At 59.0% G+C, this 113,352-nt stretch carries 108 protein-coding genes, 5 tRNA genes and 1 riboswitch (1 of these 114 cut by a window edge); of the genes, 92 read left to right on the top strand and 21 right to left on the bottom strand.

The window, feature by feature from the left end; all coding sequences use genetic code 11:
* The first annotated feature begins 230 nt into the window (after positions 1 to 230).
* From ACUZ9Q_RS05175 to ACUZ9Q_RS05165, 3 genes are all read left to right on the top strand, one after another.
* Positions 231 to 1,520: a molybdopterin molybdotransferase MoeA gene (locus tag ACUZ9Q_RS05175; RefSeq protein ID WP_449247446.1), complete on the top strand. Its 1,290-nt coding sequence runs from the start codon at positions 231 to 233 to the stop codon at positions 1,518 to 1,520.
* Positions 1,521 to 1,611: 91 nt separating this feature from the next.
* Positions 1,612 to 2,493 carry an AraC family transcriptional regulator gene (locus ACUZ9Q_RS05170; RefSeq protein ID WP_300551460.1) on the top strand — a complete coding sequence of 294 codons (882 nt, stop codon included), beginning with the start codon at positions 1,612 to 1,614 and terminating at the stop codon, positions 2,491 to 2,493.
* Between the two features lie 33 nt (positions 2,494 to 2,526).
* Positions 2,527 to 3,240 carry a LysE family translocator gene (locus ACUZ9Q_RS05165; protein ID WP_449247445.1) on the top strand — a complete coding sequence of 238 codons (714 nt, stop codon included), beginning with the start codon at positions 2,527 to 2,529 and terminating at the stop codon, positions 3,238 to 3,240.
* 148 nt (positions 3,241 to 3,388) lie between these two features.
* Here ACUZ9Q_RS05165 and ACUZ9Q_RS05160 read toward each other — a convergent pair whose 3' ends face one another.
* The 11 genes from ACUZ9Q_RS05160 to ACUZ9Q_RS05110 form a co-directional block, all read right to left on the bottom strand.
* Entirely contained in the window at positions 3,389 to 4,993 is a 1,605-nt protein-coding gene (locus tag ACUZ9Q_RS05160; RefSeq protein ID WP_449247444.1) for a DUF4139 domain-containing protein, read from the bottom strand.
* Positions 4,994 to 5,061: 68 nt separating this feature from the next.
* On the bottom strand, positions 5,062 to 6,744 hold the full coding sequence (gene ettA / locus ACUZ9Q_RS05155; protein ID WP_192111419.1) for an energy-dependent translational throttle protein EttA: 1,683 nt from the start codon (positions 6,742 to 6,744) through the stop codon (positions 5,062 to 5,064).
* A gap of 492 nt (positions 6,745 to 7,236) precedes the next feature.
* Positions 7,237 to 8,499 carry an L-cysteine desulfidase family protein gene (locus ACUZ9Q_RS05150; RefSeq protein WP_215646996.1) on the bottom strand — a complete coding sequence of 421 codons (1,263 nt, stop codon included), beginning with the start codon at positions 8,497 to 8,499 and terminating at the stop codon, positions 7,237 to 7,239.
* A 128-nt stretch (positions 8,500 to 8,627) separates the two neighbouring features.
* Positions 8,628 to 8,948, bottom strand: coding sequence for a thioredoxin family protein (locus tag ACUZ9Q_RS05145; RefSeq protein WP_215646997.1), 321 nt, complete (start codon positions 8,946 to 8,948; stop codon positions 8,628 to 8,630).
* A 91-nt stretch (positions 8,949 to 9,039) separates the two neighbouring features.
* Positions 9,040 to 9,954, bottom strand: a complete 915-nt coding sequence (gene trxB, locus ACUZ9Q_RS05140; RefSeq protein WP_192111417.1) for a thioredoxin-disulfide reductase — start codon at positions 9,952 to 9,954, stop codon at positions 9,040 to 9,042.
* Between the two features lie 126 nt (positions 9,955 to 10,080).
* Positions 10,081 to 10,266, bottom strand: a complete 186-nt coding sequence (locus ACUZ9Q_RS05135; protein ID WP_192111416.1) for a hypothetical protein — start codon at positions 10,264 to 10,266, stop codon at positions 10,081 to 10,083.
* Between the two features lie 17 nt (positions 10,267 to 10,283).
* A complete protein-coding gene (locus tag ACUZ9Q_RS05130) occupies positions 10,284 to 10,676 on the bottom strand; it encodes a PPC domain-containing DNA-binding protein (RefSeq protein ID WP_192111415.1) in 393 nt (130 codons plus the stop codon).
* A 49-nt stretch (positions 10,677 to 10,725) separates the two neighbouring features.
* A complete protein-coding gene (locus ACUZ9Q_RS05125; RefSeq protein ID WP_215646998.1) occupies positions 10,726 to 11,649 on the bottom strand; it encodes a dihydrodipicolinate synthase family protein in 924 nt (307 codons plus the stop codon).
* Between the two features lie 25 nt (positions 11,650 to 11,674).
* Positions 11,675 to 13,660, bottom strand: a complete 1,986-nt coding sequence (locus ACUZ9Q_RS05120) for a TRAP transporter permease (RefSeq protein ID WP_449247443.1) — start codon at positions 13,658 to 13,660, stop codon at positions 11,675 to 11,677.
* Positions 13,660 to 14,640, bottom strand: a complete 981-nt coding sequence (locus ACUZ9Q_RS05115; RefSeq protein WP_192111413.1) for a TAXI family TRAP transporter solute-binding subunit — start codon at positions 14,638 to 14,640, stop codon at positions 13,660 to 13,662. The genes ACUZ9Q_RS05120 and ACUZ9Q_RS05115 overlap by 1 nt, the downstream gene beginning before the upstream one ends.
* Positions 14,641 to 15,008: 368 nt before the next feature.
* Positions 15,009 to 16,457, bottom strand: coding sequence for a sigma-54 interaction domain-containing protein (locus ACUZ9Q_RS05110; RefSeq protein WP_308584759.1), 1,449 nt, complete (start codon positions 16,455 to 16,457; stop codon positions 15,009 to 15,011).
* A gap of 200 nt (positions 16,458 to 16,657) precedes the next feature.
* On the opposite strand from ACUZ9Q_RS05110, the gene ACUZ9Q_RS05105 reads away from it, so the two are divergent.
* From ACUZ9Q_RS05105 to pgl, 5 genes are all read left to right on the top strand, one after another.
* Positions 16,658 to 17,596, top strand: coding sequence for a bile acid:sodium symporter family protein (locus ACUZ9Q_RS05105; protein WP_449247442.1), 939 nt, complete (start codon positions 16,658 to 16,660; stop codon positions 17,594 to 17,596).
* A 197-nt stretch (positions 17,597 to 17,793) separates the two neighbouring features.
* On the top strand, positions 17,794 to 18,174 hold the full coding sequence (locus ACUZ9Q_RS05100) for a RidA family protein (protein ID WP_027180759.1): 381 nt from the start codon (positions 17,794 to 17,796) through the stop codon (positions 18,172 to 18,174).
* Between the two features lie 193 nt (positions 18,175 to 18,367).
* Positions 18,368 to 19,129, top strand: a complete 762-nt coding sequence (locus ACUZ9Q_RS05095; RefSeq protein ID WP_323389976.1) for a class I SAM-dependent methyltransferase — start codon at positions 18,368 to 18,370, stop codon at positions 19,127 to 19,129.
* Complete coding sequence (locus tag ACUZ9Q_RS05090) at positions 19,126 to 20,184, top strand: translation initiation factor IF-2 (RefSeq protein ID WP_308584756.1); 1,059 nt, start codon at positions 19,126 to 19,128, stop codon at positions 20,182 to 20,184. Before ACUZ9Q_RS05095 ends, ACUZ9Q_RS05090 begins: the two co-directional genes overlap by 4 nt.
* Positions 20,185 to 20,301: 117 nt before the next feature.
* Positions 20,302 to 21,048, top strand: a complete 747-nt coding sequence (gene pgl / locus ACUZ9Q_RS05085; protein WP_192111409.1) for a 6-phosphogluconolactonase — start codon at positions 20,302 to 20,304, stop codon at positions 21,046 to 21,048.
* A gap of 129 nt (positions 21,049 to 21,177) precedes the next feature.
* Here pgl and ACUZ9Q_RS05080 read toward each other — a convergent pair whose 3' ends face one another.
* Entirely contained in the window at positions 21,178 to 22,095 is a 918-nt protein-coding gene (locus ACUZ9Q_RS05080) for a M15 family metallopeptidase (RefSeq protein WP_449247441.1), read from the bottom strand.
* A 179-nt stretch (positions 22,096 to 22,274) separates the two neighbouring features.
* On the opposite strand from ACUZ9Q_RS05080, the gene ACUZ9Q_RS05075 reads away from it, so the two are divergent.
* On the top strand, positions 22,275 to 23,747 hold the full coding sequence (locus ACUZ9Q_RS05075; RefSeq protein WP_323389973.1) for a MiaB/RimO family radical SAM methylthiotransferase: 1,473 nt from the start codon (positions 22,275 to 22,277) through the stop codon (positions 23,745 to 23,747).
* A gap of 125 nt (positions 23,748 to 23,872) precedes the next feature.
* On the opposite strand, the gene ACUZ9Q_RS05070 is transcribed toward ACUZ9Q_RS05075, so the two are convergent.
* Positions 23,873 to 24,454, bottom strand: coding sequence for a DJ-1/PfpI family protein (locus tag ACUZ9Q_RS05070; RefSeq protein WP_192111406.1), 582 nt, complete (start codon positions 24,452 to 24,454; stop codon positions 23,873 to 23,875).
* A gap of 307 nt (positions 24,455 to 24,761) precedes the next feature.
* Here ACUZ9Q_RS05070 and ACUZ9Q_RS05065 point away from each other — a divergent pair, with 307 nt between their 5' ends.
* From ACUZ9Q_RS05065 to recJ, 7 genes are all read left to right on the top strand, one after another.
* Positions 24,762 to 25,022, top strand: a complete 261-nt coding sequence (locus tag ACUZ9Q_RS05065) for an FmdB family zinc ribbon protein (protein ID WP_227117644.1) — start codon at positions 24,762 to 24,764, stop codon at positions 25,020 to 25,022.
* 114 nt (positions 25,023 to 25,136) lie between these two features.
* The gene (locus tag ACUZ9Q_RS05060) at positions 25,137 to 26,018 is read left to right on the top strand and encodes a YicC/YloC family endoribonuclease (RefSeq protein ID WP_192111404.1); all 882 of its coding nucleotides are present in this window, start codon (positions 25,137 to 25,139) and stop codon (positions 26,016 to 26,018) included.
* 2 nt (positions 26,019 to 26,020) lie between these two features.
* A complete protein-coding gene (locus ACUZ9Q_RS05055; protein WP_136400130.1) occupies positions 26,021 to 26,275 on the top strand; it encodes a DUF370 domain-containing protein in 255 nt (84 codons plus the stop codon).
* Positions 26,275 to 26,883 (top strand): guanylate kinase, encoded by a 609-nt coding sequence (gmk, locus tag ACUZ9Q_RS05050; RefSeq protein WP_192111403.1) that lies wholly within the window; start codon positions 26,275 to 26,277, stop codon positions 26,881 to 26,883. The genes ACUZ9Q_RS05055 and gmk overlap by 1 nt, the downstream gene beginning before the upstream one ends.
* Positions 26,884 to 27,055: 172 nt before the next feature.
* Entirely contained in the window at positions 27,056 to 27,766 is a 711-nt protein-coding gene (pyrF, locus tag ACUZ9Q_RS05045) for an orotidine-5'-phosphate decarboxylase (protein WP_192111402.1), read from the top strand.
* A 19-nt stretch (positions 27,767 to 27,785) separates the two neighbouring features.
* A complete protein-coding gene (locus ACUZ9Q_RS05040) occupies positions 27,786 to 28,640 on the top strand; it encodes a tetratricopeptide repeat protein (RefSeq protein ID WP_192111401.1) in 855 nt (284 codons plus the stop codon).
* Between the two features lie 4 nt (positions 28,641 to 28,644).
* Entirely contained in the window at positions 28,645 to 30,378 is a 1,734-nt protein-coding gene (gene recJ, locus ACUZ9Q_RS05035) for a single-stranded-DNA-specific exonuclease RecJ (RefSeq protein WP_215647005.1), read from the top strand.
* Positions 30,379 to 30,461: 83 nt separating this feature from the next.
* On the opposite strand, the gene ACUZ9Q_RS05030 is transcribed toward recJ, so the two are convergent.
* Both ACUZ9Q_RS05030 and ACUZ9Q_RS05025 read right to left on the bottom strand, forming a co-directional pair.
* Entirely contained in the window at positions 30,462 to 32,558 is a 2,097-nt protein-coding gene (locus ACUZ9Q_RS05030; protein ID WP_449247440.1) for a methyl-accepting chemotaxis protein, read from the bottom strand.
* Between the two features lie 252 nt (positions 32,559 to 32,810).
* A complete protein-coding gene (locus tag ACUZ9Q_RS05025) occupies positions 32,811 to 33,485 on the bottom strand; it encodes a tetratricopeptide repeat protein (protein ID WP_215647007.1) in 675 nt (224 codons plus the stop codon).
* Between the two features lie 167 nt (positions 33,486 to 33,652).
* On the opposite strand from ACUZ9Q_RS05025, the gene ACUZ9Q_RS05020 reads away from it, so the two are divergent.
* The 55 genes from ACUZ9Q_RS05020 to ACUZ9Q_RS04750 all read left to right on the top strand — a co-directional run bounded on the left by ACUZ9Q_RS05020 (position 33,653) and on the right by ACUZ9Q_RS04750 (position 85,532).
* Positions 33,653 to 34,261 (top strand): hypothetical protein, encoded by a 609-nt coding sequence (locus ACUZ9Q_RS05020; RefSeq protein WP_227117651.1) that lies wholly within the window; start codon positions 33,653 to 33,655, stop codon positions 34,259 to 34,261.
* Between the two features lie 21 nt (positions 34,262 to 34,282).
* Positions 34,283 to 34,558 carry a GIY-YIG nuclease family protein gene (locus ACUZ9Q_RS05015; protein ID WP_192111396.1) on the top strand — a complete coding sequence of 92 codons (276 nt, stop codon included), beginning with the start codon at positions 34,283 to 34,285 and terminating at the stop codon, positions 34,556 to 34,558.
* Positions 34,552 to 35,199 carry a LysE family translocator gene (locus ACUZ9Q_RS05010; protein ID WP_192111395.1) on the top strand — a complete coding sequence of 216 codons (648 nt, stop codon included), beginning with the start codon at positions 34,552 to 34,554 and terminating at the stop codon, positions 35,197 to 35,199. Before ACUZ9Q_RS05015 ends, ACUZ9Q_RS05010 begins: the two co-directional genes overlap by 7 nt.
* A 109-nt stretch (positions 35,200 to 35,308) precedes the next feature.
* Complete coding sequence (gene bla / locus ACUZ9Q_RS05005; RefSeq protein WP_449248131.1) at positions 35,309 to 36,223, top strand: class A beta-lactamase; 915 nt, start codon at positions 35,309 to 35,311, stop codon at positions 36,221 to 36,223.
* Between the two features lie 46 nt (positions 36,224 to 36,269).
* Positions 36,270 to 36,839, top strand: a complete 570-nt coding sequence (locus ACUZ9Q_RS05000) for a YceD family protein (RefSeq protein ID WP_227117656.1) — start codon at positions 36,270 to 36,272, stop codon at positions 36,837 to 36,839.
* A 107-nt stretch (positions 36,840 to 36,946) separates the two neighbouring features.
* A complete protein-coding gene (rpmF, locus tag ACUZ9Q_RS04995; RefSeq protein ID WP_022658456.1) occupies positions 36,947 to 37,129 on the top strand; it encodes a 50S ribosomal protein L32 in 183 nt (60 codons plus the stop codon).
* A complete protein-coding gene (gene plsX / locus ACUZ9Q_RS04990; RefSeq protein WP_192111392.1) occupies positions 37,129 to 38,163 on the top strand; it encodes a phosphate acyltransferase PlsX in 1,035 nt (344 codons plus the stop codon). Before rpmF ends, plsX begins: the two co-directional genes overlap by 1 nt.
* 15 nt (positions 38,164 to 38,178) lie before the next feature.
* Positions 38,179 to 39,165 carry a beta-ketoacyl-ACP synthase III gene (locus tag ACUZ9Q_RS04985; protein ID WP_192111391.1) on the top strand — a complete coding sequence of 329 codons (987 nt, stop codon included), beginning with the start codon at positions 38,179 to 38,181 and terminating at the stop codon, positions 39,163 to 39,165.
* A gap of 165 nt (positions 39,166 to 39,330) precedes the next feature.
* Positions 39,331 to 40,095, top strand: coding sequence for a 3-oxoacyl-[acyl-carrier-protein] reductase (gene fabG, locus ACUZ9Q_RS04980; RefSeq protein ID WP_192111390.1), 765 nt, complete (start codon positions 39,331 to 39,333; stop codon positions 40,093 to 40,095).
* Positions 40,096 to 40,164: 69 nt separating this feature from the next.
* Positions 40,165 to 40,398, top strand: a complete 234-nt coding sequence (acpP, locus tag ACUZ9Q_RS04975) for an acyl carrier protein (protein WP_022658452.1) — start codon at positions 40,165 to 40,167, stop codon at positions 40,396 to 40,398.
* A gap of 61 nt (positions 40,399 to 40,459) precedes the next feature.
* Positions 40,460 to 41,707 carry a beta-ketoacyl-ACP synthase II gene (gene fabF / locus ACUZ9Q_RS04970; RefSeq protein ID WP_192111388.1) on the top strand — a complete coding sequence of 416 codons (1,248 nt, stop codon included), beginning with the start codon at positions 40,460 to 40,462 and terminating at the stop codon, positions 41,705 to 41,707.
* 92 nt (positions 41,708 to 41,799) lie between these two features.
* A complete protein-coding gene (gene glyA, locus ACUZ9Q_RS04965) occupies positions 41,800 to 43,038 on the top strand; it encodes a serine hydroxymethyltransferase (protein ID WP_192111387.1) in 1,239 nt (412 codons plus the stop codon).
* 324 nt (positions 43,039 to 43,362) lie between these two features.
* The gene (locus ACUZ9Q_RS04960; RefSeq protein WP_192111385.1) at positions 43,363 to 43,854 is read left to right on the top strand and encodes a deoxycytidylate deaminase; all 492 of its coding nucleotides are present in this window, start codon (positions 43,363 to 43,365) and stop codon (positions 43,852 to 43,854) included.
* Entirely contained in the window at positions 43,847 to 44,989 is a 1,143-nt protein-coding gene (ribD, locus tag ACUZ9Q_RS04955; RefSeq protein WP_192111384.1) for a bifunctional diaminohydroxyphosphoribosylaminopyrimidine deaminase/5-amino-6-(5-phosphoribosylamino)uracil reductase RibD, read from the top strand. The genes ACUZ9Q_RS04960 and ribD overlap by 8 nt, the downstream gene beginning before the upstream one ends.
* 9 nt (positions 44,990 to 44,998) lie before the next feature.
* The gene (locus ACUZ9Q_RS04950; protein WP_449247439.1) at positions 44,999 to 45,679 is read left to right on the top strand and encodes a riboflavin synthase; all 681 of its coding nucleotides are present in this window, start codon (positions 44,999 to 45,001) and stop codon (positions 45,677 to 45,679) included.
* A 74-nt stretch (positions 45,680 to 45,753) separates the two neighbouring features.
* Positions 45,754 to 46,224: a 6,7-dimethyl-8-ribityllumazine synthase gene (gene ribH, locus ACUZ9Q_RS04945; protein WP_022658445.1), complete on the top strand. Its 471-nt coding sequence runs from the start codon at positions 45,754 to 45,756 to the stop codon at positions 46,222 to 46,224.
* A gap of 3 nt (positions 46,225 to 46,227) precedes the next feature.
* A complete protein-coding gene (gene nusB, locus ACUZ9Q_RS04940; RefSeq protein ID WP_192111382.1) occupies positions 46,228 to 46,725 on the top strand; it encodes a transcription antitermination factor NusB in 498 nt (165 codons plus the stop codon).
* Positions 46,726 to 46,739: 14 nt separating this feature from the next.
* Positions 46,740 to 49,262 carry a leucine--tRNA ligase gene (gene leuS / locus ACUZ9Q_RS04935; protein ID WP_192111381.1) on the top strand — a complete coding sequence of 841 codons (2,523 nt, stop codon included), beginning with the start codon at positions 46,740 to 46,742 and terminating at the stop codon, positions 49,260 to 49,262.
* Positions 49,263 to 49,496: 234 nt separating this feature from the next.
* Complete coding sequence (locus tag ACUZ9Q_RS04930; RefSeq protein ID WP_227117659.1) at positions 49,497 to 50,540, top strand: DNA polymerase III subunit delta; 1,044 nt, start codon at positions 49,497 to 49,499, stop codon at positions 50,538 to 50,540.
* 186 nt (positions 50,541 to 50,726) lie between these two features.
* Positions 50,727 to 51,419: a JAB domain-containing protein gene (locus tag ACUZ9Q_RS04925; RefSeq protein WP_192111379.1), complete on the top strand. Its 693-nt coding sequence runs from the start codon at positions 50,727 to 50,729 to the stop codon at positions 51,417 to 51,419.
* 26 nt (positions 51,420 to 51,445) lie between these two features.
* On the top strand, positions 51,446 to 54,046 hold the full coding sequence (gene lon / locus ACUZ9Q_RS04920) for an endopeptidase La (RefSeq protein WP_192111378.1): 2,601 nt from the start codon (positions 51,446 to 51,448) through the stop codon (positions 54,044 to 54,046).
* 5 nt (positions 54,047 to 54,051) lie between these two features.
* Complete coding sequence (gene prmC, locus ACUZ9Q_RS04915; RefSeq protein WP_449247438.1) at positions 54,052 to 54,918, top strand: peptide chain release factor N(5)-glutamine methyltransferase; 867 nt, start codon at positions 54,052 to 54,054, stop codon at positions 54,916 to 54,918.
* Between the two features lie 135 nt (positions 54,919 to 55,053).
* Positions 55,054 to 55,129, top strand: a tRNA-Thr gene (locus ACUZ9Q_RS04910).
* Positions 55,130 to 55,175: 46 nt separating this feature from the next.
* Positions 55,176 to 55,261: transfer RNA gene (locus ACUZ9Q_RS04905), tRNA-Tyr, on the top strand.
* Positions 55,262 to 55,361: 100 nt separating this feature from the next.
* Positions 55,362 to 55,437, top strand: a tRNA-Gly gene (locus ACUZ9Q_RS04900).
* A gap of 215 nt (positions 55,438 to 55,652) precedes the next feature.
* The gene (tuf, locus tag ACUZ9Q_RS04895; RefSeq protein WP_192111376.1) at positions 55,653 to 56,846 is read left to right on the top strand and encodes an elongation factor Tu; all 1,194 of its coding nucleotides are present in this window, start codon (positions 55,653 to 55,655) and stop codon (positions 56,844 to 56,846) included.
* A 3-nt stretch (positions 56,847 to 56,849) separates the two neighbouring features.
* Positions 56,850 to 56,999, top strand: a complete 150-nt coding sequence (gene rpmG / locus ACUZ9Q_RS04890; protein ID WP_008684737.1) for a 50S ribosomal protein L33 — start codon at positions 56,850 to 56,852, stop codon at positions 56,997 to 56,999.
* A 44-nt stretch (positions 57,000 to 57,043) separates the two neighbouring features.
* Positions 57,044 to 57,120 (top strand) — tRNA-Trp (locus ACUZ9Q_RS04885).
* 22 nt (positions 57,121 to 57,142) lie between these two features.
* Positions 57,143 to 57,382, top strand: coding sequence for a preprotein translocase subunit SecE (secE, locus tag ACUZ9Q_RS04880; protein WP_022658436.1), 240 nt, complete (start codon positions 57,143 to 57,145; stop codon positions 57,380 to 57,382).
* Between the two features lie 8 nt (positions 57,383 to 57,390).
* Entirely contained in the window at positions 57,391 to 57,963 is a 573-nt protein-coding gene (gene nusG / locus ACUZ9Q_RS04875; RefSeq protein WP_449247437.1) for a transcription termination/antitermination protein NusG, read from the top strand.
* Between the two features lie 66 nt (positions 57,964 to 58,029).
* Positions 58,030 to 58,452, top strand: coding sequence for a 50S ribosomal protein L11 (gene rplK / locus ACUZ9Q_RS04870; protein ID WP_022658434.1), 423 nt, complete (start codon positions 58,030 to 58,032; stop codon positions 58,450 to 58,452).
* A gap of 170 nt (positions 58,453 to 58,622) precedes the next feature.
* Positions 58,623 to 59,330: a 50S ribosomal protein L1 gene (rplA, locus tag ACUZ9Q_RS04865; protein WP_192111375.1), complete on the top strand. Its 708-nt coding sequence runs from the start codon at positions 58,623 to 58,625 to the stop codon at positions 59,328 to 59,330.
* 168 nt (positions 59,331 to 59,498) lie between these two features.
* On the top strand, positions 59,499 to 60,023 hold the full coding sequence (rplJ, locus tag ACUZ9Q_RS04860) for a 50S ribosomal protein L10 (RefSeq protein ID WP_192111374.1): 525 nt from the start codon (positions 59,499 to 59,501) through the stop codon (positions 60,021 to 60,023).
* A 51-nt stretch (positions 60,024 to 60,074) separates the two neighbouring features.
* A complete protein-coding gene (gene rplL, locus ACUZ9Q_RS04855) occupies positions 60,075 to 60,455 on the top strand; it encodes a 50S ribosomal protein L7/L12 (protein ID WP_192111373.1) in 381 nt (126 codons plus the stop codon).
* Positions 60,456 to 61,282: 827 nt separating this feature from the next.
* Entirely contained in the window at positions 61,283 to 62,173 is an 891-nt protein-coding gene (focA, locus tag ACUZ9Q_RS04850; protein ID WP_300551504.1) for a formate transporter FocA, read from the top strand.
* 183 nt (positions 62,174 to 62,356) lie between these two features.
* A complete protein-coding gene (locus ACUZ9Q_RS04845) occupies positions 62,357 to 62,986 on the top strand; it encodes a 4Fe-4S dicluster domain-containing protein (protein WP_215647017.1) in 630 nt (209 codons plus the stop codon).
* Positions 62,979 to 65,015: a hydrogenase 4 subunit B gene (gene hyfB, locus ACUZ9Q_RS04840; RefSeq protein ID WP_449247436.1), complete on the top strand. Its 2,037-nt coding sequence runs from the start codon at positions 62,979 to 62,981 to the stop codon at positions 65,013 to 65,015. Before ACUZ9Q_RS04845 ends, hyfB begins: the two co-directional genes overlap by 8 nt.
* A gap of 8 nt (positions 65,016 to 65,023) precedes the next feature.
* Entirely contained in the window at positions 65,024 to 66,001 is a 978-nt protein-coding gene (locus ACUZ9Q_RS04835) for a respiratory chain complex I subunit 1 family protein (protein ID WP_449247435.1), read from the top strand.
* A gap of 18 nt (positions 66,002 to 66,019) precedes the next feature.
* Positions 66,020 to 67,516, top strand: coding sequence for a hydrogenase 4 subunit D (locus ACUZ9Q_RS04830; RefSeq protein ID WP_215647019.1), 1,497 nt, complete (start codon positions 66,020 to 66,022; stop codon positions 67,514 to 67,516).
* A gap of 2 nt (positions 67,517 to 67,518) precedes the next feature.
* Positions 67,519 to 68,178 carry a hydrogenase 4 membrane subunit gene (hyfE, locus tag ACUZ9Q_RS04825; RefSeq protein ID WP_215647020.1) on the top strand — a complete coding sequence of 220 codons (660 nt, stop codon included), beginning with the start codon at positions 67,519 to 67,521 and terminating at the stop codon, positions 68,176 to 68,178.
* A 3-nt stretch (positions 68,179 to 68,181) separates the two neighbouring features.
* The gene (locus ACUZ9Q_RS04820) at positions 68,182 to 69,822 is read left to right on the top strand and encodes a hydrogenase 4 subunit F (protein ID WP_215647021.1); all 1,641 of its coding nucleotides are present in this window, start codon (positions 68,182 to 68,184) and stop codon (positions 69,820 to 69,822) included.
* A 1-nt stretch (position 69,823) separates the two neighbouring features.
* On the top strand, positions 69,824 to 71,563 hold the full coding sequence (locus ACUZ9Q_RS04815; RefSeq protein WP_346654770.1) for a hydrogenase large subunit: 1,740 nt from the start codon (positions 69,824 to 69,826) through the stop codon (positions 71,561 to 71,563).
* Between the two features lie 17 nt (positions 71,564 to 71,580).
* The gene (locus ACUZ9Q_RS04810; protein ID WP_324837183.1) at positions 71,581 to 71,715 is read left to right on the top strand and encodes a hypothetical protein; all 135 of its coding nucleotides are present in this window, start codon (positions 71,581 to 71,583) and stop codon (positions 71,713 to 71,715) included.
* Entirely contained in the window at positions 71,709 to 72,233 is a 525-nt protein-coding gene (locus ACUZ9Q_RS04805) for a formate hydrogenlyase complex iron-sulfur subunit (RefSeq protein ID WP_449247434.1), read from the top strand. The genes ACUZ9Q_RS04810 and ACUZ9Q_RS04805 overlap by 7 nt, the downstream gene beginning before the upstream one ends.
* A 2-nt stretch (positions 72,234 to 72,235) precedes the next feature.
* Positions 72,236 to 73,054 (top strand): NADH-quinone oxidoreductase subunit B family protein, encoded by an 819-nt coding sequence (locus ACUZ9Q_RS04800; RefSeq protein ID WP_449247433.1) that lies wholly within the window; start codon positions 72,236 to 72,238, stop codon positions 73,052 to 73,054.
* Entirely contained in the window at positions 73,047 to 73,466 is a 420-nt protein-coding gene (locus ACUZ9Q_RS04795; RefSeq protein WP_449247432.1) for a formate hydrogenlyase maturation HycH family protein, read from the top strand. Before ACUZ9Q_RS04800 ends, ACUZ9Q_RS04795 begins: the two co-directional genes overlap by 8 nt.
* Complete coding sequence (gene hycI, locus ACUZ9Q_RS04790; protein ID WP_215647026.1) at positions 73,463 to 73,936, top strand: hydrogenase maturation peptidase HycI; 474 nt, start codon at positions 73,463 to 73,465, stop codon at positions 73,934 to 73,936. The genes ACUZ9Q_RS04795 and hycI overlap by 4 nt, the downstream gene beginning before the upstream one ends.
* A gap of 252 nt (positions 73,937 to 74,188) precedes the next feature.
* On the top strand, positions 74,189 to 74,695 hold the full coding sequence (locus ACUZ9Q_RS04785) for a 4Fe-4S dicluster domain-containing protein (RefSeq protein WP_297145761.1): 507 nt from the start codon (positions 74,189 to 74,191) through the stop codon (positions 74,693 to 74,695).
* Between the two features lie 106 nt (positions 74,696 to 74,801).
* Entirely contained in the window at positions 74,802 to 77,000 is a 2,199-nt protein-coding gene (fdhF, locus tag ACUZ9Q_RS04780; protein WP_449247431.1) for a formate dehydrogenase subunit alpha, read from the top strand.
* Between the two features lie 68 nt (positions 77,001 to 77,068).
* Entirely contained in the window at positions 77,069 to 77,782 is a 714-nt protein-coding gene (locus ACUZ9Q_RS04775; protein ID WP_300553861.1) for a formate dehydrogenase accessory sulfurtransferase FdhD, read from the top strand.
* A gap of 1 nt (position 77,783) precedes the next feature.
* On the top strand, positions 77,784 to 79,067 hold the full coding sequence (locus tag ACUZ9Q_RS04770; RefSeq protein ID WP_449247430.1) for a molybdopterin molybdotransferase MoeA: 1,284 nt from the start codon (positions 77,784 to 77,786) through the stop codon (positions 79,065 to 79,067).
* Between the two features lie 63 nt (positions 79,068 to 79,130).
* Positions 79,131 to 81,362: a sigma 54-interacting transcriptional regulator gene (locus tag ACUZ9Q_RS04765; RefSeq protein WP_215647031.1), complete on the top strand. Its 2,232-nt coding sequence runs from the start codon at positions 79,131 to 79,133 to the stop codon at positions 81,360 to 81,362.
* 388 nt (positions 81,363 to 81,750) lie between these two features.
* Complete coding sequence (locus tag ACUZ9Q_RS04760; RefSeq protein WP_449247429.1) at positions 81,751 to 82,614, top strand: c-type cytochrome; 864 nt, start codon at positions 81,751 to 81,753, stop codon at positions 82,612 to 82,614.
* Between the two features lie 3 nt (positions 82,615 to 82,617).
* Positions 82,618 to 83,970: a cytochrome ubiquinol oxidase subunit I gene (locus ACUZ9Q_RS04755; protein ID WP_215647033.1), complete on the top strand. Its 1,353-nt coding sequence runs from the start codon at positions 82,618 to 82,620 to the stop codon at positions 83,968 to 83,970.
* Positions 83,971 to 83,972: 2 nt separating this feature from the next.
* A complete protein-coding gene (locus tag ACUZ9Q_RS04750) occupies positions 83,973 to 85,532 on the top strand; it encodes a c-type cytochrome (protein ID WP_449247428.1) in 1,560 nt (519 codons plus the stop codon).
* Positions 85,533 to 85,866: 334 nt separating this feature from the next.
* Here the strand turns inward: ACUZ9Q_RS04750 and ACUZ9Q_RS04745 are convergent, their stop codons facing one another.
* The gene (locus ACUZ9Q_RS04745; protein WP_449247427.1) at positions 85,867 to 87,153 is read right to left on the bottom strand and encodes a glycoside hydrolase family 3 N-terminal domain-containing protein; all 1,287 of its coding nucleotides are present in this window, start codon (positions 87,151 to 87,153) and stop codon (positions 85,867 to 85,869) included.
* Positions 87,154 to 87,164: 11 nt separating this feature from the next.
* Positions 87,165 to 87,746, bottom strand: coding sequence for an FmdE family protein (locus ACUZ9Q_RS04740; RefSeq protein WP_192111368.1), 582 nt, complete (start codon positions 87,744 to 87,746; stop codon positions 87,165 to 87,167).
* Positions 87,747 to 87,990: 244 nt separating this feature from the next.
* On the opposite strand from ACUZ9Q_RS04740, the gene ACUZ9Q_RS04735 reads away from it, so the two are divergent.
* The 5 genes from ACUZ9Q_RS04735 (at position 87,991) to ACUZ9Q_RS04715 (ending at position 92,379) form a co-directional block, all read left to right on the top strand.
* Positions 87,991 to 88,548: a cysteine hydrolase family protein gene (locus ACUZ9Q_RS04735; RefSeq protein ID WP_227117684.1), complete on the top strand. Its 558-nt coding sequence runs from the start codon at positions 87,991 to 87,993 to the stop codon at positions 88,546 to 88,548.
* A 96-nt stretch (positions 88,549 to 88,644) separates the two neighbouring features.
* On the top strand, positions 88,645 to 90,276 hold the full coding sequence (locus ACUZ9Q_RS04730) for a bifunctional metallophosphatase/5'-nucleotidase (RefSeq protein ID WP_449247426.1): 1,632 nt from the start codon (positions 88,645 to 88,647) through the stop codon (positions 90,274 to 90,276).
* Positions 90,277 to 90,429: 153 nt separating this feature from the next.
* Entirely contained in the window at positions 90,430 to 91,371 is a 942-nt protein-coding gene (locus tag ACUZ9Q_RS04725) for a symporter (protein ID WP_192111365.1), read from the top strand.
* A gap of 65 nt (positions 91,372 to 91,436) precedes the next feature.
* Positions 91,437 to 91,495: riboswitch (Fluoride riboswitch) on the top strand.
* A 152-nt stretch (positions 91,496 to 91,647) separates the two neighbouring features.
* The gene (gene crcB, locus ACUZ9Q_RS04720) at positions 91,648 to 92,037 is read left to right on the top strand and encodes a fluoride efflux transporter CrcB (protein ID WP_022658421.1); all 390 of its coding nucleotides are present in this window, start codon (positions 91,648 to 91,650) and stop codon (positions 92,035 to 92,037) included.
* 9 nt (positions 92,038 to 92,046) lie between these two features.
* A complete protein-coding gene (locus tag ACUZ9Q_RS04715; RefSeq protein WP_022658420.1) occupies positions 92,047 to 92,379 on the top strand; it encodes a DUF190 domain-containing protein in 333 nt (110 codons plus the stop codon).
* Between the two features lie 96 nt (positions 92,380 to 92,475).
* On the opposite strand, the gene ACUZ9Q_RS04710 is transcribed toward ACUZ9Q_RS04715, so the two are convergent.
* Entirely contained in the window at positions 92,476 to 93,747 is a 1,272-nt protein-coding gene (locus ACUZ9Q_RS04710) for a competence/damage-inducible protein A (protein WP_449247425.1), read from the bottom strand.
* A gap of 233 nt (positions 93,748 to 93,980) precedes the next feature.
* Between ACUZ9Q_RS04710 and ACUZ9Q_RS04705 the strand changes: the two genes are divergently transcribed.
* Entirely contained in the window at positions 93,981 to 95,264 is a 1,284-nt protein-coding gene (locus tag ACUZ9Q_RS04705) for an O-acetylhomoserine aminocarboxypropyltransferase/cysteine synthase family protein (protein WP_449247424.1), read from the top strand.
* A gap of 237 nt (positions 95,265 to 95,501) precedes the next feature.
* Positions 95,502 to 95,957: a hypothetical protein gene (locus ACUZ9Q_RS04700; protein ID WP_192111362.1), complete on the top strand. Its 456-nt coding sequence runs from the start codon at positions 95,502 to 95,504 to the stop codon at positions 95,955 to 95,957.
* 96 nt (positions 95,958 to 96,053) lie between these two features.
* On the opposite strand, the gene ACUZ9Q_RS04695 is transcribed toward ACUZ9Q_RS04700, so the two are convergent.
* The gene (locus ACUZ9Q_RS04695) at positions 96,054 to 97,031 is read right to left on the bottom strand and encodes a glycosyltransferase (RefSeq protein WP_449247423.1); all 978 of its coding nucleotides are present in this window, start codon (positions 97,029 to 97,031) and stop codon (positions 96,054 to 96,056) included.
* 168 nt (positions 97,032 to 97,199) lie between these two features.
* Positions 97,200 to 97,898 carry a glutamine amidotransferase gene (locus tag ACUZ9Q_RS04690; RefSeq protein ID WP_449247422.1) on the bottom strand — a complete coding sequence of 233 codons (699 nt, stop codon included), beginning with the start codon at positions 97,896 to 97,898 and terminating at the stop codon, positions 97,200 to 97,202.
* Positions 97,899 to 98,372: 474 nt separating this feature from the next.
* Here ACUZ9Q_RS04690 and ACUZ9Q_RS04685 point away from each other — a divergent pair, with 474 nt between their 5' ends.
* From ACUZ9Q_RS04685 to der, 8 genes are all read left to right on the top strand, one after another.
* Entirely contained in the window at positions 98,373 to 99,143 is a 771-nt protein-coding gene (locus ACUZ9Q_RS04685) for a DUF4198 domain-containing protein (protein ID WP_192111359.1), read from the top strand.
* Between the two features lie 116 nt (positions 99,144 to 99,259).
* Positions 99,260 to 99,871: a cobalt transporter CbiM gene (cbiM, locus tag ACUZ9Q_RS04680; protein ID WP_192111358.1), complete on the top strand. Its 612-nt coding sequence runs from the start codon at positions 99,260 to 99,262 to the stop codon at positions 99,869 to 99,871.
* A gap of 17 nt (positions 99,872 to 99,888) precedes the next feature.
* The gene (locus ACUZ9Q_RS04675) at positions 99,889 to 100,593 is read left to right on the top strand and encodes a cobalamin biosynthesis protein CbiL (protein ID WP_225529779.1); all 705 of its coding nucleotides are present in this window, start codon (positions 99,889 to 99,891) and stop codon (positions 100,591 to 100,593) included.
* 9 nt (positions 100,594 to 100,602) lie between these two features.
* A complete protein-coding gene (gene cbiQ, locus ACUZ9Q_RS04670; RefSeq protein ID WP_449247421.1) occupies positions 100,603 to 101,364 on the top strand; it encodes a cobalt ECF transporter T component CbiQ in 762 nt (253 codons plus the stop codon).
* A complete protein-coding gene (locus tag ACUZ9Q_RS04665; RefSeq protein WP_449247420.1) occupies positions 101,357 to 102,100 on the top strand; it encodes an energy-coupling factor ABC transporter ATP-binding protein in 744 nt (247 codons plus the stop codon). The genes cbiQ and ACUZ9Q_RS04665 overlap by 8 nt, the downstream gene beginning before the upstream one ends.
* Positions 102,101 to 102,402: 302 nt before the next feature.
* Positions 102,403 to 103,767, top strand: a complete 1,365-nt coding sequence (locus ACUZ9Q_RS04660) for a diguanylate cyclase domain-containing protein (protein ID WP_449247419.1) — start codon at positions 102,403 to 102,405, stop codon at positions 103,765 to 103,767.
* A 77-nt stretch (positions 103,768 to 103,844) separates the two neighbouring features.
* On the top strand, positions 103,845 to 105,020 hold the full coding sequence (locus ACUZ9Q_RS04655) for an RluA family pseudouridine synthase (RefSeq protein ID WP_227117696.1): 1,176 nt from the start codon (positions 103,845 to 103,847) through the stop codon (positions 105,018 to 105,020).
* A gap of 186 nt (positions 105,021 to 105,206) precedes the next feature.
* Positions 105,207 to 106,574 (top strand): ribosome biogenesis GTPase Der, encoded by a 1,368-nt coding sequence (gene der, locus ACUZ9Q_RS04650; RefSeq protein WP_192111353.1) that lies wholly within the window; start codon positions 105,207 to 105,209, stop codon positions 106,572 to 106,574.
* A gap of 123 nt (positions 106,575 to 106,697) precedes the next feature.
* On the opposite strand, the gene ACUZ9Q_RS04645 is transcribed toward der, so the two are convergent.
* Positions 106,698 to 106,791 (bottom strand) — tRNA-Sec (locus ACUZ9Q_RS04645).
* A gap of 343 nt (positions 106,792 to 107,134) precedes the next feature.
* On the opposite strand from ACUZ9Q_RS04645, the gene ftsH reads away from it, so the two are divergent.
* The 6 genes from ftsH to glmM form a co-directional block, all read left to right on the top strand.
* The gene (gene ftsH / locus ACUZ9Q_RS04640; RefSeq protein ID WP_225529778.1) at positions 107,135 to 109,144 is read left to right on the top strand and encodes an ATP-dependent zinc metalloprotease FtsH; all 2,010 of its coding nucleotides are present in this window, start codon (positions 107,135 to 107,137) and stop codon (positions 109,142 to 109,144) included.
* The gene (gene folP / locus ACUZ9Q_RS04635; RefSeq protein ID WP_449247418.1) at positions 109,134 to 110,012 is read left to right on the top strand and encodes a dihydropteroate synthase; all 879 of its coding nucleotides are present in this window, start codon (positions 109,134 to 109,136) and stop codon (positions 110,010 to 110,012) included. The genes ftsH and folP overlap by 11 nt, the downstream gene beginning before the upstream one ends.
* Before the next feature lie 115 nt (positions 110,013 to 110,127).
* Positions 110,128 to 111,390 carry a GGDEF domain-containing protein gene (locus ACUZ9Q_RS04630; protein ID WP_192111352.1) on the top strand — a complete coding sequence of 421 codons (1,263 nt, stop codon included), beginning with the start codon at positions 110,128 to 110,130 and terminating at the stop codon, positions 111,388 to 111,390.
* 44 nt (positions 111,391 to 111,434) lie between these two features.
* Positions 111,435 to 112,169 (top strand): diadenylate cyclase CdaA, encoded by a 735-nt coding sequence (gene cdaA, locus ACUZ9Q_RS04625; protein WP_227117706.1) that lies wholly within the window; start codon positions 111,435 to 111,437, stop codon positions 112,167 to 112,169.
* Positions 112,156 to 113,088 (top strand): CdaR family protein, encoded by a 933-nt coding sequence (locus tag ACUZ9Q_RS04620; protein WP_192111351.1) that lies wholly within the window; start codon positions 112,156 to 112,158, stop codon positions 113,086 to 113,088. Before cdaA ends, ACUZ9Q_RS04620 begins: the two co-directional genes overlap by 14 nt.
* A gap of 156 nt (positions 113,089 to 113,244) precedes the next feature.
* Positions 113,245 to 113,352: the start of a phosphoglucosamine mutase gene (gene glmM / locus ACUZ9Q_RS04615; RefSeq protein WP_192111350.1), read on the top strand. The gene runs 1,245 nt beyond the window's last position; the window shows 108 of its 1,353 coding nt (coding positions 1-108); it begins with the start codon at positions 113,245 to 113,247; the stop codon falls past the right edge of the window.

Raw genomic sequence — 113,352 nt, 5'->3', positions numbered from 1 at the left:
TCTGGCTATGCGCAACAATTACCTGACAATCTTCATGGTTTTTATTGTTTGCGTGAACAAAGCTTAGGTAAATCGCTTTGTGCAGTCAAGCCTATGTGTTATTTTTCACCAAACTTAATTTATCATAACACACTAAAATATAATAATATTTACAATTTCATTGTAAATTAGTATAGTTACAAGCTTAAAGAATCATCTACTGGAATGTACTCCACAAGGAAGGTCAAGGCATGTCCCTGTATTTTTGCCTGCGGGAAACTGCGGATATTACCGCCTTTCTTGCAGGAGCAAGCCCCTTGCAGCCTGAGCCTGTATCCGTAAGCGCTGCCCTTGGCAGGGTGCTTGCAGCCGATATGCACGCACCTGTTCCCTGCCCTTCCACGCACCGCTCCACTCGCGATGGATATGCAGTGCGCGCCGCAGACACTGCCGGGGCAAGCCCCGCAGCCCCGGTTTTACTCCACCTGACGGGTGAAAGCCCCATGGGCAGGCCCTGCGGCGGCACGCTGCAAAAAGGCGAGGCATGGCGCGTCTACACGGGCAGTACCTTGCCCGAAGGCGCTGACGCCGTGCTTATGCAGGAATTTGCGGCGCTGAAAAATCAGCCAGCAGAGTCGAAGGATGCTCCGCCAGTGGTGGCAGCTTCCGCCCCGTGCGCAGAGGGAGAAAATATCCTTGCGCCCGGTGCGGACATGCCCCAGGGCGCGCTGCTGGCGCAGGCTGGAACGAGGCTTGGTGCGCACCATATGGCCTTGCTGGCGCAGTTTTTCAGGGATGTGCCGCTGTACCGCAAGCCCGTGCTGGGAGTTCTTTCCACTGGTGACGAATTTTGCGGTTCTGCCCCGCAGAGCGGTCTTGCCGCCTGCCAGAGCAATACCAATGCCCTGCTTCTCGAGGGTCTGGCCGCCTCGCTGGGCGCGCGCTGCCTGCACCTCGGCACTGCGCCGGACAATGCGCAGGCTCTGGGCCAGCATCTCCGCGCGGCCGTGCCGGGCGGCCCCACGCCCTGCGACGTTATTGTGGTTATTGGCGGCTCTTCCGGCGGCAGGCGCGATTTCAGCGCTCAGGCCATAGCCGGGCTGCCGGGCTGCAACATCCGCGGGAATGACCAGCGGGTAAGCAGCGGCCGCCCTCTCACCCTTGCGAGGGTGGGGCAGACAGCCATATGGGGCTTGCCGGGGCATTCACTCAGCCTTGCGCTGGCTGCTCAGGTTTTTCTGGCGCCGCTGCTGCAAAGGCTCGCCGGGCAGCAGACCTTGCCGCAGCATATGAACCGGCAACCCTCCGTACTGGCGCGTCTTGGCCTTGCCCTGCCTGTGGAGGGAAACGCCCCCACCCACTATCCTGTGATGCTGCGGCGTGAGCATGGGCGCGTGACGGCCTGGCCCGTTGCCGCTGGTACTGGCAAAACCGCCGTGCTGCGCGACATGAACGGCTGGATAACCATGCCCGGCAGCGATGATATGTCCAGAGGCGGTTTGCGCCGTGGCGCAGCAGTGCGCGTGCACCTCTTTGCCTGACCCCCTGCCGTCTGCCTGGCGGCACCCGCTTGCCATGCCGTATGGCTGTGGCTACACTTGCAGGCACATCAACTGCAAACGGTGAAAAGCCATGCCCCCCCGCCCTTCTGCCCCACAGCAAACCTTCATTTCGCCGGACAAGTATCCGTATCTTGAGGTGCGCACCACGCTGCAAAGCACTCTGCCCTACGCCGAGCACTTCCATTCAGCGTTTTCTTTCGGCCTTATTCTTGAGGGCGGCACCTGCTTTACGCTCATGGGGCAAGCGCATGAGGCTCTCAAGGGCGACATCGCCATGATTGCCCCCGGCCTGCCGCACAGTTGCAATCCTCTGCACGGCAAGGCGCGCAGCTACCTTATGGCCTATTTTGACGCGGCATGGTTTGCGCGCAATATCTGCCGCCCCCTGGGCATTGCAGATGCGTACGAAGTAACAATGCCCGTTGTGCGCGACCCGGCGCTCTTTCAGCAGGGGATTGCCGCCATGGAGGCTTTTTGCAACGGTGCGGACGATGCGGAAATACGTTTTGTGACGCTTTTCAGGCAGCTTCAATGGGGATACGGCTGCCTCGCCAACAGATCTGAACATGCTGGCAAAAAGACGGACTATCCCCTTGCCGCCACAAACATTCTGCTGGCCGCCGACAGCGCGCCCATGGCAGGTGAAAACGGCCCGCCTGCCACAGACCATGCGCCCGTTACATCTTTGGCCCGCAGGGCTGGCCTGCGGCGCGAGAGCTTTTCGCGCGCATTCCGCCGCACCGCGGGCTTGCCGCCCAAGGCGTGGCTGCACTGCCTACGGCTGGAAAAGGCCCGCGCCATGCTGCGCCAGGGCAAGAGCATTGCCGATGCGGCCCTTGCGGCAGGCTATGCCGATCAAAGCCACTTTCACCGCATGTTTGTAAAATTTTATTCCGTTACGCCCGGCTGCTATCAGCGGGGGCGGTCACATTCGTACAATACGCGCAAATAAAAAGAGGGTGTGCTGTCCGCAAGGAGGCCACCCATGTCTGTTTCCACACTGATTCCCGCTGCTTTTCCAGCGCTGGCTCTGGCGCATTTTCTGGCTCTGCTCAGCCCCGGCCCGGATTTTTTCCTTATCATTGGCCATGCCGTGCGGCATCGGCTGCGCGGTTCGCTGTTCATCTGCCTTGGCATCGCCCTGGGCAATGCCCTGTATATCTGCCTTGCGGTTTCCGGCTGGTCGGTCATGCGGCAGATGCCCGCCCTGTACCGGTTGCTGGAGCTTGCAGGCGCGGCCTATCTGGCATGGCTGGGCTTTTTGCTGCTGCGGGCCAGCCGGAAGGCCGCCAGCAGCAAGCCCTCGCCAGACCAGCCCACACCAGACCGGCACGCGCCAAGCCAACCTTCACATAACCAGACAGGCAGCCTCGCCACAGGCCATGCAAGCCCCCTTTCTCCCGGCAGGCAACTACTGACGGGGCTTGGCTCTGCCCTGCTCAATCCCAAGAACGCGGTTTTTTACCTCACGCTCATGACTGTCATCCTCGGCCCCACCGCCACCCTGCCGCAGCAGGCCTTTGCCGGAGTGTGGATGACCCTGCTGGTCTTTGCCTGGGATGCCGCCCTTGCCGCCGCCATATCACTGCCCGGCGCGCAGCGGGCGCTGGAAAAACGCATTCCGCTCATTGAAGGGCTGGCAGGGCTGACGCTTGCCAGTATTGCCCTCTGGCTGGCGCTGCGGCCCCTGTTTTACTGAGCATCCCGTAACAAAGGCAGAAAGCCCGCATTGTTGCAACGCGGGCTTTCATTGTATCAGGCAGATATATCTCAGAATAATGGTTCGGAGGACGCGGACTTTCGGGGAAGGAATCCGCCCCCGCAACTCACATTACTCCCCCCGAAAACTAGGGCGCATCGGGATTCAACTCAATCTCCACAGGCGAGGTGATGGTCAGCTCATGCTTGACTTCGGCCTTGCCGCCCGCAGGCGCATCCACATTCCAGAACAGCAGATGTTCCTTGGCATCCTGCTGGGCCTGCGGCTTGTCGCGGTAGGTCACAGTAACGCCCTGATCCACCAGCATGGGCATGGGCCGCTCAAGGCGCACGGTCACGACCCTGTCGCGGGTGTTGCGCACGGTGTACGTCCAGCCCCATGTCCAGGTGCGGCTCTTGCCGATAAATCCCTTCTCGCCGCGCTGGCGCAGATCGGCGGCCGCATTGACCTGCACGCGCGGGTCAGCGCCAAAATAGAGCGTAACCTCGTTGCCCTTGGGGCGGAACTGCCCCATGCCCACGCTCTGCCCATCCACGCTGAACTCCGCCTGCCCGTCAGGCCAGGCCTGCCCATCGGGCAGGGTGTGACGCGCCATGAGCCACACGCGGCTGTCCCCCACAGAGGGACGCGCCAGCCACTGCAAGGGGGCCTTCCATTCATCCGCCAGCACCAGCAGGCGCGAGCGGCCTTCAGGCAAGCCCTTTTCTCCGGGCGTCCAGGCGGCGTACATACCGCTGGTGTCGGCCTCCACTGGCGCGGCAGGGGCAGGAGCAGCTTCGGCCATGGCGGCATCGGCTGTCATCAGCATGCGCGGGGCCGCCTTGGCAAGGGGCTGGGCCACGGGCTGAGGCTGCGAGTCAATCACCCAGTGCGGCAGGGGCATGGGTTCACGCGGGCCTTGCCCACGGGAAACAAGCGTCAGGCGCGTGTCTGTCCAGTCCATGCCGGAAAATTGCCACACCTCGGCCATAAAGCGCACGCTCACGGCATCGCCCTTGCCCTTGTCGGGCTGCACGTCAAAAACATAGGCAGGCCGCCAGCCGCAATTGCGCAGCGTATAACTGTAACGCACAGGCAGCGTTGTTGCGGATACCTGCTTTTGCAGGGTGATCAGCACCGTCTGCCCAAGCTCGGGGCTTGGCGGCAACTGCTGCAATTCCTGCTTCAGCAGGGCCAGACGGCGCTCCAGCTCGGCCTTTTCGTAGCTCAAGCCCGGCACAACTTCGGCCATGCGCTTTTCGCGCTGGGTCATATCCTGAAAGCTGCCCTCGGCGGACGCGCCTTCCCACAGGGCCAACTGGGCCTTTACGGCCTCAAGCTTGCCCGCGAAGGTCATCAGCGCGTGCTGGCGCTCCTCGCGCAGTTTGGCAAGATTGCCGCCCTGATCAAGAGTCTGGGGCAAAAATGCCCAGCGCACGATGGTATGGCCCGGTATGGATACCTGAAAATTCTCGGCCCCGGCGGGCAGCACCACGCGCACCTGACTTGCGCCATCGGCGGAAATCACAGGAGCCTGCTGCTCCACCTCAAGCAACCCGCCGGAAGGCGTGAGGCGCGCGGCCTGCGGCGCTGCTGGCGTGTTGGGCAAGGCTGCGGCCTGCGCGCTGAAAGGGAGCAAGCTCAAAAAACACAGTACCAGAGCAGGCAGCGCATGCCGCCCGCTGGCAGATTTGCGGCAAATGCCAAGACCGGAAAGAAAAAAACGCAGGGGAGAAAGGACGGTGTACGACATTGGCCCTCCGGCGAAAACCGCCGCATACAAAGCCGCCGCGCCGCAAGATGCAGCGCGGCGGCGGGCGGCTAACGCGTCAGTTTGCGGTACTTGATGCGGTGCGGCGTGTCGGCATCTTTGCCGAGCCGCTTCTTACGGTCTTCTTCGTAGTCCGTATAGTTGCCTTCATAAAACACCACGCTGGAATCGCCTTCAAAGGCCATGATGTGCGTGGCCACGCGGTCGAGGAACCAGCGGTCATGGCTGATGACCAGCACGCAACCGGCAAAGTTGTCCAGCGCGTCTTCAAGGGCGCGCATGGTGTTTACGTCAATATCGTTGGTGGGTTCGTCAAGCAGCAGCACGTTTGCGCCGGACTTGAGCATGCAGGCCAGATGCACGCGGTTGCGTTCACCACCCGAAAGCACGTCCACCTTTTTCTGCTGGTCAGCGCCGTGGAAGTTGAAGCGCGTGCAGTAGGCGCGGGCGTTGACTTCGCGCCCGCCCAGCTTGATGGTTTCAGCGCCGTCGCTGATGACCTCATACACGGTCTTGCCGGGTGTGAGCGATTCGCGGCCCTGATCCACATAGGCAAACTGCACTGTTTCGCCCACCTTGAGCGTGCCGGTGTCGGGCTTTTCCTGCCCCACAAGCATCTTGAACAGGGTGGTCTTACCCGCGCCGTTGGGGCCGATAATGCCCACAATGGCGCCGGGGGGGATGATGGCGTTGACGTTTTCCATCAGTTCCCTGTCGCCCATGCCCTTGCTGACGCCTTCAAGCTCAAAGACGACCTTGCCAAGGCGCTGTCCCGGCGGAATGTAGATTTCCAGATCGGGCGCGCGTTTTTCACTTTCGTGCGAGAGCATGGCCTCGTAGGCGTTAAGACGCGCCTTGCCCTTGGCGTGACGGCCCTTGGGCGACATGCGCACCCACTCCAGTTCGCGTTGCAGGGTCTTCTGGCGGTCGGCTTCGGTTCTTTCTTCGTTGGCGAGGCGCTTCTGCTTCTGCTCCAGCCAGGAAGAATAATTGCCCTTCCACGGAATGCCCCGGCCACGGTCCAGTTCCAGAATCCAGCCCGCCACGTTGTCGAGGAAGTAGCGGTCATGGGTAACGGCGATGACAGTACCGGGGAAGGTGGAGAGGAAGCGTTCCAGCCAGGCCACCGACTCGGCGTCAAGGTGGTTGGTGGGTTCGTCAAGCAGCAGAATGTCGGGCGATTCAAGCAGCAGGCGGCACAGGGCCACGCGGCGGCGCTCGCCGCCCGAAATCTGGGCAACGGGCATGTCGCCGGGGGGGCAGCGCAGGGCGTCCATGGCCATTTCAAGGCGCGAATCCAGATCCCAGACGTTCTTGGCGTCCATGAGTTCCTGCACTTCGGCCTGACGGGCGATGAGGGCGTCCATCTCGTCCGCTTCCATGGGCTCGGCGAACTTGGCGTTGATTTCTTCAAATTCGCGGGCAATGGCGGTGAGGTTGCTCACGCCGTCTTCCACCACTTCGCGCACGGTGCGGGTTTCGTCCTTGAGCGGCTCCTGTTCCAGATAGCCGATGGTGTAGCCTGGGGCCAGCACGGTCTTGCCGTCAAAGGCCTGATCCACGCCCGCCAGAATGCGCAGCAGGCTGGATTTACCCGCGCCGTTCAGACCAAGCACGCCGATTTTGGCCCCGTAAAAGTACGAAAGAGAAATGTCTTTCAGCACTTCCTTCTGGCCATGACGCTTGGTGACGCGGATCATGGAATAAATAATTTTGTCCGGTTCGTTACTCATGATGCTCCTCAAAATTTGGTGACGCTTCCGGCCCTGCGGCGTTTGAGATAACGCGGGGCGAAGCGCGCGCCAAATGGGCGCGCTGGATTGATGACAAACCCGGCCATGCAGGCCAAGGGTTTGCGCCGCCAAAACGGCAGCTCCGTCAGGCGGATAAACGGGTGCCCCTGTGCTGACAGGCCGCAGACATATGCGGTTTGCCGCGCACGGCGTACAGAGGAAGCCTTTGGTCAGACAGAGAGGCCCGCAGGCCCGCCAGACTCGCCAATGCACTGGGCGCTCGTGTAATATATGAGCCTATCCGTTAGCGGATTCTTTTTCAAGTGGCCTTGCGCTCCAGCAACGGCGCGGCCTGAGCAGAACTGCGATCTGCTGCCACCACAAAAGCAACCGCGCCTGTCAGGCTCAAACCCGGCAGGCGCGGCAATGGCGCAGGCAAACACAGCGCGCCCAAATCTGAAGCAGGCCCAGGACCATGCGCGGACCCGCCGCCTAATCAATCATGATATGCAGCACTTCAATATCCGTTTCGCGCATGCCCTCGCGGGCCAGACGGGAAACGCTGCGGATGGTTTCTTCCACATCACCTTTCACGATGCCCTCGCCAGCGGGAAACACCTTGCCCTGCATGGAGAGATCGTGGGCAGTGATGGCGGCATCCACCGCCGATGAAATCTTGGCCGCGCACGAGCTTTTTGCGCCATCGCACACAATGCCCGACACATTGACCAGGGTGTTGATGATAGTGTCGGCAATCTGCTGGTAGCTGCCGCCGTGCATCCAGGTAATGGCCGCCCCGCTGCCGCAGGCTGCACTGACCGCCCCGCAGTAGGCCGAAAGCCTGCCAATGCCCGACTTGTTGTGTATGGCCACGAGGTTGCTGATGAGCAGCGCCCGGTAAAGTTTTTCGTCCGGCAGGCCCAGTTCGCGGGCGTATTCAATGACCGGCAGCGAAACCGTAATGCCCTGATTGCCGCTGCCGGAATTAATGATAACCGGCAGATCGCTGCCGCCCATGCGGGCATCCGAACCAGCCGCCGCCACCGCCGTGGCCCGGGTGCGCACATCGCTGCCGCGGGAATCAAGCAGTGAGCGGCCAACACCCATGGAATACTGGTGGCTCAGGCCTTCAACGGCAATATTGCTGTTGCACAGAATCTGCTTGTCCAGGATATCGCGCACATCTTCGATATTGCAATTTTCGGCAAAATCAAGAATCCCGGCGATGCTCATGAATGCGCGGCTTTCTTCATGGCTCTGCACATCAGGCTTGTATTCCCCGCCCTCAAGAATCTTGCCGTCCTTTTCAAGGCGCACCACGTTGGTGTGCTCTTCGGCAATTTCCACCACGGCGCTGCTGTCGCCCGCCACTGCAGTTATCAGGATGTGCAGGTTAACAATACTTTTGAGCAGCTCCACAGTGCAGAATCCCGCCGCCGCAAGCTGCCGGGCGCGCTCTGCATCTGCCGGGGTAACAGGCGTGAGCACCTGCAACTGCAAATCGGGGTTGCCCCCCACCGCGCCGAGCGTTGCGGCAACGGCAATGCCCTTTTGCCCGCCGGAATTGGGCACGACAACGCTCTTGGCGTTCTTGATCATGTTCCCGCTGCAAGCCACCGTCAGACGCTCGGGAAAGGTTCCAAGAACCTTTGTCGCCAGCGCTCCGGCAAAGGCAATGGCAATGGGTTCGGTGCAGCCCTGGGCCGGGATCAGCTCTTCGCGCAGCACTTCGAGATATTTTGCGTGTGTATCCATAGTATCCATCATGGTCATTCGCGCCCAGTAAGCGAACGCTGATATGCCCCATGCCAGTTTGTATTGTCCTTGGTCTGCCTGCGGTCAGGGAGAAGAATCAGCCAGCACCATTGCGCCACCCTTTAAGGCTATTTCAGCAGGGATTCCGCCTTGGCCCGGATGTTTTCCACGCTCAGATCATGATTGGCGACGCGGTCAACCAGTTCGCCATTTTTGTAGAACAGGAACACAGGCACGGTCATTATCTTGAGTTCAATGCAGAGCCTGCGGCTTCCGGCAATGGGTATCTTGCAGAACTTGACCCGGCCCTCAAAACTTTTTGCCAGTTCTTCCACTTCCGGCATCATGGCCACGCAAACGGAGCACTGCTCGCCCCAAAATTCCACAACTACCGGCTCGCTGCTTTGCAGCACTTCCTGTTCAAAACTGTCTCTGTCTATTGCAAGCATGGGAATCTCCTTGCCGATCTACCGTACCGCAGACGGCGTTTATTTTTCTGCACAGCCTAAGGCCACGCGGGCCGCAAAGGCTGAAAACTCGCTACCGGGATTGCAGCCAGTGATAGGCGGAAATGGCAGCCAGCGCACCGTCTGCCGCCGCCGTGACAATCTGGCGCAAAGGGGTGTCGCGCACGTCGCCCGCTGCAAAAACACCCGGAACAGATGTGCGCAAATGGGCATCCGTAGCCAGCCAGCCCCCATCCGCGCGCTGAAAGCGCTCATCAAGAAATGCCGTATTGGGTTCAATGCCCACGCATACAAACACGCCCGCCACTTCAAGCCCGGTGCATTCACCGCTGACAGTATTGCGCAGGGTCATGCCCTCGACCATCTCGCTGCCGTTGATGCTTGCCACTGCGCTGTTCCAGACAGGAATAATCCTGTCATTGGCGAGGGCGCGGCCTGCCAGTACGCTGTCCGCCCTGAAAGCATCCCGCCGATGAACAATAAATACCTTGCTGGCAAAGCGGGTCAGATAAAGGGCTTCTTCCACCGCTGTATTGCCGCCGCCCACAACTGCCACGGCTTCGCCTTCATAAAAGGGTGCATCGCAAACAGCGCAGTAGCTCACCCCCACTCCGGTCAGCGTATCTTCCCCTGGGCAGCCAAGCCGCCGGTGGGTAGCGCCGCTGGCGATGATGACGGCCTGTGCCGCATAGTCGCCCCTGGTGGTGTGGATAATCTGGCGGTCGCCCTGCGCTTCCAGCCCGAGCACGTCGCCTCTGGCAAAGGTGCAACCCAGATGCCCGGCATGCTCGCGAAAGGATTTGTCCAGTTCCGGCCCGCTCACATTGGGCAGACCGGGCCAGTTTTCCACATCAAGCGTATTGCATATCTGGCTGCCGCCATTACCGCTTTCCAGCAGCAGCACGTTGAGGCCCGCCCTGCGGGCGTATATGCCTGCGCTGGCTCCTGCAGGGCCAGCACCGATAACGACAAGTTCATGCTCCTGCATGGTATCCGCCAAATTTTGTTTTTTGGGGGCGCGCTCCCCCTGCCGCTGCGGTTTCCCGCAGCGGATATCCGGCAAATCCATTGCGCCGGAAGGGGTGCGCCCGGATTAAATGAAGAGTGTATGCGCCTACAGTTTGGCGCAGGTTACCTGCTGGCCGCTGGCGGGCGCTGGCGAACCGGATGCGGATTTGCCGCCCGAAGTGATGGGCTTTTTGCAATGGGGGCAAAGAACCGTGCCGCGCACCTGCGAGGGGCGCAGAAAACGGTGGGATACCTTGTTGCAGTGTTCGCAGGTAAAGGTAAGAAAAGGCATGATCTTTCTCCAGAAATTTATTGTTCCAGCAGTCCCATGACTACCATCTCAACCTGAACCAGCACCTTGGCGCCATCAGCCATGCCGCCCCCAAAAAGCGTTTCGCCCTCGTGGGTTACAGAGCCGTGCAGATGAACGCGCACCTGATTGTTTTCGCGCCACATTTCGCCTGTGATGCCGTTGACTTCCAAGAACTTTTCAATGGTTTTGGATTTCACCGGCGGCGGCATGGTTGTGCAGGTTACGGGGTAGTTGCAGATAATTTTTTCAAGGGAGCCAATGCTTGAAAGAATAAAGGCCCGTTCAAGTTTCTGCTGCTCAAAAAAATCCCGCAGTCCCTGAAACAGGTCAGAGCCTGGACCAAGGCGCAATTTGTACCATTTAGGCTGGGTCAGTTCTGTTACTTGCATGGAATCCTCGATGCTCGCCGTAATAGTTATAAAGCGTAACTACGAGGCATCACTTGAGGTTGTAGATTTTTTTGAGCTCAAATTCCTCAATCAGCCACTTCATGCCCTCCTGAATTTCGGGGCTTACATCGCGCATGGGGCGCTTGCAGTGACCGACAGGAAAGCCCAGCAGGCGCACAAAGGTCTTCACCGCCACAGGGTTGGTGGCAGCGTAGCAGGCCTCCATGATGGGCAGCAGCTCGTTGTAAATCCTGCGGGTGCGCTGCACGTCTTCAAAGTTCTTCCAGGGGCGGGACATTTCAGCCATGGCGCGGGGGTGAATATTGCCCGTCACGTTGGCTGTTCCCGCGCCGCCAAAAGCCAGCACGGGCAGGGTCAGGGCATAGGCGGGGGAATCGCAGCACAGGATGGGCAGCTCGCCGTGGGTGCCTTCCTGAATGGTGGCAATCTGGCCCACGTTGGGCATGGCTTCCTTGTCGGCCACCAGGTTGGGCACGGAATTGAACAGGGTGATGACTGTTTCCGCATTGACGTTGGCCACAACTCTGGCGGGGTTGTTGTACAGGCCCACGCTGATATCAACAGAAAGGCAGACATCAATGAGGTATTCCAGCACGGATGCCTGATCCGGGCACAGATAGGGGGGCACCACAACAACAATGCCGTCCGCGTCCTGCTCCTGCGCGTAACGCGCAAGTTCGATGGTTTTTTCGGTGTCGCCGTGGGTCACGCCAAAAAACGCATGGATCTTGCCCTTGCAGTAGCGGGCCATGTCCTTGATGACGGTCTTTTTTTCTTCAATGGTCAAAGTAGTGGGTTCGCCGGTGGACCCCAGCACCAGCAGGGTGCTGGTGCCGTTGGCGGCGTGAAAATCCACAAGATCATGCATTACACCAAGGTCAATGGTGTTATTTTCGGTAAAGGGGGTAACAATCGCTACCCAGGAACCTTCAGGATAAATCAACCTTCCCATCTTCAATCTCCTTTAATGCTCTGCCTCAGGCAACAGCACGGGCCTGCACGGCCTTGCTGCTCATTTTACAATATGCGCCGGTAACAAATACAATACCAAGGCCAATCATGTCTGTGATGCTGCCGGGGATAATCAGCAGACACGCGCCCACAATCAACAGCAGCGCCACCGGCAACGGTATGGGGCGGAAAAACCAGCGTTCCATGCCGCCAGCCAGAGCAACGGTGCCAATGGTGGCGGTAACAAAAACCTGGAGGATGTTCTGCCACTCGCCCTGCATGAGCAGAGCCGGGTCATACATGAAGAAGAACGGCACAATAAAGGCCACGCTGCATAAACGTGAGGCTATCAGGCCCGTGCGCATCATGGAGGCGCCCGCCACTTCCGCGCCAGCGTAAGCAGCCACGGCCACCGGCGGCGTGACCATTGAGATCACCCCGAAATAAAACACGAAGAAATGCGAGGAAAGCACGCTGAAGCCAAGCTCGCGCAGAGCGGGAACCCCCAGGGTAGCCACAAGCACATAGGCCACGGTGGTAGGTGTGCCCATGCCCATGAGGAGCGAGGCAAGCATGATCAGAATCAGCGCGACTATGGTGCTGCCGCCGGATATGGAAATGACCACAGAGGCGAGGTTAAGCCCCACGCCAGTGAGCGACACAACGCCGATGACAATACCCGCGCCAAGGCAGGCAACCGCAATCAGAATCATACGCCGACCAGCGGTGGAAAGTATCTCAACAAAACGGCGAGGCCCGATGGCAAACTTTTTATCGCCCCACGAAACAACCACGGCAGCCGCAGCCGCAGCCATCGCCGCCCTGAAGGGCGTGTAGCCGAGCATCATGATCACAAGCAGGGCTACAATGGGCAGCAGAAGGTAGAGTCTTTTGACAACATCCTTCATGCGGGGTAGCTCCTCCTTGGGAACCCCCACAAGACCCAGCTTGGCAGCCTCAAAATCCACCATCATAAGGATGGAAAAAAAGTACAGAAAGGCCGGAATCACCGCCGCCTTGCACACCTCAAGGTAGGGTATGCCCAGCGTATCCGCCATCAGGAATGCGGCTGCGCCCATGACCGGGGGCATGATCTGCCCGCCGGTGGAGGCCGCAGCCTCCACCGCTCCTGCAAAGGTGGGCTTGTACCCGGCCTTTTTCATCATGGGGATGGTGAACGCGCCCGTTGCGTAAACATTGGCGGCAGCCGAACCGGAAATGGTGCCGAAAAAAGCGCTGGTAATAACAGCAATCTTTGCAGGGCCGCCGCGATAATGACCTGTCAGCGCACGGCCGAGATCCATGAGTACATCGCCCGCGCCGCACCTCTCAAGAAAGGTGCCGAATACAATGAAGGCAGCAATGTAGGTAGCCGAGACACCAATGGCTGAAGAATACAGGCCCTCAAGCCCGAACCCCAGATAATCCACCACTTCGTTCCACGAAAAGCCTTTGTGCGCGAGCATGCCGGGGATATGGTTCCCCCACAACGCATAGGCAAGAAACAGCAGACAGACCACCAGCAACGACATGCCCACAACGCGCTGGATAAGCACCAGAACCAGCACCAGGGCAGTAATGCCGCTGATGGTCTGGCCAAGGGTCAGGTCGTCAACCATGACCAGCCGTTCCGCAATCTGGTCAGCCTGAATGGCTGGCAGCGCAAAAGCCGCCAGTGCCACCAGCGCCAGCACGAGATCAAGGGGCGCTGGCCCGCGCTTCTTGCTGGAAGGATACACCAGAAAGGCCAGCGATGCGGCAAACATGACGTGGATGGGCCGATGCACATAGGCCACCGGCATGCCAAAAATCGTGGTGACGCAGTGGTAGCCCGCAAAGAGCAGGCAGCCAAAGAATATGAGGTATTGCACAAGTCTGGCAAAACCCTGCTGGCCCGCAACTTCGCCAAAGTCATTGCTGGCTTCGCCAGCAAGTTCTTTTTCCACAGCGCTACGGGCCAGATTGACCTTGGTTGACGCGCCTGTAGCGTCCTTTTGCTCGGAAGAAGCCATTATTTCACCCAGCCCTTTTCCTTGTAATAACGCAGGGCACCGGGGTGAATGTATTGCACGGCAATATGATCAGCGCTTTTGCTGGGGTCAAAGACCGAATAGGTCTGGTGCACATTGCGGATCATCTCGGGCTTTTCACAAAGCACCTTGGTCAGGGCGTATACAGCATCGTCCGGCAGGTTCGCACCTACGGGCAAAACCACGGTTTCGGCCATGTGCGGCGTATCCTTTGTGATAAAGTAATACTGCCCGGCCTTGATGGTGTAGGTCATGTAGCCATCGCTGCTCAGCTTGTCGAGAACCGCCTGGTCAATGGGCAGCATCTTCATTTTGACGGTGGTGATCAGCTCGTTAATGGACGAAACAATGGGGCCTACATAGGCGTCAGCATGGCCGTCCTGAATAAGGGAGGAGGCTTCCGCGTAGGAAACGTAGCTCACGGAGCCGCCCCATTCCTTGATGTCTTCAAACGAGAAACCGTACTGCTTGAGCATGTTCTCGGAGGCAACCGCAGGGGAGGAACCTTTTTTGGAGGTCAGCAGACGGATTTTGGGCTTGGTGTTGGCGATGTCCGCAATGGAGGTGTAGGGGGAATCAGCACGCACAAGAAAAAAGCTCATGGGCATGGGCGCCACATACATCATGATTTTTACGTTCTGCACAGGCTTGCGGCTGGCGAACACGCCCTCGGCCTTGAGGCTTTCTTCATACAGCTTGATCATGCTTGTACCAAGGTCAGCCTTGCCCGCATCAATCTTCAGCAGGTTTTCCACTGAGCCGCCAGTGTTGACGCTCACTGTAGCGCCAGGCATGACCGAACGGGCAGCTTCGCCGATAACGCCGCCAAGGGCGTAAAAATCACCGCCAAGCGGGCCGGAAGTAATGGTAAACGTTTTCAGCTCCGCCGCATGGGGCATCTGGGCCAGCCCAGCCGCCAGCATAACCACGGTAACCAACAGCGAAATCAAACCCTTTTTCATAGAACACTCCTGTGTACGGTTTATTCCGGCCTTTATTAAGGCACGGCAGGTCGCTGGCACTTGGCAATACTCTGGGGGGGGGGCCAAAACCGTTAGCACCCTATCAAAATTCATTCCAAAATCATATACCCTCTCCCAGGCCTTGCGGCTCTAGCACTTACTGCACTCACCCCACACCGGGGCAGAGAGCTGCCAGATGCAAAATTGAAAACATCCAAAACAAATATAGTTAAATTAGTTAACATTTCAAGGTCTTATTTGCATTCTCAAATATGGGAATGCATTTCTCAAATATGAGAAAAATCTTGCCGTTGCTGCATGAAAATGGCCAGAAAAAGCGAGGCAGGCTGTTGTTTTATTTCAGCGAGCTAATGCAGCAGATTATATTCCTGTAGTTTACGGTACAATGTGGCGCTGCTGATGCCCAGACGCTGCGCCAGAAGTTTCTTCTGCTCCGTGCTGGTAGATACGCCGATCAGGCGCTCCAAAAGCTGTTTTTCGTGCGCCGCAAGCATTTCCTTGAGCGTTGTTGCAGACGATGTTCCTGACCGCCTGGCAAAAAAATGCTGTGGCAAATCATTGGCCCGTATCAGTGGGCCTTCAACAACGTTAACAAGATACTCAATGATATTGCGCAACTCACGTACATTCCCCGGCCAGTCATGGCCCATGAATGCGTCAAAAGCCACTGGGTCAAGCCCGCGTATGTCGCGGCGCAGTTCTCGCCGGTAGCGGGCAAGAAAGCTCTCGATAAAAACGGGGATATCCTCACGCCGCTGACGCAAGGGCGGTATATGGATGGGGATGACATTCAGGCGGTAATACAGATCGTTGCGAAAGGTTCCCTGGGCGACCATTTCCTGTAAATTGCGGTTGCTGGCGCACAGAATGCGCACATTCACCGGGATGGACGCAGAACCGCCCACCCGCTGCACGCATTTATCCTGAAGCACGCGCAGCAGTTTGGCCTGCACGGGCAAGGGCATCTCGCCCACTTCGTCCAGAAACAGGGTACTTTCATGGGCCAGTTCAAACTTGCCCATGCTTCCGCCCTTTCTGGCGCCAGTAAACGCGCCTTCTTCGTAACCAAACAGCTCGCTCTCCACCAGATTTTCAGGAATGGCCCCGCAGTTCACAACCGTCATCAGCCGCTTGCCGCGCCCGCTCATACTGTGGATGGTGCGGGCCAGCACCTCCTTGCCGGTGCCGCTTTCGCCGCTGATAAGTACGGTGGAATCCGCTGCGGCGATCTTCTGCACCAGGGCCAGAATATCGCGAATGGCAGCGCTGTTGCCCAGCAGGGGGGTTTCTTCCAGTTGTTTGCGTTCACCACTCACGACCGCATCTAGCTGGTGCTCAAGAATGCGCGAATGCTGCTGCGTTACAAGCTTGCTTTCAATCAGCATGCTCATATATTTGAGAAATTCCTGAAGCTTTTCCTGATTCCCCAGCAGCCGCCCCCGCTCGTCCTCGTTAAACGCAACAATGCCGATAACGCCAGCCACCTTGTTGTTCAAAAAGATGGGGTAGGCCATGTCGGCGAGTTCATTGCAGTTCTCGCGATTGGCGCACACGCTGCAAGCCTGATCGTTCTGCACGTTTTTGACAAAGGCCGGCTTGCCGGTCTTGAATACTTTGTCAAAAAAAGCACTGTGCGCGATCTTCCGGCTGATAAGCGACTCATATTCCGCCGTGCCGCCCACGCGCACCAGATTGCAGTCAACCACGGTAACGGGCGCGTCCAGAATGGAAGCAACCGCAAGCACATAGGCCTGCACAAAAGGCTGGATTTGCATAAGGCTGGAAAGTTCTGCCATTCCTGCTGCTCTTGGGTATGAAACTGTTCGGAGGATGCAGAACGCATGGCGAGCCACGGCGAATCAGCACCTGAAAGTACCTGAGCGATACCTTTTGCCCAAGCCAAGCGCAAGTGCTGCCCACTTGCAACCGGGTACTCTCTCTGCCAGTATGCGCCTCACACCATCGCGGTAAAAAACCGCGCCACAGGAGACAAAGGTTGAGTATCTTACAGCGCGCTGGCAATGCACTTACCCGTTATATGGGAGCGCTTATTCTGACATGCTCGGCTTTGGCCTTATGGAAGCCGGAGCTGTTCCGCTGGGTGGCCCCGCATGTTACGCCGCTTCTGGGGTGCATCATGTTCGGCATGGGCATGACCCTGCGGCTCAAGGATTTCAGCCTGGTTTTTTCCCAACCGCGCGCCCTGCTGCTGGGTCTGCTGGCCCAGTTCGGCTGCATGCCGCTGCTGGCCTTTGCGCTGTGTCATCTGTTCGCCCTGCCGCCCGATCTGGCGATGGGCGTCATTCTTGTGGGCACGGCCCCCGGCGGCACCGCCTCCAATGTGCTGACTTTTATTGCCAGAGGTGACGTGCCATATTCCGTGGCGCTTACCTCGCTGACAACCGTTGTTGCACTGGCGCTCATGCCGGTGCTCACATGGCTGCTGGGCGGCGTGTGGGTTCCTGTAGATATGGGGGCCCTGTTCGTTTCCATCCTTAAAATCGTGGTGATCCCGGTTATTCTGGGCATTGCGGCGCACCGTTACTGCGGCAGGCTTACAGAGCGGGCCATCCCCTTTTTGCCCCCGGTCTCGGCGCTTACCATCACTCTGGTGGTGGCTGGCATCATGGCCATCAATGCCCAGAGCATCCTCGAGGCCAGCGCCAATATCTTTCTGGTCGTCGTGTGCCACAACCTGCTGGGTCTGGCCTTTGGCTATGCCGTGGGCCGCATCTGGAAATTTGATGAACCCCGCTGCCGCGCCCTCTGCTTTGAGGTCGGCACACAGAACTCCGGTCTGGCTACGGCCCTCGCGCTGGCGCATTTTTCTCCGGTTTCAGCCATTGCTGGCGCGCTGTTCAGCGTATGGCAGAATATTTCTGGCGCGCTGGTTTCAAACTACTTTCACGGTAAAAAACTGAAACCGAACCCGTAACAGAAGCCCGGAGCAGAGCCGCCTCCCCAGACCGAACGCCCCTCCACGAGCTGCCGGGCTTTGACTCTGGCGCGGGGCTGTGCCAAGTTGTCCGCAGCCGTCCGCCGCTGGCAGGTTACACACCATTGGCTAACCTTGCAGCAGGCCAACGGCCCAGTACCTTGAACCCTTACCAGCAATCTGAAGAAGGAAGCGCCATGAGCAAGGAAGTCATCAGCACGAGCAAGGCCCCCGGGGCAGTCGGCCCTTACAGCCAGGGCATCAAGACCGGCAACATGTTCTTCTTTTCCGGCCAGATTCCCATTGATCCCGCCATCGGCAAGCTGGTGGAAGGCGATGTGAGCGCTCAGGCGGAACAGGCCTGTAAAAACGTTATGGCATTGCTGGAATCACAGGGCCTGACCGCCGCCAATGTGGTTAAAACCACTGTATTCATCACTGATATGGGCAACTTTGCGGCTGTCAACGAAGTGTACAAAAAGTATTTCACGGCCCCCTGCCCCGCGCGTTCCTGCGTAGAGGTCAGCAAACTGCCGCTTGGCGCGCAGGTTGAAATTGAGGCCATTGCCACGCTGTAATTTCTAGCCGCAACACGGGCGGCATGGCCCGGTCTTCAACCGCAACGCGGCTCTTGTTTGCAAGCAGCCGCGTTGCGGTTTGTTTGTGCCCTGACGCCACGGCAACACCGCCTCATCAGTGCGCTTTGCCGATTTACAGATGCTGTAAAATAGTGGAATATGCAGAAGATTAACGGCAAATGCGAGGCGCGGTATGGATGACCGACAGTCGGATATCACAGGGCAGTATGCCCTGCATATGCAGAAGCAGCTTGTGCAGCACTGCCTTGCACCCTGGCCTCGCCGTGGCCGCACCCTGCTTGAAGTGAACTGCGGGCGCGGTGAACTGTTGCCCCTGCTGTGGGAATACGGCTTTGACATGACCGCCACGGAGCACAATCCCGAGTTGCGGGCGGAGGCAAGCCGCATGGCTGACCGCGCCGAAGTTCTGGCCGCCGCTGATGATCACCTGCCCTTTGATGATGACGAATTTGACTGGGTTGTGCTGCACCTTGCTTCGCCCAGCACCGAAAACACGCGTAAGGCCATAGCCGAATCGCTGCGCGTGGCCTCCGCAGGCCTTGCCCTCACATTCTGGAACTCGGCTTCGCTTCCCTTTATGCTCCACCTGCTTGGCGGCCACAAAACCGCATGGCACGGCCCGGCCTTCTGCTGGTGGCAGATATGGCGGACGCTCAGGAGCCTTTCGGCTGGCCGCATCAGCGGGGCAAGCGTTCTTGCCGGGCCGCAGGGCACATGGAATGCATCGTGCGCACTCTCCGGCTGCAACAGGGTTTTGCCCTGGCTGCCCATGGGAGCATGGGGCATTATCCGTATCGACATGGCAAAATCCCGCCCGGTCACGCCGCTGCCTTTACGGCTCGGGCGCAGACGTCTGCGCCGCGCAGAGCCTGTTCTGGAGTGCGGCCACAAATCTCAGGCCAAGGCTGCCGACACAGAGAGGAAAGCGCCATGAACCTGCCCTTTATTGCCCCCCTTGTGGCATTCATACGCCAGCACCTGCTGGCGCTGGCCGCAGTGCTGCTTGTGATTCTGGCGGCGGTGGGCGGATACAGCGGCTTGCGGTACTACCAGTACAGACAGACTGCCGAATTTGCCTTTGTGCAGATAAAGGACGCACTGCACCCGGCAAAACCAACAGAACTGGCGCAACGCATAAACTTTGACGCAATTTCCCTGCCCTTGGCCAAGGCGGTTGCAGATCACTACCCCTTTTTAAAAAAAGGGCCAAACCAGTTGCGTGATCTGAGCGACATGATCCAGGTCGGTCTGCTCAAGCAGGCGCGCGTCAAGGAAGAACCCGTCAAGGAAGAAACTGACGAGCTGGTGCGTCTCAGAACCCCCCTGTATGTTCTGCCGCCAAACTTTTTTACCCAGTTTTTTACAACCATGACCTTGCAGAACCCCACGGAAAATACAGCGTTGATAGCCGCGCAGATTCGCCATCCCGTGCTGAACAAACAGTTTTCACTGCTGCTGCGCATGGACAAAACCCCAGAGGGATGGAAGCTTGACGACATGGTCAATGCCGAGGAGCTGGTCCGCCAGTACCGCGAGTTCCAGATGGAGCGCATGGTCGCGCAACGGCAACTGCTTCTTGACAAAAATGCCAAGATAAAAAAGCGCATGGAAGATACACTTCCTCTCAAAACCTGCACAGCCAGCGCAGGTTTGATTTCAGACGGAAAGACACTTCTTGTTGTGGTGAACGTACAAAGCAAAAACATCAGCACTATCCCCGTCAACAACATGGATCTTTCGGTCAAAATTTTTGCGCCGGACGGCACGGAGCTGATGCAGCGTTTTCTTAATGCCGTGCAGCCCACATTTCCGGGCGATACGTTTGACCGCAGCTGGACAATTGAAATTGACGGCACAAGCCCGCTTGGCAAATCCATTGTGGCGGCGCGCAAACTTACCTGCGAAGCTTTGTGGAAAACTCTGGGCCTCGCCAATGGAGAGGTGCTGCACTATGCCATAGCGCCTGATCTGCTGGAAGAATTTCAGTAGTTTTCACAGTCACCTGTCCACTATGCCCTTTTCTCGCGCAGGCGAATGTGTCATAGTGATGAGGTTGGCGGGCCGCACACGCCCGTGCCAGCCTACATAAACTCAAGGAGCCGCAAAATGTCGGGCCTCAGCCGTTCCATACACCTTACGGTGCATATCCATAAAGATCCTGCCGCCATGGCCGAACGCGCCGCCCACATTCTGGCGGCAGCCTGCGAAGAAGCCATTGCCGACAGGGGTGTTTTCAGAATTGCGCTCTCCGGCGGGCAGACCCCCACGCCGCTTTTCCGCCTGCTGGCGGGCGAAGACTGGGCAGATCGCCTCCCTTGGGACAAAATGACCTTTTACTGGGTGGATGAACGCTGCGTTGGCCCCGACCATCCTGACAGCAACTATGGGCTTGCGCGCCGCGAACTGCTGAGCATGGTTCCTGCCACACACTTTTTCCGCATGCGCGGCGAAGAAGACCCCGTTGAAGCCGCCGTCAAATACGAGCAGCAGATCCGCGCCGAATTCAACCTTGGCCCGCAGGAACTGCCCCGCTTTGACTTTATGCTGCTGGGCATGGGCGAAGACGGCCACACTGGCTCCATCTTTCCCAATTCGCCCGCCCTTGCCGAACGCAAGCGCCTTGTCATTGACCAGTACGTGCCCGAACGCAAGGCCGACCGCCTCACGCTCACCCTGCCTGTCATCAACAACGCCCGCTGCTGCATGTTTCTCGTGACCGGCAAGGAAAAGCACGATGTGCTTTCGCGCGCGCTCAACCTGCTGGCCGAACCCACCCTGCCCGCACAAAAGGTGCGCCCCGGATTTGGCGAACTGATCTGGGTTGTGGACGAGGCCGCCGCCAGAGGCGAGTAAACCAAGTATTTTTGCCGCCTGAACGCGGTTGGCAATCATAAAAAAGGCTCCTTTTTCAAGGAGCCTTTTGCATTTTGACTGTCAGTTCATTTTGATGCGGGGGATGTCGCCTGTGGGTCACGGCCTCGGTCACTGGCTGACAGATGGCGCGGCAGAGGCGTCTGCCGGGGCCGGGGCTTCACCAGATGGAGCCACGGGAACAGAGGAAACGGCAGGCTGCGCAAGGTTTTTCGGCGCATCGTTGTTCGGCAAGGGTTCCAGCCCCTGCCACACGCGGGCCTTGCAGATGATTTCCGGCCTGTATTCGAAATGCATCAGGTCATATTCGTGCCATTTTCCGCCCCAGATAAAGCCTTCGTTTTCAAAGGCTTCCACAATGGCGGAGGGATAGCTTTGCTGCAAAGGGTGCGGGCGCAGTTTGCTCCAGCGCCAGTAAGTGGCAATGCCGGGGCTGATGTCAAACGCAATGCCAAAGGCATGGGGGCTCAAGCGGTTCTCGCCCGCAATGCGCCGCCAGGCGAACCCCCCGTCCATTTTCAGCAGGGTTTTCAGCCGAGGCGCCTGAGCGGCTTGCGGGGCAAGATGAGCGTTTGCCCTGTTCATGGCTTGCGCCGCTGCGGGCGAAAGATGCAGATGCTGCCCCAGCAGGCGGGCCTGTACCAGATGGCCTCCAACAGCCTTGGGCGTGGATCCGTAAAGGGCTTGCAGCAGATCGTAGGAGCGCCGCCGCCCCGGCGAAACGCCCAGAGGAGTATCAGGCCGCTGCGGCTCCAGAGGATACGGCTCGGCCATGCTCGTCCGCACGCTCACGACCCACTCGGATGCCTGCGGGCCAGTCGAGGGGGCCGCACCCGGCGCAGCATCATACAGCACACGGCGACCATCGTTAAACACCAGCCACTGGCCCTGCGCGTCCGTCGTCATGCCTGTAATCTGCGGATAGGCCCGCCGCAGGCAATAAAAATCCACCTGCGCGGCATCATCAAGCCCGGCGGGCAGATCTGCAGCGTCAATAAGGCCGTTGCCAGCCCCAGTGGCTCGACTCACAGGCGCTGCACTGGCAGACGCCGTTGGAGGAGCATTGGAGGGCGCATTGGAGGACTCAGCCGTCTCGGCATGCACGACATGGGCACAGCTCAAAAAAATAAAAAGCAGCAATATTGGCATGAAGGCACCCTAGCCGCCCCCGGCTTGTCAAGGCAAGCGCTTTTGCGTACATCTGCGCCATGTCTGCCTGGAAATTTTATCTGGTCACGTTCGGCTGCAAGGTCAATCAGTACGAAACCCAATCACTGCGCGAAGCCTGGCTTGCCCAGGGCGGCGTGGAATGCAGCGCCCCTGCCGAGGCGGATGTGGTGTGCGTCAACAGTTGCGCCATCACCTCCAAGGGCGAGAGGGACGCGCGCAATGCCGTGTTCCGCCTGCGCAGAGAGGCTCCCTCCTCGCGCCTGATCCTCACCGGTTGCGCAGCGCGGTTGTTTGCTGATTATAAACCGCGCCCCGGCGCCATTTGGGCCGCCCCTGATCTGCTTGTGCCGCAGGAAGAAAAAAGCCGCCTGCTGCATGGCCCATGGGCCGACCTTGACGGCGAGGGCGTCATCCAGTCCGCCGGGATGCCGGATGCTACCACACCTGCGCCCACTGTTGCCGCCTCGACGCCCGCACAGGCCGAGGCGCAAGCAAGCAAGCAGGCATTTCCGCCATTTCAGATTTCCGCCTTCAAGCGCGCCCGCCCGGTACTGAAAGTGCAGGACGGCTGCGCCCACCGCTGCACCTACTGCATTGTTCCCTCTACCCGCGGCAAACCGCGCAGCCGCCCGGTGGATGAAATCGTTTCCGAGGCGCGCCGTCTGTTGCAGGCAGGCCATGCGGAAATCATGGTTTCTGGCATCAATCTGGGCCAGTACGGACGCGGCACGGATACGGGCGACTTCTGGAAACTGCTGCGCACGCTTGACGCGGCTCTTGCGCCGGAATTTGCCGGGCAGGCCCGCCTGCGCATCAGTTCGCTGGAACCCGGCCAGCTCGATCAGCAAGGGCTGGACGCCCTGCTTGCCTGCCGCATGCTCTGCCCGCACCTGCATATTTCTTTGCAGCACGGCAGTCAGACGGTGCTCAAACGCATGGGGCGCGGCCACTACACCCCCGCCATGCTGGAGCATGCCGTGAGCGCGCTGGCCTCGCACTGGCCCATCATGGGCCTGGGCGCGGATATCATCGCGGGCTTTCCCGGCGAAACGGAAGACGACATGCGCCAGTTGCTGGAGCTGATCGACCGCCTGCCCATGAGCTACGCCCACGTGTTCCCCTATTCGCGGCGGCCCGGCACGGCGGCAGACCGCTTTGACGGGCAGATTCCCCACAGCCTCAAGCTTGAGCGCGCAGCCCGCCTGCGCGAAGCCGTGGGCCGCAAGCAGCAGGTATTTCTGGCAGAACAACTCAAACTGCCCCGCATGCTGGTAGCGGCGGACAATCCGCAGGCATTTGCGGACTCCGCAACGGATGTGGCCCCCACGCCGGAATCTGCGGGCAAGACCAAGAAAAACTCCGTGAAAGGCGTGAACGAATACTACGCCGCCTGCTCCATCCGCCTGCCCGCACAAGGCAAAAGACCCGGCGCAGATGCGGGGCTGTTGCCCGCGCGACCTGTGGCCCTTACCGAAAAGGGGCTGGTAGTGGAGCTGGTAGAACAAAAATAAATGCAGCGCCGTAGTGTCCCTGTACACTTGATAAAAGAAAAGGAGAGCATGGCTCTCCTTTTCTTTTATCTGTATAAACCCGTGCTGCTCTTTCGGTGAACCCCTTACAGGCCCCCGCAAGCAGGCTAGATGCTGATCTTCGCGCCCAGCAGCTTCACAAACTCGGCGATCAGGGCGGGATGGGCAGGCCACGCGGGGGCGGAAACAAGGTTGCCGTCCACAGTGGCGCTGGTGAGTGTTTCGTTAAAATCGCACCAGGTGGCCCCGGCGTCCACCACATCGGGCTTCACCGCCGGGTAGGCCGTGCAACTGCGGTTTTTCAGCACGCCAGCCGTCACGAGGATCTGCGGGCCGTGGCACACGGCGGCAATGGGCTTTTTGGCGTCGTTGAATTCACGCACGATTTCCAGAATGCGGGGGTTCAGACGCAGGTATTCCGGGGCGCGGCCACCGGGAATAACAAGGCCTGCGTAGTCAGCGGTGTTTACCTTGTCGAAATCGTAGTTGATGCCGAAGTTGTGTCCGCGTTTTTCAGAATAGGTCTGGTCGCCCTCAAAGTCATGGATGGCCGTACGCACGCTTTCGCCGGCCTTTTTCCCGGGGCAGACTGCATGCACTTCATAGCCCAGCATCTGCAACATCTGGAAAGGCACCATGATTTCATAATCCTCAACATAGTCGCCAGCCAGCACCAGAATTTTTTTCATATGATCCTCCAAACGGGGAGCGGCCCGTTAACGCGGTCGCCAAGACCGGTTGTTGCGCGGCGGCCGGGCGGCAAAACACCGCCCTTGCCTTGACCGTATATATACTTATATATGCACACAAAGCATGTGGGCAAGCCCCTGACTCCCCCTGGCCCGCACAATTGCGCGCCTGGGAGGCTGGTCGCTTTCTGACCGCAGCGGCCTGCGCAAGCTTCAAAACATTTTCAACAGTAATTATTCTGGCGCCCCCATGTTGCGGTATGCCGCCGCAAGGGTTTCATTCCGGCAACGAATCAGGAGAATAATCATGCCCATGTACGATTTTGTCTGCACGGCCTGCGGCAATAAATTTGAAGATCTTGTTTTTGGCGATGAAGTACCCGCCTGCCCCAAGTGCAATTCCCCCGCCACAGAAAAGCAGATGTGCGTGCCCAGCCCGCTGAAAACCGGGGCTTTCCCATACAAGCCCGGCCCGGTGCGCCCCATGGGCAAAGGCATGCCCCCCTCCTGCGCGGCTGGCGGCGGCTGTGGCGGCTGCAGCGGAAATTCCGGCGGTTCACAGGGATAATACACTGATTTTAAAAATAAAAAATGTATATCCACAGCGCCGGGCCAAGGGCATTTGTTGCATTCGCAAGCCCCTTGCTCTACACTGACGCATATCTTTAGCAGGAAGGAAGCTATGCTCCGCAGCATGACCGGCTTTGGCCGCTGCCTGGTGGAAAACGACTACACCACCCAGCAGTGGGAGGTTAAAAGCGTCAACAGTCGCCATCTTGACCTCAAGTGGCGTTTGCCTCTCTCTATACGCAGCCTTGAACCGCGCCTTGAAAAAGTGGTGCGGCGCTATGCCTCGCGCGGGCGCGTGGATGTGAGCCTGGTCTTGCAGTATGCGCCGGGCAACACCCCCGCCATGCGTTTTGACATGGTGCAGGCCGCTGCCATGCTTGATAATTTGCAGGCACTGGCTGATGCGCGCGGCGAGGCTTATGTTCCCGACTTCAACGCGCTGTTGCAGATCCCTTCTCTTTGGGGCGACAGCGGCGAGGAGCTGGACGAAGACACCGCCCGCTGCCTTGAAGAAGGTCTGGCCCTTGCGCTGGAAGACTGGAACGAGGCCCGCTCCGCCGAAGGCCGCTCCCTTGCCACCGACATGCACTCCCGCATTCTGCGCATGGAAGAATGGACAGGCCTTATTGCCGACCGCGCCCCCAATATCAAGGAAGAACGCGCCAATGCCCTGCGCGAGCGCCTGAGCGAGGCCCTGTCCCAGAACGGGCAGGAGCTGGAAGAAGGCCGCTTTTTGCAGGAGGCCGTCATTCTGGCTGACCGTCTGGATGTGAGCGAAGAGCTCACGCGGCTCAACACGCATCTGGCGCGGCTGCACGACCTGCTGCAAACTGGCGGCGATGCCGGGCGGCGGCTCGACTTTACCTTGCAGGAGTGCTTCCGCGAGATCAATACCTGCGGCAACAAGCTGCCTGATGTGCAGCTTTCGCGCATGGTGGTTGATTTTAAAAACGAACTGGAAAAATGCCGCGAGCAGGTTCAGAATCTGGAATAAACATGCCTCGCGAACGTCTTATCAATATTGGTTTTGGCAACTATGTGCTGGCGGGCCGGGTTGTGGGCATTGTCAGCCCTGCATCCTCGCCCATGAAACGCCTTCGCGAAGACGCGCGGGCTGAGGGAAGACTCATTGACGCCACCCAGGGGCGCAAAACGCGCTCCATTCTGGTGACGGATTCAAACCACGTCATACTTTCCTCCATCCAGCCGGAAACAATCAGTCAGCGCTTTGCGCAAGAGGAAGGGGACTGATGCCCCGCGAAGGCATAGCACTGGTGCTGAGCGCACCGTCTGGCGCAGGCAAGACCACACTGGTCAAACGCCTGCTGGCGGAATTTCCGCATATTGGCTACTCGGTTTCGTGCACGACGCGGCAACCGCGTCAGGGCGAAGTGGACGGCAAGGATTACATTTTTCTGAGCCACGAAGAATTCGAGCAGCGGCGCGTGCAGGGATATTTTGCAGAATGGGCCGAGGTTCACGGCAATTTTTACGGTACGCCGCTTGCCCCGGTGAAGGAAAAACTGCATCAGGGCCAGGACGTGCTTTTTGACATTGACGTGCAGGGCGCGGCCCAGCTCAAGCTTTCCCTTTCGGAAGCCACGTTCGCCTTTATCCTGCCCCCCAGCCTGCACGAGCTTGAAAACCGTTTGCGCGGGCGCGGGCTGGATGACGAGCCAACCATTGCGCGCCGCCTTGTCAACGCGCGCTCAGAGATTCTTCAGGCCCGCTGGTATGATTCTGTCATTGTAAACGACAATCTGGATCAGGCCTACGATACCCTGCGGGCGGTGTATGTGGCTGCGGGGCTTGCCCCTGCGCGCAACCCGCACCTGCTGGATGAGATTCTCAACCGCTGATGCGCGCTGACCGGTACTGACCGATTCTGCTATGGGCTGCTCCGCAGACCGCCAGCAAGAATGATCCGCTCCCTCCGCAGCACGGCATGCGTGTTGGGGCAAAAGATCTGAAACCGCATATTTTGTTCGTACCGCCGGGTTTCTGGCAGCGAGCAGCAGCACAGGAAGCAACATGCCCACGCAGCAGCACAGACCGCAACTGGCGGTAGCTCTGGATTTGCCCGAAAAACAGCTTGCACTCGCGCTGGCGCGCCAACTGCGCGGCACGGTTCCCTGGTGCAAGGTGGGCATGGAGCTGTTTACCTACGCAGGCCCAGGCCTGCTGGAAGAACTGTCCGCAATGGGCTTCAGCGTTTTTCTTGACCTGAAGTTCTACGATATCCCCAACACCGTGGCGCAGGCTGTCAAAGCCGCGGCTGCGGCAGGGGTGAACATGCTGACCCTGCACTGCCAGGGCGGCGAGCGCATGTGCCGCGCAGCGGCAGAGGCGGCAGCCGGGGTTTCCGGGCAACGCCCCCTGCTCTTTGGCGTGACCGTGCTTACAAGTTTTGCGCCCGGCGAAATGCCCGGCATAGAGGCCTCACCCGCTGATTTTGCTCTGGCTCTGGCCCGCCAGGCCGGGCCGTGGGGCCTTGACGGCGTGGTCTGCTCCGGGCATGAAGCTACAGCCATCAAGGCCAGTTGCCCCGGCCTGCGCTGCCTTTGCCCCGGGATCCGCCCTGCGGGTTCCGCCGCTGGAGACCAGCGCCGCGTTATGACGCCCGCTCTGGCCATTGCGGCAGGGGCTGACTATCTGGTTGTGGGCAGGCCCATCACGGCTGCGCCGGACCCGCTGGCAATGGCCCGGCAGATTACGGAGGAAATGGCCTCCGCGCACACATAAAGAAGTATTGAGGATTAGCATGGCCGGTCAAACGCCAAAAAGCGCGCAAGGCGATTCCCACAGCAACGCCAAAACCGATGTTCGCGGGGTCTTCTCCACTCAGGAAGTCCGCAGGGTGGGTACTGGCACGACCACGCGCAAGACCGTGCAAAAAACATTCTGGTTCATAGAGCAGCACGGCAAGGAAATTGACTGCCAGCCGCTCAATACCAACTATGTGCCCAGCGGCCCCAAGCGCAAAATCACCCTGGACGAGCTTATTGCCAAATTCTCGCCCGAGCCGGAATTTTACCTCAATTCCGTTTTCCCCAAAATGCAGGAGATGCAGCGCAGTATTGATAACGGCGACGAACATCGCGAAAATGGCGAGAACTTTGCCGCCGAATTTGAATACACGCGCGCCCTCAAGGTGGATGAAGAAAACGTGCGGGCCAACTTTGGCATTGGGCTGACCTATCTTGAGCGGGGCGACAACGCCAAGGCGCAGGACATTTTTCAGCGTCTGGTAAAACTCGAAGCCGCGTTCGAGCCAGAGCACAAGCACCTTTTCAATGAATTTGGCATCAATCTTCGCAAAAGCAAGATGTTGCAGGAATCGTTTGAATACTATCAGCGCGCCCTTGAGCTTTCGCCCACGGACGAAAACCTGTACATGAACATGGCGCGCGTGCTGCTTGAACTCAAGGACATCAGCCAGTGCGTTGATTACCTGCTGAAAGCGCTTGAGCTTGCACCACGGCACGAAACCTCGCTCAAATTCCTGGCATGGCTTATTCAGAAACAGCTCGTACCCGCCGACCGCATAGAAGGTGTACGCGCCGCACTTCAGGCCGCACAAAACGGGGCCGCGCAGAAACCCAAAACGGCGGGCTAACGCTTTGAAAAACTGGCTGATCCGCGAGCCTGTGCAAAACATCTGCCCCACGCCGCCCCGGCAATGGGCAGATGCTCTCTCCATCTCGCCCCTTCTTCTTGAGATTCTCTGGCGGCGTGGCCTTTCCGAAAGGGATGCCATGGACGCCTTTTTGTCCGCCCGGCTTGATTCACTCACGCCCCCTGACCGCTGGCCCCAATTGCCCGAGGCATCCAGCCTGCTGGCATCTGAACTGCTGGCCGGAAAAAAGCTGGCAGTATGGGGCGATTATGACGTGGACGGCGTGACCGCCGCCACACTGGTGCTGGATGTGCTTGAAAGCCACGGCATCCACGCGGACTGGCATATACCCGACAGACGCAGCGAGGGCTACGGCCTCAACGTGCCGCATATCGAGGCTCTGGCCGCCCAGGGCTGCGGCGTGCTGCTCACGGTGGACTGCGGCATTTCAGATGTGCAGGCAGTGCAGCGCGCTCGCGAGCTTGGCATGACTGTGGTTGTTTCCGACCACCACCTGCCGCCCGAAGAGCTGCCCCCTGCCCACGCCATCTGCAATCCCCGCATCTGCGCAGCAGAAGACCTGCCCTACCCGCACCTTGCAGGCGTGGGCGTGGCCTTTTATCTTATGGGGGGCGTCAACGCCGCCCTTGCCCCGCATACGGGCAAAAAACACAACATGGGCGATTGCCTTGATCTGGTGGCGCTGGGCACCCTTGCCGACGTCATGCCCCTCACCGGAGAAAACCGCGTGCTCGTGCGCGGCGGGCTTACCCGCATTGCGCGGGCGGAACGGCCCGGCATGGCGGCATTGAAAGTTGCCAGCGGGATGAACGCCGCTGCGGCACTGAGCGCCGGGCAGGCGGTTTTTCGCCTTGCGCCGCGCATCAACGCCGCCGGGCGCATGGGCAAGGGCGAACTGGCCCTGCGCCTGCTGCGCGAAAAAGATCACGTTGCCGCCGCAGGCATGGCGCAGGAACTAGACGAACTCAATCTGGCCCGCCGTCAGGAAGAAGAACGCATCTACGCAGAAGCCAAGGCGCAGGCATCAGACATACTTTCGCGCGGGCCGCGCGCAGGCCTTGTGCTCTATGGCAAGGACTGGCACCCCGGTATCGTGGGCATTGTGGCCTCGCGCATTGTGGAAGATTACTACCGCCCCACCATCATTGTGTGCGACGATCAGGGCAGCCTCAAAGGCTCGGGCCGCTCCGTGCGCGAATTTGATCTGCACGGAGGGCTGACCCGCACGGCAGACTGCCTGCTGAACTTTGGCGGGCACCGTCAGGCGGCGGGCGTGCGCCTTGCGCCGGAAAGACTGGAAGAATTTCGCGCCCGGTTTGACGCTGTGGCGGAAGAAGTGCTGGGCCCCAACCCGCTGCTTCCCAGCATCACGCTGGAATGCGAGCTGGGCTTCAATCTGGCAGGTGACCACAATTTTCTCAAGGAACTTGAACTGTTGCAACCATTTGGCCCCGGCAACCCCGAACCTGTATTCCAGTCGCCCCCGCTGCTGGTCAAGGAACGTTCTTTTCTTGGGCGCAGCAGGGAACACGTGCTTTTGCGCCTGACGGACAGCGCCAGCGGCATTACCCTTTCTGCAAAGGCCTGGCGCATGGCTGACGAACTGCCAGCCAGCCTTATCAACAAGCACATTCTTGTGGCCTACACCCCCCGCATCGACACCTACAACGGCATCGCCTCGGTGGATATTGCCATCAAGGACTGGCGGCCAGCCTGACCGCCCAGTCTTGTAATAAACGCATAAAGGGGCAGCCCGGCACCAATCAGCCGGGCTGCCCCTTCTTCAGTATGTGAGGCGCGCTATCCCCGCTTCATTTCTGCAATCAGGTCGCTCAGGGCCTTGGCCTGACGCGTAAGATCCGTCACTGCCTGAGCCGCTTCGTCCATGGCTCTGGCGGTCTGCATGGAGATATCGTTGATCTTCACAATGGTCTGGTTGATTTCATCGCTGGTGGCAGACTGCTGCTCGCTGGCGGTGGCAATGGCGCGCACCTGATCCGCCGCAAGCTCCACACTGTTGACAATGTGGGTGAGCGCTTCGCCAGACTGCCCCGCAAAATCAGAGGCAACCTCCACCTGCCGCAAGGCAACTTCCATAACATCCACGCTCTTGGCCGTGCTGGTCTGGATTGCCTTGATGGCATTGCCCACATCATGGGTTGAGGCCATGGTTTTTTCTGCCAGTTTGCGCACTTCGTCCGCCACCACGGCAAAGCCGCGCCCTGCATCGCCCGCACGTGCGGCCTCGATGGCGGCATTGAGGGCAAGGAGGTTTGTCTGATCGGCAATATCAGAAATCACGTTCATAATGCGGTTAATGGCCTGAGCATGGTCGTTCAGTTCCGCCATGTCGCTCTTGAGCCCGTGCGAAATCTCGCGCACCTGCCCGATGCTTTGCAGGGACTGCTGCACAATGCTTGAACCATTTTCAGCGCTGCTGCGCGTCTCCTCGGAGGTGGACGAAGCAGCCGAAGCGTTGCGGGCCACTTCCTGCACAGTGGCGTTCATCTGGTTCATGGCTGTGGCCGCTTCAGCAAGCCGCTGCGCTGATTCTGAGGCAGCCTTCTCTGACTGCCCTATCTGCTCTGAAAGCCGCGCCGAAGCCGAAGCAAGAATATCCGCCACGCCTTCAAGCTGCCCCGCAGCAGCAAGCATGCCCTCTTTGCGCGCGTTTTCCGCCTGGACGGCGGCCTGCTCTGCGCGCTCCGTTGCCTGGCGGGCCTGTTCTGTGGCCTTATGCGCCGCAGCGGTTTTTTCCTCGCTCTCGCCCAGCAGGCGCTTGATGTTGGACATCATACGTTCCATGCCAAATGAGAGTACGCTGAACTCGTCGCCTCTTTTTTCAGAGGTTCGCAGCAGACGCTCCTCCGCCGCGGAGCATTCGAGCCTGCCGCCAGCAATGGCCTCGGCAATGCCGGAAAGCCCCCCCAGCAGGTGCACGATACTTCGTACACTCAAAAAGATGACGATGCCTACCACAAGGGCGCAAGCCACTGCCGTCAGCACGTTATTGACCAGCATATCGCTGATGGGCTCGTAAAGGAGGGTTTTGTCCAGCTCCAGACACAATATCCAGCCCTCATCGGGCATATTTGTATAATACAGAATTTTTTCAAGCCCTTCGGCATTCACAAATTCGAGGCGGCCCTTTTTGTTTTTAAGAACTTCCGTCACCCAGGCCGATCCTGTTTCTTTCTGCCCGATGCGCTTCAGGTCGGGGTGCTGTACAATCACGCCTTCCGTATTGATAACAAAGGCCAGGCCCACATCACCAAGATCAATTTTGTTTGTGGTGGCGTTGGCCAGCTTGTCGTTGTCTGTGCCCCCGTAAATGACGCCTACGATCTTGCCCTTGTCCTTAACGGGCATGCCGATAATGGTGGTCATTTTTTTGGTGGCCACGCTGACCAGCCCCACGGAGCTGACCACGCCCTTCATGCCGTTGATAAAATAGCTGCGCTTTGAAAAATCTTCGCCAATGGTGCTGCTGAACCTCTGCGTATCGCCCTTTTTGCTGTGCATAATGACTTTGCCGTCAGGAGCAATAAGGCCGCATGTGGCAATATTGCTGTTCACATCGGTAAAGTTTTTGAGGGCGTCATGGGCGTGGAGAAAAAGCTCGTCGTTGTGGTCAATGGGAGCGCCATTGGCATAAGCTTCAAGAAAGAGGCGAAGGCGGCGATTTTCGGCAATTTGGGCAAGCGCTTCCTTCATGGATACAAAGACCGCGTTCAGGCCCACTTCCTGCCCTTTCAGAATGGCCGCAATATCCTGCCGGGTCTGCTTTCGCAATGCGTCTTCAGACATATGGTGACTTATGCCAGCCACAAGGGCCAGGCCAAGCATCGATGGAATAAGGATGTACAACGACATCTTCGTCAAAAGACCCAGCTTCATAGTGCCTCCCGGTACCTGACGCCCGTTCTGAAAAAGGAGCAGTTTTCAGTTTTATCGTCATGTTTCGGATATGCAATAGGGCAACACGCACTCATGCCTGCACAAGCCAAGACTAACGGATACCTCAACATGAACGATTCTGCCCTTTATGGCAATGGGGAGAGTCTGTTCAGTGATTGCTTTCAAAAAAACAAGATGCCCCCGGTCAGGATAACTCGGGGGCATCGTCTTGCAATAAAGAAGCGTTACCGTTTACGGCATAGTGTACACGCGTTCGGTGTTAAAGATATTGCCTTCCTTTTCAAGCCCCTGAGCTGCGGCCTTGCTGTACCACGCAGCGGCTTCTGACGGATTTACAGGCACACCTACGCCAAATTCATAGCATGCGCCCACGTAACGTTGCGCCTGCGCAAAGCCCTGATCGGCAGAACGCTTGGCCCAGGCAAAGGCCTGATCCGGATCCTTGGCAAACCCATACCGCCCCTGGCTGTAATAAAGCGCAAGGTTGAACTGGGCTTCCGCATTGCCAGCAGTGGCGGCGCGGCTCATAAGATCGGCCACGGCGGTATCGTTTTTGGGAACCCCGGCGCCCAGTTCATACAGATAGCCCAACTGCACCTGCGCCTCTGCGTAATTCTGCTCAGCAGCTATGCGAAACCACTTGGCAGCGGTTTCCATATCCTGCGCCACGCCAAGGCCGTTTTCGTAGCAGCGGCCCAGCAGCACCTGAGCGCGCGGATTGCCATCGCTGGCCAGAGGCTGCACCATCTGCACAACCTTGTTGTATTGACCAATATTGTATGCAGTCCACGCCTCATCCAGAGTTTGCTCGGCGCTTTTGGCGGGAGCCGCCTGAACTGTAGCACCCATTCCTGAACCCAGGGCCAGCGCTGCGGCCAAAAGGATTGCAGAACCTATTTTTTTCATAAACGTCTCCTTTGATTCCGGCTTTTCTGCCGGAGTTGCACGGCCAGACAGTAGTACCAGCGCGGGCTGTTGGCAAGCCGCCCCTTGACGCCGTAGCTGGCAGAAGGCACAAACACAGCAGGCGCAGGGCTTGCCCAACCTTTTTTTGCGCTCTGAGGAGATTTTGCATGACTGTTCCCCCAAACGACCCTCGGCACGACCAACCCGATACCTCTGAACAGGCTGCGCTGCCCGAGGGTGGTGCAGGTAAAACGGGCGCGCCGCGCGTGGTTGATGTGGAAATTCTGCACGACCATGAAGACTCACGCAATGCCGGCCAGCATGCAAAAGGGCAAGGCAATGCCAGAGCGCAGGGCAACGGGTGGAATAGTGCCCCAGGCTTCGGCCCCTATGAGGATGGAGCGGGCACAGGTTCAGGCCAGGCAGAGTCAGGGCGTCAGGAGTACCGCAGCAGGTTTTTCTACCGTGGAACCTTCGGTCAGTCCGGAGGCCTCGGCGGCATGAATCTTGGCCGCGTGTGGATGGGCGGCAACGACCAGACAGGTTGCCTTGCCGCCAGCGTGACCTTTGCCCTCTTTATGGTCTGCCTTGCCCAGTTTGGTTTTCTTGCGGGCATCGGCTTTGTCTTCTTCCATATAATAGGCACGCTCATGGGCGTTATGCGCGATCTGCGGCAGTTCAGCACGGGCCGCCTGCCCAACCCGTGGACATGGCGCATCGGCAACTGGGCTGTTTCCTTTCTGCTGACGGCATGGTTTGCCGGAGCCTTTGACTGAGCCGCGCCGAGGTTACGCGCAATGACTGACAACCCATGGCTCGTCTACCTGCTGGAGTGCGCTGACGGCACGCTGTATTGCGGCATCACCACAAACATGGAGCGCCGTCTGGGCCAGCACAATGGTCAGGTTCCCGGCGGGGCGCGCTACACGCAAGGGCGTCGGCCCGTGCGGCTCATTGCCAGCCGGACCTGCGCCTGCAAAGGTGACGCGCTACGGCTTGAACTGGCCGTCAAATCACGCCCGCGCCCCCAAAAAATACAGTTTCTGCTTGATGGAGAGAGTATTTCATGCTGACACCTGATGCAATGATGGCCTTTTTTGCCGCCGCCCTGCTGCTTAGTATTGCGCCCGGCCCGGACAATATCTTTGTACTCACCCAGTCTGCTCTTTTTGGCGTAGGCGCTGGCATAATCACCACGCTAGGGCTTGTTACAGGCCTGTGCGTTCACACTACGGCAGTTGCGTTGGGTGTTGCCGCCATTTTCCAGACCTCGGCCCTGGCCTTTACCCTGCTCAAAGTAGCGGGCGCTGGCTATCTGCTCTGGCTGGCCTGGCTCTCGTTCCGCGCCGGGGCATCCACAACCGATGTGGCGGATGGTGCCGCCAGCGGCACTGGCAGCAACTTCCCCGGCTACATGACGCTCTATCGGCGGGGAATAGTGATGAACGTCACCAACCCCAAGGTTTCACTCTTTTTTCTGGCCTTTCTGCCGCAATTCTGCGACCCCGCACGCGGCAGCGTGGCCTTGCAGGTGCTGAGCCTCGGCGTCCTCTTCATGCTGGCTACCATCGTGGTTTTCTGGACGGTGGCCGCCCTTGGGGGCCGCCTGGCTGTATGGTTCAACCGCTCAAAGCGCGGGCAGGTCATGATGCAGCGCGTGGCGGGCTGCGTGTTTGTGGGGCTGGCTTCCGCCCTGCTGCTCAGCGGGCGCTGATGCGCAACGCTGGCCGCTCACTTGAGAATCTACAGGTACGCTGATGTATTCATGCTCCCGCTACTCCCGCCGCTCTGTTCTGGCTGGCCTTTGCGCCCTGCCCGTTGTCATGTTTGGGGCCGCGATGGGCGCGCCTGTCATCAGTAGCGCACTGGCCGCTGCCAGCCCCGACATCAGCGCAAAAAACCTGCAAAAAATGCTGGCCGAACTCGAGGCGTCAAGCGGCGGCAGGCTTGGCGTGGCAGCCAGTGTCAGCAATGGCGACAAAATTTTATCATACCGCGGGAATGAACGCTTCCCCATGTGCAGCACATTTAAAGTGCTGGCGGCAGCAGCAGTTCTGCGGGACAAAACGAATATTCTTGAACAGAGAATCCATTTTGCCAAAAGCGACATCCAGCCCTGGTCGCCTGTTACGGAAAAGCATCTGGAAGACGGCATGACTGTATCAGAATTGTGCGAAGCCATGCTCCAGCACAGCGACAATACGGCTGCCAACCTTGTGCTTGCCCAGTTGGGCGGCCCTGCGGGCTTGACCTCCATTGCCCGCAGCTTTGGCGACACCACGTTTCGCCTTGACCGCTGGGAAGTAGAGCTGAACACAGCCATTCCCGGCGATGCGCGCGATACCACGACGCCCCTTGCCATGCGCCGCACCCTGAACGGCCTGCTTTGCGGCAATCAGCTGAAAGCGCCCGCCAGGAAACAGCTAACGGACTGGATGCTGGGCTGCGCAACCGGGGCCGGGCGCATTCCCGCAGGAGCGCCGCAGGGCTGGCGCTCGGCGCACAAAAGCGGCAGCGGAGAAAACGGCACTGCCAACGATGTGGGCGTACTGTTGCCGACGGGCAATCCCGAGCAAGCAGCCAAGGCCCGCAATGGCAAAAACAAACCGCTGACTGTAGCCCTCTACCTCACGGGATCGCGCCTGACCGGACCGGAAAACGACAAAATCCTTGCCCAGGCAACTCGCCTGGTCTGCGCCGCAGAAGGGCTTGCGACGCCGCTTGACAATATGTATTGACATGATTGACCAGCAAAGGTATGAAGTCCGACTTTCGAGGTATCACATGCAGAACTATCGTATTTCTCTCAATGACCTTTCCCCCGAGGGCAAGGAATTTACTCTGGACGACCCCGCCATCTGGCAGGAACCCATGGAGGAATTCCACCTGGAGTGCCGCGTGAGCAAACCATTGCGCGCGCGCATTCTGGTTTTGCCCACGGACGGCGGCTGGCTTGTGCGCGGCACGCTTGAGGGAGAAGTTGTTCTGCCTTGCAGCCGTTGCGCGGAAGATTCCATGGTGACCATTGCCGCGCGCTTTGAAGATTTTGAGAGTCTTCCCGGCGGCAGCGATGATGAAGACGAAGAAGAAAATTACGCCCCCCTGCCCGATATGGATGGCGTGACCGAAGGCCGCATCGTGTTTGAGCGCAACGCCCCCATGCTTGATCTTGCCGCCATTTGCTGGGAAGAACTCATGCTGGCATTGCCCCCTACACCCCTTTGCCGCGATAACTGCAAGGGCCTGTGCGCCGGATGCGGGGTTAATCTTAATGAAGGCATGTGCGCCTGCACGGAAGAAGAAGGCGACCCCCGCATGGCGGCATTGCGCGGCCTCACTCTGCACAAAAACTAGACAATCACAATTTTTTTTACTAATCTGCTGTGTCTTGCGGGCGGGCATGTGCGCCAAGCCGCCCAAACCCGCACAAACATTCCGCAAGACAGGAAAAGGAGACTACCATGGCCGTTCAGCAAAACAAGAAATCCCGTTCCCGCAAGGGCATGCGCCGCTCCCATGATCGCGTGGCCGTGCCTGCCGTTATCTACTGCTCCTGCGGCGAGCCCACCGTTCCGCACAGCGTGTGCCCCAACTGCGGTACCTACAAAGGCCGCCAGGTGATCGCCAAAAGCGAAAACGAATAATGAACGAACGCCCCATCATTGCCGTGGACGCCATGGGCGGGGACTTTGGCCCCTCTGTGGTTGTGCCGGGAGCTATAGAAGCTGCAAGGCTTTATGATCTGCATGTCCAGCTTGTGGGCGACACCCCCAAGCTGGAGGCCGAGCTCGAAAAGCTCGATCTTACCAATGTGCATTTCGACATAGTTCATGCCGATGATGTGGTGCATATGAACGAAAAGCCTTCGGACATCCTGCGCCGCAAGAAAAACGCGTCCATCCAGGTGGCCTGCCGTCAGGTCAAGGATGGCGCGGCGGATGCCGTTGTCAGCGCCGGACATTCCGGCGCTACGGTGGCTTGCGGCATGTTCATCATGGGGCGTTTGCCCGGGGTGGAGCGCCCTGCTCTTGCCACCTTGCTGCCCACGGAAAAAAATCCCGTGGTTGTGCTGGATGTGGGAGCAAATGTGGATTGCCGCCCCTATCATCTGTTCCAGTTTGGCCTCATGGGCGATGCGTTTGCCCGTGACCTTCTGGGTTACGCCTCCCCGCGTGTGAGCATCCTCAGCATTGGCGAAGAAGAGGGCAAGGGCAACAGTCAGGTCAAGGAAGCCTATGACCTGCTTAAGATGGCCCAAAACCTCAACTTTGCTGGCAATGCAGAAGGGCGCGACATCTTTATTGGCAATATCGACGTGGTTGTCTGCGATGGTTTTGTCGGTAACGTGGTCGTTAAAATGAGCGAAGGGCTGGCTACTTCTCTGGTGCGGATGCTCAAGAAGGTGTTTACGTCCGGCGTTTTGCCCGCCATTGGCGGCATGCTGGCCAAGGGCGCTTTCAAACGCTTTGCCAGCACCATTGACTATGCAGAATACGGCGGCGCGCCCCTGCTGGGCCTCCAGGGTCTGGCCATTGTCTGCCACGGGCGCTCCAGCGCCAAGGCCATGACAAACGCCATCAAGATGAGCGGAACCTTTGTGCGCAAGGGAACCAGCAGCCGCCTCGGTGAAATAATTCTTGCCAACGAGGAACTCACACGTTTCTCCCGCGCTATATAACCCTACGGTATTTCTATGAATCCACTCTGTCATCTGCTCGCCTTGAGCGCCTATGTGCCGGATACGGTGCTGACCAATAGCGATCTCGCCAAGGTGGTGGACACCAATGACGAATGGATTGTTTCCCGCACAGGCATAAAACAGCGCCACAGGCTGGGCGATGCGGAAAACGCCTCGGATCTCGGCCTCAAGGCCGCCCGCAAGGCACTTGTGGAAGCCGGGATAGACGCAGGGGAGCTCACCCATATAGTTGGCGCAACCTGCACCCCTGACGTGCTCTCGCCCTCTGTGGCCTGCATCATTGCCGGGCAACTTGGCGCGGGCAAGGTCATGGCCTTTGATATCAGCGCGGCTTGCTCGGGCTTTCTGTACGGGCTTTCCATCTGCCGCGCCCTGCTGGCGCAGGATCCTGACGCCAAAATTCTTTTTGTCTGCACAGAGGCGCTTACCCGCCGCGTAAACTGGGCAGACCGTTCCACATGCGTGCTTTTTGGCGATGCGGCCACGGCCTGCATTGTGAGCAGCGCTTCCAACAACGCAATGTCTTGCGTTGAAGACGTGGTTTGCCACAGCGACGGCGTGCAACGCGACCTTATTATGGTCGGCGGCGGCACCCGCTGCCAGTACGGCCTTGGTCAACCTGTTGGTGAAGACTTTTTCATCACCATGCAGGGCCGCGAAACTTACAAGCATGCTGTGCGCAACATGGTGCACGTGTGTGAAGAAGTGCTTGCGCGCAACGGCCTTTCGGGCGCCGATGTGGACCTGCTGGTGCCGCATCAGGCAAACATGCGCATCATTGAAGCCGTGGGCAGCCGCCTTGAATTGACAGGCGATCGCGTGTTCACCAATGTGGAAAAATACGGCAACACATCTTCTGCCTCCATTCCCCTGGCACTGAGCGAAGCTCGTGCCCAAGGCCGCATCCGCCCCGGCAGCCGCGTTCTTATGACGGCTTTTGGCGCAGGCCTTACCTGGGGTGCCGCATTGTTACGCTTTTGAGGCAATGCGCCTGCGGGATTGCCCCGCAGCACAGCGCCATGTATACTGAATTTCAGTCAGGCCAGGCCGTAAGCCGGGCAGCGCCGCTGCAAAATTAACGCAAAAAGGCGATCCACGGGATACGGTCTCCTTTTTTTACAGGACTCAGACAAAGGCGATACAAGCATGAGCACAGCGCAATCCTCCCCTGCAGCCGGACTGCCGACAGCCCTGGTTACCGGCGGTTCGCGCGGCATTGGCCGGGCCATTGCCCAAACCCTTGCCCGTGACGGCTTTCAGGTATTTCTCACCTACGTCAGCAAACCCGAAGAAGCGGAAAAAGTCGCTGCCGACATCTGCGCAGCTGGCGGCAAGGCCCAGGCCTTTGCGCTTGATGTCAGCAACAGCGAGGCTGTGGCCACTTTTTTCGCCACCCAGATCAAGGACAAGGTTGATCTTGCGGTGCTGGTCAATAATGCCGGCATCACCAAGGACGGCGTTCTTATACGCATGAAGGACGAAGACTTCGACCGCGTTATTGCCGTCAACCTTCGCGGCGCGTTCGTCTGCACGCGCGAAGCCGCAAAAATCATGAGCAAGTCCCGCAAGGGGCGCATCGTTAATATTTCTTCCGTGGTGGGGCAGATGGGCAACGCGGGACAGGCCAACTACGCTTCGGCCAAAGCCGCCCTCTTGGGGCTTACCAAGTCCTGCGCCAAAGAACTGGCCGCCCGCCAGATTACGGTTAACGCCGTAACGCCGGGTTTTATCGAAACGGACATGACCGCGACACTCAGTGACGACGTGCGGGCGAGCTACACAGACAGCATCCCGCTCAGACGCATGGGCAGCGCCGAAGATGTGGCAGAGGCCGTGGCTTTTCTTGCCTCGGACAAAGCGGCCTACATCACCGGGCAGGTGCTGGGAGTGAACGGCGGCATGTACTGCTAGGCATTTACTACGGAAGACACCCGGCCAGGGCCGGGGTTAAGCAGACCACTAATTTATCTGGAGGATACCATGTCTGACGTTACTGAAAAAGTTACAAAAATCATCATTGACCAACTCGGCGTGACCGCTGAAGAAGTGAAGCCCGCTGCTTCCTTTGTGGAAGACCTCGGCGCCGACTCCCTTGACCTGACCGAACTGATCATGGCCATGGAAGAAGAATTCGACATCGAAATCGCCGATGACGACGCCCAGAAGATCCTGAAAGTTCAGGATGCCATCAGCTACATCGAAAACAAGCAGTAATAGCGCTTGTTATAGTATATGCAGCGCGGGGGGGTCTGCCCCCCGCCTCAAAGGAGCATGCATGACCCGTCCCCGCGTAGTAATCACCGGCATAGGCGGCGTTACGCCCCTCGCCAATGATATTGAGAGCACCTGGAAAAAACTGCTCGCAGGCGAGTCGGGCATCGCGCCCATCACGCTTTTTGACGCCTCCGCCTACGATTCCCGCATTGCCGGTGAAGTGAAAAACTTTGTCGCCGAAGACTATATGCCCATGAAGCAGGCTCGGCGCATGGATCGCTTTACCCAGTTTGCAGTGGCCTCTGCCAAGATGCTGCTTGAAGACTCCAAGTACGAAATCACCGATGCCAACGCCTACGATACGGGCGTGATCCTCGGTATCGGCCTGGGCGGTCTGCACACCATCGAAACATACCACGCCAAGCTGCTGGAATCCGGCCCCCACAAAATTTCGCCCTTCATGATCCCCATGCTGATTTCCAACATGGGGCCGGGACAGATTTCCATCTTCACCGGCGCCAAGGGCTCGAACATCGTCACCACTACGGCCTGCGCCTCTGCCATCCACGCTCTTGGCACCGCCTACAGCGAAATGGTTCTGGGCCGCGCGACCGCAGTTATTTCCGGCGGTGTTGAAGCTACGGTTACGCCTCTGGGCGTGGCCGGATTTACGGCTCTCAAGGCCCTTTCCACGCAGTTCAACGATGAACCTGCCCGCGCATCCCGCCCCTTTGACGCCAATCGCGATGGCTTTGTCATCGGCGAAGGCGCTGGCCTGCTGCTGCTGGAAACGCTGGAATCCGCGCAGGCGCGCGGCGCAAAAATTTATGCGGAAATGGTGGGTTACGGCGCGTCTGGCGATGCCTACCACATGACCGCCCCCCGCGACGACGGCGAAGGCATGGCCCGCGCCATGCAGAACGCCCTGCGCGAAGCTGGCATTGATGCTTCGGCCATTGGTCACATCAATGCCCACGCCACGTCCACCATGCTGAACGACAGCACGGAAACCAAAGCCATCAAGACCGTTTTTGGCGCGCATGCCAAGAAGGTCAAGATTTCGGCCACCAAATCCATGACCGGGCACCTGCTCGGCGCGGCTGGCGGCATTGAATCCGTCTTCACGGCCCTTGCCCTGCATGACGAAATGCTGCCCGGCACCATTAACCTTGAAAACCCCGATCCCGCATGTGATCTCGATTACATGGCCGACGGCTCCAAGCACATCGCCTGCGAATACGCCATGTGCAACTCCTTCGGCTTTGGCGGCACCAACGCCAGCGTGATCTTCAAGAAGTGGCAACAGTAGCCGACAGTTTTTACTCGGCCTCTGCCCTCCCCGTTTGATAATCATCTGCCCGCCGTTGTGGCGGGCAGAACATTTCAAAAGGATGCGACGTCATGGACGAAATCCTGCTGCAAGACCCGGAACTGGCGCGAGCCATCACGCTTGAATCCGACCGTCAGATGAGCAAACTTGAGCTCATCGCTTCTGAAAACTTTGTTTCCCGCGCCGTGCGCGAAGCTCAGGGCAGCGTACTTACCCACAAGTACGCCGAAGGCTATCCCGGCAAGCGCTACTACGGCGGCTGCGAATATGTGGATATGGCCGAAACCCTGGCTCAGGATCGCGCCAAGCAGCTTTTCAACTGCGAATACGTGAACGTGCAGCCGCACTCCGGCTCGCAGGCCAACATGGCCGCCTACCTCGCTTTTCTGAAGCCCGGCGACACCATTCTGGGCATGAACCTTTCGCACGGCGGGCACCTCACCCACGGCAGCCCGGTGAACTTTTCTGGCCGCCTGTTCAACATCGTTTCTTACGGCGTGCAGCGCGAGACTGGCCGCATAGACTATGACGAAGTCGCCGCCCTGGCCCGCGAACACAAGCCCAACGCCATTGTTGCCGGTGCAAGCGCCTACCCCCGCGCCATCGACTTTGCCCGTTTCCGCCAGATCGCTGACGAAGTCGGCGCCAAGCTGGTGGTGGATATGGCGCACATCGCTGGCCTTGTGGCCGCCGGTCTGCACCAGAGCCCGCTTTCGTACGCCCACATCACCACCACGACCACGCACAAAACCCTGCGCGGCCCCCGTGGCGGCATGATTCTTTCTACAGAAGACATGGGAAAAACCCTGAACAGCCAGATTTTCCCCGGCATTCAGGGCGGCCCCCTCATGCACGTCATTGCGGCCAAGGCCGTGGCTTTTGGCGAAGCCCTGCGCCCCGCCTTCAAAACGTACCAGCAGCGCGTGGTGACCAACGCCGCCGTGCTTGCCAAGTATCTTATGGATGCCGGGTACGACCTTGTCTCCGGCGGCACGGACAACCACCTGATGCTGGTTGACCTGACCAACAAGGACGTCACGGGCAAGGATGCGGAACACGCACTTGATCAGGCGGGCATCACCGTCAACAAAAACACTGTGCCCTTTGAAACCCGCTCGCCCTTTGTGACCTCGGGTGTGCGTCTTGGCACTGCGGCCCTGACCACGCGCGGCATGAAGGAAGACGACATGCGCACCGTGGGCGCGTTCATCGTAGAGGCTATTGAAAAACGCGAGGACGCCGCCGCTCTTGAAAAGATCAGCAAGAACGTTGAGGAATTTGCTCGTCAGTTCCCGCTATTCGCCTGGTAACGGGCTGATTTTCGGGCGGTTTTTCTGACGCCTCGACCCCGCAGGCAACTTCGGGGCTGGTGCCGGAAAAACCGCCAGATATAATCATAGAGGGGCTGCACCCCCTTTGACAAAGCCCCGGTTTTGAGAAAAACAGGGGCTTTGCCTTGCGCGGACAGGCAGATAAAAACTGCTGTTTCACAGCAAGACCGCACTGCCGATGCAGTGGGCGACCGGAACCGCAAGCGCTGCCTGACGCAGCATCACGGCAAAATAGCCCGACAGGCAACTTGGCATTTTCACCAGCCGCCTGTACACTACCACCAATCAACATATGGGTGTGTTATGCAGCGAATGCCGTGGCCGGAATATTTTATGAACATCACGTACCTGGTGAGCGGGCGTTCTACGTGTACGCGGCGCAAGGTGGGTGCGGTGGCGGTTAAGGACAAGCGCATTTTAGCCACGGGATACAACGGGGCTCCGGCGGGGGTTCCGCACTGTCTTGAGGTGGGGTGTCTGCGCACGCAGATGGGCATTCCTTCGGGGCAGAGGCATGAGATATGCCGGGGGCTGCATGCGGAGCAGAATGTCATTATTCAGGCTGCTGTGCATGGCATCAATATCAGTGGCGCAGAGATTTATTGCACGACGCACCCTTGCGTGCTGTGCAGCAAGATGTTGATAAATTGCGGCATACGCCACATTTATTATGCGGAATATTACCCTGACGAGCTTGCGGAGCAGATGCTCAAGGAAGCCGGGGTCATTATGGAAAAGCTGGATTTTGCACCGCCTGTTATCAGCGCCCAAGCCGGAGTAGACTACCATGTCTGAACTGGATTTTGTTCCCTTTATGCGTGAAGCCATTGACCTTGCAGAAAAAGGTCGGTGGCATGCCTGCCCCAACCCCACGGTGGGGGCGGTACTGGTGCGCGATGGGCAGATCGTGGCTCGGGGCTGGCACCACGCCGCCGGAGAGGATCATGCAGAAGTGGACTGCATCAAGGATGCGGCCTCGCACGGCGTAAATCCGGCGGAGTGCACTCTGGTTGTCACGCTTGAACCGTGCTGCCATCAGGGCAAAACGCCACCCTGCACCGAAGCCATCAAGGCTGCGGGCATCAAAAAGGTGGTCGTAGGCCTTGCGGACGTCAATCCTGTGGCCTGCGGCGGCGCTTGCCAGCTGCGCGAAAGCGGCGTTGAGGTGATTGAAGGCGTCTGCGAGCAGGAATGCCGCGATCTTGTGGCCGATTTTCTGATCTGGCAGCAGCACAAGCGCCCCTACGTAATGCTGAAAATGGCCGCCACCCTTGACGGACGCATCGCCACCCGCAAGGGCCAGTCCAAATGGATAAGCTGCGATAAATCCAGAGAAGAAGTGCAGGAACTACGCGCGGGCATCGGCCTGTGCGGCGGCGCTATCCTTGTGGGCGGCGGCACCTTTCGCACTGACAATCCGCAGCTTACCGTGCGGGGCGAAAATGCCGGGCCGCAACCTCTGGCCTGCGTGCTTACCTCACGCCTGCCCCAGCCCGATGCGGATTTTCACCTGCTGAAAGACCGCCCGGAACAGACAGTTTTCATGGTTTCGCCCGCGGCGGCGGCCTCCACCACTGCCAAGGCCCTGCGCGACATCGGCGTGAGGGTTCTGGCGCTTGGCCCCGGCATGCACGGCGGGCCGGACTTTCCCAATCTGCTGCGTGCAGTGTGGGAAGAACTGCACTGCCCCTACATGCTTTGCGAAGGCGGCGGGCATCTGGCCCTGAGCCTGCTGGAAGCGGGCCTTGTGGACGACTTCCGCCTGCACCTCGCGCCCATGATTCTGGGCGACGAAGACGCCCTGCCGCTCTTTTCCGGCCGCGCGCCCCTGAGCCTGGAAGAAGCCCTGCGCATGCGCGTGAGCAATACGCACCTGTGCGGCGAAGACATTCACATTCACTTGCGGCCTCTTGAAGCCGCCAAGGCATAGGGCGGGCGCATGTTCACCGGCATTATCCAGGGCCAGGGCGAGGTTCTCGCCCTGCGCGACACCGGCGCGGAACGCAGGTTCACCTTGCGCCCCCTGTTCAGTCTGCCCTCCATCGTCGATGGCGAATCCATTGCCGTCAACGGCGCATGCCTTTCGGTGGAAACCCACGGCGAGGGGGTGTTCACAGCCTATGCCTCCACAGAAACCCTCTCGCGCACCACGCTGGGCAGGCTCAAGACTGGCGACAGCGTGAACATGGAGCGGGCGCTGGCCCTGGGCGACCGGCTTGGCGGGCATCTGGTGAGCGGGCATGTGGATTGTCTTGCCACGGTGCGCAGCGTTACGGGCGCGGGGCAGTCCCTGTGCTGCCGTATTGCCTTTCCCAAGGAATATGGGGTGGAGGTCATTGCCAAGGGCTCTGTGGCCCTTGACGGCATCAGCCTTACCATCAATGATTGCGGGCCTGATTTTCTTGAGGTCAACATCATTCCCGATACGCAGAAGCGCACCACAATGCGCAACTGGCGGCCGGGAACTCTGGTGAATATGGAAACCGACCTCATTGGCAAATATGTGCGCAGCCTTTTGGGGGCCTGGGCTCCCGGCGGCAAGAGCGCGGCAGAGCAAACTGCCGCCGCGCAGACTAGCGGGTTGAGCCGCGAGATGCTCTTGCGCAACGGCTTTATCTGAACATTTCCGCTTACAGAAATATTACAAAAAACGCGTTAGCGCGGGCACTTGCGCCAACGCGCCAAGGAGTTGCCATGAGCACTGTTACCACCATCGCCGGACAGTTGGACGCCAAGGGCCTCAAGATCGCCATTGTGGCCACCCGGTTCAACGATTTTATCGTAGATCGCCTTGTGGGCGGCGCGCAGGATTATCTGGAACGTCACGGCCTTGATACCGCCAATATCACCATTGTGCGTATTCCCGGCGCATTCGAAATGCCGCTGGTCTGCCAGAAGCTGGTCAATTCCGGCAAGTATGACGGCGTGTTGGCGCTTGGCGCGGTTATTCGCGGCGGCACCCCCCACTTTGACTACGTGTGCGCCGAGGCCAGCAAGGGCATTGCTCAGGCCATGATGCACTCCGGCGTCCCCATCGGTTTTGGTCTGCTGACCTGCGACACCATTGAACAGGCCATTGAACGCGCCGGTTCCAAGGGCGGCAACAAGGGCGTGGAAGCTGCGGCAGCCATGCTGGAAACCATCCGCGTTATGGAGCAGTTGTAACCCATGGCAAAAGGCAAATCAGCCACCCGCCGTGGCGAACGCGAACTGGCCTTTCAGGTTCTGTACGGCCTTTCCTTCACCCCGGCCCGTGATATTGACGATCTGCGGCGCATCTTTCGCATTTCTCCGGACTATCTTGCCCGCTGGGAAGGTCAGGAACCGCCCAGCCATCCCTCGGGCTTTGCCTGGGAACTGGTGGCAGGCGTTTGGAGCAAGAGCGATGAGCTTGATGCGTCCATCAGCAATTTTTCGCGCAACTGGCGCGTAGACCGCATGGGCCGCGTGGAGCTGACCCTGTTGCGCCTTGCCGTTTTTGAGATCATGTACCGCAATGATGTGCCGCCCAAGGTTGCCATCAACGAGGCGCTGGAACTCAGCCGCCAGTTTGGCGAAGGCAACGCCAAGAGCTTTATCAACGGCATTCTTGATGCCGTGGCCAAGGCTCTGGAAACCGGCGGAATCTCCCGGCCCGCTGCCGATCCTTCAACCATATCCGAGTAATCCGGTAAAGCCCCATGACGCACGAACGCTATAATCCGCAAGCTATCGAAGAAAAGTGGCAGTCTCGCTGGCAGGCCGAAAACGCTTTTGCCTGCACCCACAAGAGCAACAAGCCCAAGTATTATGTGCTTGAAATGTTCCCCTATCCTTCGGGCAATATCCATATGGGCCATGTGCGCAACTACGCCATTGGCGATGTGGTGGCGCGCAGCAAGCGCATGCTGGGCTTCAACGTATTGCACCCTATGGGCTGGGACGCCTTTGGTCTGCCTGCGGAAAACGCGGCCATCAAGAACAATACCCATCCCGCCAAATGGACCTACGCCAACATAGACAACATGCGGGCGCAACTGAAGCGCCTGGGTTATTCCTATGACTGGGATCGCGAAATCGCTACCTGCCGCCCCGAATATTACCGCTGGGAGCAGATGTTCTTTTTGCGCCTGCTGGAAAAAGGGCTCGTGTACCGCAAAAAGGCGGCGCAGAACTGGTGCCCCTCGTGCCACACGGTGCTCGCCAACGAGCAGGTTGTCGATGGCCTTTGCTGGCGCTGCGACAGCCGCGTGGAGCAGAAGGATCTGACCCAGTGGTTCCTCAAGATCACGGCCTACGGCGATGAACTGCTGCAAGACCTGCAAAGCCTTGAAGGCGACTGGCCCGACCGCGTTATCGCCATGCAGCGCAACTGGATTGGCAAATCCACGGGCGCGGCCATCACTTTTGGTCTGGAAAACGCGGCCCTCAAGGCAGAAGGCGTCACGGGCATAGACGTGTTCACCACGCGGCCCGACACGCTCTTTGGCGTGACATTCATGACGCTGGCCCCCGAGCATCCGCTGGTGGAAAAGCTCATTGAAGGCTATGAAAAAGCCGATGAAGTACGCGCCTTTGTTGATCGCATCCGCAATATGGACCGTATCGACCGCCAGTCCGATTCGCTGGAAAAAGAAGGTATCTTCACCGGTGCCTACGCCGTGCATCCCTTTACCGGGCAGCGCGTGCCGCTGTGGCTGGGCAACTTCGTTCTGGCTGATTACGGCACTGGCGCGGTTATGGGCGTGCCCGCGCACGATCAGCGCGATTTTGAGTTTGCCCGCAAATACGGCCTGCCCCTGCGCGTGGTCATCAGCCCCAAGGATGAGCAGATTGATCCTGAAACCTTGACCGAAGCTTATACAGCTGAAGGTTTCATGGTTAATTCCGGCCCCTTTGACGGCACCGCCAATGAGGACGGCAAAAAGGCCGTGGCTCAGGCGCTGGAAAAGGACGGCAAGGGCAAGGCCACCACTCAGTTCCGCCTGCGCGACTGGAATATTTCGCGCCAGCGCTACTGGGGCGCGCCCATCCCCGTTATTTACTGCGACAAGTGCGGCGTGGTGCCTGAAAAGGAAGAAAACCTGCCCGTGCTGCTGCCCATGGACGTGAAAATCCGTGAAGACGGGCGCTCTCCCCTGCCGGAAACACCTGAATTTGCCTCGTGCACCTGCCCCAAGTGCGGCGGGACCGCCCGGCGCGAAACCGACACAATGGATACCTTTGTGGAATCCTCGTGGTATTTCGCCCGCTACACCAGCGCCCGCAAGGAAGATGGCCCCTTTGACACGGAGGCCCTCAAGTACTGGCTGCCCGTTGACCAGTACATCGGCGGCGTGGAACACGCCATCCTGCATCTGCTCTATTCGCGCTTTTTCACCAAGGTGCTGCGCGATCTGGGCTTTTTCCCTGCCGAACTCAACGAGCCTTTCGCCAACCTGCTCACTCAGGGCATGGTGCTGAAAGACGGCAGCAAGATGTCCAAATCCAAGGGCAACGTTGTTGCGCCTTCCGACATGATCGCCAAGTATGGCGCGGATACGGTGCGTTTGTTCTGCCTCTTTGCCGCGCCGGCCGAACGCGACTTTGACTGGTCGGATTCTGGCATCGAAGGCGCGTCGCGCTTTATTGGCCGCGTGTGGCGTCTTTTTGATGAAGAAAAAGACCGTCTGCTGCCCCTCAAGGCCTGCCAGTCCACGGCTGAGGACGCTCAGAGCGAGGAAGCCCGCGACCTGCGCCGCCGCGAACACCTTACGGTCAAGAAATGCAGCGAAGACATGGGCGACCGCTTCCAGTTCAACACGGCCATTGCCGCTGTAATGGAACTGGTCAACGCCATGTATCTTTCGCGCGAAAAGCTTGGCGCCACGGAAGGCGACCGCCGCGTATTCTCGTCGGCCATGGCCTCCGTGCTTACGCTGCTTTCGCCCATCACGCCCCATGTTTGCGAAGAACTCTGGCAGCATCTGGGGCACGGCACCCAGCTTGCCAGCGAACTTCTGCCCAAATGGGACGATGCCGCTACCGTTCAGGACATGCTCACCGTGGCCCTTCAGGTCAACGGCAAGCTGCGCGGCACGGTGCAGATACCCGCAGCCGCCGACAAAGCCGCCATGGAACAGGCCGCACTGGCAGATTCCTCGGTGCAGCGCCACATTGACGGTCTGACCGTGCGCAAGGTGGTGGTGGTCCCCGGCAAACTGGTCAACATCGTTGCCAACTAACTGATTATCATGGCGGAAGGGGCTGTTTTTCGCAGATGAAAAACGCCCCTTCCGCCTGTATACCCCTTCCCCGTTCCCACTTTTGTACCTATACTGACTGCGTTGGCAGTTTCACCAGATGACAAACCTGGATTTACGGGATTTATTCCAAGGCGGAATTTATTCCGGGCGGGTTTTATTCCGAGGCTGCTACGGCAGTCTTTTTTTTATCAATTTTCAGAACCACGGAATATCATGAGCGCGGTACATCCCGGATTCAGTTTTCTTGTATGCCCTGACGGGCAGTTGCTGCGCGCGCGCATGGAGCAACTGCTTTCTTCCTTTCCGCCCGCCAGCGGGCAGTGGGAAAGGCACGTCTACTGGGGCGACGAGGAACCCTCGCCGCGCTTCTGGGAGCAGCTTACACTGCAAGGCCTGTTCGGCGCACCGCGTGTGCTGGTGGTGCGTCAGGCCAATCTGTGGCCCGCAGCGGTGTGGAAAAAGGTATCGCATGCGCTGGCCCGGCCCTCGGAACAGTGCTGGCCCTTTTTTTGTATGGAAGTGGCCTGGGACAAAGGCCAGCCCAAGATTCCCGCGCACATTGCCAAACTGCGCTGCATGGCCTTTGCGGATCAGCAGGGCTGGATATGGCGGCAGGACGGCCTGAACGAACGGGCGGTCAAAAAGCATGTGCTGCAACGCTCGCACGAGCTTGGCCTGCGCTTTGAACAGGACGCTCTGGAGCAGTTTTGCGCCTCTGTGCCGCCCGATGCCCTGGCCATTGAAAACGAGCTGATCAAGCTGCAACTGCTGCGCAATACCGCACAGGATGATGCCCGGGAGAAATCACAGGCAGATTCCCACGGGGCGGATCAGGTTCCCGACCAGGGCACCATTACTCTGGCCATGACCGCCACGGCTTCTTGGAACCCAGAGTGCAACGTCTTTGACTGCATCCGGCACATGGAGGCGGGCAACCTCACCGCCGTGTGGAAGGAACTTTCGCGCAGTCAGGACGGCGACAGCCTGCTGTTTTCTTTGCTGGCCCTGCTGGCGCGGGAGTTGCGCCTGCTCTGGCAACTATGGGCGGGCGAAAAGGTGCGCGTGCATCCCAACGAGGCTGCCTTCAAAAAACAGTTGGCAACCCGGCTCGGCCCAGCAGTGCTTGCGGAGTGCATGTCCACTGTTATGGATGCGGAGTTGCAGGTAAAGAGCGGCCGCAGATCACCAAGCCAGAGCCTGGACTATCTCGCGGCCCGCATGACAGACCTGTTTGCCGCAGGCCGCACCCGCGCCTGACGCAAACCGCCAGGCAGAACATCGCCGCGCCAGCCTCGCGCGGTGCAAATGCGGTTATTGCGACCCAGATTCCGCTGCGATCCGCATTTATCATTTTCGCTCACGTAAAAAACGGCAAAGGATTTGCGGGATGCATGCGCCTTTATCCGCCCGCCCCCTTGCGCAACCTCCAAGACTGCTTATTTTATGACAGCAAAGCCAACATCCACCCCGCCCACAAGCCTCGGGCATCGTGAGCGGCTGCGGCAAAGACTGGAACTGGAACCCACAGCAGTGGCGGATTATGAAGTGCTGGAGCTGCTGTTAGGCTACGGGTTGACCCGCAAGGACACAAAGCCCCTCGCCAAGGAACTGATACAGAAGTTTGGCAGCATTCGCGGGGCGCTGGACGCAAGGCCCGAAGAACTCTTGCAGGTGCCCGGTTTTGGGCCGGGATTGCTGGCCTTATGGCGGGTTTTGGGCGAAACGCGGGCGCGCTACGCAGCGGCAGAGCTGCGGCAAAAGGAAGTTCTGGCAACACCCGAGGCCGTAGCCCGCATGGCGCAGGCCCGGCTTGGCACAAGCCCTCACGAAGAATGCTGGCTGGCGCTGGTAGACAGGCGCAACCGCCTTATGGCCTGGGAGCGCCTGCGCAGGGGCGGCATTGCAGAAGTTTCAATCTACCCAAGGGACGTTCTTGAAGCGGCCCTGCTCCGTAAGGCAAGCGGCATAATCTTGGTGCACAACCACCCCGGCGGCAACCCGGGGCCTTCGCAGGAAGACCGCCTGCTGACAGAAGAACTACAAAGACTGGCGCCCCGCATGGGGCTGCGCTTTCTGGATCACGTCATCGTTACTGATGGAGACTGCTACAGCATAACGCAATCGCAACGCATTTGAATCGAAAGCAGTCGGGGAGAATATATATGGCTGACATCAATGAAAAAGACATTTTGCTGCATCAGGAAGAACCCATTGAGGCAGAACCTGCCATCGACAGCGAAACGGACAAGGCGGAAATGAACGCGCCCGAGACGCTGGATCACGAGGGCAGCCTCAATACGGCGGCGCAGAGCATTCCCGACACGCTGCCCGTGTTGCCCGTTCGAGACGTGGTTATCTTCAACTATATGATCCTGCCGCTGTTCATCGGACGCGACAAATCCGTGCAGGCCGTTGACGCAGCCCTGAAAAACGGGCGGCACCTGCTTGTGTGCGCGCAGAAAGAAGAAGCCACCGAAGATCCCAAGCCGGAAGACCTCTACGAGGTCGGCACCGTAGTGCAGGTCATGCGCATGCTCAAGATGCCCGATTCGCGGGTGAAAATTCTTGTGCAGGGCGTGAGCCGCGCACGGGTTACGGGCTACCGCCAGGTGGAACCCTTTCTTGAAGCGCGCATCGAAACCCTGCCCGAGCAAATCCCTGTGGTAGACGCCACGGTGGAGGCCCTGTTGCGCTCCGTACGCGAGCAGAGCGAAAAGGTGCTGACCCTGCGTGGCCTTTCCTCGCCCGACGTTCTTGCGGTCTTGCAGGGAGTGGACGATCCGGGCCGCCTGGCCGACCTTATCGCCGCCAACATGCGCATGAAAACAGCCGATGCCCAGCGCATTCTCGAGGCGGAGAATCCCATTGACCGCCTCATGCTGGTCAACACCCAACTGCAGCGCGAGGTGGAAGTCGCCACCGTGCAGGCGCGCATCCAGAGTTCGGCCCGCGAAGGCATGGACAAGGCGCAGAAGGATTACTTTTTGCGCGAGCAGCTCAAGGCTATCCGCACAGAACTTGGCGACAAGGACGAAGACGGCGAGGAAGACCTTGAAAACCTCAAGCAGGCCCTTGAAAAAGCTGGCCTTCCCAAGGACGTGCGCAAGGAAGCCGACAAGCAGTTGCGCCGCCTTTCGGGCATGCACGCCGATTCTTCCGAGGCCAACGTGGTGCGCACCTACCTTGACTGGCTGGTGGAACTGCCGTGGAAAAAGCTTTCGCGCGACAGGCTGGATATTGTCCATGCCAAAGAAATTCTTGACGAAGACCACTGCGGACTCGACAAAATCAAGGACCGCATCCTTGAATTCCTGAGCGTGCGCAAGCTCAATCCGCAGTCCAAGGGGCCCATCCTCTGCTTTGCGGGCCCTCCCGGCGTGGGTAAAACCTCGCTTGGGCGCTCCATTGCGCGGGCGCTGGGCCGTAAATTCCAGCGGCTTTCGCTGGGCGGCATGCACGATGAGGCGGAAATCCGCGGGCATCGGCGCACCTACATCGGCGCCATGCCGGGTCGCATCATTCAGGCCCTCAAGCAGGCCGGCACGCGCAACCCCGTTATCGTGCTGGACGAAGTGGACAAGCTGGGCGCGGATTTCAGGGGCGATCCCTCATCCGCCCTGCTGGAAGTGCTTGATCCGGAACAGAACTACACCTTCAGCGACCACTACCTGAACGTGCCCTTTGATCTTTCAAAGGTTATGTTCCTCTGCACGGCCAACCATCTGGAAACCATCCCGGCGGCCCTGCGCGACCGTATGGAAGTCATTTCCCTGCCCGGTTACACCTTGCAGGAAAAGGCCCAGATCGCCCGCAAGCATCTGCTGCCCAAGAAGGTGGAAGACAATGGCCTTGCCCCAAAGGATGTGGAACTGACGGAAGAAGCCCTGGAAAAGATCATCCGCGAATACACGCGCGAGGCCGGGCTGCGCAACCTTGAGCGCGAGCTTTCCTCCATCTGCCGCAAACTGGCCCGCCGTAAGGCCGAGGGCAAAAAGCCGCCCTTTATGGTTGACGTGGCCGATGTGGAAAAACTGTTGGGCGCGCCCCGCTTTATTGAAGACGAAAAGGAAAAGAAGCTCATGCCCGGCATGGCTCTGGGCCTGGCCTGGACGCCCGCTGGCGGCGAAGTGCTGACTGTTGAAGCCACTGTCATGAAGGGCAAGGGAGGCCTCACCCTCACCGGGCAACTTGGTGATGTGATGAAGGAAAGCGCCCAGGCTGCCTTGAGCTACATCCGCAGCCGCGCGGACGACCTTGGCGTGGACCCCGGTTTTGTGTCGCAATACGACCTGCACGTGCACGTGCCTGCGGGCGCAACGCCCAAGGACGGCCCCTCGGCGGGCGTTACGCTGACCACGGCCCTCATCTCCGCCCTGAGCGGACGGCGTGTGCGCGCAGACCTGTGCATGACCGGCGAGATCACCCTGCAAGGCCGGGTGCTGCCTGTGGGCGGCATCAAGGAAAAAATTCTGGCGGGCGTGGCGCGCGGCCTCAAGCACGTGGTCATTCCGCACCAGAACGTCAAAGATCTTGAGGATGTGCCCAAGGAACTGCTCAAGCGCATCACCGTGCACCCTGTGCACCATTATGACGAACTGCTGCCCATCGTGTTTGAAACCAAGGGTGGGCGCGGCAGTTCCGCAACGGGCAAGGGCGGCAAAAGCAAGGTGGAAGAATCCACGGGTGTAGCAGCCAAGGGCACGGCAACAGCCAAAACCGCCGGTGCCAGAAAGCCCAAGCGGCCCGCGGAAGCCGGAGCCTGACATTCGTGCGCCTCAAGCAATATATAGATGAAGCGACAGAACAACTGACAAAGGCGGGGGTGGACAGCCCCCGCCTTTGCGCAGAAGTGCTGGCGCGCGAAACGCTCAAGGGGGATCCTTCAGGATCTGCCCGCCTTTTTTGCATTCTGGAGGCGGGGCGGGAGCTGACGGCCATAGAAGAGAATGATTTTCTAGCGCTGGTGGCCTGCCGGGCCACGGGGCAACCTCTGGCCCAGATCATCGGGCGCAAGGAATTTTATGGCCGCGACTTTACGGTTACGCCGCACACCCTTATTCCCAGACCGGAAACAGAACTCATTGTAGACAATGCTCTGGAGCTGCTGCCGGAAGAACACCTCAGCTTTGCAGACCTGGGCACCGGCACAGGCTGCATCGGCATCACCCTGGCGGCGGAGCGCCCCTGCTGGAGCGGTATTCTGCTGGATATCTGCCCCAATGCCATTGCCGTTGCCGCGCAGAATGCGGAGCGGCATAGTGTAGATGGCAGAATTGCGGCGCTGCGCGCAGACATGCGTACTCCGCCGCTCAAACCGGAATCGCTGCATCTGCTTGTGAGCAACCCTCCATATATAGCTGATGCCGAGCGGCACATGGTTATGGATGAAGTGTTGCACAACGAGCCGCACAGCGCCCTGTTCTCTGAAAACAACGGCCTGCTCCACCTTAAAGCAGCCGTGGATGCAGCCGCGCTTGCATTGCAAAATGGCGGTTGGGTTTTGCTGGAGCACGGCGCAAACCAAGCGGATGCCGTGCGCGAAATGCTGGCTGCCACGGGAATTTTCAAAAAAATTGAAAATAAACGGGACATTGCCCAACTTAACCGTTGCACATTGGCGAGGAAAGGGCTATAAGGCCAAATCGTTTCCGCGCAAAGGCGCGAAAAACGGTAAAAAGCAGCACGGCTCACTATAATTTGAAAAAATTTGAGCCAAAGCGAAATTTTTGCTTGCAAAGCAGAATGAAAATCGCTAATAAGCTGTGTTGCCGCTGGCGTAGCTCAACTGGCAGAGCAGCTGATTTGTAATCAGCAGGTTGCGGGTTCGAGTCCCATCGCCAGCTCCACAAGAAGCTGAACGAAGATCGGACTTTCCGACTTTTCGGCAAGAGTGGAGGGGTTCCCGAGTGGCCAAAGGGAACAGACTGTAAATCTGTCGTCGTAAGACTTCGGTGGTTCAAATCCACCCCCCTCCACCACCACTTTTCCGTCGCCAAATACTGGACGGTTGGTGGCTGGTTTGAATAAACTGCCTTGGCTGTAGGAGACAGGACGCCTGTCGGGGAACTACGGTAGCGTGCGGGAATAGCTCAACGGCTAGAGCATCAGCCTTCCAAGCTGAGGGTTGCGGGTTCGAATCCCGTTTCCCGCTCCAAAATCCTGCCTGATTCCGCCTCCCCCTCAGTCACCTTGTCCGCCAATGCACGTTCCCTGGTGTCCAGGGACTGAATGCGGATAGCGGGCCGCCCAACGGAACTTCCCACTACCGCAGCCGTTACGCGAGGAGCAGGCGTTACAGCTCTACGAATTCAAAACGAATTTAGTAACGCAGGTAAAACGCAAACATTTTTTTCTCCAGGGAGACGTACAATGGGCAAGGAAAAATTTGAACGCAAAAAGCCCCATGTAAACATCGGCACCATCGGCCACATCGACCATGGCAAGACCACCCTCACCGCCGCCATCACCAAGATCGCCGGCCTGAAGGGCTCGGGCAAGTTCATTTCGTATGACGAAATCGACAAGGCCCCCGAAGAAAAGGAACGCGGCATCACCATTTCCACCGCACACGTGGAATACGAAACCGCTACCCGTCACTACGCCCACGTTGACTGCCCCGGCCACGCCGACTACATCAAGAACATGATCACCGGCGCTGCCCAGATGGACGGCGGTATCATCGTTGTGGCCGCCACTGACGGTCCCATGCCCCAGACCCGTGAGCACATCCTGCTTGCCCGTCAGGTCGGCGTGCCCCAGCTCGTGGTGTTCCTGAACAAGTGCGATCTGGTTGACGACGAAGAACTGCTGGAACTCGTGGAACTTGAAGTTCGCGAACTGCTCTCCAGCTACGACTTCCCCGGTGATGACGTTCCGGTTATCCGCGGTTCCGCCCTTAAGGCTCTGGAATGCGATAACCCCGACGCGCCCGAAGCCAAGTGCATTCTTGACCTTCTGCAGGCTTGCGACGACTTCATTCCCGAACCGGAACGCGACATCGACAAGCCCTTCCTGATGCCCATCGAAGACGTGTTCTCCATCTCCGGCCGTGGTACCGTTGTTACCGGTCGTGTGGAACGCGGTATTCTGAAGGTCAGCGACGAAGTGGAAATTGTGGGCATCAAGCCCACCCAGAAGACCATCTGCACCGGCGTGGAAATGTTCCGCAAGCTGCTTGACCAGGGTCAGGCTGGCGACAACATCGGCGCCCTGCTTCGCGGCACCAAGCGTGACGACGTGGAACGCGGCCAGGTTCTTGCCGCTCCCAAGAGCATCACGCCCCACAAGAAGTTCAAGGCTGAAGTGTACGTTCTCTCCAAGGAAGAAGGCGGCCGTCATACCCCGTTCTTCTCTGGCTACCGTCCTCAGTTCTACTTCCGTACCACTGACATCACCGGCATCATCAACCTGCCCGAAGGCGTGGAAATGGTTATGCCTGGCGATAACTCCCAGTTCATCGTTGAACTCATCGCCCCCATCGCCATGGAAGCTGGCCTGCGTTTCGCCATTCGCGAAGGCGGCCGCACCGTTGGCTCCGGTGTGGTGACCGAAATCATCGAGTAGCATATGCGAGTTAATATCATACTGGCCTGCACTGAGTGCAAGCGCCGCAACTACAGCACCCGGAAGAACAAGAAAAACACTACCGGTCGGCTGGAAATGAAAAAGTATTGTCCCTGGGATAAGAAGCACACTGTGCATCGCGAAACCAGGTAAAATAAACTTCCGCCGGGGGGCGATAAGCCCCCCGGACGGTGTGCAGGGCAGTAGCTCTAACGGCTAGAGCGGCGGTCTCCAAAACCGCATGTTGGGGGTTCGAATCCCTCCTGCCCTGCCATTTTTTATCTCCGGATTACACCATGGCAAAAAAACAAGCTCAAGCTGCCGACCTTAAGGCGGACAAAGGCCCGAACCCTGTCGTACGGTTTACTCGCTACGTTGAGGACGCCAAGGCCGAATTGCGCAAGGTCACCTGGCCTACGTTGCAGGAAACGCGCAAAGCCACCTTGGCCGTTTTGGGCTTTGTAGCCGTGATGGCTGTCATCCTGGGGCTGGTGGACTTTGGTCTGTCTTCCCTGATCAAGACCCTATTGTCCTGAAGGCCGATATGAAAGACCCTGTTATCGACGAAACTTCCGAGCTCTGCAAAAAGGCTCGCTGGTACATCGTGCACACCTACTCGGGTTTCGAGCAGCGTGTGCAGAAGACCATTAACGAGTTGCGCCGCACCGGACAGGATGAAGGGCTTATTGAGGAAGTTGTTGTTCCCACTGAAAAGGTTATTGAACCTACCAAGGGTGGACAGCAGCGCACCTCTACGCGCAAGTTCTATCCCGGGTATGTCATGGTGCGTATGACCATGACGGATCTTTCCTGGCATCTGGTACAGTCCATCCCCAAGGTCACCGGCTTTGTGGGCGGCAAAAACCGTCCTACCCCAATGCGTGAGAGTGAAGCACAGCGCATTCTCTCCCTGATGGAGTCTCGCCAGGAAACGCCACGGCCCAAGTTCAACTTTGACCGCGGCGACGAAGTACGCGTTATTGAAGGGCCGTTTGGCGGCTTCAATGGCGTTGTGGAAGACGTCAACTACGACAAGGGGAAACTGCGCGTTTCCGTTTCCTTTTTTGGTCGTCAGACCCCTGTGGAACTGGATTTCGTGCAGGTATCCAAAGGTTAATGACTTGCCCCCCGCGCGACAGGGCTTTGCCTTGAACTGCGCGAGCAGCGATGAAGGATAACTCAAATGGCCAAGAAAGAAGTTGCCAAAATCAAACTGCAGATCCCCGCTGGCGCGGCTAACCCCTCGCCGCCGGTTGGTCCTGCCCTCGGTCAGCACGGCCTGAACATCATGGGTTTCTGCAAGGAATTCAATGCCCGCACCATGGAACAGAAGGGCACGATCATTCCTGTGGTCATCACCGTGTACGCCGACCGCTCTTTCACCTTCATCACCAAGACCCCCCCGGCCTCGGTGCTGATCATGAAAGCCGCCAAAATTGAAAAGGGTTCCGGCGAACCCAACCGCAACAAGGTTGGTAGCCTGAGCATGGCGCAGATTGAAGAAATCGCCAAGCTGAAGCTGCCCGATCTGAATGCTGCAAGCATTGAGTCTGCGGTGAAGTCCATTGCTGGTACCGCTCGCAGCATGGGCATTGACGTTAAGTAAGGCCCTTTTAAAGCCGTGAGCGCCCTTGGGCGCTCGTTGCATATACGGCACACTGGTCTTACGGCTGCAATAGCTTTAAAACGCTTGGCAGCCATCGTTGAAATCAATTGTACTGCCGCCTTTGCGCAAGACAAAGTTCGGCAGGAGATGCAAAACGAAAGGATTATCTCATGCCCACACATGGCAAGAATTTCCGCAAGGCGCTTGAAGGCAACAACCTTCAGGAACGCTTCAGCATTGAAGACGCCGTCAGCAAATCGCTTGGCGCTTCCTTTGCCAAATTTGACGAAACTGTTGACGTGGCCGTGCGCCTCGGCGTTGACCCCAAATATTCCGACCAGATGGTTCGCGGCGCTGTGACCCTGCCCCACGGGCTTGGCAAGACCGTTCGCGTGGCCGTGTTCTGTAAGGGCGAAAAGCAGGCGGAAGCCCGCGAAGCCGGTGCGGATGTTGTGGGTGCCGAAGATCTGGTCGCCAAGGTCAAGGAAGGCTGGCTCGAATTTGACGCCGCCGTGGCTACCCCCGACGTTATGGCTCTTGTGGGCCAGATCGGTCGCGTGCTTGGCCCCCGTGGCCTTATGCCCAACGCCAAGACCGGCTCCGTCACCTTTGATGTGACCAAGGCCGTTACCGAACTTAAGGCCGGTCGCGTGGACTTCAAGGTTGACAAGGCTGGCGTGCTGCACGCTCCCCTTGGCAAGGTTTCCTTTGGCCCCGAAAAGATTCTGGGCAACCTCAAGGCCCTGCTTGACGCCGTGAACCGCCTTAAGCCTTCCGCCGCCAAGGGCAGCTACATGCTCTCCATGGCAGTGTCCACCACCATGGGCCCTGGCTTCAAGGTTGACATGACTCAGGTTAAAAAATTTCTTGAGGGCTAAGCTCTCAAGGCTGTGGGCGCACTGTATGTCAGTGCGCCCACAATCTGTCTAAGGATACGGAATTCGAGTCGAAGACGACAGGTGGGCGCAAGCTCTTAATACCCTGTCCAGACACTTCTTCTTTGGCTCGGCATTCCACCTGGCAACCCCGAACGTGAGAGGTATCACGTGAACAGGTCTGGAAAAGCCGTAATTATTGAAGCCGTTAAGGCCCGCGCCGACAAGGCTTCTTTTGCGGTTATCACGGACTTCAAGGGCATGACGGTGGAAGAGCTGACGAACCTGCGCGTTTCTCTGCGTAATGCAGGCGGCGAATATCTCGTCGTTAAAAACACGCTTGCCCGTATTGCTCTGACCGACGGTACGCACAACGCTATCAAGGACAAGTTCCATGATAACTGCGGCGTAGCCTTTGGGTTCGATGACCCCGTGGCGGTGGCCAAGGCGCTCAGCGATTTTGCCAAGCAAAGCAAGCTCTTTGAGCTTCGCTGCGCCAGCCTGGACGGCAAGGCTATGGATGCCGCCCAGATTGACGCACTGGCCAAGCTGCCCGGAAGGGAACAGCTCCTCGGTCAGTTGCTCGGCACCATGAACGCCGTGCCCACCAACTTTGTTTCGCTGTTCGCCAACGTGGTGCGTGGTCTGCTTTATGCCCTCAAGGGCATCGAAGATCAGAAATCCAACGCCGCATAGCAAGCAACCATCGAATTATTTGCACTAAAGCCAAAGATCAGGAGACTTATCATGGCCGTTACCAAAGAAGAAGTTGTTGAATTTATCTCCAATATGACCGTTCTCGAACTTTCTGAGTTCATCAAGGAACTCGAAGAAAAGTTCGGCGTTTCCGCCGCTGCGCCTGCCGCCGCCATGATGATGGCTGCCCCCGCTGCCGCTGCTGAAGCCGCTGAAGAAAAGACCGAGTTCGACGTTATCCTGAAGGAAGCTGGCGCCAACAAGATCGGCGTCATCAAGGTTGTGCGCGCTCTGACCAGCCTGGGCCTCAAGGAAGCCAAGGAAAAGGTTGACGGCGCCCCCGCTACCCTGAAGGAAGGCGTGTCCAAGGAAGAAGCTGAAGAAGCCAAGAAGCAGCTGACCGAAGCTGGCGCCACCGTCGAAGTGAAGTAAGTTCGGTTTTATACCGTGCTTTTGAGGCGGAACCTTAGGGTTCCGCCTTTTTTATTGCTTTGACATGGCGCTCAGGCCGTTTTGCCCTTGCCCTGATATCTGTCAGGCTCAGTAACCTTCAAGACTACCGCCAAAACACCCTGCCTCCCTGCGCAGATCACGCGCCAACAAATCAGGCTTTGCATCCAAGTAAAAAGCCTCCATGCAAAAGCAGGGTCCCTTCTGCTTTTTGGTCGGTTCCCTGCCATTTTTCTTCAGTAAACGCTTACGGAATGTTGCCTGCAGTACGCGTATCGATGGCTTAAGTCATTCCACAGTCAGGGTTGGCGACAGATCGAATGCGCAACTATGATGAATGGTTGCAGCCCGCAAATTCAGTCAGATTCCCACCTCGACGGCCTGTCGTAAGCAGAGGGCAATTTCCCCCTCAAACCTTTCCGCTTTTAAGTCGTCCCAATTACCTTCTTCGCGAGCTGCCTTTGCGCAGATGTGAGACGCTTCGTCAAAATCCAAGCATACGCAGATTGCGTAAAAATTCACGATCCTCTCAGAGCTTCTGCCTGAAACAGCAGCGCATACTTTGTCGCGACCATATCTCCCACCTTCGTAACTCCTCTGTTTTACACAATTACATACTATTTTTGTATGTTTTACCATGCATATAAATGATCCGGATCTCTTTTGTGCGCTTCGACACATTCGCTCAAAATTGCATGTCAAAAATATTATCATAACTGTTTAAAATATATCTATTTTATTTGGCATCCACTTTGCAATATGTGTAAAAATTCCCAAGCTCAACAATTTACCATGCAAAGGAGAATACTATGGCTGACTCTTCCTCCTTCGAAGCGCTGAACCCGTATCAGATGTGCGACAAGGCGGCCGCTGTCATGGAGGGCAAGGCGCTCAAGCCCGCGCGCAAAGCTTTTTTGCTTGCCGTCATGGCAGGTGTGTTTATCGGGCTGGGTTTTGTGTATTGCGCCATAGCCAACGCGACCGGGGCGGGCAAAATTGTTGGCGGGCTGGTGTTCAGCCTGGGCCTCATGCTGGTTATTGTGCTGGGTGCAGATCTCTTCACCTCCACAACCATGACGCTTATTCCCCGTGCCAGCGGCAAAATCACCTGGGGACAGATGTTCTCCAACTGGGGCGTGGTTTACGCTGGCAACTTTGTGGGCAGCCTTATCCTGGTCGCACTGATCCTTTTGAGCGGCCACCCTTGGGAAAACGGCGGCAGCATTGCAGTCTTTTACATCAACACCACAGAGCACAAACTTACTCACACCTTTATTGAAGCGGTTTTTCTGGGGGCCATGTGCAACCTGATGGTCTGCCTGGGCGTGTGGATGAGCTACGCCGGGCGCTCGCTGTTCGACAAAATGATCGCCTGTCTGTTCCCTGTGGGCCTCTTCATCGCCTGCGGCTTTGAGCACAGCGTGGCGAACATGTTCATGATTCCCATCGGCATTCTCTGCAACAACATGATGCCGCCCGAAGTGGCCGCCAAGCTGGCCGATCCCGCGCACATCGCCTCTGTGCTGAACTGGCAGAACTTCATCTTCAAGAATCTCATTCCTGTGACGCTTGGCAACATCCTTGGCGGCGGCGTTTTTGTGGGTCTGTTCCACTGGCTCATCTACCTGAAGCACGGTCACGATGACCATCAGGCTGCCACCAAACCTGCGCCGCAAAAAGAGTCCCCGACCATCGGCTAAAATGTCGAAGCTGTCGAAGCCCTTCGTCAAAAGTGTCGAACACGGCTTTATGGATACCCCGCCGCACGGACAGCGGGCAGAGATATTCCCCAAAATGCGCATGAATACTCGGTTTGTGCATAATGGCACGTATTCTGCTCAACAAGGGCCATTATCACGATCCCTTGCGTAACGAGGAAGGTTATGAACCATTTCATTTTTGCGGATCCGGTCAAGTGCATCGGCTGCAATACCTGCATGGCGGCATGTTCGCTGGCGCATGAGCAGCAGGGGCTGCTCAGCAGGCCCCGGCTTGAGGTCATGCGCTACGGCAACGGCACAGCGCCTGTGAGTTGCCGCCATTGCGAAGACATGCCCTGCGCCAAAGTCTGCCCGGTGAACGCCATCACAGCCACGGGGCATTCAGTGCACATCAACGAAAGCAACTGCATCGGTTGCAAACTGTGCGGCCTGGCCTGTCCTTTCGGGGCCATCACCCCCGCTGCCGACAGGCCAGCCGGGCACCCGGAAGTGTACGAGCATTACGTGCCGGAAGAAGAACTGGCCGACGCTCCAGGCAGCAATTACTCCATGCCGCCTTTTCTGGCCTGGAATGTGGGCCGCCGCACCGTCGCCGTTAAGTGCGACCAATGTTACTTTCGCTCGCGCCCGGCCTGCGTGGAGGCCTGCCCCACCACGGCTTTGCGCCTTGTGGATGAAAAAACGCTGGCAGAACTGCAAAACAGCAAACGTGTTGCCGCGCTTGAGCAGGAAAAACACGGTGATGATGCCGCCCCGGCGGCAATAACCATGTCGGGGGTGCAGCATGCGTGATCCACTTGAAATCCTGCTTTGGGCTGTGCTGGCCTACATGGCCGGTGGCGTGCTTTCCCTGCTGCTAGGCCGCAACGAGCGGGCAGCCATTACCATCAACGGTCTTTTTGGCGCGCTTGGCGGCGCGCTTGGTCTGTACGCTGTTTTGCCCTTTTTGCTGCAACGTGCAGATGCCCTCAACCATGTTTACGCGGGGCCGTTCCCCTTTGCGCATCTGGCCGTGCGGCTGGATATGCTGGGAGCCTTCATGACGGGCGTCATATCCCTGCTGGCGGTTGCCGCTTCCATCTATTCCATTGCCTATGTGCGGGAATACGAAGGCAAGGGCGCGTCAGCCATGGGCTTTTTCATGAACACCTTCATCGCCTCCATGGTGGCGCTGATGGTCATGGACAACGCCTTCTACTTCATCATCTTTTTTGAAGTCATGTCGCTGTCTTCCTACTTTCTGGTCATTGCCGATCAGGAAAGCGAAGCCGTCAGCGCCGGATTGCTCTACTTTTTCATCGCGCATGCCGGGTCTGTGCTGATCATGGCATCGTTTTTCATCATGTATTGCCATACGCCCAACAACAGCCTTGATTTTGCGGCCTTCCGTCAGGCGCAGATTTCGCCTGCCATGGCATCAATAGCCTTTTTGCTGGCATTTTTCGGCTTCGGCGCAAAGGCTGGCATGCTCCCTCTGCACGGCTGGCTGCCCAGGGCGCACCCGGCCGCGCCCTCGCACGCCTCGGCCATGATGTCTGGCGTGATGGTCAAAATCGGCGTGTTTGGCATCATCAAGGTGGGTGCAGACCTGCTGGGCGGCGTGGATATGCCTGTCTGGTGGGGTGTTGTGGTGCTGACCTTCGGCGCAGTTTCGTCCGTGCTGGGCGTTATGTACGCTCTGGCGGAACACGACATCAAACGCCTGCTTGCCTACCACACCGTTGAAAACGTGGGCATCATCCTCATGGGCGTGGGCGTGGGCCTCATGGGTCTGGCCCTCAAAAACCCGCTGCTGGCAGCTCTGGGATTTCTGGGCGCGCTCTATCACCTGCTGAACCATGCCGTGTTCAAGGGCCTGCTTTTCCTCGGCGCTGGCGCCATCATCTACAAGGTGCACACCAAGGACATGGAGAAGATGGGCGGCCTTGGCAAGCGCATGCCCCGCACGGCCATGGCCTTTCTGGTTGGCTGCATGGCCATTTCGGCCCTGCCGCCCCTCAATGGTTTTGTCAGTGAATGGTACACCTATCAGGGCCTTGTGAGCATCAGCCAGCATTCTTCCGCCATTGCCCGCCTTTCCGGCCCTGTGGCAATCGTGATGCTGGCCATCACCGGCGCTCTCGCCGCCATGTGCTTTGTAAAGGTATACGGCATCAGCTTTTGCGGGCAGGCGCGCAGCGCCAAGGCTGCGGAAGCCACGGAAGTTCCCGCTGCCATGACGCTTTCCATGCTTGGGCTAGCCGCGCTGTGCGTGGTGCTGGGCGTGGGCGCGGCCTGCGTGGCCCCTGTCATCAGCGCCGTGGCCGACTCACTCACCACAAGCCAGCAGCACTTTGAAGCCGTACGGCAGGGTGTGCTTGTTCCCGGCGCAGATGCCGCCACCGGGCTTTCGCCCACGCTGGTGATGCTTCTGCTGCTGGGCGGCATGCTTTTGCCCCTGCTGCTCTTTATGGCTGGCAGGGCCGACCGCCTGCCCATGCGCCGCAAAAACGATCCCTGGGCCTGCGGTTATGGTTACGAAGAACGCATGGCCCTTTCTGTCGGCAGCTTTACACAGGGTCTGCGCCACGTGTTTGCGGGGCTGTACCGCCTGCGTCAGGCGCTTGATCCGGCCCCGGCCATGTCGCGTGCGCTTGACTCGGTCATCCGTACTGCCCGGCGTGTGGAGCCCATGTGGGACGACGGCATCCTTGCCCGTATCGTCCGCACCGCACAAAAAATCGGCATATGTGTGCAGCGGCTGCAGCAGGGCGATTTCCGCGTCTACTGCCTGTATATCATCATCGCGCTTATCGCGCTGCTTCTCATCAAAGCCGCCTAGGGGGAATCATGTTTACCATGCAATCCTTGTCCTGGCCGGTATCCTTGCTGCTGGCCGCAGCGCAGACCTTGCTTCTGCTTTTGCTGGCCCCTCTGCTGTCCGGCATTTCGCGTAAAATCCGGGCCAGAATGCACTCGCGCCTTGGCCCCCTGGGGGCAGCTGGCGTGTTACAGGACTACCGAGACCTGGCCAAACTCATGACCCGGCAGGAAGTGGCCCCTGCGCAGTCGGGCATCATTTTCCGCATCATGCCCTTTGTGCTCATTGCCAGCGCAGCGGCCATCGCCATGACGCTGCCCCTGATCGTGACCGGCTCCCAGATGGCGAGCGCGGCAGATCTGATAACCTTGCTGTATCTTTTCGCTCTCTACCGCTTTTTCTTCGCCCTTTCCGGGCTTGATTCCGGCAGCCCCTTTGCGGGCATGGGCGCAAGCCGCGAAATGTTGCTGGGCGTACTGGTGGAGCCTGTGCTCATGCTGGCCCTGCTGGTGGCGGCCCTTATTGCTGGTTCCACCAACCTCGGCGTCATCAGCGAGATATTCCGCCAGAACTGGGGCGGCTCCATGCCCACGGCAGCGGCACTGGCCATGGTGGCCTGCGCCTTTGCCGTGTTTATTGAAATGGGCAAGATCCCCTTTGACTACCCCGAAGCGGAACAGGAGCTTCAGGAAGGCCCGCTGACCGAGTATTCCGGCCCCGGTCTTGCCCTGGTCTGCCTTGGCGTGAAGTTCAAGCAGGCAGTTGTGGCCAGCGTGTTCATCAGCGTGTTTCTGCCCTTTGGCAATGTAACGCCCGAGAACCTCAGCGTTGTATCCGTGCTGACCGCCACAGTCATATTCGTTCTGAAGCTGCTGGTCATTTTTGTGCTGGCCTCGCTGTACGAAAACAGCCTTGCGCGCGGGCGCTTTTTGCTGACCCCGCGCGTCACATGGTCCGGTTTCGGCGTGGCGGCCCTGGCATTCGTCTTTTACTTCAGCAAGCTCTAGGGCGTCGAGGAAGAAGTCATGGATAAAATTGCACTGGCAACAATCCTGATACCGTTCATCGGCGCGTTGCTCGCCGCCTGTTTGCCGTATCGCGCGGCACGGGCGCTGGCGCTGGTGGTTGCCCTTGCCGCTTCGGCAGGCAGCGCGGCCCTTGGTCTGGCATACTTCAACGCAGGTATGCCCGAAAACTGCACATTCAGCCTTGTGAGCTACAACTCCGCCATGTTTGGCGGGGCTGGGCACACAGTGGAAATATTTGGCGTACTTGTAGACAGGGTAAGCACGCTCATCTGCTTTGCCGTGGTTTTTCTCGGTTTTCTGGTGGTGCTGTATTCCACAGCCTACCTGACCAAGGGCAACCGCGAGCATCCGCATGAAGGCACCACCCGCTTTTACGCCATCATGCTGGCCTTTATCGGCGCAATGGCCGGGCTTACGCTGTCCTCAACCCTCTTTGGCCAGCTGCTGTTCTTTGAAATCACCGGCGGCTGCTCGTGGGGTCTGATTGGTTACTACCAGACGCCCAAGTCGCTGCGTTCGGCCATGAAGGCCCTGCTGGTGACCCACCTTGGCGCTCTGGGCCTGTATGTGGCTGCGGCATGGCTGTTCCATGAAACTGGCTCCTTCGCCCTTTCCGGCATTGCCGGGCTTGGCGACACAGCCAAGATCATCGTCGTGGGCGGCGTACTCTTTGCGGCCTGGGGCAAGTCCGCCCAGATTCCCATGCACATGTGGCTGCCCGACGCCATGGAAGCGCCCACCCCGGTAAGCGCCTATCTGCACGCGGCATCCATGGTCAAGGTGGGCGTGTTCATCTTTGCCCGCGCCGTCATGGCCGCCGGGGACATCCCCCCGGTTGTTGGTCAGGTGGGCATGGTCATGGCCGTGATAACCCTTATCTACGGCTTCATCATGTACCTGCCGCAGACCGACATGAAGCGTCTGCTGGCCTATTCCACCATCACCCAGCTTTCGTACATCTTCTTTGCCATTTCTCTGGCCGCCCTGTGCACGGACCCTGTTCTGCGCAATACGGTGCTGCTGTTTGGCGCGATCGCCTACATTTTCAACCACGCTTTTGCCAAGAGCCTGTTTTTCCTTGTTGCTGGCGCGCTCAGCTACACATGCGGCACGCGCACCCTCACCCAGTTGCAGGGAATCCTGTCACGCCTGCCTCTGCTGGGCGTGGGCTTTTGCGTGGCGGCACTGGCCATCACCGGCGTGCCGCCGCTCAATGGCTTTTTCAGCAAGTACCCCATCTTCACCACCGGTTTTGCCCTTGGCTCAACCCACTGGCTGGTGCTGGTGCTGACGGTGCTGGTCATGATCGAATCCGTGGGCAGCTTTGCCTGGTTCCTCTACTGGTTCGGCAAGACTGTTCCCGGCAAACCCTCTGAGGTTGTGGCGCAGGCGCAGCCTGTGCCCGCCGCCATGAAGCTGGTGCTGGCCATCCTTGTTTTCATGTCGTTCTGTTCCAGCATCATGGCCGTTTACTGGTTGAACCACGGAGGCTAAGCATGTTGAGTTCAAGTATAATCATCAACAATCTCGCGGGGCTTTTGGTGGTCACATCCCTGATGGTGGTCACCTGCAAAAAAGCCACAACATCCGCCTTGCTGTACGCTGTGCAGTCTACCGTGCTGGTGCTCTCGTTCATAGCGCTGGGCGGCCTGATGCAGGCGCACGAACTGTACACCTGGGCCGGAACCGCCGTTCTGACCAAGGTCATCCTTGTGCCGCTGATAATGTACAAGGCCCTCGGCAAAATGAGCGACCCTGAAGCGCAGGGAATGGTCATTCCCACATCTGTGGTCGTCATACTGTCAGCCGTTCTGCTGCTCTTGTGCCACTTTGTGGTGAGCACGGTTCAGGTGCCCATCATTACCCAGCACGGTCTTGAGCCTGTACTGGCCGTATCGCTTGGTCACTTCATGATCGGCGTCATGTGCATTGTGGTGCAGCGCAACATCATCAAGCAGATATTTGGCTATTGCCTGATGGAAAACGGCGCGCACATGACCCTGGCCCTGCTGGCCAATCAGGCCCCGCATCTTGTGGAAATAGGCATTTCCACAGACGCCATCTTCGCGGTTATCATCATGGTTTACATGGTGCGCCGCATCTTCACCACCATGAACACGCTGCGCGCGCATGATCTTTCCGCGCTGAAGGGGTGAGCCATGAATGTCATGACCAACAGCAACCCCATGCTTTTTTACCTGCTGCTCGCCGCGCCATTGATCACGTCGCTGCTGTGCTTTGCCTGCGCCTTCTGCGGGCGCGGCATACGCGCCGTGGTCAACATCATCAATACGGCAGGCTGCGCGGCCCTTCTGGTCACGGCCTACGGACTTGTAAGCAGTGTATATGAGCATGGCGCTCTTTTTGCCGCCGGCAAGTGGCTGTACCTCGACAGCCTTTCGGCCATGTTTCTGGCCGTGCTGGCCGTGCTTGGCACCATTACCGGCCTGTATTCCTACGGATACATGAAGCAGGAAGTGGACCACGGCGAAGTCTCCGTGCCAACCCTCTGCAACTATTACGGATTCTTCCACCTGTTCATCTTCACCATGGTTTCGGTGATCACCACCAACAACCTGATCCTCATGTGGGCTGGCGTGGAAGCCACCACCCTTGCCTCGGCCTTTCTGGTGGGCATTTACGGGCAGAATTCCTCGCTTGAAGCGGCCTGGAAGTACATTGTCATCTGCACCGTGGGCGTGGCCTTTGGCCTCTACGGCACGGTGCTGGTGTACTCCAACGCCTCCGCAGCAATGACCGCCCAGGGGCTTGACCCCTCGGACGCCATCTTCTGGACCGAAGCCCTGCGCTATGCGGACGGCCTTGATCACACCCTCATGTATCTGGCCTTTGTGTTCGTACTGATCGGCTTTGGCACCAAGGCCGGGCTGTTCCCCATGCACGCATGGCTGCCCGATGCCCACAGCGAAGCCCCAAGCCCCACCAGCGCCCTGCTTTCCGCCGTGCTGCTCAAGGCGGCCATGCTGGTCATCCTGCGCTACTACATCCTTATCAGCCGCAGCATCTCAAGCGCTGTGCCGCAAAACATGCTGCTGGTTTTCGGTCTGCTTTCCATACTTGTAGCGGCGTTCAGCATGATCTCGCAAAACGACATCAAGCGCCGCTATGCTTATTGCAGTGTTGAAAACATGGGCATCATCGCCGTGGGCCTTGGCTTTGGCGGCCCGCTGGGCATCTTTGCCGCCCTCTTCCACGTTATCAGCCACAGCCTTGCCAAAGGTCTGGTGTTCTGCGTGTCGGGCAACGTGCTGCTCAAGTACGGCACGCGCGACATGACCACCGTGCGCGGCATGCTCAAGATCATGCCTGTTTCCGCCGTGTTTCTGGCAGCGGGAACCCTGGCTCTGGGCGGCCTGCCGCCGTTCAGCGTATTCCTGAGCGAATTCATGGTGGTCGTTTCCGGCATCACCGCCGGTCATATGTATCTGGTTGCTGCTCTGGCCGTGCTGCTCATGGTCGCTCTGGGTGCGCTGGTGCATCTGGTGGCGGTGACGCTCTCCGGCCAGGCGCCGGAATCCATTGCAAAAGGCGAACAGGGCAGCATGACCCTTATCCCCGCCGCCGTGCTGCTGGGCCTGCTGCTAGTTATGGGCACCTGCACGCCCGCCCCTGTGGTGAACATGCTCAACGCAGCCACCAGCATCGTGCTGGATAAAAATACCGCCACGGCCCAGGTGCAGCCCGCCCTGCGCGACATGGTACGCGCCGCTTCCCACGATACGGCGGATGCGGCGGAAGCCGACGACGCAAAGCAAACTTCTTCCCGTCAGGAGATATAACGTGAGCACGACCACGGAACAGACCCAACACCCCGCCAGCGACAATCGCGGCGCAGGGTATGTGGCAAACGTGCGGCAGCGCTTTCCCTATGCTGTTCTTGATGAAGAACGGCAAACCAGCAACCAGCTCACCATCACGGTCAAGCTGGAGGCTCTGCCCGATGTGGTTTCCTACCTTTATTACGATCAGGGCGGCTGGCTGCCGGTGGTTTTTGGCAACGACGAACGCACGCTCAACGGCAGCTTTGCCATCTACTACGCCCTTTCCATGGAAGAAGGCGAAAAATGCTGGATAGTTGTGCGCGCCTTTGTGGACGCCGACCGGCAGGAGTTCCCTTCCGTCACGGCCAGGGTGCCCGCCGCCGTGTGGGGCGAGCGCGAAATCCGCGACATGTACGGCCTCACACCCGTGGGCCTGCCCGATGCGCGCCGTCTGGTGCTGCCCGACGACTGGCCGGACAACCTGCACCCCCTGCGCAAGGACTGCATGGACTACCGCCAGCGCCCCGCGCCCACCACGGACACGGAAACCTACGACTTCATCAACGAGCTGGGCAGCAGTAAAAACCGCATTCTGCCCGTTGGCCCCATGCACGTCACTTCTGACGAACCCGGCCACTTCCGCCTGTTTGTTGACGGCGAAAACGTAGTGGATGCCGACTACCGCATGTTCTATGTGCATCGCGGCATGGAAAAAGCTGCGGAAGTACGCATGGGCTACCACGAAATCACCTTTCTGGCCGAACGCGTGTGCGGCATCTGCGGCTATGCCCACAGCATCGCCTACGCCAACTCGGTGGAAAACGCCCTGGACATCAACGTGCCCATGCGCGCCCGCTGGATACGCACCCTGCTGCTCGAGGCAGAACGTCTGCACAGCCATCTGCTGAACCTTGGCCTTGTCTGCCACTTTACGGGCTTTGACTCCGGCTTTCAGCAGTTCTTCCGCGTGCGTGAAAAATCCATGACCATTGCCGAGCTGCTCACCGGGTCGCGCAAGACCTACGGCCTCAACCTTATCGGCGGCATCCGCAACGACATTCTGGCCGATGCGCGCAAAACTACCACGGCCCTGCTCAATTCCATTGAAAAGGAAGTGGCCGAGCTGGTGGACATGCTCCTCAGCACCACCAACTTTGAACAGCGCACCAAGGGCGTGGGCATTCTCGACCGCAAGGTGGCCCGCGACTACAGCCCCGTTGGCCCCATGATCCGCGGCAGCGGCTTTGCACGGGATGTACGCGCCGATCATCCCTTTGAAGGCTACGCCCATATTCCCGTCAACGTCTTCTCCTTTGACGGTTGCGACATCTTCTCCCGCGCGCTTGTGCGGGTGAAGGAAGTGTTCGACTCCATCGCCCAGTGCCGCTACGTGCTGGACAACATGCCCGGCGGCCCGGTGCTGACCGAAGGCTTCACCTACACGCCCCACAAGTTCGCTCTGGGCTTTACCGAGGCCCCTCGCGGCGAAGACGTGCACTGGAGCATGACCGGCAACAACCAGAAGATATTCCGCTGGCGCTGCCGCGCGGCCACCTACGCCAACTGGCCGGTGCTGCGCTACGCCCTGCGCGGCAATACGGTTTCGGACGCCGCCCTCATCATCGGCAGCCTTGACCCCTGCTATTCCTGCACAGACCGCGTCACCCTTGTGGATGTGCGCAAAAAGAAGGCCAAGACCGTATCGTATCAAGACTTTGAGCAGTACGGCATTGACCGCAAACATTCACCCCTGCCCTGAAGCATGTGGCAACGCGTATGAAAACCACGAACATTCACCAGAACCGCGCGCGGCAGCGCAGTACGGCCCCCGCCACATGGGCGGCCCGGCATTGTGCCGCAGCGGCGGCCATGCACATGCGCAACATGCTTGAGGAGGCGCTGTCATGCTGAAATTACTCAAAATAGTCCGTGATGCAGGCGAGGTAACGATCAAGTATCCCTTCGCGCCTGCCGAATTCACGCCCACATTCCGTGGCAAGCCGGAATATGATCCCAAACGCTGCATTTCGTGTGCAGCCTGCGCCATCGCCTGCCCGCCCAATGCCCTGACCATCGAAACGGATCTGGAAAAGGGCGTGCGCACCTGGCAGTTCTGCGCCGGGCGCTGCATCTTTTGCGGTCGCTGCGAAGAGGTTTGCCCCACAAGGGCCTTGCGCCTCTCGCAGGAGTTTGAACTTGCCGTCATGCGCAAGGACGACCTTTATGAACGCTGCACCTTCAGCCTGTGCCACTGCCGCCAGTGCGGCACCCCCTTTGCCCCGCAAAAAGAGGTGGACTACGCGCTGGCCCTGACCATGCAGGCTGACGGCATTACAGAAGAAGACCCCGACCAGCGGCTGCAGTTTGAAACCTGCCCCCAGTGCAAGCGCAAGCAGACCCTCGGCCTCAAGCCCCGGCAGGAGGTATAGCCATGTCCATTGTTCCCTATGCCTACGCGCCCGGTATCTCGCACTACAAAACCGAACCCGTCAGCGTTGAGGATTCCATAGCCGCGCTCAAAGGTGCGCTTTTGCAGCGCATTCAGCGCTCCGCCTACGTCTACCGCATCGACTGCGGCGGCTGCAACGGCTGCGAAATTGAAATCTTCGCGTCCATCACGTCCATTTTTGATGCCGAGCGTTTCGGCATCAAGGTGGTTCCCTCGCCCCGCCATGCGGATATTCTGCTGTTCACGGGCGCTGTTACCCGCGCCATGCGCATGCCCGCCCTGCGCGCCTTTCACAACGCGCCTGACCCCAAGATATGCGTCTCTTACGGTGCCTGCGGGTGCAGCGGCGGCATCTTCCACGACATGTATTCCGTGTGGGGCGGCAGCGACAAGATTGTGCCCATTGACGTGTACATTCCCGGCTGCCCGCCAACCCCGCAGGCTACGATCTATGGCTTTGCCATGGCCCTTGGCCTGCTGGATCAGAAGCTCAAGGAGCGCAATCACGAGGAATCCGGCGCAGCCGCTCCAGCGCCCCTGCTGCCCGATGCCCCGCTCGACATCCGCGTGCGGATTGAACGCGAGGCGCGTCTGCTGGCTGGCTACCGCCAGGGCAGGGAAATCAGCGACAGGTTCTTCCAGTGCCTTGAGGCCGGGAGCACCGCCGCCCTTGAAGCAAACCTGCAAAAATGGATTCGCGATGCCGAAGACCCCCGCCTGACGGAAATTCTCTTCCGCCTGCGCGAAGTGTTTTTCGACAGCCTGAACGTTGGGCAGGATCAGGGGATCTGCCATGACTGAAATGGTCAGCTTTCACGCGCTGCGGCGAAAGTTTCTGGATACGCAGAAGGATCTTCCCGAGTCTGACGCTACCAAGCAGGTCATGTACTACTCCCTTGCCATCGGGCATCACGTGGGAGTTATCGACTGCCTCGTCAAAGTGCTGGAATGCCCCAAGGACGCCTACGAAGCATGGGTGGGCCTGCTGCCCGAGGGCGAGGCCCGCCGCAAGATGAGCGGCCTGCTGACCTTTGGCGAAATCCATATTGACGCCAACCACGCGGGCATGCTGGGCAAGGCTTTTGCCGAAGCCATGCCCGGCATGGACGAGCCATACAAGGGCTGGAGCGCTGTACTCATGGAGCAACTGGCCGCCATTCAGCGCGAGCCTGCGCTCTACCTCATGGTGCAACTGCCCCGGAGGATGGAATGACAGCCCCCGCCCCCCAAGACTGCAATGTGGTGCTGACCGTGGGCAACAGCCTCATGGGCGATGACGGCGCAGGCCCGCTTTTGTGCGAACGCATGGAGGCAAACCCTGTGCCGGGCTGGACTGTGGTGGACGGCGGCTCCATGCCTGAAAACGTCACCTACTCGGTCAAAGCCATGAAGCCCCGGCGTCTGCTCATTGTGGACGTTGCCACCCTCGGGCTTGCCCCCGGTGAGATGCGCTTTGTGGACAAGGAGCGCATTCGCTCCATGGGTATAGCCAGCACTCACAACATGCCCCTCTCCTTCATTATGGACGAACTGGAGCGGGAGATTGAACAGGTTGTATTTCTGGGCATCCAGCCGCAGGAAGTGGGCTTTTGTCTGCCTGTTACCGATGCTGTGCAGCATGCGGTGGAGCGTATTCATGCGGGGCTGGCGGACGGCCTAGGCGACATTCCCTGGCTGGCCTGAAAATTCGTCAAAAATGACGAAATAGGACCAATCTGGCTAACTGTCTGGAGTAATAGCGATTGTTATAAATTTCACACAAGTTTGCCATTCGACAGTTCGACACTTTTGACGAACCTGCGCGTACACGGTTTTTACATCAATCGTAACAGTGCAGAATGCCAGATCATTTTTGCAACATACTGGCATTCTTGTTGCATTTTAACGAATACTGGCCGGCCCCACGTCGAGCCGTAAAACAAGCAAAGGCTTTCTATGAAAAAACGCATAGCGGCCAATCCAGGGCGCTGCATAGGCTGCCGCACCTGTGAGATAGCCTGCGCCCTGGCGCACAGTGAACTGCGTATTGAAGACATGACCGCCTCTGACTTCAAAGCCAGAGTCGCCATCCTGAAGCACGAAGACATCAGCACTCCGGTTGCCTGCCGCCAGTGCGAAGACGCCCCATGCGCATCGGCCTGCCCCTGCGGGGCCATTGTTGCCGACAGCGAGAGCGTCACCGTGCTGCGGCACAAGTGCATAGGCTGCAAGGCCTGCATCATGGCCTGCCCTTATGGGGTCATGCGGGTCACAAGCCACAAGGTGCGCCGTACAGTATGCGGCAAACCGCTGGGATTCAGCCGCAAGGCCCTGGCGCAAAAGTGCGATCTGTGCGCCAGCGTGCCCGAAGGCCCCTCCTGCGTGCGGGCCTGCCCCACCGATGTGTTGTTCGTGGTGGAGGATGAAACTGTGCAGCCCGCAGGAACAGCAGCATTTCAGTAAGCGGTCATTGGTGCTGTTACACCTGCCCCTGATTGAAATGTGGCGCAACATGCCTGCCAGAGCAGCGGAGTGCTCGCCGCTGTTAAAATGAATACAAGAGGTTATCATGAAAAAAGTAATAGAAGTCTGCCCGTACTGCGCTTCGGGCTGCAAGATCAACCTGCTGGTTGAGAATGGCCGCGTGGTTGGCGCAGAAGGCGCCAACGGCCTGACCAACCAGGGGGCCTTGTGCCTCAAGGGTCTGTATGGCTGGGATTTTATCAACGACACCAAGATCCTGACCCCCAGAGTCAAAAACCCCATGATCCGCCGCAAGCGTGGCGGCGAGTTTGAGGCTGTGTCCTGGGATACGGCCATCGACTACACTGCGTCGCGTCTTATGGCCATCAAAGAAGAATTTGGCCCCGATTCCATCATGGTATCCGGTTCTTCCCGTTCCACCGGCAACGAAACCAACTACATAATGCAAAAATTCGCCCGCGCGGCTCTCGGCACCAATAATGTCGACTGCTGCGCGCGGGTCTGACACGGCCCATCCGTTGCAGGTCTGCAACAATCGGTCGGCAATGGCGCAATGAGCAACTCCATTGTGGAGATTGAAGACACTAAATGCTTGTTCATCTTTGGGTGGAATCCGGCAGATTCACACCCCATTATCGCCCGCAGGGTGGTAAAGGCGAAAGAAAAAGGGGCAACCATCATTGTCTGTGATCCGCGCAAGATTGAAACTGCGCGCATCGCCGACCTGCATGTTCCCCTGAAAAACGGTTCCAACGTGGCCTTCGTCAATGCTTTGATGAACGTCATCATTAACGAGGGGCTTGCGGACAGGGAGTTCATAGAAAGGTACACAACGGGTTTTGAAGAACTCAAAGCCATTGTGGATAACTATCCTCCTGAAGCGGTTACGGAAATCACGGGCATTGATGCCGAAACCATCCGCAAGACCGCCCGCATGTATGCCACTGCCCCAGAGGGGGCGGGCATTTACTGGGGCATGGGCGTATGCCAGTTCTATCAGGGCGTGGAGACCGTACGGGCACTGACCTCCATGGCGCTGATTACCGGCAACATAGGCAAACCCCACACCGGCGTTGCTCCGGTGCGCGGGCAGAACAACGTGCAGGGCGCCTGCGACATGGGCGCGTTGCCCAATGTGTTTGTGGGCTACCAGAGCGTGACAGACCCGGCCATGCGCGAAAAATTCGCCAAGGCCTGGGGGGTTCCTGTTGAAAAAATGTCCCCCAAGGTGGGTCATTTCCTGAGTGAAGTCGCCGCAAGCGCTTCTGCTGGCAGGCTGAAGGCATTCTACTGCATGGGTGAAGACCCCTTGCAGACAGAACCCGACCTTTCCGGCGTACGCAGCGGCTTCAGCAAGCTTGACCTGCTTATTGTGCAGGACTGCTTTATGACCAAGACAGCAGCCGTGGCCGACGTGATCTTTCCCACCACCACGTGGGGCGAGCACGAAGGCGTGTACTCTGCTGCCGACCGTGGTTTCCGGCGCTTCTACAAGGCTGTGGAACCGCAGGGCGATGTAAAGGTGGACTGGGACATCATCTGCCGTCTGTCCACAGCCATGGGCTATCCCATGCGCTACAACAACACCAGGGAGATATGGAACGAGCTGATCTCGCTCTCGCCCAAGTATGCGGAAGCGACCTATGAAAAGCTCGATGCAAACGGCGGGCTTGGCTACATCCAGTGGCCCTGCACCAAGGATGCCCCCAACGGCACCCAGGTGCTTTACGCACAGCCTGACGGCAGCATCAAGTTTGAAACCCCGGACGGCCTGGGCCACCTTTTTACGGTGGAATGGGTCCCGCCTGTGGAAAAAATCAGCTCCGAGTTCCCGCTGGTGCTTTCTACCGTGCGCGAAGTGGGCCACTACTCCTGCCGCTCCATGACAGGCAACTGCAAGGCGCTGGCGGCACTGGCGGACGAACCCGGCTTTGTGCAGATGAACGACAAGGATGCGGAAGCCCTCGGCATCCGCGACCATGAGCTTGTGTGGGTGCAGTCGCACCACTCCAAGGTCATCACCAGGGCGCAGACCAGCCCGCGTACCAACCAGGGCGCGGTGTACATGACCTACCAGTGGTGGATTGGCGCATGCAACGAATTGGTGGGCGAGGTCTTGAGCCCCATCACCAAAACGCCGGAATACAAGTATGTGCCTGTCCGTGTTGAAAAAATAGAAGATCAGACATGGGCTGAAAGCCATGTGGTGCAGGTGTACAGCGAATTGAAGCAACGCCTGCGCAAGGAAAAGGCCAACGGCTCCGCGCAGAAAATCCCTGCCTGACTCCGATAACCCTCAACAACTCCCCGCGCGGTCACTCCCATGGTGCAGCCGCGCGGGGAACCACAATCATGAAACAGCCGCCGGATGCTTCCATAAGTATTGAACGCACCATTACCCGCGTCGGGCCTCAGGGCCGCCGCGAGGTCATGGACATACTCCTGCGTGAAGAACGCTACGAACTCGTCTGCAACGGCACTTGCGTGGCCGAGCTGCACTGCATGCCCAGCCTGCTGCGCGAGCTTGCCGTGGGGCGGCTCCGCACCCTGGGGCTTTTGCATGAAATCTCCGCGCTGCGGGCGCTTTCCATTGATGAGCAAAACCGCGTCATAGAGGCCTCCGTGGCGGAATCGCCTGCGCCAGCAGTGAGCGCGCCCAGCGATGTGCGCCTTGCCGCAGCGCAGGTGCATGCGCTGCAACTGGCCTTCAACGAGCGCTGCGACCTCTTCCGCGCCACGGGCGCGGCCCACAGTTGCGCCCTGGCTACCCCGAATGGCCTGCTGCTTTTCTGCGAGGATATCGCGCGCCACAACGCGCTGGACAAGGTCATTGGGGCCATGCTGCTGCAAGGGCTGAGTCCGGATGGAAAAATCCTCATTTTCAGCGGGCGGCTCGCCTCTGACATGCTCTCAAAAGTTGTGGCCTGCGGTGTAAGGCTGCTTATCGCACCGGGAGCCCCCTCGCTCACCTCCGTAGAAATGGCCGAGGCTCACGGCATCACCCTGCTGGGCTTTGTACGCCGCGACAACATCAATATTTACACCTGTCCGCAAAGGATATGCTGAGATGAATCGCGCCCTGCACTCCTTTGCGGCTGACGCACAGCCCCATGTTTCTGCCCTGCCGGAGCGTGAAAGCCTGCCGCTGGAGGAAGCCCTGGAGCTTCTTTTGCAGCGCACGCCCACAGTTGCAGAATCGGAGGAAGTGCCGCTTTTTGACGCCGATGGCCGCATATGTTTTGCCCATATGCGCGCCGAGTTGCCTCAGCCGCCCTACAACCGGGTTCAGGTGGATGGATATGCCCTGCGCAGCTCCGACATTGCCAGCGCCACGGCGGAACGTCCCGCCATGCTGCTGGTAACGCAGCACCTCTATGCCGGTGATGCACCAGGCCAGCCCCTTGAACCCGGTCAGGCGGCACGCGTGACCACAGGCGCAGTCCTTCCTCCGGGAGCGGACTGCGTGGTGTGGCAGGAGGACACGTTGGCGGATGGCCAGACCGTGGTGATTTCGCGCAGTCTTGCGGCCATGCGCAACTGCCGCATGTGTGGGCAGGACATGGAACGCGGCAGCACTCTTGCCGAGAGCGGCGATGTGCTGCACAGCGGCACCCTCAGCCTCCTGGCTGGTCAGGGCCATACCCATGTGCGCGTATTCCGCCGCCCAAGGGTCAGCCTGCTGGCAACAGGCAGCGAGCTTGTGCTGCCCGGCGCTCCGCTGCCGCAGGGCGGCGTTTACAACATCAGCAGCACCCTGCTGGGCGTGCGCCTGCGTAAAATGGGCGCGCGCATACTCCGCATGATGACCAGAGGCGACAACCGGCAGGCATTGCAGGAGCTCCTCGCCGAAATGCTGGCCGAGAGCGATCTTGTCATCACCACGGGCGGGGCTTCTGTTGGCCCCAAAGATCTTGTGCCCGGCATTGCTTCAGAGATTGTGGCGGAACAGGGCGGCAGCATGCTTTTTCAGAGCCTGCGCCTCAAGCCCGGCTCCATGACCTTGGCTGCAGCACTGCCGCAAACCCTGCTGCTGGGCCTTTCGGGCAATCCTGTGGCTGCTGCCGCAACCTTTGGTCTGCTGGCGGTTCCGGTGCTGAAGAAAATCGGCGGCGCAACGCGCTTTGCGCCCCTGCGGCAAAAGGCCGTGGCCCGCAACGATTTTGGCTCCTGCCGCAAGGACGAACGCCGCATTGTGCTGGCGCGGCTTGAAGGCAGGGATGTGTATTTTGCGCGCGATGCGCAACGCATGGGGCAGCCAGCCCTGTGCGACGACTGCAACTGTTTTGTGGATATTCCCGCTGGCAGCGCTCCTTTGCGCAAAGGCATGGAGGTAGACGTCATTCTTGCCTGATCCCCTCGGGCAAGCTCGGTAGACAGTCCTATAATCCTGCCCTATGGTGCATGGAGAAATGTTGTGGATATCCCGTCCAGAATCCCCCCCGGACGCACGCCGCCAGCCGGGTTTTTTACAGCCAGCGCCTCCGAGATGGTAAAAAGTACAGCTATTGTCTGGCAGGAAGCCCTGCTCGCAGCCAGCCGGGTGCTGCCACTGCAAAAAGACATTCCCAGCCTTTTGCGCATGCTGAAAAACTGCTGTGACCCCCTCATGGCCTTTCAGCGCATACACATCGTTATTGCCGCGCCCATGCAGGAAAAGGCGCGGCTCTACATGCTTGACGCGCACGCTGACCGCTCTGCCGTTTCAGAACAAGACCTGACACCCCAGCAGGGCCTGCGCCAGTTCTGGAGCCAGACCGAAGTGGCCTGCTTTGAAGGCGAGCACCTGCGCCGGGAATTTCCCGCCATTGCTGATCTTGACCAGTACCGCAATGCCAGCGGCTGCCTTTTTGTTCCCATTTCCACGCAGGGCGGCTGTCACTGCGCCATGGATTTTGTCAAAACAGACGGCAGCGTGTTCAGCGATGATTCTCTTGTTTTTTTCCGTGTTCTGGCAGGGGTGGTCACGGCTGCCATCACAGCCATCCTCTGCATGGACAATGTGCGCCAGGAAACCGAACACCTGCGCCGTGAGCGCGACCACTTCAGCATCCTTGTGGACGTGACCAACACGGCCATCGGCACCCTTGAAATGAACGACATGGTGGCCGTGGTCGCGGGCGAGATACGGCGGTTTTTCGGCATACGCGATTTTGCCCTGCTGCTGCACGAAACGGACGACACCTTTTCCTTCCACTGCGCCCGCCCCCCGCAATCAACTGAAAACCCCGTGTTGCCAGCGGGTACGTTTTCGCTGTCCAACAGCCTGCTCAAGCGCTGTCACGATATCAACGCCCCATTGCTGGCGCGGCAGGGCGATTTGGCCAGGCTTTCGCGCAAAGACCCGGCCTCGGAATTCATCCTTGGCAACGGCAATCAGGCTGCGGGGCTGTTTCCGTTGCACTTTGGCCAGCACTGCCTTGGGGCCATGCTGCTTGCCCACCGCCACCCCGATGTCTTTACCGATGAATCCGTCAGTCTGCTGGCCCAGATAGCCTCGCGCGTGGCCATTGCCGTGCGCAACGCCCTGGACTACACCACCATATCTGTGCAGAAAAACGACCTTGCACAAGAAAACCTTTATCTTTCCGAGCAGATACAGAGCCAGTCGGACATGGGCGTCATCATTGGCCAGAGCGATGCCATCATGCGCGTTTTGCAGCAGGTGGACATGGTGGCTTCCAGCGACAGCACCGTGCTGCTGCTGGGCGAAACCGGCACAGGCAAGGAGCTTTTTGCCCAGGCCATCCACAACCGCAGCCCGCGCAAATCCAAGCGCATGGTCAAGATGAACTGCGCCGCAGTGCCTGCGGGGCTTATGGAAAGCGAACTTTTCGGGCACGAAAAAGGGGCCTTTACCGGTGCCGGCGCGCAACGCAAGGGACGCTTTGAACTGGCCCACGGCAGTACCCTGATGCTGGACGAAGTTGGCGACATCCCGCTGGAATTGCAGCCCAAACTGCTGCGCGTACTGCAAGCGCGCGAAATTGAACGCCTTGGCGGGCACAAGGTCATTTCCGTGGATGTGCGCCTAGTAGCGGCCACCAACCGCAATTTGCAGGAAATGGTGCTCGACGGAACGTTCAGGGATGATCTGTTCTACCGGCTTAACGTCTTTCCCATCGCCATTCCGCCTTTGCGCGAACGCCGCGAAGACATCCCCCTGCTGGCAAAGCATTTTACGCAGCAGATGGCGCGGCAGATGAAGAAAAACATCACCAATATTCCTTCCGCCGCCCTGCGCTGGCTCTGCGACCAGCCCTGGCCCGGCAACGTGCGCGAGCTTGCCAACGTTATCGAGCGCGCGGTCATTCTTTCCAGCGGCCCCAGCCTGAATATCTGCCCGCTGGAGGTTCCCGCCCCGGTTGCGGCCATTTCCCAGCGCAAGCAGGAGGCCAGCGCGCCGCCCGCGCCTGCGCAGCCCATCCGCCCCGTGTATACGGATGCCCACCACCAGCCCGGCGAAACCCTCAGCGAGCGCGACCGCATCGTGGCCGCCATTCTGGCCTGTAACGGCGTTATGGCGGGTTCGCGCGGGGTGGCCGCCATGCTGGGCCTCAAGCGCACAACCCTGCTCTCGCGCATGCAGCGCATGGGCATAGACATCAAGGACGTGCTGGAAACACGCGGTCAATCCCTGCCAGCCTAGACTTTGCCAGCATACCCCTGCCGGGGTGCCCCGCCAGCCAGCGCCTACCCTGCTCCAATCCGCTGCCCCTTGCCAACTTGACCCAAGATTTCAGGCCCATATAAAAAATACGCTTGTCCCGCCTTGTTGACATAGCGGGAAGTTCTGATACCCATTACAATAATATCTTGAAAATTCGCGGCCTCAGCCTGTGGCCGGTCTGCCCTGTTTTTGGCTTCAAGCTGGCCTGTTTCTGTCACGGTCACCGCTGGAGCAGATCAACATTGAGCCTGTTTGTCTGTTCTGCATGGATTTTTGTAAAAATCCGCGCTGCGAGGTGCTTGCATGGCGAAGGTAATCCACCGTCACGCAAGCATTTCAACGTGAAAATGCTCTAACCGGAGCCGCCATGAACAACCGCACTCTGCTTTACGCCCTGTCGCTCACCTGTATTCTGCTGATATTTGGCGCGTGGACGCTGGCCTTTTTCCATTACGGGGCTGCCGTGCGGCAAACCCCTGCGCCGCAGGCGCTGGCAACCTTGCAGGCAGGCCCGGCAGCCGAACCGCAGTTCAATCCGCCAAAGCCGCAGGACGCGCCGGAAGACATGCGCGAAGCCGTCATGCTCGGCTACAATATTATCAACGATACTGCGCAGTACGCCCCCGAGCACGTGGGCAACGAACTCGCTTGCGCCACCTGTCATCTCGAAGGCGGCACCAGCAAGGCGAGCATCACCCTTGTGGGCGTTGCGGCAACCTATCCGCGTTTTCTGGCCAGCCACGGCTACAGCGCCGATCTTGCCCAGAAAGTGCAGGATTGCTTTGCGCGCAACCTCAATGCCGCGCCCCCGGCCCTCGACAGCCGCACCATGCAGGCTGTGCTCGCCTATCTGCACTGGATTTCAAAAGATATTCCCGTCTATGCCAAGCTGCCGTGGGCCCTGCCCGCAAAGCTCGACAGCAACCACAAGCCCGATGCCGCCAGCGGAGCCAGCGTGTATGCAGACAACTGCGCCGCCTGCCACGGCGATGCGGGCGACGGTTCACCCCCGCTCTGGGGCAATGGCGCGTACACTGACGGCTCCACCATGCACGACATAAGCACCTTTGCCGTGTACACCCATCGCTTCATGCCGCCGGACGCAGCCAACCTCACGCCGGAACAGGCCCTTGACGTGGCGGCCTATGTGGACGGCCAGCCCCGCCCCCATTACGCGCCCGCAAAGCCCGCAACGGCAACTGGCGCGCCCAAAGCGCCGCAGGGGAAGTAGGCCATGAACTTTCCCATCCTGCATATTCCTGTGGTGGGCGACGGCATGACCATTGCCCTCAATGCAGTGCTGCACGTTTATATCAGCCACGGTCTGGCCATAGGCCTCATGACCATGCTGGTGATCTTTCAAACCCTCACATGGAAGGGCAAGGGCGCTTTCTGGGCCGACATTGCCCGACGCCTCCTGGGGCCGCTGGTGGTTGTTACCACCTCTGTGGGCGCGGTCACGGGCGTGGGAATATGGATTCTGACCGGGAGCCTCGCTCCGGAAGGCATCGGCGCGCTCATCCACCTGTTTTTTTGGCCCTGGTTTATCGAGTGGTTCGCCTTTACCGCCGAAGTGATTCTGCTGCTCTGCTACTACTACCTGTGGGATCGGCTGATAACGCACAAACCCGGCACACTGGCCGCCATTGGCTGGGGCTATGTGGTGGCGTCCTTTATCTCTGCGGTTCTTATCACCGGCATCCTGGGCTTCATGCTTACCCCGCAGGGCTGGCCGTGGGCCAGAAGCTTTGCCGAGGCCTATTTTAACCCCACCTTTGTGCCGCAGTGCTTTTTGCGTGTCGGCGGCGGCCTTGGCCTGGGCATACTGCTGCTCATGGCCTGGATCGCCTGGCGCTTCAAGGGCACGGCGGAAGAACGCGGCAGGGCCTTGCGCCTCTGCGGAACAGCGCTGCTGCTCTCTCTGGCTGTGACGGCAGCGGCCACCTATGTGTATTTTTCGCGGGTGCCGCAAACCTACCTCACGCACTGGAAGTTCTCGGTCGCCACATCCTATCTCTCGCAAATGCCGGACTTTCTGCCTGCGGCCAACGCGGTTGCCGCGCTTGTGCTCCTGCTGACGGCGCTGGCGGCTCTTGGGCGCTCACGGCTGGCATGCCGCTTGCTGTGCATTCCGGCCCTGATCATGAGCCTGTGCTTTGTCATGGAATTTGAGCGTGTGCGCGAATTTATCCGCGGCCCGTACCTGATGCCAGGCTATATGCATGCCAGCCAGATAACCCTTGTGGAAAGCGAGGCTCTGGCAGCCCAGAACGCCCCCCTGTTGCCCCGGCTGCGATGGGTCAACACCAGCGGCGATCTGCCCCCGGCAACCCAGGCCGCCAGAACGCTGTTTGCGGCCAATTGCGGCGTATGCCATGCGGAAAGCGGCATTAACGGCATTGATCAGCGCCTTGCGGGGCGCTCGGCAGACGGCATCAACGCCATGCTGGGCATTACGCAGAGGCTGGCCCCCTACATGACGCCCTTTGTGGGTTCGGAGCAGGAACGCGCCATGCTCACGGAGTATCTGTTCCAGCTTTCCTCCAACTATTCCCGCCGCGCCCAACAAGCCGCCAGGGAGAAGTAGCCATGCAGCAATGGACAGACCTGTTTCTCAACAAACCCTTGCCCGAAGGCTGGATGCAGGGGCTGCTCTTCATAACTTTCGGCCTGCATCTGCTCTTTGTGCTGCTCATGCTTGGCACGGCCATACTGAGTCTGCTGTTCTTTCTGCGTGATCTGCTGCGGCAGCCTACGCCCGATCAGCACTGGAACGAACACGTGGCCCATTCGCACATGGGCCTCAAAAGTCTGGCCGTGGTGCTGGGCGTTGGCCCGCTGCTGCTTATGCAGATAAGCCATCCGCATGCCTTTTTTACGGTTACGGGGCTTTTTTCATATGCGTGGCTGGCGATTATTCCGCTGCTGATCGCGGCCTTTCTGCTGTTTGACGGTTTTGCGCACAAGCTTGCCACCAGCGCGTGGCTGGCCCTCATCTGCGGACTGGTGGGCGTTGCGGCCCTCATGACTGTGCCCGCCATCTTTACCGGGGCGCTGACCCTCATGGAACGCCCTGCGGAGTGGGCCGACTTTGCCGCCCACGGCTTCCGCTTTGGCGCGCAGTGGATGCCCCACTGGGTGCTGCGCTACCTGCATGTGCTGGGCGCGGCAGTGGCCTTTGGCGCGGCTTTTCACCTGTTTTTCTCTGCCAGAAATGAAAAGCAGAAGGCCCCGCTGCTGCGCAAGTGGCTGCTTGGCGCTCTGGCGGCTCAGGCGGTCATCGGGCTGGCCCTGCTGGCAACCATACTACCGCAACTGTCCGTCCCGGTGCTGTCGCTCATAAGCCTTGGAGCACTGGCCCTTGGCGCGGCGGTCTGGATTCTGAGACCGGAATCGTCAACTTCCGACTATCGTTTGCTGGCCCTGCTGCCCCTTATCTTCGTCTCCATGCTGCTGGCCCGCCAGCTCATGCAGAACGAGGCGCTGGCCCCCGGGCAGGCCGAGGCTACGGCCCAGCGCGAGCAGCGCGTTCAGGAGCTGGCTCCTTTCAGCCAGAAGGCTCTGGACGCCTTTGCCGTCAAGCTGCGCACCGTGTACGACAATGGCGACACCATCTATGACGGCGCATGCGAGCCGTGCCACGGCCTCACCGGGCATGGTGACGGGGCGGAAGCCTCACGCCTGCGCATCCCCGCCACAGACCTGACCACCATGCGCACCGACCGGGATTATGTGTATGAAATGGTGCGCGACGGTATCCCCGGCACAGGCATGCCCTATTTTCGCATGTTCGACCGCGAAAAGCTGGAGAGCCTGCTGGGCGTCATGGGCAAGCGCTTTGGCATGTATGCAGCCACGCCGCCGCCCCCGCGCGATATCAGCCCTCTTTCGCTTGAAGTATGGATAGGCACCTGCGCCAAATGCCACGCGGCCAACGGCAGCGTCAGCCCCTCGGGGCGGGCCATGCAGCCCCCGCCGCCCGATTTCACGCGCAGCAGCCTGACCCACGGGCAGGCCCTCAAAATCATTACCGAGGGCTACCCCGGCACAGGCATGCCCGGCTACCGGAACCAGCCCCAGACCGTGCGCGAAGACCTCGCCATCATCTGCAACAGCTTCCGCGCTGCGCATAACAAGAACGGGAAATAGCCTGGGCGGCGGGCTGGCCCTCAGGCCTCGTTGCGCCATACAGGCTTGCCTGACCAGTTTCAAAGAGTCCCATAACAAAGCCCCCGTTCCATGAAGGAGCGGGGGCTTTGATTTCAATCAATTACTTGCACTGTTTGCGGGCGGCTTTTCTGGCCTTGCTGCGCAAACGCCGTTCTTCGTCATCAAGCAGGGCACGCTGCTTGTCAAAGGGTATTCAACCGCAATTCAGCCGGTCTGTGGGCAGCCAGCCTTTTTTGAGGGCAAGCAGGTATATGGCGGCAATACCGCCAAACACCAGCAGGAGAATCAATGTATCCATAAAACCTCCGCCGCTTTATCTGGTCCAGGGATAGAGCGCCGAAGATCCATCGGCGGCGGCCCTGGCGGCAGTGGCGCGGCTTGCGTACAGGTTAGTGATGCGCAGCCATGATTCCATGATCCGCTGGCGCGAAATGCGCCCGCTTTCCACAAGCCCGCGCAAGGCATCAAAGGCTTTGCGGGGCAGGGTTTCGTCCCAATACAGGTTATTGCCGAACAGCAGAATGTCCACCCCGGCGTTGACGGCCAGCAGCATTGCCTGCTCCATGCCGTAATGGTCGGTGATGGCCTTCATCTGCATGTCGTCGCTGATGATCACGCCCTGCCAGCCCATGCGCCCGCGCAACAGGTCGGCAACAACAGCGCGGGAAAGCGTGGCAGGATATTGCGGGTCAAGCCCCTTGTGGTACAGGTGCCCAAGCATCACCATGCCGGGCCAGCCCTGTGCAAAGGCCTGCGCGTAGGGCGCAAGGTCGGCCTTGGCGTTCCAGCTGCGGGTGATGTCCGTCAGCCCCAGATGCGAATCCTTCTGCGCGCCGCCCTGACCGGGAAAATGCTTGAGCGCTGGGATGATGCCGCTCTGCGCCAGCCCCTGACCAAAGGCCAGCGCGTGCGCGGCCACAAGCGCCGGATTGGGGCTGAAGCTGCGCTCCAGCGCGCCAATGGCCGGATTGGCGGGGTTGCTGTTCACATCCGCCACCGGGGCCAGATCAACAGAAATTCCCAGCGAGGCCAGTTCCACGCCCAGTTGCCGGGCAATGGCGCGGGTTTTCTCAGGGCTGGTCGCGCCCATGCTCTGGGCGGAAGGCAGATCGGCAAAACCGCGTTGCGGCTTGAGCCGCCGCACCCGTCCGCCCTCCTGGTCAACTGCTATGAACATGGGGCAGGGGGACGCCGCCCGCAGCGTGGCTGTGAGCCGCCGCACCTGCTGGGGCGAAATGATATTGCGTTCCCCGCCTGTGGTAACATCCCTGTCAAACAGGATAATATGCCCCACATGCCCGGCGCGCACCTGCGCAAGAAAGGCATCGCCCTGGGGCAGATCCGCTCCGCGAAAGCCCAGCATGAGCATGGAGCCGATCATGACGTCCAGCGATGGCGCGGCATTGCCCGCGCTTGTCTTGGCGGGCGCGGCCTGCGCAGCCGAGGCCCCTGATCGCAGCAGTGGCGAAAAACAAAAAATCAGCGCCAGCGCAAGCAGACAAAGCGTGACCCCACCCTTGCGCGCGGCGGCAAAAAGAATCTGGCTGTCGGAACAGCCCGAAACATTGGGGGATTTTCCCCTGTTTACAGCATCAAACACTGTTTTTTGCCTCAACTTTCAGGGTCAAGCGTTGTGTAGGGAGCCTGCCCCTGGCAGCCAAGGCACTGCGGGCCGTGATCCAGAGGATAGGCCTCGCCGCAGCGGGGGCAAATGCCGATGGTGCCCATATGGCCATGTCCCAGAAAAACCTTGTCCACCTGCACGCGCTGCACCTTGCAGATGCTGTGCCCGGCTTCTTCAATTTGCCGTTCAAGCTCCACAATATCCTGCGCATGCTTGGGCTTTTCTTTCATGAACCAGCTACGGATTTCCGGATAGGCGAATAGTTTTGCCGGGTCTATGCTCACGCGCACGCCCACGCCCGTCTTTTTGTTGTACAGCGAGAGCGCGTAGAGTCCCAGATCACGCACATGCAAACGGTTGTTGCCCGTGCTGCACAGGCTGAGCAGCTGCACCGCGTCCGGCAGGCATTTGCTGGTTTCCGCCACTGCTTCAAAGAGAGTTCCTTCGGGCAGCATACCCTTGGCAAGCTCGACCATATAGCCGCCGATAAGCAGACCGGGGGCCGCGCAACCGTGAAACTCCTCTGCGATCCCGTGGAACTGCGAAAACGTATACGCGCCGATATTCATGGGTATTCCGTCGTGCTGCCCGCCGTGTGCGGAAGATAAGGTGGGGTGCGCAGGCAGGATGGCTGCACCGAGAGGCAAAATGCCTTCCGTCACTTGGCATCATTTGCCGGCCAGCGTCAAGTACGCGCGGCAGCAGCGCTTGACCCGGCAGAGCGCGGACTGCTATCGGTTGCACACGGTCAGATTCATGCACCAGCATTCCGCGCTAACCTTTTGGGCGGCATATCCGCATGAGGCACCTCACATGCAGGCTCTTATAATCATAGATATTCAGAACGATTACTTCCCCGGCGGCAAGATGGAGCTTTGCGGCAGCGAGGCAGCGGCCAGTAATGCCGCCCTGCTGCTCAAGGCTTTTCGCAAGGCTGGAAAACCTGTTTTTCATGTACAGCATATTTCTCTTGCGCCCACTGCCACGTTTTTTCTGCCCGGCACAACCGGGGCGCTTATTCATGAAAGTCTTGCTCCTCTGACGGGCGAGACCGTGGTGGAAAAGCACTTTCCCAATTCCTTCCGCGACACCCCCCTGCTTGGTCTGCTCCAGGCGCAGAATATCACGGACATCGCCATAGCGGGCATGATGACCCACATGTGCGTGGATACCACCACCCGCGCCGCCTTTGACCTTGGCTTCACCTGTCATCTTGCCCACGATGCCTGCGCCACCCGCGATCTTGCGCACGATGGCAAAACCGTATGCGCCGCCGATGTGCAGACAGCGTACATGGCCGCCCTTGGGCAGGTATTCGCTCAGGTACGCAGCACGCAAGAACTGTGCGCGGCCATCAGTCAGAGCCGTTAGTCATTGCATCCATAAACTGCTATAAGCTGCGCTGCACTCCGTTTACACTACACATCAACGCCTATGCGCGCTGCACACTCCATCAGGGGGCAAATTATGGCGTCATTCCTGTTGCGATTCCGTTTTTCCGCACTGGCTCTATTTTTGTGGGCCAGCCTGCTTGCAGGCTTTTCGCTGGTTTCCCTGCCCTGCCATGCTCAGGAAAAGGCGGGCCTCGAGCTGCTCTTGCTGCACACCAACGACCTGCACTCCTACCTTGCGGGAAGGGACGCCCACGGCAACGCCTGCCTGAAATCCGAGGGCTGCACGGGCGGTTTTGCCCGCCTTGCCACAGCCATGAAGCGCGCCCGCGCGGAGCACGACAACGTGCTGGCCGTGGACGCGGGCGACCAGTTTCAGGGTACCCTGTTTTTTACTGCCAACAAGTGGCCCATGCTGGCCGGCATCAACAGCCTGATGCCCTATGACGCCATGACGCTGGGCAACCACGAATTTGACGACGGCTGCGAGGCCACTGCCGGATTTGTGCGGGCGCAGCCCTATCCCGTGCTGGCCGCCAATCTGGATGCCCGCCCCGGCTGCCCCCTGCGCGGAATGCCGTTCCGCCCATGGATCATCAAGGAAGTGCACGGGGTCAAGGTGGGCATTGTGGGGCTTGCCAACCCAAGTGTGCGTACGCTTTCTGCGGCCTGCCCAGAAACGTGGTTCTACAAGAGCGAAACCACGCTGAAAAAGGCCGTGGCGGAGCTGGAAAAGCAGGGTGTGCGGCACATCATAGCCGTGACGCATCTTGGCCTGCCAAAGGATCTGGAACTGGCCCGCAGCGTGGACGGCGTGGATATTATTGTGGGCGGTCATACCCACGACTACCTTGGCCCAAAATCATCCAAGGGGCCGTACCCCATTGTGGAGCATTCGCCCTCGGGCAAGCCTGTTCTGGTGGTCACTGCCGGGGCGCTTGCCAAGTATCTGGGCCAGCTCGACGTGACTTTTGACGCGCAGGGCGTCCCCGTGCGCTGGCAGGGCGAGGCCCTGCCTCTGGATGCCTCCATTCCGCCCGACCCGGCCGTGGAAGCCAAGATCGCCCAGTATGCCCAAAAGCTGGAAGCCTTCACCTCCGTTACCGTGGGGCAAAACAACCTGACTGCGCCTGACGGCCTGCACCAGTGCCGCATAGGTGAATGCCTTTCCGGCCTCATCGCGACCGATTCCATGCTGGATTATGGCCGCGCCTACGGAGCGCAGGCCGCCATTATCAACGGCGGGGGGCTGCGCGCCCCTCTGCGGCAGGGAGCGCTGAACCTTGGCGACATGCTGGCCGTGCTGCCCTTTGGCAACAAGGTCATCATTCGCGATTTCAGCGGCGAGCAACTGCTGGCAGCGCTGGAACACGGCGTGGCCGACTACAAAGGCGTGGGATCGCCCCTGCTGCACACGGCGGGGCTGCGCTACGTGTATAATCCCGCTCTGCCGTCCGGCAAACGCATTGTGCGCGCAGAGCTGCTGGACGCGGGCGGAGCCGCGCGCCCCCTTGACCCTGCCGCCCGCTACCGGGTGGTTCTTGTGGATTATCTGGAACGCCGGGGCGATGGCTACGCCATGCTTGCCAAAGGATCGCCCGTGGAAGCCCCCGACCCGGTGGATGTGGACGTGCTGGCGGCATACATCAAAAAGTTCAGCCCGCTGACGGCCTTGCCGCCAGACCGCCTGATCCGACAGACGAACTGATTGCTGCATGCGTGCAGGCTGAACCGCCGCGCGGCTCCATGCGCACAGATGCCTGCCCATGCCACGCGTGCCTGAGTGTAGCAGAACAAGCCTGCCCATGGGACTTGCCAAGGGCAGGCTTGTTGGGCAGTGTGGCGAAAAAGTTGAGGCTTTATGAATTCCCGCGACCTTATCATGGTCCTTTCTTCGCTGCTTTCCATGGCGGCGGGCGTTTTTCTGCCCCAGGCGGCAGAACCGCTTGCCGCGATGCCGCGCCTTATTCTCATTTTCATGCTTTATATGAGTTTTCTGGCTGTGGGCATGGAAGCCCTGATGCGCGAAATACGCCACATGAAGGGCACACTCTGCTTTCTGGTGGCCCTGCGGCTTGCGGTGCTGCCGCTGCTGTGCCTTGCGGTCTTCCGCCTGTGCATGCCCCAGTTTGCGCTGGGGGCCTTTCTGCTGGGGGCGGCGCCCGTGGGGGTCATGGCCGCTGTTTTTTCGCTTATGGTGGGGGCCAATACGGCGCTTATTCTTGTGGCCAACATCGCCACGTCACTGCTGCTGCCCGCAAGCCTGCCCGCCGTGCTTTCCGCTACGGATGCCGGGCTGCGCCTGCTTGGGCTTGAGCCGCTCAACATGCCCGCGCATCTGGAACTTGGGCACATGAGCGTGTCGCTCTGCGTGACCATTCTTGTGCCCTTTGCCGCCGCGCACCTTACGCGCATCCACCTTGACGGACTGCGCAACCTGCTTTTGCGCTGGCAGTTCCCGCTCATAACCGTGTCCATCGTGGTTTCCAACATTGCCATTTTCAGCCACTACGGCGACCTGCTGCGCCAATCGCCCGAGCTGCTGCTCAAATCGCTGGGCGCGGCCTCCCTGCTCTGCCTCGTCATGACGCTTGCCGCCATCCCCCTGGCCCGCCGCATGAGCAGGCAGGTGGGCATGGCCTTTCAGATTTCGTTCGGCGTTATCAACAACGTGCTGGTCATGATCGTGTGCATGGAATTTTTCAGCGCTACAGAGGCGATCATGGCTGCAGCCTACTTGGCCCCCCTGTACGTGCTGCTGTTTTATTACCGCCTGTGCAGCCGGGATAAAAAGCAGGGCTGACATTGCAGTGAATGCGGTGCCCTTGCGGCGAAAACGGGTTTACTTGCGGCCCCGGCAGATGTAGAAATCACTCAGGGGATGGAGTTCCCCTTGAACCGCATTTGCTGATAACTCCTACCAGGGCCAGGGCGTTGGTAGACTATTTTGCGACCGCGCCCAAGCGCGGTTGCTTTTTTTATTCAACGCCGGGGCATTACCGCTGACATCGGCAAGCATGAAAACGCGGGCAGCATGGGCCGTTAACAGCCATACCTGCACTGCATAACGGATTGACGCATGGTCAAAAACGTTCTTGTCATCACATTGGGGGCCGGGGCCGGGGCCTGCCTTCGCTGGGTGCTTTCAATGCTGCTCAATTCCATCTTTCCGGCTATTCCGCTTGGTACGGTGGCCGCCAATTTCCTCGGCGGGTTCGGCATCGGGCTTTCGCTGGGCGTGTTCAACTCGCTGCCCGGTCTGGCCCCCGAATGGCGGCTGCTTATCATCACCGGTTTTCTTGGCGGCCTTACCACCTTTTCCACCTTCACGGCAGAGATCGGCACCCTGCTGCAGGAACAACGCATAGGCATGGCCGCCGGGGCCATAACCCTGCACGTCTGCGGCTCGCTGATCTGTTTTTTCATGGGCCTTGGCGCAGTTTCGCTTCTCAAATCCCTCTTTCGTTAGGAGCAGGCCATGAACGGCTACAAACTGACATTTTATACGCAGCAGGGGCGCTCGCACGGGCACATGAGCATTGCGGAATGGCTGCTTAAGGAAGCAAAGGCCATTGGCGTTGAGGGCGCAACCTTTGCCGCGGCGCAAGGTGGTTACGGGCGCGACGGCAAATACCACAGCGCACGCTTTTTTGATGTGGGCGAGCAGCCCATGGAGGTAACCATGGCCGTGAGCCCGGAACACAGCGAGCAGCTTTTTGCCCGCATTGAGCAGGAAAATCTGCAAATCTTCTATATGAAAATCCCTGTGGAATTTGGCATCACCTGCTCGGGAAAAAATCAGCCCGCCTGACCGCAGGCAGAACCGCCCTCCCAATAAAGAACCCCCGGCGGAAACGGCCTCTCAGACCACATCCGCCGGGGGTTCACAGCATCGACAGACAAAAAACTAGGCCTGATCCAGACTCCACTGATCTTCAACTGGCAGATCGGCAAGACGGCGGCGCAGCATGTCCAGCGCATGGCTTGAGGCCAGGCGGCGCGTCCAGTCGCGACCCAGATAACGTCCTTGCGGGCGCATGACGCGCAGCCAGACATGCTCCGCATCACTCAGGGCAATGTACACAAGGCCCACAGGCTTTTGCGGCGTGCCGCCGCCGGGCCCGGCCACGCCCGTAATGCCAATGCCATAATCTGCGCCGCTGTACTTGCGCGCGCCCTGGGCCATGGCCCGCGCCACCTCCGGGCTGACGGCCCCGTGCGCGCACAGCATATCGTGCGGCACGCCGAGCAGCCGCTCCTTGGCTTCGTTGGCGTAGGTTACCATACCATAGCCAAAAACATCCGATGCGCCGGGCTGGTCCGTGATGCGCTTGGCCAGCAGGCCGCCGGTGCAGGATTCCGCAGTGGCAAGGGTTTTGCCCTGACGCGCCAAGTCCTGCACCACCACCGTCTCCAGCCCCGCAACATTCACGCCGTACACAAAGTACCCCAGCAGTTTGCGCACCTCCGCCACCATAGGGGCAGCCAGAGCCTCGGCAGCGGCGGCATCCTGCGCCTTGGCCGTTACCCGCACAAACATTTCCGCATCACCCGCATAGGTCGCCGCCGTGGGATTGGCACTGCCAGTCAGCCCCGCAATGCGCAAGGCCGCCACGCCCTCGCCTATGCCAAAGGTCTTTACCATGAACGATGAAATGACCGACCCGCTCATGCTCCGCAAAAAGGGCACGGCGCTGTCGTGCAGCATGGGCAGCAGTTCGGAAGGAGGCCCAGGCAGCATGAGCACCCAGCGCCCCTCGCCCGCAGGGGTGGCGCAGCCGGGGGCAGTGCCCGCCAGATTGGGGAAAGCCACGGATCCGCGCGGCAACATGGCCTGTTTGGCCTGATTGGCCGACATGGGGCGCGTGCCGAAATACTCCCGCAACCGCGCCATGCTGTCTGCATGTTCCTCAAGTGGCGCTTCGGCCACCAGAGCTACTGTTTCCTTGGTCAGATCGTCTTCCGTGGGGCCAAGGCCGCCAGTGGTTATAACGACTTCCGCGCGTTCCAGGGCCTCACGCAGGGCTTTCTCCAGCCTTTGCGGGTTGTCGCCCACAGTGTGCACCTGTAAAAGATCCATCCCCAGCGCAGAAAGCTCCCGCGCCACATGGGTTGCATCCGTATTGACCGTATGCCCCAGCAGGAGTTCTGTGCCGACCGATATTATTTCCGCCTTCATGCGGCCTCCGTTTTGCTTGATGCGCGTCCTGCCTGCAAAGCCGTGGAACGTGCCGTTGAGCATCCTAGTCTCCCAGACTGCACGGCGCAAGACTGACGCGGCGCGCATGCAAGATTTCCCGGCAGGGCTTGCTTGACAAGCCCGGATATCTGGGCCAATCATTTCTTACCAATTTACTAAGAAATTATTTGTCGACTAGGGTCATACAAACTGCAAAAAAACAGGGGACAGAAATGAGCGAAAAGAAGAAACCACGTTTTGAAACCCTGCAAGTTCATGCAGGGCAGGAACAGCCGGATCCGGCTACAGGGGCGCGAGCAGTACCGATCTATCAGACAACATCCTTTGTTTTTGACGACTGTGCGCACGCTGAGGCTCGCTTTAACCTCAGCAATGCCGGCAACATATACAGCCGCCTGACCAATCCCACGCAGGACGCCTTTGAACAGCGCGTGGCAGCACTTGAAGGCGGCGTTGCGGCCCTGGCCACGGCCAGCGGCGCTGCAGCGGTCACCTATGCCCTGCAAAATCTGGCCGAAGCGGGCGACCACATTGTGGCCGAAAAAACCCTCTACGGCGGCACCTACAATCTGCTGGCGCACACGCTCAAGGCCTGGGGCATAGACACCACCTTTGTGGACCCCGATGAACCCGGCGCTTTTGAGCGCGCCATCACACCGCGTACCAAGGCCATTTTTATTGAAACCCTGGGCAACCCGCACAGCAATATTGTGGATATTGAAGCGCTGGCGGATCTGGCCCACAAAAACGGTATCCCCCTGGTGGTGGACAATACCTTTGCTACCCCCTGGCTGCTGCGCCCCATCGAGCACGGGGCAGACGTTGTTGTGCATTCGGCAACCAAGTTTATTGGCGGCCACGGCACAACCCTTGGCGGCGTGATTGTGGACGGCGGCAAGTTTGACTGGGAGGCCTCAGGCAAGTTTCCCCGGCTGTGCGAGCCGGAGCCGAGCTACCACGGCCTGAGCTTTACCAAGGCAGTGGGCGCGGCGGCCTATGCTGTGCGGGCACGGGCCATCCTGCTGCGCGATCTTGGCGCAACGCTTTCACCCTTCAACGCATTTATTCTGCTGCAGGGGCTGGAAACCCTTTCGCTACGGGTTGAGCGCCACGTCAGCAATGCGCTGGCAGTGGTGGAATATCTGGCCAAGCATCCCAAGGTTGAGCGGGTCAACCATCCGTGCCTCTCCAGCAGCCCCAGCCATGCCTTGTATCAGCGCTATTTTCCCAAGGGGGGCGGCTCCATCTTTACCTTTGAGGTCAAGGGCGGCGCGGCGGAGGCCAGGGCATTCATCGACAGGTTGCAGGTCTTCTCCCTGCTGGCCAACGTGGCGGATGCAAAATCGCTGGTAATCCACCCCGCCTCTACCACGCATTCGCAGCTCACCGACGCAGAACTTGCCGAAACGGGCATCCGGCCCAACACGGTCAGGCTCTCCATTGGCATTGAGCACGAGGATGATATTATTGAAGACATTGCCCAGGCCCTGGGCTAACCCGGCCCGTTGCACGGCGCGCACAACGCACCCGGAACCGCAGCACAATTTCAAAGGCCCTGCCGATATACGCGGCGGGGCTTTTTTAGCCTGACAGCCCCGAGTAAAAGGCATTGTCTTTTCAGGGGCCATTGCATACAACTGGCTGATCCATTGTAATGCTCTGCGACCGGGACAGCCTGCCCCTTATGGGCAAGCCCCGCCGTTAACTGTGCGCTCTCAAGCAGGAGAATTTTCATGTTCAGAAAATTTGCGGTTCTTCTTTTCGTCATGCTCCTGGCCACGCCCGTGCTGGCAGATGAGGTGAGTACAAAGTATATTTCCGTCGACCTTCCCGACAACTGGAAGGCCGTTATGGCTCCCACAGAAAATCAGGGAACCACCACCGTTATCTTTTCAAATGCATCGGGCAGTTCCACGGTGGGTTTTGTGACCGGGCCCAACGGCGGCGCGGATACCAAAACTGTTGCCGAAATGTTCGCCAACCAGTTCAAGGCGCTCAAGCCCCCGGTGGAAAAAAACGGACAATACACCTTTGCCTTCACCCAGCAGCAGACCCCTTGCCAGTCCTGGGTGGCGGCGTCTGGCGATATTTTTATGGTCACGACCATCACCGGCGACCGCAAGCTTGGCCTGGCTTTTATCAAAAAGTATGTAAAGAGTGCGGAGTACGCCAGTTTGCTGCCTAAATAGACAAATTCTCTCGGCCAGTTACGGATTGATAAAACATCAGGGGCTGTCGGCATTGCCGACAGCCCCTGATGTTATTTCCTGCCCCCCAAAGTGCATTCACAAAGGGGCGCATTCCTGCCCGCAGCCTTTCCAGATTCTTTTAAGACGATTCACCACGGCATCTGAATAAATGTCGTTATTGCGGCCTGCCGCAACAAGATTGTCCAGCAGATCCTTGCTACGGCTCAGGGCCTGTTGAATGGGCGCATAGGCGGGATCTTCCTCCAGCACTACATTGTAGCCATCCATATCCTTGATGCGATAGCGCAGCGGCACCTTCCAGTTGCGAACGCACATGTTATACAGATAATAATTCAATACAAACAGTCCCATACCGCCGGACTCATCCTTGAAAAGCCGGGCATGTTCCTTGACCTTATTCAGATCCGTATCTTCGTATTCCGAATTGTCGTACTTGCCGCCGTTTACAAAAAAATCATTGGCGTCATAATAGTATTGCGGCAATCCGGCGCAGTTCATACGCGCGCCGTAATCCCCGTCATCTGCGCCGTACAGGCCGTAATCTTCGCTCCAGCAGCCCAGCATGTCTGAAACACTTTTGGGGATGATAATGGCGCTCCCCATTAAATTGGAATTGCAAATGCCAAGTATGCCGTCTTCGCTGGTGATCGTGCCTGGATTTTTCACCATGTCATGCGCTTTGAATGTTGGCCCCAGCGTAGAAACAGGGTCGCCGTGCGCCCACAGCCTGAAAAGATTCTCAAGCCAGTGGGGTGTTATGACAGCCATATCGTTGTCGAGCTTCATGTAATAGGGGGCGTCCACAGCGCGCCAGCCGATGTTGCATGCGCAGGATATGCCCATATTGCGCGGCAGCAGAAAGAGATTATCGATAATCCCGTCTTTGTGCAGTTCCACCAGCCGATCACGCAGGGCTTGCTCGCTGCCGTTGTCCACCACAGTAACCGTGAATGAAATGCCGGGCGCAGTTTTGCGCAGGGCCAGCAGCGTCTTCTGGGTAAGATGATACCTGTTAAAAACAGGAATGGTGATGTTTACAACAGGATTGGCCATCTGAACACTCCTGTACCGACCAGTGATTCAGAATGATGTGCAGGCTTAGGGCATTTAACGCTTACTTCTCGCATACGGCTGGCAAAAGCCTGCCTGCGCGCATGACATGGCAAGGATTTTCAGGAAAATCCTTGTCATGCTGATAACTCATTTCATTCGTAAACTGCGTTAGCCAACCTCTTCCATCAACCAGCGGCGCATGAAGGCCAGCCCTGCGGCCCGCGCCTGAGCGCCGAGCCTCTGGGCGTCTTCGCGTATGGCGCGGGGATCGAAGCCGTTAACGCCAAGTTCGCAGCAATGCCCCACAAGCCATGTTTCCATCAGGGCCGCGTCCATTTCTGCATGAAACTGCAAGCCAAGCTGCCCCGGCCCGGGCCGGAAGGCCTGATGCGGCGTGATGGCCGTTGAGGCAAGCAGGTCGCTACCGCGGGGCAGATCAAACGTATCGCCATGCCAGTGCAGCACAGGCGCGCCGACAAGCTCGGCCAGGGGGCCGCTCAATCCCGCAGGGGTGAGCTCAACCTGACCCCAGCCAATCTCTTTGGCAGTTCCGGGGTACACATCGGCATCAAGAGCGCTGGCCATAAGCTGCGCGCCAAGGCAGATGCCCAGCAGCGGGCGGCCAGAGGCAAGGCGGCTCGCGATAAGCACCTTTTCATCGGCAAGAAAGGGATACAAATCTTCCTGATACACGCCAATGGGGCCGCCCAGCACCACGGCAAGGTCGGCATCTTTCCACAGTTCCGGCTCCAGGGGCACAACTCCGGCCTGCACATAGCTGATCGCAAAACCAGCTTCTTCGAGCGGCTGCACAAACACACCCAGATTTTCAAAAGCCACATGCTGAATAGCAACGCAACGCTTCATACTTTCTCCCGATGCTGAAATGCCTTTTACACTGACTGCCATATGGGCAAATACGGCAAACAGCGTTTGCGCCCGTCACTCTGCGGGCATTCTGAACGCCACGGGGGGAAGTTGTACGCGCCCAGGAAACCAACTTCGAGCAATGCACCTGTTGTTGCAGAGGCTCAACATCCTAAACAACACAGACCCCAGCGTCAGTCGCGCAATCATAGCGCGCCTGGGCATCCTTGCTGCGTCTTCCCGCACAATCTTCAGGGCAACTGCAAAACGAACCTGCCCGGGTTGAACTGCACCAGCCGTCTGCACCAGTAGTTTTCCATCTCACATAGTACGCAGCTTGTGGATGAAGCGCAAGAATGCCGAGCCTGCCCGGCAAAAACATCTTGCTACAAATTTATTTTTTTTGTTACTAAACATCCAGCTACGTCATGCCATAGCGGCAACCCCCTCCACCTCAACCAACAGGAACTTTCTATGTGGAAAATTTGCTGCGCCAGCCTTGCTCTGCTGCTCATGTGGGGAACCCAGGCCCAGGCCCATTTCGGCATGGTCATTCCCTCCACCCCCACGGTTGCCGACAAAAAGGACGCCAATGTGCAGTTGGAGATTTCCTTTGTGCACCCAATGGAAATGCAGGGCATGGATATGGCCGCGCCTGCGGCGGCTACCGTCACCCATGACGGAAAAACCGAAGACATCAAGGCAACGCTCAAACCCGCCACCGTGCTGGGGCACAAGGCATGGCAAACCACCTATGGCATCAAAAAGCCCGGCGTGTACCAGTTTGCCGTTGAGCCCGCCCCCTATTTTGAACCTGCGGAAGACAAGTTCATCATCCATTACACCAAGACCGTGGTGGCCGCCTTTGGCGAAGAGGAAGGCTGGGATGCCCCCCTTGGCCTGAAAACGGAAATCGTGCCCCTTACCCGCCCCTTTGCCAACTACACAGGCAATGTATTCCGTGGCCGCGTTCTGCTTGACGGCAAGCCCGTTGCCGGAGCGGACGTGGAAGTGGAGTGCTACAACAAGGGCAAGGCCCACACCGCCCCCAACGATTTTTATGTCACTCAGGTAGTAAAGACCGATGAAAACGGCGTCTTCAGCTATGGCATTCCCTGGGCGGGATGGTGGGGTTTTGCGGCCCTGAACACCTCCGCCGAAAAAATGGAATACAAGGGTGAAGCCAAGGAAGTGGAACTGGGCGCTGTGATGTGGGTGAATTTTGCCGCACCCAAAACCAAGTAATACTGCGCCAAGTATGACTGCGGCAGGCCGGGCCGGAAATTGCCCCTTCCGGTTCGGCCTCTGCGCCAGCGGCCTTGCAAGGTGAAGCCGGGCAAAGGCCCATCAAAGGATTGATCATGCATATTGCCGAAGGCGTTCTTTCCCCTGCCGTGCTTGCCACGGGTTACGCCCTAACCGCTGCCGGAACGGCCCTGGGCCTGAAAAAACTCGATTATGACCGGCTCATGACCGTGGCCATTCTGGCCGCGACTTTTTTTGTCGGCTCGCTTATCCATGTGCCCATCGGCATTACCAGCGCGCACCTTATTCTCAACGGCCTTCTGGGCGTGATACTCGGGTGGGCGGCCTTTCCGGCCATCCTGGCGGCTCTGGCGCTACAGGCGCTACTGTTCCAGTTTGGCGGCCTTGTGGTATTGGGGGTCAACACCTTCACCATGGGATTTTCAGCCGTCGTGGCGGGTTATGTGTTTCGCGGCCTGTGCCGTGCGTGGCCCACACCAGCAGGGCAAAAAATTGCCGCCTTCTGCGGCGGAGCGCTGGGCGTCTTGGGCGCGGGCCTGCTGACGGCGGTGGCTCTTGCCTCCAGCGATGAAGGCTTTGCCACAGCCGCGCGGCTGCTGTTTTTGGCGCACCTGCCCATCATGCTGGCCGAAGGGCTTATTACCATGCTGACCGTGGGTTTTATCGCCAGGGTGCGCCCTGAAATGCTGCGCCTGAGCGCGGCCTGAGGCCATAAGGAGTCTCCATGCATTCCATTTGCTCGCGCAGGGCATTCTCGCCCACACTGCCCGCACTGTTGTCCACGCTGTTTTTGCTCTTCACGTTGGCATTGCCCCATGCGGCTCAGGCCCACCGGGTCAATATTTTTGCATGGACAGAAGGGGATCAGGTTGTTGCGGAATGCGGCTTTAACGGCGGCAACAAGGTCAAGCAGGGACAGGTGGTGGTGTACGATGCTGCCACAGGCGCAAAACTGCAGGAAGGCCGCACAGATGATCAGGGCGTGTACCGTTTTCCTGTTCCCGCTGAGGGCAAGGCCCACGGCCTGCGCATTGTCGTCAAGGCTGGCGAAGGCCATCAGAACGAATGGATGATGGATGCCGCCGAACTGGCGGCGGTTCAGACGCCAGCCATTCCCGCCAGCGCCTCCGAAGCAAAGGACGCGGCGGCTCCTGCTGCCGAAAAAACATCTCCGGTTACACACGCAGTATCCACGGCAACCCCCGGAGCAAAAGGCGCGGCTGCACCCACCCCAAGCGCTGCCGGCGTCAGCTCCGGGGAGCTGCAAACCATTGTCAACGCGGCGCTGGATGTAAAGCTTGGCCCCATCCGTCGGGAACTTGCCGAAATGCGCGTGTCGCGCCCCGGATTTTCTGAAATTTTCGGCGGCATCGGCTGGCTGGTGGGTCTGGCGGGTATTGCCCTTTACTTCAAGGGGCGTCGGGGGTAATGGCTGGGAGTGTTTGACCAGCCCTTTGTTCGCCCATCGCTCATACAGCGTATTGACCCCCGCGTTCGCATGGCCTTCGCGGGGGGTCTTGCGGTATGCATATCTCTGCTGCACAGCCTGACCGCCTGCGGCATGGCCCTTGCGCTGGGTCTGGCGCTGCTGGCGGCGGCCAATCCGCCTGCCCGCGCGCTGCTGCAACGCCTCGGCGCCATCAATATCTTCATTGTTTTTCTGTGGTGCGTAACGCCCCTGACCACGCCGGGAACCCCGCTGGCGCAATGGGGAATGCTCACAGTCAGCGCAGAAGGCGTGCGCCTTGCACTGCTGGTGAGCATCAAGTCCAATGCCATTGCCTGCATCTTTCTGGCGCTTGTCGCCACCATGAACGCCCCCACCGCCGGTCATGCGCTGGAGCGGCTGCACTGCCCGCCCAAGCTCGTTTTCCTCTTTCTTTTCACAGCCAGATACGTTCACGTCATCGCCCAGGAATGGCACACCCTGCTTGTGGCGGCACGGTTGCGCGGTTTTCGCCCGCGCACCAGCATGCATACCTACCGCACCCTGGCGTCCTTGCTGGGCCTGTTGCTGGTGCGCAGTTACGAGCGCTCTCTGCGAGTGCGCGAGGCTATGGTTCTGCGGGGATTTTCCGGCCATTTCAGATCGGTGACGGTATTCCACGCCCAGAAGGGCGACTGTATTTTCGCACTGGGCCTGCTGTTGTGCATGGCGGGGATAATCGCGATTGAATGCCTGGGAGGCCTTAATGTCTGACCACCATAACGATGCAGCCATTTTCAGCCTCGAGGGCATCTGCTTTGCTTACGGGCAGGGCAACTCGCCGCGCACAGTGCTGTGCGATGTGGATTTCTCTCTGCATCCCGGTCAGCGTATCGGCCTCTATGGTCCCAACGGCAGCGGCAAGACAACGCTTTTCCGCTGCATCACGGGCTTGGCGCGGCCTCAGGCGGGTCAGGTGTTGTTTCACGGCACGCCCCTCAAGGAAGAAAAGGATTTCTACAATCTGCGCTGCAAGGTGGGTTTTGTGCTGCAGCACGCAGAAGACCAGCTCTTTTTCCCCACCGTGCTGGAGGACGTGGCCTTTGGCCCCCTGAATCTCGGCTTTTCAGCCGATGATGCCAGAGACTGCGCCCTGGACACCCTGCGCGCTCTCGGCCTGGCCGGATTTGAAAACCGCCTTACCCACCGGCTTTCCGGCGGCGAAAAAAAGCTCGTATCCCTGGCTTCAGTGATGGCCATGAAGCCCGAGGCCCTGCTGCTTGACGAGCCCACCAACGGCCTCGATAACGATGCCCGCCAGCGAATCATCGACATCTTGGGCAGCCTGGACACTGCGCGCATAACTATATCCCATGACTGGGATTTTCTGGCGCAAACATCCACCCAGTACCTCACCATCGCCAACAATCGGCTGAGCGCCTGCGCCCCATCCTTTGCCCATGCCCATATGCACGCCCACCCGTTGGGCAACGAACCCCACGAGCATTAGCCCCACACAATTTTGCTGGCGGCAATCTTCAACAATGCAAGGGCAATACGCCCGCAGCTATCTGCTATAAAATAATTTTCCATCCTGCCGCCGCGCCCCGCCCTTCCGTAACGCCCCGCTGGCGTTGCCCGCTGGCTCGCCTCCGGCAGCCTCGCTTTTTAATTTTAGCACCAAATATCTACTTGTATATATAAAATGATAGTAGCATTCTTTCCTGAAGAGTAGTAGGGTCGCGCAGCAATTTATGCTCTGCGTCAGATTCCTGTCTTTTGGCACCATATCTTGGACTCCCAAGGATTGCCATGCGCGAACCCTATCCCAGCCACCCCCTGCCGCTTATCCAGACGGACACAACCGATGCCGTGCTGGAATGGCGCGTTGCCTCAGACCTCCTCCGCTTCAGCCTTGGGGCCGGGAGGCTACTTGGCATTGAGGCAAATGTTCCTTGCAGTATGGCGGCATTTCTTGGCGCATGCCATGAGGATAAAAGGGATATACTCGGGCAATCGTTGCAGACGTTTCTCGAGGGCCACATCGGGGCGCATATGGAAATATGCTTTCCCATCAACGGTCTTGTGGCACGAACCCAGCTTATAACCCTTGCGCGTAACGGTGCAGGGCAGGCAGAGCGTGTGGTTGGCTGCATCAGCGCGGTGGAACGTCAGGCGCAGCAGATTTTGCCGTCCGCGCGTTTTTCCATGCAGCACCTTGCCACGCCGCACTCCACGCAGGATGCCGCCCGCCTGATGCTGGCGCTCAATGCTTCCGGCGATGGACTGTGGGATTGGGACGCCAATACCAATACCGTCTACTACAGCCCCCGCTACATTGAAATGCTGGGCTACTCTGCCGAGACTTTCCCGGCAACGCTGCGAAGCTGGGAAGAAAAGATTCATCCGGAAGATTACGCCCACGTGGTGCCCATACAAAAAGACATCATTGCCTCGCCCACCCACGGCGATACCTTTGAATGCACCTACCGCATGCGCAGGGCAGACAACACCTGGGCCTGGATCCTTGGCCGCGGCAACGTTACACAGCGCGATGCCAGCGGCAGGGCCACGCGTGTGGTGGGCCTGCATACCGACATCAGCGCAAGCCAGGCCGACAGAGCCCACCTTGAGGACATGGTGCGCAACGACCCGCTCACAGGTTTGCGCAGCCGAACTTTTTTTACCATGACCGTGGAGGAGCTGGAGCAAAACGCCGTTCGGCCCGTGGGGATAATCGTTGCCGATGTCAACGGACTGAAAATGATTAACGATTACCTCGGGCACGAAGAAGGCAATACCGTGCTTTGTCAGGCGGCCCTGCTGCTGCGCGGCGGGCTGGATTCCGCAGCCTGCGTGGCGCGCATGAGCGGTGATGAATACACCGTGCTGCTGCCTGGATGCGACAGACTGAAGGTTGCCGAAACGTTGCATGAACTCATGCAGCGCTTTGAAAGGCACAACAACCAGCAAAACCGCCCCCCGGTCTTGCTGGCAATGGGTTCCGCCTGCACAGAAAACATGCAGAACAGCATTGCCAACGCCATTGTGGAGGCAGACCGGGCCATGCTGCGGAACAAACTGACCACAAGGGCTGAGACGCGCCAGCGTGTTCGGGACTGGATTGAAAACCACACCTTTGCCAAGGTTTCCATGAACGACTGCCGCTATCTGTAACGCGCAGCAGGCAGGCCGCCGCAGGCCGCGCCCCCGGCGCTCTTGACGCAAGGCTGGCTTTGCGCCAGAGTATCCCCATGTCGGAAGATAACCCTCCCCCTACGCAGGCCCAGGACTCTGGCATCGGCATCAGCAGGCAATCGCCGCTGGAACAGCCGATAGTTCAGGAGACCGAAAGCGGCCAAAAGTTGTTACAGTTCCTGCAAAGGCGGCTGAACTTGCCCCCCACCCTGCTCCACCGCTGGGTGCGCACTGGTCAGGTGCGCATCAACGGCAGCAGATGCAAGCCCTTTGCCCGTGTGCAGACAGGCGACATTGTTCGTCTTCCTCCCTTTGCCTTCAAAATGGCGGAAGAAAGCGCGTCAGAAACTGCCCCCCAGCCGCTGACGGATACAGCTCTCGACACGCAGCCGGTTGATTCGCCTCCGCTGCCGCCCATGATCGGCACAGACGGCTACCTGTGGGCCTTCAACAAACCCGCAGGCCTGCCTACGCATCCCGGCACAGGGCATGACGACAGCCTCAGTTCCCGGCTGGCCGCCTACTTCGCAAGCGCGCCCTTCAAGCCCACGCCCGTGCACAGGCTGGACAAGGAAACATCGGGCGTACTGCTGGTGGCTGCCTCGTACGAAGCCCTTGCCAAGGCTCAGGACGCCATACGCGATGGAACGCTGGCCAAGGAATACGTTGTATGGGTGCAGGGCCGTTGGCCTTTTGCCGAAACGCAGCTTCTGCGCCACTTTCTGCGCAAGGATGCTGCCCAGGGCTACGAAAAGGTGCGTCCGGCTGCTCCCGGCGAGGCTGACAGCCGCGAGGCTCTTTGCATGGTGCGCCCCCTGAGGGTGGAGCAAGCGCAAAGCCTGCTGCTTGTGCACCTGCTGACAGGCCGCACGCATCAGATCCGCGTACAGCTTGCCGCCGTGGGGTATCCTGTGATTGGCGACACCAAGTACGGGCAGGCTGCGCCTACGCGCCGCCATGTGCCGCGCGGGGCCTACGCCCTCCCGGCCCCGGCCCGCATGGGCACGGCAGAAAAATCTGCCCCGGAGCCGGAAAACCTGATGCTGCATGCCCTGCGCGTAACCATGCCCTGCGGACACGTGTTTTCATGTCTTCCGCCGTGGTCTGGCGCGCATGCCCTTGAGCAGATGCCAGAGCCTGTCGCAGCCATGACAGCCCCGGAACATGGGGGCGGATGCGGGGTCTTCCCTTTGACGGAACAAAGTGCTAAAAATAAATTTTTACGCCAGTAAAGCAGTCTCAAAACCCAACTGTCCTGGCTGCCGCGCGGCCTGCGCGGCATTACACGCCAGACGCCTCAGAGAGCATATGCTCCGGGCGCTTTCTCTTCATCGGAGCGCATGACCGCATGGCGGCGCACTCCGCTTCACGCTTGCAATCTCGCCTGGCAAATCCCAGGCGTACACTAAGGTATTCTCATGGCAGATACATTGCCCCGCGTCATTCTGGTGGGTCGCCCCAATGTGGGCAAATCCACCCTGTTCAACAGGCTTATCCGCAGCAATCGGGCCATCACCCATGACCGCCCCGGCGTGACCCGCGACCGCATGGACGGCGTGGTGCGCCGCAAGGACACCCCCGTTTTCGGTATCGTTGACACGGGCGGCATCACCCTTGACGCCCACTCCGCTGTGGTGGAAGGCCCCGAAGGCATTCGCGGCTTTGAGCGCGACATTCTTGCGCAAACCGAGGCGGCGCTGGTTGATGCCGCTGCCGTGGCCTTTGTGGTGGATTCGCGTGACGGCCTGCTGCCCCTGGACGAGCATCTTGCGGCCCATGTGCGCCGCAAGGGCCTGCCCACCCTCTGCGTGGTCAACAAGGTTGACGGCGTGGAACGCGAAGATGAACTCATGGCGGAATTTCACGTTCTGGGCTTCCCGCTGCTGGCGGTTTCCGCCGAGCACGGACACAACATCACCGCTCTGGTGGAAGAACTGGTAGCCCTGCTGCCGGAAGAAACCTCCACCGAACCGCCCGCGCCGCCGACCCTCAAGCTGGCCATGCTTGGCCGCCCCAATGCGGGCAAGTCGTCGCTTATCAACGCCATTTCCGGCAGCGACCGCATGATTGTTTCCGATGTGGCGGGCACCACGCGCGACAGTGTTGACGTGCGCTTTACACGCGGTGGGCGCGACTACGTATTTGTGGACACTGCGGGTGTACGCCGCCGCACCAAAATCAGCGACAGTCTGGAAAAGTACTCCGTCAACTCGGCCATCAAGTCGAGCACCAAGGCCGACGTGACCCTGCTGACCCTGGACGCCGCCGAAGGGGTGAGCCAGCAGGACAAGCGCCTCATGGACATGCTGAACACGCGCAAAACTCCCTTTATGGTGCTTATCAACAAGTGTGATCTGGCCCCCCGCGACTCGCTGGACAGGCTCAAAAAGAACGTCGCCGAAATGTTGGCCTTCTGCCCGCATGTGCCGATTCTGAATGTTTCTGCCCTCAAGGGAACCGGCCTGAAAAAAATCCTGCCCCTGGCAACCCAGATCCACGAAGAATGCAGCGTGCGCATTTCTACCGGCAAGCTCAACCGCGCCATGGAAGAAGTGCTCGACAAGCACCAGCCGCCTGTGGTCAAGCGTGTGCGCGCCAAGTTCTTCTACCTGACCCAGGCGGAAACCGCGCCGCCGACCTTTGTGTGCTTTGTGAGCGATGCCACCCGTGTTCCTGAAAGCTATACCCGCTATCTTGAACGCGCGTTGCGCAAAATATTCGGCATCACGCATGCCCCCATGCGCCTGCACCTGCGCTCAAGCCACAAGAAAAAATCTGAAAAATAGCGACAGGCCTGGCTGAAACCAGGCTGCCCGCAAGACAAAAAAATCCCCCGGGTCAAACCGGGGGACAAAACGTCAGTCTGCAAAAGACGGCAAGCCAGATGAGCCTGGCTAAAAAAGCTTGAATGGCGGAGACGTATAGGGGTCGAACCTACCACAGACCGCAAGGCCTGCCACCGGTTTTGAAGACCGGGCGCCACACCGGTGACGAAACGTCTCCGCATGGGCGCACCATAGGGCAAAAGCCCCTTGCCCGCAAGGGGGCAAACTTATTTGGCCTTTGCAGCACAGCAAAAGCAGCAAAGCCCGCAGCACAGTTTGACCATGCGCAACACGCACCCGGCATGCTGTTTTGACTCCTGCATGTCAAACCTCCATTGCCAAGCGTGTTTTGCGCATTATTATGAACAAGACAAGCGCAGCCGAAACCCTGTTGCCTGAACTGCAAATGCCCACAAGCATTTGACACCAGCCACATACAGGTAGTAATTTCTTAACTGTGCTGGCCATATATCCGGCCTGGCCGTGCGCCACCGCGCGCGGAAAACGTAACGGAGGCAGTGTTGAATCAGATAAGTCGCAACCTGATGCTGTGGGCGATAATCGTCCTGGCGATGGTCATGCTTTTCAATATGTTCCAGCAGCCGCAGGGGATCACCCAGCGGGTGCCCTACTCGGATTTCCTCAGTCAGGTGGACAACGGCCAGCTCATGTCCGTAACCATTCAGGGGCACACCCTCATTGGGCGCACCTCTGACGGAAAAACCGTGCAGTCCTATGCTCCGCAGGACATCGGCCTCGTAAACCGCCTTATTGAAAAAAAGGTCGAAATCAAGGCCGAGCCGCCGGAAGAACAGCCATGGTACATGACCCTGCTGGTTTCATGGTTCCCCATGCTGCTGCTGGTGGGCGTGTGGATTTTCTTTATGCGCCAGATGCAGAGCGGCGGCGGCAAGGCCATGAGCTTTGGCCGGTCGCGCGCGCGCCTGCTCAATCAGGACAGCACACGCGTTACCTTTGCTGACGTGGCTGGCGTTGACGAAGCCAAGGACGAACTTTCGGAAGTTGTGGAATTTCTCTCCAACCCCAAAAAATTTACCCGCCTTGGCGGGCGCATCCCCAAGGGCGTACTGCTCGTGGGCCCTCCCGGCACGGGTAAAACCCTTCTGGCCCGCGCCGTTGCTGGTGAAGCCGGGGTGCCGTTCTTTTCCATTTCCGGCTCGGACTTTGTTGAAATGTTTGTGGGCGTGGGCGCTTCGCGCGTTCGCGACCTTTTTGTTCAGGGCAAGAAAAACGCGCCCTGTCTGATATTTATTGACGAAATCGACGCCGTTGGCCGTCAGCGTGGCGCTGGCCTTGGCGGCGGGCATGACGAACGCGAGCAGACCCTGAACCAGCTGCTTGTGGAAATGGACGGCTTTGAAAGCAATGAAGGCGTTATCCTCATTGCCGCCACCAACCGCCCCGATGTGCTTGACCCCGCCCTGTTGCGCCCTGGCCGCTTTGACCGCCAGGTGATGGTGCCCACGCCCGATCTGCGTGGCCGCCGCCGCATCCTTGAAGTGCACACCAAACGCACGCCTCTTGCGGGCGATGTTGATCTGGAAGTGCTGGCTCGTGGTACACCGGGCTTTTCTGGCGCTGACCTTGAAAACCTGGTCAACGAAGCTGCCCTTCAGGCCGCCAAGCTCAATCAGGATCGCCTGGACATGCACGATTTCGAGTATGCCAAGGACAAGGTTCTCATGGGGCGCGAACGCCGCAGTCTTATCCTCTCTGAGGAAGAAAAGCGCATCACAGCCTACCATGAAGGCGGTCACGCTCTGGCTGCCCGCCTGCTGCCCGGTTCCGACCCGGTGCACAAGGTTACGATCATTCCGCGTGGACGCGCCCTCGGCGTGACCATGCAGCTGCCGGAAGAAGACCGCCACGGCTATTCACGCACCTTCCTGCGCAATAATCTGGTGGTGCTGCTGGGTGGCCGCGTGGCGGAAGAAATTATTTTTGACGATATCACCACTGGTGCCTCCAACGACATTGAGCGCGTCACCCGCATGGCCCGCAAGATGGTCTGCGAGTGGGGCATGAGTGAGGCCGTGGGCACGCTGGCCATCGGCGAAACCGGCGAAGAAGTTTTTATTGGCCGCGAATGGGTTCAGAACAAGAACTTCAGCGAAGACACGGCACGCCTTGTGGATTCAGAGGTGAAGCGTATTGTGGAAGACGCGCACAGCCGCTGCCGCAAGCTGCTTGAAGAGAATCTGGATGCCCTGCACCGCATTGCCCAGGCGCTTCTTGATCGCGAAACCATCACCGGCGCGGATATTGACCTGCTCATGGACAACAAGGAACTGCCCCCGCTCGACAACAACGGCAAACCCGTGCCCTCCACTGCCGCCAAGGGCGGCAAGGCTTCCAAATCCGGCGCAGAATTTGTTATTGAGCCGGATACGGACGCTCAGGCCCCCGAACAGAAGGCAGAGCACAAGCTGGAGCAGCAATCGGAACAGGCGGAGTCCAAACAGTCCGAAACCGAGAACACCCGGAACAACAGTAAAGAAAATGACCGATAGCATTTGCCCGGCCGCTCTTTCCAGGGGCGCAGACTGGCATATTCTTGGGGGGCGGGCGTTGAAGACGCCCTCCCCCTTTGGCGTAATGGGCATTGTAAATCTGACCCCAGATTCCTTTTATGACGGGGGCCGGCACAACGCCCCGGCATCAGGCCTCAACCATGCGCTGACCCTGCGCAACCAGGGTGCAGACATTCTTGACCTTGGCGCGGAATCGTCGCGGCCCGGAGCTGCGGAACTGCCCCCCCAGCAGGAAACCGAGCGCCTGCTGCCGGTTCTGACAGGGCTGCGCCAATCTGCGCCCGGAGCCGTAATCTCCGTGGACACCTACCATGCCGCCACGGCTGCCGCTGTGCTGGACATGGGGGCTGCCATCATCAACGATATTTCGGCCTGCGCCTTTGATCCCGCCCTGCTGGACGTGCTTGTGCAATACAAGCCCGGCTATGTGCTGATGCACAGTCAAGGCCGCCCGCAGACCATGCAGCACGACCCGCGCTACACTGATGTGCGCCGCGAAGTGCTGGAATTTTTTGAACGCGAGATGTCGCGCATGGTACGGGCGGGCCTGCCGGAAAACCGCATTGTGCTTGACCCCGGCATCGGCTTTGGCAAGACGCTTGAACACAACCTTGCCTTGCTGGCCCACCCGGAAGACTTGCTTGCGCTCGGGCGGCCCGTGCTCATGGCCTTGTCCATGAAATCCGTTTTTGGCGGGCTTCTGGGCCTGCCGCCGCAGGAGCGTGGTCTGGCAACAGCCATGGCTACGGCAATGCTGCGCGGCAAGGGCGTGTTCTGGCACAGGGTGCATGATGTTGTCGCGGCCCGTCAGGCCATGACTGTTGCTCTGGCTCTTGAGGCCAACTAGGATTCAAACCGTCAACGATTGCGAGTCTGCCGGTATGGTGCGATTTTTTTCAACGCGCCCATTCACTGGAATGCTGCTCATCACGTTGGCCTTCAACTTACTTTTGACATGGGTTTTGATTGACCGCAAACAGCAGCTTGAGCGGGTCAAGCTTGAGAGCATTGCCCGCTCGCAACGCGATAATCTCCAAAGCGATCTGTTGCGCCTGATATTCAAAACGGAAACCCTGAACGCGCTTGTTATTGACAACAGCGGGAATATTCAGGAATTCGAGCGTGTTGCCGCTGCCCTGCGCGATGATGACACCATTCAGGCCTTTGTTCTCGCTCCCGGCGGCACCATAAACAAGGTGTACCCATATACGCCTGCCAACAGCCTGCTGGTGGGGCAGGATATGCTTGACGGCAATCTGGGCTGCCACGAGGCAATCACGGCCCGCCACGGTGCCCCCCTGACCCTGGCCGGGCCGGTACTGCTCCCCAACGGGGATGCGGCTCTGGTGGGGCGACTTTCCGTATTCCTTCCTGATGCTTCCGGCCGTCCTCAATATTGGGGTATTGCTGCAATATTACTGCGTTTTCCTGAAGTGCTGACAGCCTCGGACCTTTACCTGCTGGACAGCATGAATATCGATTTTGGCCTTTGGCGCACATCCCCCCATAAAGGCGGTGCGTTGCTTATTGCTGGCAGTGCGGATTCAGAAAAAGACGCCGGCAGCATAGACATGCCTGTGACAATTCTTAACGCTCACTGGCTGATCCGCATGTCGGCAGGCGTTGCGTGGTTCAGATCACTGGAATCATGGCTCTATGTGGGTATGAGCGTTCTTCTCAGTCTCTTCCTGGCAACGTTAGTTCAAAGGAATCATGACCTTACGCAAATTCGCACATATCTTGAGGCCATCGCTTACAGAGACGCCCTTACGGGGGCGCTCAACAGGCGTGGGCTCTTTGAGGAACTACAAAGGCGCATAGCCTCACCAGTTGTAAAAAAATTCACCTTATATTACGTCGACTTAAATAATTTTAAAGGCATCAACGACACCTATGGACATGAGGCGGGCGACCGAGTATTGCAACTCTTCGCAGAGGTTGTTCGCGCACATGCCCCGGTGACCCATATTCTGGGGCGTATGGGCGGTGATGAATTTGTACTGCTGCTCAACGGTCCCCCGGCCGAGGAGAGGGACAAGGCCGCCTTTACCCGAATGCGCGCCGATCTTGCAAAGGGATTGCCAGAGCTGAACATACCTGGGCCGATCACGTTCAGCATGGGCAGTGCAGTGTACCCTGATACTGCCCTCACAGTGGATGCGCTGCTCTCCTGCGCGGACACTGCCATGTACCAAGACAAGGAACGCGCCAAAGCCCACGGCTGACAGCGCGACGGTTGCCCGATACACTTTGCTGCAAGGAACACACCGTGTTTGACCGTATTGCCATAGACTGGCGCGATGTAATGGATATAGCCGTGGTCAGCATTATGCTGTACCAGGTTATCCAGATGCTGCGGGGTTCGCGGGCGCTGACAGTCCTTACAGGGCTGGGCCTGCTTACGCTGCTGTATTTCTTTTCAAACGCTCTCGGCCTGTACACGCTTACCTGGCTGTTGCAGCACATCTTCAGTTCCCTTTTCATCCTCATCGTCGTTATTTTCCAGGCCGATATCCGTCAGGCTCTGGGAGAAATGGGCGCACGCCCCATCTTTCGCCGATCCAGCATAAAAAGTATCGGCGTGGAAGAAGTGGTGAGCGCCTGTGTTGAAATGGCCCGGCTGCGGGTGGGCGCACTTATCGTTATTGAGCGCAGCATGCGCCTTGGTGATATGATTAAACGCGAAGGCGTGCGCATTGATGCGCAGCTTTCACGCCAGCTGCTCATGAATATTTTTTATCCCAAGGCCCCCCTTCACGATGGAGCCGTGGTCATCAGCCGTGGCAGAATCACCGCTGCGGCCTGCATTCTGCCGCTGGCCGAAGCCAAGGGCCAGAACTTCGGCACGCGGCACCGCGCGGCACTGGGCATTGCCCGTGAAAGCGATGCTCTGGTCATTGTTGTTTCTGAAGAAAGAGGCGAAATTTCCGTGGCACTCAAGGATGAGCTGATGCGCGCCCTTGACGCTACCCGCCTCAGGCAGGTGCTTAATGAAATCCTCTGATCCCTCACGCCGCCCCCCGCATCTGCTTTCCATGCTGCTGGCGATCTTTATCGCCGTGAGCATGTGGTACATGGTCAGCGTTCGCGACAGGCTGGAAGCGCAGATTGAAGTTAACCTCGATTACTTCGGCATCCCCGCCAATCTTGTGGTGACTGACGGACTCATCAACAAGGCCATTGTGCGCCTGCGCGGGCCGGAAACTCTTTTGCGCTCCATAACGCAGCGCAAGATTATTCAGGCTGTTGACCTTTCCTCCATAAAAAAGGGCACCACAGTGGTTCCGCTTTCGGCAGAACATCTGGGGGCAAACTTCCGCGCCTTTGAACTCATTGATGTGCAGCCCCCGCGCATTGTGGTCAAGGCCGACAACGTTCAGGAACGCAGCGTGCCCGTCAAGGCTGTTGTGGATTCGCCCCTGCACAGCGGCGCCCTGACGGTGGAAAACGTCAGCGTAACTCCGGCCACGGTGGTTTTGCGCGGCCCGGAATCTGTTGTTTCTGCCATTGCCAGTGTGCCGCTAACCATAATGCTTGATCCCAAGGCAGCGGGCACAACAACCCAGCAAACCATCACGCTGGACACGCCAGGCATGGTCACGGCCACGCCGCCTTCCGTCAAGGTGCAGTACACCATCACCAGTGGGCGCACCGTTATATCGCGCCGTTGCAAGGTGGAAATTGCCAAGGAAAGCCGCCATGCCTATACGGTTAGCCCCGATGAAATTGCCGTGCTGGTGGAAGTGCCCGAAGCTCTGGCTAAGAACAGCCGCTACCTTGGCGAGATGGAAGTTTCCCTCGTTACGCCGGAGATCCAGCCGGGAGAAAGCATTAAAACGCCCTTGCACTTCAAACTGCCGGAAGGAATGACTCTCTTGAACCCGGTTACGGAAGAAGTTACGGTAACAAGAAAAAAGAAATAAGCGCCGCCCTTCAACTGCCGCATCCGGCAGCCAGAAAGGAACGCAACCGCGCCTTGCCCTTGCGGCCGGGTACGGCACATACGACAAAACCCAGCAACAGCGCCCACGCTGAAACGCGTCTGCGCGCTGCAAAAGAATTAGAGGTAAGGAGTTTTCATGGCTGAGCGTCTTTTCGGCACAGACGGACTGCGCGGCACGGTCAACAACTATCCCATGACCGTGGATGTGGCCCTGCGACTTGGTCTGGCGGCGGGCGTGCGCTTT

The sequence above is a fragment of the Desulfovibrio desulfopostgatei genome (assembly GCF_053570645.1).
The sequence above is the reverse complement of the archived record's forward strand: the minus strand, read 5'-3'. Positions and strand labels throughout refer to the sequence as shown.

Coding starts and splice junctions, on each gene's coding strand:
- ACUZ9Q_RS05175 (WP_449247446.1), top strand. CDS start 231: ATGTCCCTGTATTTTTGCCTGCGGGAAACTGCGGATATTACCGCCTTT.
- ACUZ9Q_RS05170 (WP_300551460.1), top strand. CDS start 1,612: ATGCCCCCCCGCCCTTCTGCCCCACAGCAAACCTTCATTTCGCCGGAC.
- ACUZ9Q_RS05165 (WP_449247445.1), top strand. CDS start 2,527: ATGTCTGTTTCCACACTGATTCCCGCTGCTTTTCCAGCGCTGGCTCTG.
- ACUZ9Q_RS05160 (WP_449247444.1), bottom strand. CDS start 4,993: ATGTCGTACACCGTCCTTTCTCCCCTGCGTTTTTTTCTTTCCGGTCTT.
- ettA (WP_192111419.1), bottom strand. CDS start 6,744: ATGAGTAACGAACCGGACAAAATTATTTATTCCATGATCCGCGTCACC.
- ACUZ9Q_RS05150 (WP_215646996.1), bottom strand. CDS start 8,499: ATGGATACACACGCAAAATATCTCGAAGTGCTGCGCGAAGAGCTGATC.
- ACUZ9Q_RS05145 (WP_215646997.1), bottom strand. CDS start 8,948: ATGCTTGCAATAGACAGAGACAGTTTTGAACAGGAAGTGCTGCAAAGC.
- trxB (WP_192111417.1), bottom strand. CDS start 9,954: ATGCAGGAGCATGAACTTGTCGTTATCGGTGCTGGCCCTGCAGGAGCC.
- ACUZ9Q_RS05135 (WP_192111416.1), bottom strand. CDS start 10,266: ATGCCTTTTCTTACCTTTACCTGCGAACACTGCAACAAGGTATCCCAC.
- ACUZ9Q_RS05130 (WP_192111415.1), bottom strand. CDS start 10,676: ATGCAAGTAACAGAACTGACCCAGCCTAAATGGTACAAATTGCGCCTT.
- ACUZ9Q_RS05125 (WP_215646998.1), bottom strand. CDS start 11,649: ATGGGAAGGTTGATTTATCCTGAAGGTTCCTGGGTAGCGATTGTTACC.
- ACUZ9Q_RS05120 (WP_449247443.1), bottom strand. CDS start 13,660: ATGGCTTCTTCCGAGCAAAAGGACGCTACAGGCGCGTCAACCAAGGTC.
- ACUZ9Q_RS05115 (WP_192111413.1), bottom strand. CDS start 14,640: ATGAAAAAGGGTTTGATTTCGCTGTTGGTTACCGTGGTTATGCTGGCG.
- ACUZ9Q_RS05110 (WP_308584759.1), bottom strand. CDS start 16,457: ATGGCAGAACTTTCCAGCCTTATGCAAATCCAGCCTTTTGTGCAGGCC.
- ACUZ9Q_RS05100 (WP_027180759.1), top strand. CDS start 17,794: ATGAGCAAGGAAGTCATCAGCACGAGCAAGGCCCCCGGGGCAGTCGGC.
- ACUZ9Q_RS05095 (WP_323389976.1), top strand. CDS start 18,368: ATGGATGACCGACAGTCGGATATCACAGGGCAGTATGCCCTGCATATG.
- ACUZ9Q_RS05090 (WP_308584756.1), top strand. CDS start 19,126: ATGAACCTGCCCTTTATTGCCCCCCTTGTGGCATTCATACGCCAGCAC.
- pgl (WP_192111409.1), top strand. CDS start 20,302: ATGTCGGGCCTCAGCCGTTCCATACACCTTACGGTGCATATCCATAAA.
- ACUZ9Q_RS05075 (WP_323389973.1), top strand. CDS start 22,275: ATGTCTGCCTGGAAATTTTATCTGGTCACGTTCGGCTGCAAGGTCAAT.
- ACUZ9Q_RS05070 (WP_192111406.1), bottom strand. CDS start 24,454: ATGAAAAAAATTCTGGTGCTGGCTGGCGACTATGTTGAGGATTATGAA.
- ACUZ9Q_RS05065 (WP_227117644.1), top strand. CDS start 24,762: ATGCCCATGTACGATTTTGTCTGCACGGCCTGCGGCAATAAATTTGAA.
- ACUZ9Q_RS05060 (WP_192111404.1), top strand. CDS start 25,137: ATGCTCCGCAGCATGACCGGCTTTGGCCGCTGCCTGGTGGAAAACGAC.
- ACUZ9Q_RS05055 (WP_136400130.1), top strand. CDS start 26,021: ATGCCTCGCGAACGTCTTATCAATATTGGTTTTGGCAACTATGTGCTG.
- gmk (WP_192111403.1), top strand. CDS start 26,275: ATGCCCCGCGAAGGCATAGCACTGGTGCTGAGCGCACCGTCTGGCGCA.
- pyrF (WP_192111402.1), top strand. CDS start 27,056: ATGCCCACGCAGCAGCACAGACCGCAACTGGCGGTAGCTCTGGATTTG.
- ACUZ9Q_RS05040 (WP_192111401.1), top strand. CDS start 27,786: ATGGCCGGTCAAACGCCAAAAAGCGCGCAAGGCGATTCCCACAGCAAC.
- ACUZ9Q_RS05030 (WP_449247440.1), bottom strand. CDS start 32,558: ATGAAGCTGGGTCTTTTGACGAAGATGTCGTTGTACATCCTTATTCCA.
- ACUZ9Q_RS05025 (WP_215647007.1), bottom strand. CDS start 33,485: ATGAAAAAAATAGGTTCTGCAATCCTTTTGGCCGCAGCGCTGGCCCTG.
- ACUZ9Q_RS05020 (WP_227117651.1), top strand. CDS start 33,653: ATGACTGTTCCCCCAAACGACCCTCGGCACGACCAACCCGATACCTCT.
- ACUZ9Q_RS05015 (WP_192111396.1), top strand. CDS start 34,283: ATGACTGACAACCCATGGCTCGTCTACCTGCTGGAGTGCGCTGACGGC.
- ACUZ9Q_RS05010 (WP_192111395.1), top strand. CDS start 34,552: ATGCTGACACCTGATGCAATGATGGCCTTTTTTGCCGCCGCCCTGCTG.
- bla (WP_449248131.1), top strand. CDS start 35,309: ATGTTTGGGGCCGCGATGGGCGCGCCTGTCATCAGTAGCGCACTGGCC.
- ACUZ9Q_RS05000 (WP_227117656.1), top strand. CDS start 36,270: ATGCAGAACTATCGTATTTCTCTCAATGACCTTTCCCCCGAGGGCAAG.
- rpmF (WP_022658456.1), top strand. CDS start 36,947: ATGGCCGTTCAGCAAAACAAGAAATCCCGTTCCCGCAAGGGCATGCGC.
- plsX (WP_192111392.1), top strand. CDS start 37,129: ATGAACGAACGCCCCATCATTGCCGTGGACGCCATGGGCGGGGACTTT.
- ACUZ9Q_RS04985 (WP_192111391.1), top strand. CDS start 38,179: ATGAATCCACTCTGTCATCTGCTCGCCTTGAGCGCCTATGTGCCGGAT.
- fabG (WP_192111390.1), top strand. CDS start 39,331: ATGAGCACAGCGCAATCCTCCCCTGCAGCCGGACTGCCGACAGCCCTG.
- acpP (WP_022658452.1), top strand. CDS start 40,165: ATGTCTGACGTTACTGAAAAAGTTACAAAAATCATCATTGACCAACTC.
- fabF (WP_192111388.1), top strand. CDS start 40,460: ATGACCCGTCCCCGCGTAGTAATCACCGGCATAGGCGGCGTTACGCCC.
- glyA (WP_192111387.1), top strand. CDS start 41,800: ATGGACGAAATCCTGCTGCAAGACCCGGAACTGGCGCGAGCCATCACG.
- ACUZ9Q_RS04960 (WP_192111385.1), top strand. CDS start 43,363: ATGCAGCGAATGCCGTGGCCGGAATATTTTATGAACATCACGTACCTG.
- ribD (WP_192111384.1), top strand. CDS start 43,847: ATGTCTGAACTGGATTTTGTTCCCTTTATGCGTGAAGCCATTGACCTT.
- ACUZ9Q_RS04950 (WP_449247439.1), top strand. CDS start 44,999: ATGTTCACCGGCATTATCCAGGGCCAGGGCGAGGTTCTCGCCCTGCGC.
- ribH (WP_022658445.1), top strand. CDS start 45,754: ATGAGCACTGTTACCACCATCGCCGGACAGTTGGACGCCAAGGGCCTC.
- nusB (WP_192111382.1), top strand. CDS start 46,228: ATGGCAAAAGGCAAATCAGCCACCCGCCGTGGCGAACGCGAACTGGCC.
- leuS (WP_192111381.1), top strand. CDS start 46,740: ATGACGCACGAACGCTATAATCCGCAAGCTATCGAAGAAAAGTGGCAG.
- ACUZ9Q_RS04930 (WP_227117659.1), top strand. CDS start 49,497: ATGAGCGCGGTACATCCCGGATTCAGTTTTCTTGTATGCCCTGACGGG.
- ACUZ9Q_RS04925 (WP_192111379.1), top strand. CDS start 50,727: ATGACAGCAAAGCCAACATCCACCCCGCCCACAAGCCTCGGGCATCGT.
- lon (WP_192111378.1), top strand. CDS start 51,446: ATGGCTGACATCAATGAAAAAGACATTTTGCTGCATCAGGAAGAACCC.
- tuf (WP_192111376.1), top strand. CDS start 55,653: ATGGGCAAGGAAAAATTTGAACGCAAAAAGCCCCATGTAAACATCGGC.
- rpmG (WP_008684737.1), top strand. CDS start 56,850: ATGCGAGTTAATATCATACTGGCCTGCACTGAGTGCAAGCGCCGCAAC.
- secE (WP_022658436.1), top strand. CDS start 57,143: ATGGCAAAAAAACAAGCTCAAGCTGCCGACCTTAAGGCGGACAAAGGC.
- nusG (WP_449247437.1), top strand. CDS start 57,391: ATGAAAGACCCTGTTATCGACGAAACTTCCGAGCTCTGCAAAAAGGCT.
- rplK (WP_022658434.1), top strand. CDS start 58,030: ATGGCCAAGAAAGAAGTTGCCAAAATCAAACTGCAGATCCCCGCTGGC.
- rplA (WP_192111375.1), top strand. CDS start 58,623: ATGCCCACACATGGCAAGAATTTCCGCAAGGCGCTTGAAGGCAACAAC.
- rplL (WP_192111373.1), top strand. CDS start 60,075: ATGGCCGTTACCAAAGAAGAAGTTGTTGAATTTATCTCCAATATGACC.
- focA (WP_300551504.1), top strand. CDS start 61,283: ATGGCTGACTCTTCCTCCTTCGAAGCGCTGAACCCGTATCAGATGTGC.
- ACUZ9Q_RS04845 (WP_215647017.1), top strand. CDS start 62,357: ATGAACCATTTCATTTTTGCGGATCCGGTCAAGTGCATCGGCTGCAAT.
- hyfB (WP_449247436.1), top strand. CDS start 62,979: ATGCGTGATCCACTTGAAATCCTGCTTTGGGCTGTGCTGGCCTACATG.
- ACUZ9Q_RS04835 (WP_449247435.1), top strand. CDS start 65,024: ATGTTTACCATGCAATCCTTGTCCTGGCCGGTATCCTTGCTGCTGGCC.
- ACUZ9Q_RS04830 (WP_215647019.1), top strand. CDS start 66,020: ATGGATAAAATTGCACTGGCAACAATCCTGATACCGTTCATCGGCGCG.
- hyfE (WP_215647020.1), top strand. CDS start 67,519: ATGTTGAGTTCAAGTATAATCATCAACAATCTCGCGGGGCTTTTGGTG.
- ACUZ9Q_RS04820 (WP_215647021.1), top strand. CDS start 68,182: ATGAATGTCATGACCAACAGCAACCCCATGCTTTTTTACCTGCTGCTC.
- ACUZ9Q_RS04810 (WP_324837183.1), top strand. CDS start 71,581: ATGAAAACCACGAACATTCACCAGAACCGCGCGCGGCAGCGCAGTACG.
- ACUZ9Q_RS04805 (WP_449247434.1), top strand. CDS start 71,709: ATGCTGAAATTACTCAAAATAGTCCGTGATGCAGGCGAGGTAACGATC.
- ACUZ9Q_RS04800 (WP_449247433.1), top strand. CDS start 72,236: ATGTCCATTGTTCCCTATGCCTACGCGCCCGGTATCTCGCACTACAAA.
- ACUZ9Q_RS04795 (WP_449247432.1), top strand. CDS start 73,047: ATGACTGAAATGGTCAGCTTTCACGCGCTGCGGCGAAAGTTTCTGGAT.
- hycI (WP_215647026.1), top strand. CDS start 73,463: ATGACAGCCCCCGCCCCCCAAGACTGCAATGTGGTGCTGACCGTGGGC.
- ACUZ9Q_RS04785 (WP_297145761.1), top strand. CDS start 74,189: ATGAAAAAACGCATAGCGGCCAATCCAGGGCGCTGCATAGGCTGCCGC.
- ACUZ9Q_RS04775 (WP_300553861.1), top strand. CDS start 77,069: ATGAAACAGCCGCCGGATGCTTCCATAAGTATTGAACGCACCATTACC.
- ACUZ9Q_RS04770 (WP_449247430.1), top strand. CDS start 77,784: ATGAATCGCGCCCTGCACTCCTTTGCGGCTGACGCACAGCCCCATGTT.
- ACUZ9Q_RS04760 (WP_449247429.1), top strand. CDS start 81,751: ATGAACAACCGCACTCTGCTTTACGCCCTGTCGCTCACCTGTATTCTG.
- ACUZ9Q_RS04755 (WP_215647033.1), top strand. CDS start 82,618: ATGAACTTTCCCATCCTGCATATTCCTGTGGTGGGCGACGGCATGACC.
- ACUZ9Q_RS04750 (WP_449247428.1), top strand. CDS start 83,973: ATGCAGCAATGGACAGACCTGTTTCTCAACAAACCCTTGCCCGAAGGC.
- ACUZ9Q_RS04740 (WP_192111368.1), bottom strand. CDS start 87,746: ATGAATATCGGCGCGTATACGTTTTCGCAGTTCCACGGGATCGCAGAG.
- ACUZ9Q_RS04735 (WP_227117684.1), top strand. CDS start 87,991: ATGCAGGCTCTTATAATCATAGATATTCAGAACGATTACTTCCCCGGC.
- ACUZ9Q_RS04730 (WP_449247426.1), top strand. CDS start 88,645: ATGGCGTCATTCCTGTTGCGATTCCGTTTTTCCGCACTGGCTCTATTT.
- ACUZ9Q_RS04725 (WP_192111365.1), top strand. CDS start 90,430: ATGAATTCCCGCGACCTTATCATGGTCCTTTCTTCGCTGCTTTCCATG.
- crcB (WP_022658421.1), top strand. CDS start 91,648: ATGGTCAAAAACGTTCTTGTCATCACATTGGGGGCCGGGGCCGGGGCC.
- ACUZ9Q_RS04715 (WP_022658420.1), top strand. CDS start 92,047: ATGAACGGCTACAAACTGACATTTTATACGCAGCAGGGGCGCTCGCAC.
- ACUZ9Q_RS04710 (WP_449247425.1), bottom strand. CDS start 93,747: ATGAAGGCGGAAATAATATCGGTCGGCACAGAACTCCTGCTGGGGCAT.
- ACUZ9Q_RS04705 (WP_449247424.1), top strand. CDS start 93,981: ATGAGCGAAAAGAAGAAACCACGTTTTGAAACCCTGCAAGTTCATGCA.
- ACUZ9Q_RS04700 (WP_192111362.1), top strand. CDS start 95,502: ATGTTCAGAAAATTTGCGGTTCTTCTTTTCGTCATGCTCCTGGCCACG.
- ACUZ9Q_RS04695 (WP_449247423.1), bottom strand. CDS start 97,031: ATGGCCAATCCTGTTGTAAACATCACCATTCCTGTTTTTAACAGGTAT.
- ACUZ9Q_RS04690 (WP_449247422.1), bottom strand. CDS start 97,898: ATGAAGCGTTGCGTTGCTATTCAGCATGTGGCTTTTGAAAATCTGGGT.
- ACUZ9Q_RS04685 (WP_192111359.1), top strand. CDS start 98,373: ATGTGGAAAATTTGCTGCGCCAGCCTTGCTCTGCTGCTCATGTGGGGA.
- cbiM (WP_192111358.1), top strand. CDS start 99,260: ATGCATATTGCCGAAGGCGTTCTTTCCCCTGCCGTGCTTGCCACGGGT.
- ACUZ9Q_RS04675 (WP_225529779.1), top strand. CDS start 99,889: ATGCATTCCATTTGCTCGCGCAGGGCATTCTCGCCCACACTGCCCGCA.
- ACUZ9Q_RS04665 (WP_449247420.1), top strand. CDS start 101,357: ATGTCTGACCACCATAACGATGCAGCCATTTTCAGCCTCGAGGGCATC.
- ACUZ9Q_RS04660 (WP_449247419.1), top strand. CDS start 102,403: ATGCGCGAACCCTATCCCAGCCACCCCCTGCCGCTTATCCAGACGGAC.
- ACUZ9Q_RS04655 (WP_227117696.1), top strand. CDS start 103,845: ATGTCGGAAGATAACCCTCCCCCTACGCAGGCCCAGGACTCTGGCATC.
- der (WP_192111353.1), top strand. CDS start 105,207: ATGGCAGATACATTGCCCCGCGTCATTCTGGTGGGTCGCCCCAATGTG.
- folP (WP_449247418.1), top strand. CDS start 109,134: ATGACCGATAGCATTTGCCCGGCCGCTCTTTCCAGGGGCGCAGACTGG.
- ACUZ9Q_RS04620 (WP_192111351.1), top strand. CDS start 112,156: ATGAAATCCTCTGATCCCTCACGCCGCCCCCCGCATCTGCTTTCCATG.